Here is a 112,819-nt window from a genome sequence, read left to right as displayed (position 1 = left end):
CAGGCCGCCCGTAATGCCGGTATGGCATCGGGATTGTTGCGCAATGGGAAGAATCGACATTTCGAGGACCAGGCGGATCTGGTGCTGGATCACCTTGGCGAGGTACTGGACTGGCTGTAATCCGGCAATGGCGCAAACCGCGAACACCGCCGGATTGAAAGATCATCGCGGCTCTTTCCTATATGCGGAGGACCGCTCCCACGGGGACAGCACCAGTCCCCCGTGGGAGCGGTCGATCGACCGCGATTAGTGGTGTGAGAACGCTTACTCGTAGTCGAACGAGAAGTGCTCCGCGCTCATCTGCATGGTGCTGCGAGTGGGTTTGAGCGCCGCGTCGGCATGGCCTTTGGCGGCGGGCAGCAGGCGATCGAAATAGAACTCCGCGGTGGCCAGCTTCGCCTTGTAGAACTCCGCCGGCTCATTACCTCCGTTCTCCAGCTTGTCGCGGGCGGTGGCGGCCTGCAGGGCCCAGAAGTACGCCATCATGGCGTAGCCCGAGTACATCAGGTAGTCATAACTGGCGGTGGAGACGATGTCCCGGTCCTTGGTGGCGGCCAGCATGATGCGGGTGGTCAGATAGTTCCATTCGGCGGCGATTTTCAGCAGCTTCCAGGCGTAGGGGCGCAGTTTGGCGTCCTTGAGGTTCTGCCGCCCGAAGTCCACCAGGTTCTTGGAGAAGCTGCGCACACATTTGCCGCGGCTGGTCAGCAGCACTTTGCGGCCAAGCAGATCCAGTGCCTGGATGCCGGTGGTGCCTTCGTACAAGGTGGAGATGCGCGCGTCCCGGGCGATCTGCTCGATGCCATGTTCCTTGATATAGCCGTGGCCGCCGAATACCTGCATGGCTTCGTTGGCGGCTTCCAGGCCTTTTTCAGTGAGGAAGCCTTTCAGGATCGGGGTGAGAAAGCCCAATTCGCTGTCCCACTTGTCGTACTTCTTCTGATCGTTTTCCAGCATGCCGGCGATCATATGGTCCGCGTACATGGCGGTGAAGTACGCCATGGCGCGGCCGCCTTCGGCATAGGCTTTCTGCTTGAGCAGCATGCGGCGCACGTCGCCATGATGAATCAGAGCATCGGCTACCTGTTCCGGGTCTTTTTTACCGGACAGGGCGCGCATGGAGCGACGTTCCTTGGCGTAGGGCAGGGAGGCCTGATAGGCGCGTTCGGCGTGGGCCACACCTTGAATCGCGGTGCCGACACGGGCGCTGTTCATGAAGGTGAACATACACTCCAGGCCCTGATTGGGCGGGCCGATCAGGAACCCGGTGGCCTGGTCGAAGTTCATCACGCAGGTGGCGGAGGCCTTGATACCCATTTTCTTCTCCAGGGCACCACAGCTCACGCCGTTGTCCTCGCCGATCTGGCCCGGCAGATACTTGGGTACGATGAACAGCGAAATACCCTTGGTGCCGGCGGGGGCATCCGGCAGGCGCGCCAGTACGATGTGGACGATGTTCTCGGTGAGATCGTGGTCACCGGAGGAGATGAAAATCTTGGTGCCGGTGATCTTGTAGGAACCGTCTTCCCGGGGCTCGGCCTTGGTTTTCACTTGCCCCAGGTCGGTGCCGCATTGCGGCTCGGTCAGGCACATGGTGCCGGCCCAGGTGCCTTCGGTCAGCTTGGTCAGATAGGTTTCTTTCTGCTCGTCGGTACCGTGCATCTGGATAGTGTTCATCGCCCCCAGGGACAGGCCCGGGTACATGGCGAAGGACCAGTTGGCGGTGCCGAGCATTTCATGCTTGATCAGGCCCAGGGACATGGGCAGGCCCTGGCCGCCGTACTCCACCGGATGGCTCAGGCCTTGCCAGCCTCCAGCGACGAATTCGCGATAAGCCTCGGGGTAGCCTTTGGGGGTGAACACCTGCCCGTTCTCGAGGCGGCAACCTTCCTCATCGCCGCTCTGATACAGCGGGGCAACGGTGTTCTCGCACAGCTTGGCCATCTCCGACAGGATCGCTTCCACCATGTCCGGGGTGGCTTCTTCCCCGTTGGGCAGCGTCTTGTAGTGGCTTTCGAAATCAAACACTTCATTCATCAAAAAGCGCGTATCGCGCAGGGGAGCCTTGTAACTCGGCATAAACACACCTTCGGTTGGCAAACGGGCCGGATGCCGCATTGTTGGCGAACAGTCGTTGACAGACATTGACGGGAAGGCGTGTGAGGGGCGGCTTTAGGGTAAATAGGTGAGGAGTCTTGAGGGAACGTTTATGCACCAAATCGCGGAAAGGGGTAGCTACAAGGCCGCTGTGGGAGCTTGCCCGCAAGCGAATTTTTTCGGAGTTCAGCCCGATTCGCTTGCAGGGCAAGCTCCTACAGAGCCTTCGTAGACCCCCCTGAGGGAAGCTGGCCGGAGCGGATCAGTCGTGCTTTCCCTTCCAGCTGTACATGGACGTGGAAACGCCGGTGTATTTGGCTACCTGATCCCAGAGGCGGCGCGGCAGCACGCCTTTGAGCAGCTCCACGGAACGGGCCATGGGCGGCTCGATCACGAAGGGCTCACCGGCGGCGATGCCCTTGAGAATGCTGGAGACCACCTTGTCCGGTGTCAGCATGGGGGAGAACAATGGGGTTTTTACCCCTTTGAACATACCCGTGGCGATGTAACTGGGGCAGACCGTGGTGACTTTCACATTACGCAGGCCGCGTTCGGCCAGTTCCAGGCGTAACGATTCGGAGAAACCCACCACCGCCCATTTGCTGGCGGCATAGCTGCTGCCGTAGGGCAGGCCGATGAAGGCGGAGGCGCTGGCGATATTCACCAGATGGCCGCGCCGTGCCTGTATCAGATCGTCAAGAAAGGCATGGGTGCAAGCCATCAGGCCTTCGCTGTTGACCTTGAAGGTCTGCAAATGCTGATCCAGGGAAACTTTCTCGAATTCGCCGCCGAACACCACGCCAGCATTGTTGATCAGCATGGTCAGCGGCCCGACTTCCTCATGGATCTTGTCGCGCAAGGTGGTGATCGAGCTGATCTTCCCCACATCCAGGGCATAGGCGTGGGCGGTGCCGCCAGCGTTGGCGATATGTTTCACCACCTCGCGGGCGGCGTCGATGCGGCGGGCGGTGACGATCACCTCCGCCCCACGGCCGGCCATCCGTTCCGCCATCAGCCGGCCAATGCCGGCCCCGGCGCCGGTGATCAAAACCCGGTGTCCAGAAAATCGCATCGAATCCCTCCTGGGCTTTTGCTCGCTTGAACGCAAAACAGGGCCTGCGATCCCTGATTTTTACAGTGAATTATTGCGGCAGTTTGATGCCCGCCATGATCACCCGCCCTTTTTCCACGGTGCGGGCGCGCAATCTCAGGCCGCCCAGTTTAAGGGTGTCGCCCACCACGGCATGTTGGCCGAAACGATCCTCGAAGGCCGCTTCCACGGTCATGCCTTTCAGGCGCTCCTCCAGCTCATGGATACCGTATACCGCCACCAACTGATCCACCGGTACGCTGCCGCGCACGATGAAGTCGCCGAAATAGCGTCTTTCCGCCACGGTGATCTTGTGGCACATGTCCGACAGATAGTCCTGTTCACTCAGCGGCGCCAGCCAACTGACCATGTCCCCGGCCTCGATTTGCGGATCCTCGGACAGATTGAGGAAAGCCTTGTCCCGAATGATCAGAACCGGGGTGATACGCTGGGTGGTGATGGTGCCAAGCCGCTGGCCCTGGGCTTTGGCGCCTTCTTCCACCTCGAATTGCATCAGATAGCGGTTGGCGGAATGCGCCATGGGCACCATCTGCTTCGGCGCCGCTGTCGCTGGTACCGAGACTTTCAACAATCGTGCCATGTAGCGCAGGCTGGCTCCCTGGGCCAACAGCGAGATCAACACCACCACCAGGGTGATATCAAACAGCAGACGGGTTTCACCCACGCCGGCCAACAGCGGGAACACCGCCAGGACAATGGGCACCGCCCCGCGCAGGCCGGTCCAGGCGATGAACAGTTTCTCACGCCAGGTGAAGATAAAGGGGATCAGGCTCACCCACACCGACACTGGCCGCGCCACCAGCATCAGGAACAAGGCCACCATCAGGGCCGGCAGCAGGTGCTGGCCCAGCTCCGATGGCGTGATCAGCAGACCCAGCATCAGAAACATGCCGGATTGGGCCAGCCAGGCCATGCTGTCCATGGAGCGCAACACGTTGTCCCCGGTACCGCCACGCCGGTTACCGGTGACCAGGCCGGTGAGATAAATCGCCAGGAAGCCGCTGCCGCCGGCAAGGTTGGTGAGTGCGAACACCATGGCGCCGCCGCTGCACAGCAGCAAGGCGTGCAGACCCTCGTTACTGCGCACCCGCAGCAGGATTTCGCTGAGTACCGCGCCCAGCCCCAGTCCGATGATCGCGCCCAGGCCAAACTGCTGGATCAGGGTCAGGATCATGTTGAAACCAAAGGTGGCGTCCGGCTCCACCAGCACACCCACCAGCATCAGGGTGATGAAGATGGCCATCGGGTCGTTGAGACCGGATTCGATCTCCAGGGTGCTGGCCACCCGCTCATTGATGTTGACCCCGGCGCCTTTGATCACACTGAATACCGCCGCCGCGTCGGTTGAGCCGATAATGCCGCCCAGCAGCAGCCCCAGGCGCCAGTCCACGCCCATCAGCCAGGTGGTGAAGGCGCCGACCAGGGCGGCGGAGATGGCCACACCGAGGCTGGCCAGGGACAGCGCCGGCTTCAGAGCCAGGCGAAAGGTGTCCATGCGGGTGCGCAGGCCGCCGTCCATGAGGATGACCGCCAGGGCGATGTTACTGATGACGTAAGCGGTGGAGAGGTCATCGAATTGGATACCGCCGATGCCGTCCTCACCGGCGGCCATCCCCACCAGCAGGAACATCAACAGGGACGGCACGCCGATGCGGGTGCTCAGAGAGCCCAAAAGCAGCCCGATGAACATCAGCCCGGTGCCGATCAGCAGATACAGATTCAACGAATCCAAATGCACTCCTGGAATATAAAGGAGAATGGTAGGTCTGGTTCATCATAACAGACCGGTGGGCCTTTCATTTAATTCCCACGGCACTATACTAGCGCGCCCGGACTGATCATATTTTGCACAGCCCTGATCGGGTACAGCACTCTGAGCGAGATATTTCCATGGATTTTCCCCAGCGATTTGGCGTGATCGTGATTGGCGGTGGCCACGCCGGCACCGAAGCAGCCCTGGCGGCGGCGCGCATGGGCGTGGAAACCCTTTTGCTCACCCATAATATCGAGACTCTGGGTCAGATGAGTTGCAATCCGGCCATTGGCGGCATCGGCAAGAGCCATCTGGTGCGGGAAATCGATGCCCTGGGCGGGGCCATGGCCCGCGCCACCGATCAGGCCGGCATCCAGTTCCGGGTGCTTAATGCCCGCAAGGGGCCGGCGGTGCGCGCCACTCGGGCCCAGGCCGATCGCATCCTTTATAAAGCCGCTATCCGCCATGCTCTGGAGAATCAGCCGCATCTCACACTGTTCCAGCAGGCCGCCGATGATCTGATCGTCGAGCAAGGCCGCTGTGTGGGCGTGGTGACCAACATGGGATTGCGTTTCCACGCCGATGCCGTGGTGCTGACCGCGGGGACTTTTCTCGGCGGGGTCATCCATGTGGGGATGGAAAACCATCAGGGCGGCCGGGCCGGCGATCAGCCCTCCAATGCTCTGGCCCGCCGGCTGCGTGAGCTGCCGTTCCGTGTCGACCGGCTGAAAACCGGCACGCCGCCGCGTATTGACGGCAGAAGCGTGGACTTCTCCGTGATGGAGGAACAGTGGGGTGACAGCCCGACGCCGGTAATGAGCTACCTGGGCAGGGTGGAGGACCATCCGCGCCAGGTGTGTTGTCATGTCACCCATACCAACGAGCGCACCCACGAGATTATTCGCTCCGGCTTTGATCGCAGCCCGATGTTCGCCGGCGTTATCGAAGGCGTGGGGCCGCGCTATTGCCCGTCCGTGGAAGACAAGGTCAATCGCTATCCGGACAAGACCAGCCACCAGGTGTTCGTGGAGCCGGAAGGGCTGAACACCCATGAGCTGTACCCCAACGGCATTTCCACCAGTTTGCCGTTCGATATCCAGCTGGCGGCGGTACGTTCCATCCGCGGGTTCGAGAACGCCCACATCACCCGGCCGGGCTACGCCATTGAGTACGATTTCTTCAATCCCCAGGATCTTAAGCACAGCCTGGAGACCAAGCACATGCCGGGGTTGTTCTTCGCCGGCCAGATCAATGGCACCACCGGGTATGAAGAAGCCGGTGCCCAGGGCTTGCTGGCGGGTCTGAACGCGGCCCTGATGAGCCAGGAGAAAGCGCCGTGGACGCCGCGCCGGGACGAAGCCTACCTGGGCGTACTGGTGGACGATCTGATCACCATGGGCACCCGCGAGCCGTACCGTATGTTCACCAGCCGCGCCGAATACCGCCTGTTACTGCGTGAGGATAACGCCGACCTGCGTTTGACCGGGAAAGGCCGCGAGCTGGGGCTGGTGGACGATGAGCGCTGGGCCGCCTACAACGACAAGCGTGAGGGGATGGCGCGCGAACAAGCGCGCCTGAGCGCTACCTGGGTGCGCCCCGGAACGGCGGCGGCGGACAGCATCAATGCCCTGGTGGATAAGCCGCTGCCCCACGAGTACAACCTGCTGGATCTGCTCAAGCGCCCGGAAATCGACTACCACGCCCTGATCGGGGCGATGGGGCTGGAACCGGAGGCCCCGCCGGTGGTGGAGCAGATGGAAATCCTCGCCAAATACGCGGGTTACATCGACCGTCAGGAAGCGGAGATAGCCCGGCTGCGCGCCGCCGAGCATCAGCGTTTGCCGGCGGACTTCGACTTCGGCCAGGTGCAGGGGTTGTCCAATGAGGTCAAGCAGAAGCTCGCCGAGGTCCGCCCGGAAACCATCGGCCAGGCCGGCCGTATTCCCGGCGTGACGCCGGCGGCCATTTCCCTGTTGTTGATCTACCTGAAAAAGCACCAGCACCGGGCGGCCCGCCAGGCATGACCGAAGATCAACAGCGGCTGGCGCGGGGGCTGGCCGAACTGAATATCGACCTGGACCGGGAGCAACAGGAGCGCCTGTTGCTCTATCGGGATCTGCTGGTGCGCTGGAATCGTGCCTACAATCTTACCGCCGTGCGCGATCCAGCGGAGATGGTCACTCGCCACCTGCTCGATTCCCTGGCAGTGTTGCCCCATGTGGAACCGGTGGACACCCTGGATGTGGGCACCGGTGCCGGGCTGCCCGGTATCCCTCTGGCCCTGGCCCGTCCGGACCAGTCCTTCGTGCTGCTGGACAGCAATGGCAAGAAACTCCGTTTCATCCGTCAGGCGCGACGGGAGCTGGGTTTGCATAACGTGGAGGTTGTGCACGCCCGCGTGGAACAGTACCGTAAGGCTCCATCACAGATTATCAGCCGCGCTTTCGCCGCCTTGCCGGACATGTTGGAGTTACTCGGACCCCTGATGCAGGGCGATGTCCGGTTATTGGCGATGAAAGCCGCCGCCGCCGATCAGGAGATGGCAGCCCTGCCAGCCTGCTGGCGGGTGCAACGCGAAACCCTGAGCGTGCCCGGTTTGGCGGAATCAAGGGTGTTGTTGATCGTGCGTCGCCAATGACGCGCGTCGCCAATGAGAGGGAGCGTCGTGACCACCGTTTTTGCCATTGCCAACCAAAAGGGCGGGGTCGGCAAGACCACCAGTAGCGTCAATCTGGCGGCGTCGTTGGCGGCTACCCGCAAGAAGGTGCTGCTGGTGGATATCGACCCGCAGGGGAACGCCACCAGTGGCGCCGGCGTCGACAAGCACGAACCGGAATACACCATATTGGACGTGCTGCTCGGCGAAGCTGATATGGCCGAGGCCATCGTGATCACGCCGGAAGAGTCCGGCTTCGATCTGGTGGCCGCCAACGGTGATCTGACCGCCGCGGAAGTGCAGTTGCTGGAACTGGACAGCAAGGAGTACCGGCTGCGCGACGCGCTGGTCGGAATCCGTGACCGCTATGACTACATCATTATCGACTGCCCGCCGTCGCTGAACATGCTGACCGTGAATTCCCTGGCGGCGGCGGACTCCGTTATCGTGCCGATCCAGTGTGAGTACTATGCGCTGGAGGGGCTGACCTCGTTGATGAACACCATCGAGAAGATCCGCTCGGTACTGAATCCGAAGCTGCATATAGGCGGCCTGTTGCGGACCATGTATGACCCGCGCAACAGCCTTTCCAACGACGTTTCCAATCAGCTGATCAGTCACTTTGGTGACAAGGTCTATCGCACCATCATTCCACGCAATGTGCGTTTGGCGGAGGCGCCCAGCCACGGCGCGCCGGTGATCACCTATGACCCCAAATCCCGGGGTGCGGTAAGCTATCTGGCGCTGGCCGGTGAAATCCTGCGGCGCGAGCAGACGGTGGCATCGACGGCACCCTCCCAGCAGCCCCCCGAGACGCCGTGAAGGCAGTGACGTCGGGCGATAATCTCCGGTGGCGCAGCGCCACCGCAACCGAACATGAGCGAGTTTGAATCATGGCGGCAAAGCGTAAACGCGGTCTCAGCAAAGGACTCGATGCCCTGCTCAGCACCAGTGCGAGCTATCAGCAACATCAGGAAGAAGTCGCCGTCGGCGCCGCGGCCAGCCCGGCTGAGCCTGCTCAGGAACAACGTCCGCCCCGGGATGGGGAGCTGCGCCATCTGCCGGTGGAGTTCATGCAGCGAGGCCGTTACCAGCCGCGCAAGGACATGTCCGCCGACGCTCTCGAGGAATTGGCGGAGTCGATCCGGGCTCAGGGCGTGATGCAGCCTATCGTGGTGCGTCCACTAAGCGAGAATCGTTACGAAATCATCGCCGGTGAGCGCCGCTGGCGTGCCGCGCAAATGGCGGAACTGGACTCCATTCCCGCGGTGATCCGTGAGGTGCCGGATGAAGCCGCCATCGCCATGTCGCTGATCGAGAACATCCAGCGTGAAAACCTCAATCCGATGGAAGAGGCGCTGGCGTTGTCACGGCTCAAGGATGAGTTTGGCCTGACCCACCAGCAAGTGGCGGATGCCGTGGGGAAATCCCGTGCCATGGTTACCAATCTGCTGCGTCTGATGACGCTGGAAGCGGATGTGAAGAAGCTGCTTGAGCACGGTGACCTGGAAATGGGGCACGCCCGGGCGCTGCTGGCGCTCGGAGGGGACAAGCAGGTGGAAGCGGCCCGCGTGGTGGTGGCCAAAGGGCTTTCGGTGCGCCAAACCGAAGTGCTGGTAAGGGAATTCGAGAAACAGAAGCCGGCCAAACCGGCGCCGAAAAGGGAAGATCCCAATGTCCGCTCTCTGATCACCGATCTGTCCGATCGTCTCGGTGCGCCGGTGCAAATCCAGCAGGGCTCGGGAGGAAAAGGCAAGCTGGTGATCAGCTACAACAATCTGGACGAACTTGACGGGATCTTGTCCCACATCAAGTAACTTGACGTTTGGTTGAAAAAGGAGGACGCTTTGCAAGTCCTGGGTGGATACGAATAAAGCCTATTTGTATACGAAAGAGCAACCGTCTGTTTTTTGGGCTCTTTTTTATCAAATTGGGCCAAACTATCGCGCTCAGCCGGTTGATACCGGATAACCTTCCCCATATACTTCCCGCGCCAAGATCAGGGGGTACCCGCGACCTTCGCCTGGTGAATCGCATTTTTCACCAGTAGCCAAACACGGGAGCACGGTGACCAGTTTCGACTTACGAGCCCGCAGAACACTGTTCTGGGGTTTGATGCGCGCCCAAATCATCACTTTGGTGATTGTCGCCATACTGACCACGGTGCTGGCGGATGCCACCGCGGGCTTGTTTGCAGCCTGGGGCTCGGCCATCAGCCTGATCGCATACGCCTGGGGTGGCTACCAGGTATGGCTTCATCCGGGCAATATCAAGCCCGACCGTATGGCGGGTGCCGCCATACGGGGCGAAGCCGGAAAAGTTTTGATAATGCTCGCGCTCTTCGGGCTGACCTTCGCCGAAGTGCGGCTTTCGCGCGAGTTCAGGAATGTAACGGTCCTGCTTCTGGGGTTTCTGCTGACGCAGATTGTCGGATGGATTCAGGTGATGCGCCTGGATCGCCGCCTGGGAGCGGAGCGGGACGGGCAAGACGACTAGACTGACGACTAGGTAGGTATCGATATGGCAGCGAGCTCCACCGGCGAGTATATCAAGCACCATTTGGGCAACCTCACCTATGGCCAATTGCCCGCCGGCTATGAACGTACCTGCCATGGTCATGAACAAACGCTGACCGAATCCACCTGGACCTTTGCCTGTAATGGCCAGGAAGCCGTTGATATGGGCTTCATGGCGTTCCATGTGGACTCTCTGGCCTGGTCCGGCGGTCTCGGCATTCTGATGTGTTTCCTGTTCTGGCTGGGCGCCCGCAAGGCCAGTGCCGGCGTGCCGTCCGGCTTCATGAATTTCGTCGAAGTCATCATCGGTTTCATCGACACTCAGGTGCGTGACTCGTTCCACGGCAAGAGCAAGCTGATCGCCCCTCTGTCCCTGGTGATCTTCTGCTGGGTCTTCCTGATGAACCTGATGGACCTGATCCCGGTGGATTTTGTTCCCAAGACCTTTGAATGGGTCATGGTGACCTTCGCCGGTTGGGACGCGCATCAAGCCTACTTCAAGATCGTGCCGACCACGGACCCGAACATCACTCTGTCCATGTCGATCACGGTGTTTTTCCTGATTATTTTCTACAGCCTGAGGTCGAAGGGCATCGGTGGCTTCATCGGTGAATTGGCCCTGCATCCCTTCAGCGCTCCGAACAAGCTGGCCATGGTGATTCTGATTCCGATCAACCTTGTATTGGAAACGGTATCCCTGCTGGCCAAACCGGTCTCTCTGGGCATGCGGTTGTTCGGCAACATGTATGCTGGTGAGTTCGTCTTTATTCTTGCCGCCGCCATGCTGGGTACCTGGCAGGCGGTGGGTGCCTGGCCCTGGGCGGTGTTCCACATTCTGGTTATCACGCTGCAGGCCTTCATCTTCATGGTGTTGACCATCGTTTATCTGAGCATGGCGACCGAAGAGCACTAAGCACTGTTTTTACCTTAACTGAAAAGCACTTAACGGGAGTGTAATGATGGAAGATATCAACCTTCTCGCTGCTGGCATCATGGCTGGTCTGGCCGCACTGGGCGCCGGTATCGGCTTTGGTCTGATGGGCGGTCGGTTCCTGGAATCCGTTGCGCGTCAGCCCGAGCTGGGTCCGATGCTGCAAACCCGCATGTTCATCATCGCTGGTCTGTTGGACGCCGTGCCGATTATCGCAGTGGTACTGGGTATGTATCTGATGTTTGCGGCTTAAATCGATTGCTGCCGCACCCGATTTAAGGAGGCGCAATGAATATCAACCTGACACTGATCGGCCAGGCCATCTGGTTCGCTCTGTTCGTCGCCTTCTGCATGAAGTTCGTCTGGCCGCCCATTTCACGGGCGCTGGAAGAACGAAAACAGAAGATCGCCGAAGGCCTGAGTGCCGCTGATCGCGCCGAGCGTGATCTGGAGCTGGCTCAGGAAAAAGCGACGGCCAATCTCAAGGAAGCAAAAGAGAAGGCGGCCGAAATCATTGAACAGGCCAACCGCCGAGCAAATCAGATTGTGGAAGAAGCGAAAGATCAGGCCCGCACCGAAGGTGAGCGTCTGATTGCCAAAGCCCAGTCTGAGATTGAGCAGGAAGTCAATCAGGCTCGCGAGCAGCTGCGTAAGGAAGTGTCCGCACTGGCGTTGAACGGCGCCGAGAAAGTTCTCGGTGGTGAAATCAACCGCGACACTCACAAGCAGCTTCTGGACCAGTTGGCGGCTGAACTCTGAGTAAACGGGTAAACCATGGCTGAATTGACCACCATCGCACGCCCCTACGCCAAAGCGGCTTTTTTGTACGCTAAGGAAGCAGGGGTCCTGGACAAGTGGGAACAGATGCTGACCACGATGGCGGCTGTGGCGCAGGACGCCACCATGCGCGCCTTTCTGGATCGGCCCCAACTGGACGACGCCGCTAAAGTCGACGCTTTTGCCCAGGTTTGCGGCGATGTGTTGGACGAGAGCGGCCGTAATTTCATTGCCCAACTGGCGCGCTACAAGCGCCTGTCGCTTCTGCCGCTGATTTTGGCGTTATTCCACGAACTGCTGGCCGAACAGCAAGCGTTCACGGATGTGGAACTCATCTCCGCTTACGAGATGGAAGACGCCGATATCAGCCGACTGGTCGATGCTCTGAAAAGACGTCTCGGCGGCGAAGTGAAAATCAGCACTTCCGTGGACCCCGCCCTGATCGGCGGCGTGCTGGTTCGAGCCGGTGATACCGTAATTGATGGCAGTGTGCGTGGCCGACTGAACCGTCTGGCAGAGCAACTGAACTCTTGAGTTTGAGGGACTAGAGATGCAGCAACTCAACCCGTCCGAAATCAGCGAGATTATCAAGTCCCGCATTGAAAAACTTGATACCTCCACCGAGGCACGCAACGAAGGTACGGTGGTATCCGTATCCGATGGTATTGTGCGCATTCATGGTCTTGCCGACGTGATGTTCGGTGAGATGATCGAGTTTGAAGGCGGCATCTACGGCATGGCCCTTAACCTTGAGCAGGACTCAGTCGGTGCCGTGGTCCTGGGTGATTACCTGGGGTTGGCCGAAGGCCAGAAGGTCCGTTGTACTGGCCGTATTCTGGAAGTACCCACCGGTCCGGAACTGCTGGGTCGCGTGGTGGATGCCCTGGGTAACCCGATCGATGGCAAGGGCCCGATCAATGCGGCCCAGACCGACGCGGTGGAAAAAGTAGCCCCCGGCGTTATCTGGCGGAAAGAGGTGAACGAACCGGTGCAGACCGGTTATAAGTCCATCGACTCCATGGTGCCGATTGGCCGTGGTCAGCGTGAGCTGATCATCGGTGACCGTCAGATTGGTAAGACCGCTGTGGCGGTGGATGCCATCATCAACCAGAGAGATTCCGGCGTTCGCTGTGTCTATGTCGCGGTTGGTCAGAAGCAGTCCACCATCGCCAACGTGGTGCGCAAACTGGAAGAACATGGAGCGATGGAAAACACCATCGTGGTGGCGGCTTCCGCCTCCGATCCGGCTTCCATGCAGTTCCTGGCGCCGTTCGCCGGTTGCGCCATGGGCGAATACTTCCGTGATCGCGGTGAAGATGCCCTGATCGTCTATGATGACCTGACCAAGCAGGCCTGGGCGTATCGTCAGATCTCCCTGCTGCTGCGTCGCCCGCCGGGCCGTGAAGCTTATCCTGGTGACGTGTTCTACCTGCACTCCCGTCTGCTGGAGCGCGCCGCCAAGGTAAACGAAGAATACGTGGAAAAATTCACCAACGGTGAAGTGAAAGGCAAGACCGGTTCCCTGACCGCGCTGCCGATCATTGAAACCCAGGGTGGTGACGTTTCCGCGTTCGTACCGACCAACGTGATCTCCATCACCGACGGTCAGATCTTCCTGGAAACCGACCTGTTCAACTCCGGCATCCGCCCGGCGATGAACGCGGGTGTGTCCGTATCCCGTGTGGGCGGCGCGGCCCAGACCAAGATCATCAAGAAGCTGGGCGGCGGTATTCGTCTGGCACTGGCTCAGTATCGTGAACTGGCGGCCTTCGCCCAGTTCGCTTCCGACCTGGATGACGCTACTCGCGAACAGCTGGAGCATGGTCAGGCGGTTACCGAGCTCATGAAACAAAACCAGTACAGCCCGATGAGCATCGCCGAAATGGGCGTGGTGCTGTACGCCGCCAACGAAGGCTACCTGAAAGGTATCGAAGTCGAGAAGATCGGCGCCTTTGAAGCGGCTCTGCTGGACTATATGAACAGCGAACAGAAAGCGTTGATGGATAAGATCAACGAGAAGGGTGACTACAACGACGAAATCGAAGCCGGTATCAAAGAAGGCATCGAACAGTTCAAGGCCACCCAAACCTGGTAATTCGCTAAAAAAGGATTAGTCCTATGGCTAGCGGTAAAGAGATCAAAGGCAAGATCTCTAGCGTCCAGAGCACGAAGAAGATCACCCGTGCAATGGAGATGGTGGCGGCCAGCAAAATGCGCAAGGCGCAGGACCGCATGGCTGCCAGCAAGCCCTACGCCACCCGCATTCGTCAGGTGGTGGCGCATCTTGCCAACGCTGATCTGGAATACCGGCACACCTACCTGCAAGAGCGGGAAGTGAAAAGCGTGGGCTATATCGTGGTGACCTCCGACCGGGGTCTGTGCGGTGGCCTGAACGTGAACCTGCTCAAGAAAGTGGTGCAAGGCGCCCGCGAATGGCAGGAACAGGGTGCCAAGGTAAGCTATTGCCTGGTGGGTTCCAAGGGAATCAGCTTCTTCAAGAGCATGGGCGGTGATGTGCAAGCCACCGTCAACGGTCTTGGCGATACCCCGCATCTGGAAGACCTGGTGGGTTCCATCAAGGTCATGCTGGAAGCCTATGAGTCTGGTGAGATCGATCGTCTGTACATCATGTACAACGAATTCGTGAACACCATGACGCAGCAGGCCAAGCAGATCCAGTTGCTGCCGCTGGAGCCGGGCGACGATGAAGAGCTCAAGCGCCATTGGGACTACATCTATGAGCCGGCGCCCAAGGAGCTGCTTGATGAACTGCTGGTGCGGTTCATCGAGTCCCAGGTATACCAGGGTGTGGTAGAGAACAATGCCTGCGAACAGGCGGCGCGGATGGTAGCGATGAAGGCGGCCAGTGATAACGCCGGTGACATCATTCGTGATCTGCAACTGGTGTACAACAAAGCGCGCCAGGCAGCCATTACGCAGGAAATTTCCGAAATCGTTGGTGGTGCCGCCGCGGTATAACGGCTTGGCGACAATACCGGTAAACGCGGCGAAAAACGCAAGTTTAAGAGGATGCAAGCATGAGTAGCGGTCGTATTGTTCAGATCATCGGTGCTGTGATCGACGTCGAATTTCCGCGCGATAATGTACCCAAGGTGTATGACGCGCTCACCGTGGACGGCACCGAAACCACGCTGGAAGTTCAACAGCAGTTGGGCGACGGTGTGGTGCGCTCCATCGCCATGGGCTCCACCGAAGGTCTGAAACGGGGTCTGCCCGTGACCGATACCGGAGAAGCGATTCAGGTTCCGGTCGGCACCAAGACCCTGGGCCGAATCATGGACGTGCTGGGACGCCCCATTGACGAGGCAGGCCCGATCGGTGAAGAGGAGCGTATGCCCATTCACCGTAAAGCACCTACTTATGCGGATCAGGCAGCCACCAACGAACTGCTGGAAACCGGCATCAAGGTTATCGACCTGGTTTGCCCCTTCGCCAAAGGCGGTAAGGTCGGCCTGTTCGGCGGCGCCGGCGTGGGCAAGACCGTGAACATGATGGAGCTGATCCGGAACATCGCGATCGAGCACTCCGGTTTCTCCGTGTTCGCCGGTGTGGGGGAGCGTACCCGTGAAGGTAACGACTTCTACCACGAAATGAAGGACTCCAACGTTCTCGACAAAGTGTCCCTGGTTTACGGTCAGATGAACGAGCCGCCGGGTAACCGTCTGCGTGTGGCGCTGACCGGTCTGACCATGGCCGAGAAGTTCCGGGACGAAGGTCGCGACGTGTTGTTCTTCGTGGATAACATCTACCGTTACACCCTGGCCGGTACCGAAGTATCCGCACTGTTGGGCCGTATGCCTTCCGCGGTGGGTTACCAGCCGACTCTGGCGGAAGAGATGGGCGTTCTGCAGGAACGGATCACCTCCACCAAAACCGGCTCCATCACCTCCGTGCAGGCGGTATACGTCCCCGCGGATGACTTGACCGACCCGTCTCCGGCCACCACCTTCGCCCACTTGGACGCCACCGTGGTACTTAGCCGTGACATCGCTTCCAAGGGTATTTACCCGGCGATCGACCCGCTGGATTCCACCTCCCGTCAGTTGGATCCGCTGGTGATTGGTCACGAGCATTACGAGGCCGCCCGTGGCGTGCAGACTGTTCTGCAGCGCTACAAGGAGCTCAAGGACATCATCGCGATTCTGGGGATGGACGAACTGTCCGAGGAAGACAAGCTCACCGTGGCCCGGGCCCGTAAGATCGAGCGTTTCCTGTCTCAACCGTTCTTCGTGGCGGAAGTATTTACCGGTTCTCCGGGTAAATATGTGTCCCTGAAGGATACTATTCGCTCCTTTAGCGGTATCCTGAAAGGCGACTATGACCATATCCCCGAGCAGGACTTCTACATGAAGGGGTCCATCGATGAAGTTGTAGAGGCTTACAACAAACGCGGTGGCAAGTAACCTGCACGGGGAGGAACCGAAATGGCGATGACCGTGCATTGCGATATTGTGAGTGCCGAAAAGCAACTCTTCTCCGGTCTGGTGGAGATGGTGGTGGCGGCTGGTGTCGAAGGTGATCTGGGTGTTCTGCCCGGCCACGCTCCGTTGCTGACCCGCCTCAAGCCAGGCCCGGTGCGAGTGAAGCTGCAGAACGGTGAGGAAGAAGTGTTCTACGTATCCGGTGGCTTCCTGGAAGTCCAGCCGAAATTGGTGACGGTGTTGGCCGACACCGCCGAGCGCGCCCAGGATATGGACGGTGCCCAGGCGGAGCAAGCCAGACAGCGTGCCAAGGAAGCGCTGGAAGGGAAGAATTCGGAAATGGATTACACCCGTGCCGCCGCTGTTCTGGCGGAGGCCTCCGCCCGCCTGCGGACCATTGAGCAGATCAAGAAAATGGCGAAGCGCTAACACTTGCGGTGGCACCATTTTCAAAGAGATGTAAAAAAGGGTGGCCATGTGCCGCCCTTTTTTTATTTGCAATGGTCGAGGGATAGGATAAACACCCTTTCGACCCCGTTATGGAGCCCGGAACAGACATGAACCTAGCGGTAGTGATCCTTGCCGCGGGTAAAGGAACCCGCATGAAGTCCGCCCTCCCCAAAGTGCTTCACGGCATCGCCGGGCGGCCGATGGTGCAGCATGTTGTCGACGCGGCGGCGGCGCTCGACCCGTTGAATACCGTGGTGGTGTATGGCCACGGTGGCGAGAAGGTGCGCGAAGCGGTGCAGGGGACCAACCTGCGCTGGGCGGAACAAGCTGAACAGCTCGGCACCGGCCACGCGGTGGCCCAGGCGCTGCCTTATCTGGAAGAGGACGTGGTACTGGTCCTCTACGGTGATGTTCCGCTGATCCGGCCGGAAACCCTGCGGGAGTTCGTTGCCCGGGTAAACGAACGGACCCTGGCGTTGATGACCCTGACCATGGACGACCCTTCCGGTTACGGGCGTATCGTTCGTGGAGAGGACGGTAAGGTACAGCGCATTGTTGAGCAGAAAGACGCCAGCGAAGACGAAAAACGCATCCCGGAGATCAACACCGGTATCCTCGCCTGTACCCGTGGGTTTCTGTCGGAAAGTCTGCCGGCACTGTCCAACAACAACGCTCAGGGCGAGTATTACCTGACCGATCTGATCGCCATGGCGGTGGAAAAAGGAATGACGGTGGAAACCGCCCAGCCCGCTTTTCCGTGGGAAGTGGACGGCGTCAATGACCGCGTGCAACTGGCACGGCTGGAACGGGTTTATCAACTGAACCAGGCCGAAGCGCTGATGCGCGCCGGTGTCACGCTGATGGATCCGGCCCGTCTTGATGTGCGTGGCGATGTCCAGGTGGCCGGTGACGTGATGATGGATGTCAACGTGGTCCTGGAAGGCAAGGTCACCATCGAGTCCGGCGTGCGCATCGGCCCCAATTGTCTGATTCGGGATGCCCATCTCGGTGCTCACACCGTGGTTGAAGCCAACTCTGTCATTGATGGTGCCCGCGTAGGCGAGCATTGTCAGGTGGGGCCGTTTGCCCGCCTGCGACCGGGCACGGAACTGGCGGCCAAGGCGAAGGTCGGCAATTTCGTGGAGACCAAGAAAGCAACCATCGGAGAGGGGTCGAAGGTAAATCACCTGACCTACATCGGCGACAGCCGGATCGGCAAGGGCGTGAATGTGGGCGCGGGCACCATCACCTGTAATTATGACGGCGTTAACAAATACCAGACGATCATGAAGGACGGCGCTTTCATCGGTTCCAATTCTTCACTGGTCGCGCCGGTCACCATTGGCGAAAATGCAACCATCGGCGCGGGCAGCACCATTACCCGGGATGTGGAAGACAACGCTCTGGCAGTGGCGCGTGGTAAACAGCGCAACATTATGGATTGGCAGCGTCCTGTAAAAAAACAGGATCAGTGAAGCAAGGAGTAAGACCGTTATGTGCGGAATCGTCGGAGCTGTGGCTCAGCGCAACGTCAGCAATATTTTGATCACTGGCCTGAAACGCTTGGAATACCGGGGTTATGACAGTGCCGGTGTGGCTTTGATCAATGATCAGGGTTTGCAGCGCGTGCGTCGCCAGGGAAAAGTGGCCGGATTGGAGCAGGCGGTTCGTGAAACCGATGCCTCCGGCTTCACCGGTATCGCACACACCCGCTGGGCTACTCATGGCCGCCCTTCCGAGAAAAACGCCCACCCGCACCTGTCCGGTGAGGAACTGGCTCTGGTGCATAACGGCATCATCGAGAACTTCCAGGAATTGCGCGAGGAACTGGAAAGCGAAGGCTATCAGTTCGCTTCCGACACCGACACCGAGGTGGTGGTCCATTTGGTCCATCGCGCCATGGCGGAAACTGCTGATCTGTTCCGTGCCTTGCAAAGCGTGGTCAAGCGGCTGCGGGGCGCCTATGCTCTGGGCGTGATCCATGCCCGGGAGCCTCATCGTCTGGTGGCGGTCCGCTCCGGCTCTCCGTTGGTGGTGGGATTGGGTATCGACGAAAACTACGTGGCATCCGATCAACTGGCGTTGTTGCCGGTGACCAATCGCTTCGTGTTCCTGGGTGAAGGGGACATGGTGGACGTGACACTCGAAGGCGTGCGCATCTTTGACGCGGATGGCAACGAAGTGAACCGCGAGGTGCATGAGCTCGACGGCGCTCACGAGGATGCGGAAAAAGGCGAATACCGGCATTACATGCAGAAGGAAATCTTCGAGCAGCCGGCGGCCATCCAACGCACCCTGGAAGATCGCATCGACTCACCACAAAGCGTGAGCGACGCTTTTGGAGAGCGGGCGACGGCGATTTTCGACCAGGTGCGTACCGTGCAGATCGTTGCCTGCGGCACCAGCTACCATGCTGGTATGGTGGCCCGCTACTGGCTGGAAGCGCTCGCCGGCATCCCTTGCCAGGTGGAAGTGGCCAGTGAGTTTCGTTATCGCCAGCACGTGGTGCCGGAAGGCACGCTGTTCGTCACCATCTCCCAGAGTGGGGAAACCGCCGATACCCTGGCGGCTTTGCGTGACACCGACTCCAGCAACTATGTGGGCCGGCTGGCGATCTGCAATGTGGACGGCTCTTCTTTGGTACGCGAGTCCGAATTGGTGTTCCTGACCAAGGCCGGCCCGGAAATTGGCGTGGCCTCCACCAAGGCGTTCACGACCCAGCTGACCGCTTTGTTGATGCTGGTAATGGCGCTCGGCCGGCGCAAAGGTATGGCGGACGAGAAAATCGAAAGTATTCTCAACGAGCTGCGCCAATTGCCGAACCTGATCGAACAAGCCGCTTCTCTGGACAAGCCCATCGAGCAGCTCTCCCGGGCCTTCGTGGAAAAGCATCACACCCTGTTCCTGGGGCGTGGTGTACAGTTCCCGGTGGCCATGGAAGGGGCGCTCAAGCTCAAGGAGATTTCCTACATCCATGCCGAAGCGTACCCCGCTGGTGAGCTGAAACATGGCCCCCTGGCCTTGGTGGACAAGGACATGCCGGTGGTGGCGGTGGCGCCCAACGACGAACTGCTGGAGAAGTTGAAATCCAACCTGCAGGAAGTGCGTGCCCGCGGCGGTGAGCTGTACCTGTTCGCCGACAAGAACGCCCATGTGAAGGAAGGCGAGGGGATCCACGTGCTCAATCTGCCGGCGGTGCCGGAAATCATCGCTCCCATCGTCTATACCGTGCCGTTGCAGCTGCTCAGCTATCATGTGGCGGTACTGCGTGGCACCGATGTGGACCAGCCCCGTAACCTGGCGAAGTCGGTGACGGTGGAGTAATAACGCCGGCACCGTACGCGCTCCATCATTGCCGGCCTTGGAAGCGGGATTCGGAGGTAGCTAAAAGGCCGCTGCAGGAGCTTGTCTGCAAGCGAATCGGACCTCGTTTCAGGCATTCGCTTGCAGGCAAGCTCCTGCAGTGGCTTCATAGCACATCGTGATAGTGACTGCGTATCGAAGGCGCGGTTATCCGTCGCCTCCCTTGCTCAACCGGAATGGCGCGCTGCCGTTTTCGTTATTGGCTTCCACCAGTCTGATCAACTGCAACATGAAGACATCACGCTGATCTTTCGGGATGGCTTCGATGGTGCGATCGTGAGCCCGTTGCACGGCGGGCTCCATCTTTTTCAGTAAATAAACCCCTTTGCGGCTCAGCTTGACCAGTTTGAAGCGCCGGTCCTCGTCGCTCTGCCGGCGTTTAAGCAAACCCCGGGCTTCCAAGCGGGGGATCACCTCGGCCACGCTGGTGCGTTCCAGGCCGATCTCATGAGCCAGGCTGTTCTGGTCCATCTCTCCGTGGGTGCTTAACGTGGTCATCAGACTGTACTGAACCGGCGTGATGTTGTGCTCCCGGGTTTCATCCAGAAACAGTCCGCAGTGGATCTGGTGCAAACGACGAATAAGAAAACCCGGACGGCCAAGCAGGGCGGATCGTTCGACCGCATTGGCCAGTTGAGCGGCGGCCGCTTTCCTGGATGTCTTAGAGGAATTGCCCATAAAAAATGTGGAGAAATATCTGGTGAGAATAAGAAGAAGTAAAGACCAGCGCCCTTCGGCTTGTCAACCTGGGTTGCGACATGACGGGAGAACGGGCGAGAGAGCGTGATAATCGTCGTCCTTTCATGCTCAACTAAGAGGCATACCACATAAAGATGCCTTGCCCAGTGGCACGCTTTACCTTCAAAGCCGCATTTTCATGGCCGCTATATAAACTCGGAATCCATCTAATATAACCACGAAAATCAGCCACTTAAGTCAATGCGGGAAAGGTCTGTAACGGCCAGGCTGGGCTTGAAAAAGGGTGGCATACAACTTGCTTTTCAAAGGTATTACTCCGGCCGCTGTAATCGAGGAAGATACCAATGAACTGCAGAGAACAGCTGAACCAGCAGGACGTTACCCTGGAGCCCGCGTTGTTGAACGACTGGCACGTGGTGGCTGCTTCCGACGAAGTAACGGAAGGTAATTTGATACCCTCCACCCTGTTCGAGCGCGATCTGGTGATCTGGCGTGATTCAAGTGGCCAGACTCATGTGTGGGAAGATCTGTGCATCCACCGGGGAGCGCGGCTCTCCAAAGGGTTTATCGCCAGTGACCGGGTCGTGTGTCCTTACCATGGCTGGAACTACGATGGCACGGCGCAGTGCCGGCTAATCCCCGCTTCCCCGGGGGAGACACCGATGAAAAAGGCCAAGGCCATCAGCCATCACGTCAAGGAAGCCTATGGCTTCATCTGGACCAGCCTGGGCGAACCGGAGCACGATATACCGGATTTCCCCGAGTGGAACGATGACAGCTACAAGAAGGTGGTGTGCGGCCCCTACCGCTTCAAGTCCGGCTATCGGGCGGTGGAGAATTTCATTGATCCCACCCATTTCCCTTTCGTGCACGCGGGCGTGAACGGCCTGATGGATGATCCGGATCCGATCGGAGCTTATGACGTCTGGGAGGAGAACGGAGGCCTGGCCTCTTCCGAAGTGCAAGTGACCCAGCCTTATGGGGATCCGCGTAATGTGCCGGTAACCGCATTCTATGCCTACAAATGCTTGCGGCCGTTGGTGGCCTACTTTAAAAAACGTGTCCTGATTACGGACCCGGACCGCGCCCATGAAGGTAATCCCAATGATCGCTTCTGCACTTATCTGACCGCCCAACAAGTGAGCGAGACGGAAAGCATCGTTCGGATTTGCTGCGCCATGAACTTCAACCCCATGCCGACGGATGATGAAGTGCGTCAACGTCAGGATCTGGTCTATGCCCAGGACAGTGACATTGTCGATACGCAACGCCCAGAACGGATTCCCACTGATCTGCGTCAAGAGCTTCACCACCGTACCGATCTGCTCGGTATGAAGTACCGTTCCTGGCTGCAGAAGATGGGAGTTCAGTATGGCACGGTCTGATACCGGTGTTTTTCAGGATACCGGGACCTTGCCGGTTCGTTTGGACACCATTCGCTATGGTGCGGAAGAAATTATCTTCTATGAGTTCGAGGCGATTACACCAGCGGCTTTGCCGCCGGTCTCCGCCGGCGCGCATGTGGACATTGGTTTGCCGGGTGGGGTGCTACGTCAATACTCGCTGATAACACCGCTGTGTTCGCCGCGGCGCTATGTTATCGCGGTAAAGCGGGAAGAGAACGGCAGGGGCGGCTCTCGCTGGCTGCACGACAGTGCCCGGGTAGGACAGGTATTTGATCTGAGCCCGCCTCGCAACCAGTTCGAGATAACGCCGGGTACCTCACCGGTAATGCTGTTGGCGGGGGGGATCGGTATCACCCCAATCTACTCTATGTATGAGCATGTCCGCGCAAGCGGTCGGCCGGTACGGCTGCATTACTGGTGCCGCTCAAAAAAACACGGATTGTTTCTGGAAACGCTGCGCGGTCGCAGCGATGTTACGGTCCATTACGCCGCTTCTCCGGAGGATAGCGCCGGGCAATTTGCCGCTGTGGTCAGGGGCGTGACCAGGCAAACCGAGATCTATTGCTGCGGCCCTAAGGGGATGCTCGATCACCTGGAGCGGCTGGGAGAGGAGCTGAATGCGCGGCGCCGCATCCATATGGAGCGCTTTCAGGCCGCCCCACTAGCGGCGGCTTCGAATGATGCGTTCGAGGTGACTTTGGCGCGCTCCGGCGCGCAGGTGCGGGTGGCTCCCGGGCAAACTATCCTGGACGCCCTGCGAGATGCCGGCGCCGACCTCATGTATTCCTGTGAACAGGGGCTTTGCGGGGCCTGCGAGGTGAGGGTATTGGAAGGGCGCCCGGATCATCGTGACACGGTATGTTCGGCGGAAGAGCATGATCGCCGTGGCACCATGATCATCTGCTGCTCTTCAAGCCAGTCGGCCAGTTTGGTGCTGGATATCTGATTCTTCCCTGGATTCTCCGTCTGATCGTCTTTCAGGTACCTGTCGCGAGCAGCTCCGTCAACGTCGTGGTGTGCCTGAAGTGATGTCGCCAAAGCCGAGCACCGAGCGCGCCGGAGGGATCCAGTGATGAGCCCAGGGTCAGGTCCGTAATCAGAGTCGGGCGCAGCCCCAGATCAAACAGCGCGAAGCCGGCGGCGAGTACGCAGGTTTCGGTCTGGATGCCGCACACCAAAACCCTTTCCGGGGCTAGTTGGATAAGATGGTGCAGCACCTCGTTGGTAGGACGGTAGCCATGTTTGACGAAGTGCCGGTCGGCCGCGATCAGACTTCGTTCCTGTTCCGGCGGCCGCCAACCCAATTGCGCCTGAAAGGGTGTGATCGCTTCGTCATGACACTCCACCGTCGCCACGGTCGGCATATGGCCGAGCAAACGGTCAATGTCCCGAAGAAGCCAGGCCGGCGGAGAAAACGAAGGTTGTACGTCGACAATCAAAAGAACCTGTCGCATACCGTAGTCTCCAGGTGAATAACGTGGTTCAGTCTAGCCGCTGGTGGCGCGGGCTGACCATGGGGGCCTTATCCGCCCAGATAAGCTTTGCGGATATCCGGATTGTCACGCATTTCCCTGGCGGTGCCCTGCAATACCACCCGTCCGGTCTCCAGGAGATAGGACCGATCGCACAATTCCAGCGCGGCATAGGCGTTCTGTTCCACCATTAGTACGGTGGTGCCGGCAGCGCGGATTTCGGCGGTCAACTCAAAAACCTGCTCGACGAAGTTGGGCGCCAGGCCCAAGGAGGGTTCGTCGAACATAACCAGTCGCGGACGGGACATCAGCGCCCGTGCGATGGCCAGCATTTGCTGCTCACCGCCGGAAAGGGTGCCCGCGGGTTGTTCGATACGTTCACGCAACCGTGGGAAACGGTCCAGCATGGACTCAAGGTCATCACGGATACCGGCATGATCGCCGCGGCAGTAAGCCCCCATCTCCAGATTCTCGCGCACGTTCAATTGAGAGAATACACGACGCCCTTCCGGGCAATGGGCAATACCGTGCTCGATAATGCTCTGTGGCCTGGCGTTGGTAATCGGCTTTCCTTCAAAGGTGATAGTGCCGGAGACCACGGGTTCCAGGCCGCTGATGGCCCTGAGCGTGCTGGACTTGCCGGCGCCATTGGAGCCGATGAGGGTGACGAACTCACCTTCATTCACTTCCAGCGATACTTTGTCCACCGCCACGGTGGCGCCATAGTGAACGGTAATATCATCAAGCTTTAGCACGTTGCAATCCTGATCCCAGATACGCCCGAATTACCTCCGGGTCGCTTTGAATGTCGGCGGGGTTGCCGTCGGCAATGCGATGCCCCTGGTTCAACACCACGATGTAATCAGAGATCGACATCACCATGTGCATGTCATGCTCCACCAGAAGAATGGTGATGCCGCTGTCGGCTACACGCCGCACCATATGCTTGAAGTCCTCGGTTTCCGATGGGTTCAAACCCGCGGCGGGTTCATCCAGCAATAACAGCTTGGGCCGGGCCGCCAGGGCAATACCGACGCCGAGCAGACGCTGTTCGCCATAGGACAGATTGGCGGCAAGATCATCGGCGCGATGCTCCAGTTCCAGAAAACCAAGCATCTCCCGTGTACGTGCCTCCAGCGCCTGCTCTTCTCGCTGGAAGGCGGGCAGCCTGAATATGGCACCGAAGAGTCCGCTACGACCTTGCATGTGAAAAGCGGTAAGCAGGTTTTCGAACACGGTGCAGTTACCAAAGATATTGGTCCTCTGGAAACTGCGGACCAAACCCAGTTCGGCTATCTCATGGGGTTGTTTGCCGGTAATGTCCAGTCCGAGAAAATGCACGGAACCGGCACTGGGGCGCATATAGCCGGAGATAATATTGAACGCCGTGGTTTTGCCGGCGCCATTGGGGCCGATCAGACTGACGATCCGGCCGGGTTCAACCCGGAGGTCCACGTCGCTGAGAATCTGCAGGCCGGCGATGCGCAGGCTGATGCCGGACAAGGACAGTAACGTTTCCGGCTGCTCCGCGGCGGATACAGTCATGAGCTGGCTCCTTGAGTAGCGGAGGGGCGGCGCACGGAAATCCTGCCGCGCTTTAATAAGCCACCAAAGGCGGGAACGATGCCTTTGGGCATGAACAGAAGAATCAGGATCATCAAAGCGCCGTAAATCATCCATTGCACTTCCGGTGCCACCACCCCTCTGAGCATTTCCGGTAAGAGCCCGAAAATAAGACCGCCTACTACCGGACCAGCCAGGGTGCCTTTGCCGCCGGCGATCACCATGATCACCATGGTAATGGTGTAGATGAACAGAAAAACGTCCGGGTCAATGATCCGCACGGTATGGGCGTAGAGACCGCCAGCGGCACCGGCGATACCGGCGGAGAGGACCGAAAAGACGATCAGGCACCGGGTCACCGGGATACCGATGGACTTTGCCAGTACCTCGTTTTCCCGTAACGCGATGGCGGCACGGCCGATGCGGCTGCGTACCAGATTGGCCACGATCACGTAGGCCAGCACACCGGCGGCCAGTACCAACCAGTACGTCGAGGCTTTGCTGACCAGGCGGACAACGCCTTCGCCGGGAACCCAGAGGCTCAGGGGTGGAATGGAAACCAGAGCCATGGGGCCTTCGGTCAGATCGACCCAATTGAGCGCCACCATGCGCATGACCTGAGCAAAACTGATGGTGACGATCACGAAGTAGGCACCGCGTACGCGAAAAGCAACCTTGCCCAACAGCCATCCAAACAGTGATGCCATGACGATGCCACCGGCGAAAGCCACCCATACCGGTTTGGGTGCTACTACCAGAGGCGATGAGAAGCCCAGATCGACGTCGAAGCCCAGGGAGAGCAGCGCACTGGTATAGGCGCCAATGCCAAAAAAAGCGGCGTGTCCGAGACTGAGCTGGCCAGTGAAGCCGAGCAGCAGGTTAAGACTGATGGCGGCGATGATCATGATTCCCGCGGCCGCTACTACCGACAGCAAATAGGGATCGGGCCACAGCACCGGCAGCAAAGCCAGTGCGGCCACAATGACAAGAAAAGACAATCTCCGCATAATCAACCCACCCTTTCCCTGGCCGCGAACAACCCCTGTGGGCGGGCGATCATAACGGCCAGAATCACCAGGAAACCGATCGCGTCTCGATAGGCGGTGGAAATGTAAGCCGCCCCGAACTCTTCAATCAGCGCCAGCGCGAAGCCGCCGAGCGCCGCTCCGCGTATGTTGCCGAGACCGCCAAGAATAACGATGGCGAAGGCCTTCAGGCTGGCCAGGTCGCCCATTGTCGGTGTGACTACGAAAACCGGTGCCAACAGCGCCCCGGTAATGGCCGCCAGTGACGATCCCAGACCGAAGGTGAGTGTGTAAATCCGGCCCACGTTGACGCCGACGATACGGGCCGCGTCCTCGTCCTGAAAGGTGGCGCGCATCGCCAGCCCCAACCGGGAACGTTCAATCACCAGATAGAAGGCCAACAGCAGCACAATGGCCGCGCCAAGAACAAACAATCGTGTTGGTGACAGATAGATGCCGCCGATAATAATGGACTCCTGCGGGAACGGGGTGGGGACTACTTTGGCGACCCCGCCCCAGGCCAGCAGTTCGGCGTTCTGCATAATGATCATGACCCCAATCATGATCAGCATGACCTCGTCGATGTTCTCCAGACGGCAACGCCGCAACAGCAGGAACTCAATGCTCGCGCCCAATAGCAAACCCAGGCCTGCCGCGAGGATAAGCGCCACGAAATAATCCATCTGCAACAGCGATACCAGAGCGTAGGCCACATAGGCACCGAAAGCGTATAACTCGCCATGGGCGAAGTTGACCACTTTCATGATGCCGAAGATAAGCGTGAGCCCGATGCCAAGCAGGGCATAGGTGGCACCGAGCACCGTGCCGTTGACGAGGTGCTGGAGGAACTGGTCCAAAATAATCTCCCTGACTCACATCCGCCTTGCACTGCGCAAAGGGGATAAGGGTGCCGTTACAGTGCTGAAACTTCGCCGTCTTGCAACTGGATGATGTAGATATTGGGTGTGTTCTGGCCGCTTTCCCGGCCTTCGGGGCCTTCCTTGTGAAAGGCGATGTCGCCATTCACACCGGCCAGTTTGACCTTCCAAAGCGCATCGCGGATCGCTTCCGGTTCGGCTTTTCCGGCCACGCGAATTGCTTCCGCGATGGTAAGAATGGCGTCATAGCCGCGAAAGCCTTCGGTCAGACCCGGGAACGGATAGCCTTTTGCTTCCCAGGCATCCATGTAAGTCCTGGCGATATCCGGATGAATGGATTGATCCGCGGTCCAGGGTGAGAAAAACAACAGGTGCGTGCTGACGTATCCCTTGGGTCCCGGATTTTTCACCAGGGGTTCGGGAAACGACCCACCAGTGGTGACCAGCCGTTGTTTTATGCCTTGCTCGGCTGCCTGGCGAATCGCCAGAGTTAGCTGTTCCACACCTGATGTAACGATAATGGTGTCACTGCCGCTGTTTTTGAGGGCAGCCAATTGCGCGGATAAATCAGTGGCATCCGGAGCGATGATTTCGGAACGGCCTACTTCAATCCCCTTGCTTTCCAGCACCTCCTTGAAGGCGCCGGCCGCGCCCAGTCCCCAGTCGTTGTTCACCGACAGGAAATCCACCTTCTTGATAGCAGGAGCGAACGAGGAGAGCTGTTTGGCGAACGCCTGGGCTTCCATCATCGAAGTCGGGCTGATACGGAAAACCCAGGGATTACCGGAAGTGGTAACCTTGGATGAAGAAGCGGTCTCCACCACCATGGGAACGCCGTACTCCTCCAGCTTCGGCATTGTCGCCAGGGTGAAGGTGGAACCCCAGGCCCCCATCATGACCGGCACTTTATCGCGCAGGATCAGTTTCTCCGCGGTGTTGACCGCCTCCCTCGGGTTGGACTTGTTGTCCTCGATAATCAGCTCCAGAGGTTTGCCCAGTACACCACCTTTACCGTTGATGTGCTCCACGGCCAGACGTGCGCCGTTGGTGACGTAGGTACCGGAAGCGGCCACGGATCCGGTTAACGGCTGTGAAACCCCGATCCTGATGGTGTCGTCGGCCTGCGCCTGAGATGCCAGTAATGCTCCCCCGAGCAGCATCGCATACAGCGGTTTGATCAACATAAAGCGCTCCTGAAGTACGATTGGATTTATCACTATGATGATGCCGGCCCCAGCCATGGCTGGAATGCTGATAAGGCGGCAGCAAGTCCTGTGCCATCGTCGATTTAAAGCCTATGTTGTGAGCGTAACCTTATGATTTTATTTGGTATGTTCTATATGCATAAAAGGGGTATACCACATGAATGATGACACGATGAATGCCGGCGACGGTTCCGAAAAAGGGCTTGCGCACCACAATGCGGCAATATGTGGTATGCCAACTATATGATGATAAGAGAATGGCAACGCTGCTTCTTGAAGCGGCGCGCACCGTCGGTGCACAGTCCAGGGTTCGAATTGGTGCCGGCGCAGATCAAGCCGTCTTGAATGCGCCCTTCATTTTTCCATATAAATGGTATACCACATAAATATTGGAGAACGTAAACCCATGAAGAACAGCAAGTTAGAGATTCACAAAAAGAATAATGGCTATGGATTGGCATGTGTATTGCTACCTGATCGTCATCAGTAACATTTACCTGGAAGGTCTTCATGCAAGCATTACTACTGCACGGCGGTCGTGTGATCGATCCCGCCAACGGCATTGATGAGGTTTGTGACGTTCTTGTGCGCGCCGGACGTATCGCCGCTGTTGGCCGGTTGCAGGGTGGCGATGTACCCGGGGACGTGGAAAGCGTCGACTGTAGCGGCAGGCTGGTACTGCCCGGGTTGATCGATACCCACAGCCATGTCTATCAATATGTTACCGGGCGATTTGGATTGAATGCGGATCTTTGCGGTGTGCATTCCGGCGTCACCACTCTGGTCGATCAGGGGGGCGCCAGCTGCATGACACTGCCAGGCTTTCGCAAGCATGTGATCGAGCCTTCCCACAGCCGGGTGTTGTCCTTTATTTCCGCTTATTTGGTGGGAGGGCTGGAAGGCCATTTTTATCCACAACTGTACCGGCCGGATTGCGCCGACATTGCCGCCACCGTCAAGGCGGCCAAAGCCAACGCGGATGTGGTGAAGGGCATCAAGGCTCACGCTGAGCTGGGCGGTTTTGCCCGTTGGGGAACGGAAGTGATGCAAAAGGCCGCCGCCATCGGCGAGCAGACAGGGCTGCCGGTCTACATTCATTTTGGCCAGCTTTGGCCGGAGCCCGAAGAGGGCGGTATGGATGTGGACCCGGACTCCATCTTTACTCAGGTGGTGGATCTGCTCAAACCGCGTGATGTGCTGGCGCACCCTTTCAGCCGCCACCCCGGCGGGTTCGTTGAGCTGAATGGGGAAGTGCACCCGCTGGTACGGGATGCCATCGAGCGCGGGCTCAAGGTGGATGTGGGGCACGGTTCCCACTTCAGTTTCAAAATGGCGGAGAAGGTGCTGAGCGCGGGTATCGTGCCGCATACGCTCGGTTCCGATATGCATGGCTATAACACTTCGGTGCCGGCGCCGGCCGGTACTCCCGAGGAGCATGAGCACCCGGATGAGGAGCACATGTTCAAGGGCACCTCCCGCTTCAGCCTGGTGTCGGCGATGACCAGCATGATCGCATTGGGCCTGAGTCTGGAGCAGGTGATTCCGATGGTGACGGTGAACGCGGCGAGCATGGTGGGTATGAGTGATGAGATTGGCTCGCTTGGCGTTGGCCGGGTGGCGGATATCAGTGTGCTGTCCGATGAAAGCGGCCGTTGGTTGATGCGGGATAATGAAGGCACGGAGGTGATTGCCGAACGTATGTTGCAGCCCGTGTTCTGCCTGCGTGAGGGGCGGCGTTTTGACGCCACGGCGTCGATTCTGCCGATACCGGAGGTGGCTTGAATGGCATCCGACCCAAGGGCCGGGATGGATGCCGTGGAGAGCGCCAATCGGGCGGCGCTGACGAAGGTTCGGCAGGTCCGGCCACAATGGTCTGGTGTGGCGGAAGCGCGGCGAGCGTTGCCGTTGCCGGACCGGACCTTGTTGCACGCCGGCCCGCCATTCGAGGACCCGCGGGACCCCAGCCCGCCGATCCTGTCTTCGGCGGTTCTGTGTTGCCTGTATGAAGGGTGGGCACGAAACGAGGAGGAGGCGGAACGATTGATCAGCACGGGTCAGGTGAGAATGCTGCCGGCTCAGTCGTTCTCGGTGGTCACACCGCTTGCCGCGGTGATCTCGCCATCGACGGCGTTGGCGGAAATCAGTGACGCCGCGAATCCCGGGCACCGTTGCTGGTCTTTGCTGAGTAGTGGAAGCGGGCCTCAGATCCGCTTCGGCAGCCGGGATCCGGCGATCCTGGAGCGGTTGTACTGGCGCGACCGGATCCTGGCGCCGGCACTGCGAAAGGGGCTGGCGACCCGGCCGGTCGCGTTACTGCCGTTGGCCCGTCTGGGGCTTGAAGCGGGTGATGATTTGCATGCCCAAACCAGCCATGCCAATACGGCCTTATGCGCGGCGATGCCATCCACGTTGCCCGTTGAGGTTGTTGAGTGTTTGGGCAATACACCGCTGTTTTTTCTTACTTTATGGATGGGCGCCTGTCATCTGATGCTGGCCGCCGCCGCCGGGGAAGCCGGCTCCAGCCTGGTGTTGGCGTTGGCGGGCAATGGCCGCCGGGTGGGACTTCGAGTGGCCGGAGACCCGGCTCGCTGGCATACCCGCGCCGCGCCGGTGCCCGAGGGGCCCCGAATATCAGCCTCCGCCGTGCCGGTCAGCCCCATGGTTGGCGACAGCGGCGTGATCGATGCTTTCGGGCTGGGAGCCCAGGCGTGGAGGTGCTGTTCTGGAGTGGCCGAGACACTGGCGCCATGGTGGCCAAATCCGGCGGAGGCGTCACCGGACTGGCTGATCGGAGCGCATCCTTTATTCGAGGATTTGCAGTTGCCGATCGGACTCGCATGTCATCGGGTCACGGCTGATACGGACCTGCCCAGGGTGGCCATCGCCATGGTGGGCGGCGACGGACGGGCTGGTCTGCTGGGGCGAGGACTTTGCGTACCACCGGCGTCGCTGTTCTTGGGCTAAGAGCCGGTTTCGGCATCCCGCATTTCCCCCTACACTGGACGGTCAGACTTCTTGGACCGACAGGCCGGCCAGTATGACGCAAACTCCCGCCCGGGCATGGGCGCTGATCCCGCTACTTTTCTTTCTTGTCGTCTTTCTCGGTAGCGGGCTTTATTTCAGTGCCGCGGGGGCGGAGTTCGCGTTCTATCAAATCAAGGCGCCGGTGGTGGCGGTTGTCGCCATTGTGTTGTCATTCCTTCTGGCACGGCAGTCCTTCCATCACAGTGTCGAACGCTTGCTGGTGGGCGTTGGCCATCCCAACATCATTCTCATGTGCCTGGTATTCCTGTTGGCCGGCGCCTTCGCCAGCGTCAGCAAGAGTATCGGCAGCGTTGATGCCACCGTTCAATTCGGGTTGCAGATCATGCCGGCCAGTTGGGTACTGCCGGCTCTGTTCCTGATCTCCGCTTTTATCGCTACCGCCATGGGCACTTCCATGGGAACCATCGCCGCCACCGCGCCGATCGCGGTGGGGTTCGCCCAGGCCACCTCGTTGTCGTTGCCCTTGTCCTTGGGAGCCGTGGTTGGCGGCGCCATGCTGGGCGATAACCTGTCGATGATCTCGGATACCACCATCGCCGCCACTCGCAGTCAGGGCGTCTCGCTCAAGGACAAATTCCGGGTGAACGTCTGGATAGCGCTGCCGGCGGCGTTGGCGACGGTGGTGTTGCTGGCGCTGCTGGGGGACGGCGAACACACGGTGCCGTCCGAATCCGTGTCCTACTGGCGGGTTATGCCTTACCTGCTGGTGTTCGCTCTGGCGCTGTCCGGGATGAACGTATTGGTGGTGCTGGTGATTGGTATCGTCACCGCCGGGCTCACTGGCGTGATACTGAGTCCGGAATACGGTCTGGTCGACGTCAATGGGGCGATCTACCAGGGCTTCGAATCCATGTTCGAGATCATGTTGTTATCGATGCTGATCGGTGGGTTGTCGCAACTGATGAATGATCAGGGTGGCACGCGCTGGCTGATCGAACGTATTCATTCGCTGACCCGCTGGCTGAAGCTGTCCAGTCAGCGCGCCGGTGAGATAGGTATCGCGCTGCTGGTGGTCACCGCCAATCTGTTTGTCGCCAACAACACGGTATCGATTGTACTGTGTGGTGAAATGGCCAAGGAGATCGCCGCGGAATATGGCGTCGATCCGAGGCGCTCGGCCAGCCTGATGGATATCTTTTCCTGCGTGGTGCAAGGGCTGATTCCTTACGGCGCTCAAGTCCTCCTGGCCTGCTCCATTGCATCACTGTCGCCGTTGTCATTGATCGGCGCCATTCACTATTGCTGGGCGCTGGGGTTGGCGGCTCTGCTGGCGATCGCCTTTAACCGGCCGCGTTTGAAAGCGCGCCAACCGGCGCGATCGATTTAGAGAGTAAAGGCGGTTTTCAGCCATTGACGTAATGTGTCGATGGCGTCGTCCTTATCGGCCTGGTGGGCCCAGACCAGATAATAGCGATGTACGTCGATTACCTGGGTCTTCCACAATCGAACCAGACGGCCTGCCGCAAGCGCATCCCGCACCAGATGATGCCGCGCCAGCGCGATACCTTCGCCGTTCTCCGCCGCTGCGAGCAAACTGGTCAGGTTGGGAAAGAGCGGGCCTTGATCGCTGTTGGCCAGTGCCAGGCCCGCGGCCTGAAGCCACAGAGCCCAGGGCTGTGCCGCGTGCCGTAGCAAAACGCAATGGCCCAGATCCGCCCGCCTGCGGGGCAGTTTGCCATCGCGATAATCCGGACTGGCCACCGGGTATACCCACTCCGAAGACAATGCCTCCGATTGCAGGCCGGGCCAGCCTCCGGGGCCGTAGCGCAGTGCCACGTCGCTGTTCGCGTTACCGCCCAGCTTGACCAGATCGACGTCTGTGGATACCTCCACGCGGATGTCGGGAAAGCGTTGATGGAAATCGGCCAGACGCGGTAACAGCCAGCGTTGCGCGATGCTCGGTAAGGTGCTCAAACGTAACGTGGTGGCGCGGTGCCTGCGACGAGGTGTCTTGAAGGCCCGCTCCAGCACACCCAGGCCCTGGCGCACCTGCAAGGCCAGATGTTGGGCTTCCCTGGTGGGGGCAGCGCCCTGACGTTGCCGTTCGAACAACCGCCGTCCCAGACGCTGCTCAAGGGAACGGATGTGCTGGCTGACCGCGCCCTGGGTCAGTGACAGTTCCTGTGCGGCCAGAGTGAAGCTGCGCAGTCGGACGCTGGCCTCGAAAGCCACCAGTGTTTGCAGGGGCGGAAGCGAGTTTCTATCCATGGGCGACATTAATATCACTAATGCCCAGACCCTACAAAGTATCGTTTGTCCGGTTCAGGACGGGCTTCTAGGCTGACACTCCCGTTCAAGGAGTCGAGCCATGAGCTATCAGTTGTATTATTCGTCCGGTGCCTGCTCCATGGCAGTGCATATCGTATTGGAGGAACTGGGTGCGCCGACCAGGTTGATGCCCCTGCGGATTCACGACGGCGATACTTCCAAGCCGGGTTACCTGGCCATCAACCCCAAGGGGCGGGTACCGGCTCTGGCTATTCCGGGCGAAGCGGGCGTGCTTACCGAACTGCCCGCGATCCTGACCTTTCTGGCGGAAAGCCATGACACGCCGGCCCTGTTGCCGCCGACCGCTCTGCAGCGCGGCCGTGTTCAGGAATGGCTGGCGTGGTTGGCTGGCTGGATGCACGGTACCGGCTACGGTCTTATATGGCGTCCGCATCGGTTCAGTGCCGATCCGGATGACGCCCCGGCTCTGAGGGAACAAGGTCTGAAGGTGGTGGCCCAGGCCAATCAGGATGTGACCGAGCGCTTGGCACAACCAGGGCCCTGGGCGCTGGGTGACCAGTACAGTGTGGTGGATCCGTTTCTGTTGGTGCTGTTCAGGTGGGGCAGTCTGGTGGGGCTGGATATGAGCGAGCATACGGCGTGGATCGAACACACCCGGTGCATGCTCCAACGCCCGGCGGTAAACCGGGTGTTGGAGCGGGAAGAGGTGACGATCCCTTTGTGAGCTTGCCAGGTCAGGGTTGCAGGTCCAGTTCGTACACCGCTTCGTTGTTATCGTTGGTCTCCAGGAATACCGCTTCCGGCGCTTTTTCGGCAACGAAGTTTCGGGCCCGGTCGGTATTGGGCACCCGGAACACGATGGTCAGATCGGTGGCCGCGTCAATCGGCGCGAACGACCAGTTGCCGTCGGCGGTGGGCGTAACCGGACTGTTTTCCCGGATGTAGTCCGCCAGGACCGCGCGGTTCTCATCCGGTGACTCAATGACGATGTGGTCGCCACCGGTGCCCGCGAACTTGCCGCCGCCAGCGCGGTAATTATTGGTGGCGATCAGGAATTCATCGTCGTCCGCCACCGGGTTGCCCTGATAGGCCAGATTGACGATGCGCTGGCCGTCACTGACCTGGACGCAGTCGCCGTCATAGCGCGCTGGCTGGGTAACGTCGATCTGGTAGGTGAGGCCATCGATAACGTCGAAGTTATAGGTGGGAAAGCCGCTGTAATTCACCAATTCCTGAGGGGCGCTGGTGCTGGTGTCGATCTGGAAAAACTGGGAAGCGGAGCATTCCAGCCATTGAGTCAGCTCGGCGCCATTGGCTTTCACCGCCATCAGTGTATTCGGATACAGATACAGGTCGGCGGCGTTTTTCACTTTCAGTTCGCCTTTGGGCACCACGGTGAAGGCGCTTTCATCGGCGCAGATCCCTTCCCGGCTGCAGGCCTTGAATGGCGCGGCGGCGGACAACACCGGCAGATCCTGGAGATTGACGTCGCCTTCGATCAGATTCTCCACGTAGGCCTTCTGGGCATCCGCCACGATCTGAATGGACGGATCGTCCTTCACCACCGCCAGGAAGCTGTAGATGTCGTCAGTGGATTCACCGATGGGCTGGTTCATGTAATCGATGGTGGCCTGGTGATCCCCGGCCAGCTTGGCCACCAGAGCCGAGTCGGCTTCCACCGCGGGGGCATCGTCCGCGAAGATCGGCTGGGCCTGCACTTGGGAGTTGGTGATGGACCACTGATCCGCTCCGGTATCGTAGGACAGGGTCATATCGATGACGCCCAGATGGCTGCCCCAGTAACCGGGCATGACCGCCGGAACGCCCTTGATGGTGCCTTTTTCCACGTCCACATTGGGGGTGTCGGCGAAGCTGTCGGATGGGAACAGTAAATGGCTGTGGCCGAACATGATAGCGTCGATGCCCTCCACGTCCGCCAGATACCAACTGCTGTTCTCCGCTTTATCCGCTTCGGAGTAAGCCGTGGTGCTGATACCGGAATGGGGAATGGCGACAATAACATCGGCGCCTTCCGCCTTCATCCGCGGCACATAGCGCTCGGCCATGGCCTTGATGTCCTTGGTGATCACCTCGCCTTCCAGGTTCTTCTTGTCCCACTGCATGATTTGCGGCGGCAGGAAGCCGATGAATCCGACCGTGATGTCATGACTGTTGCCGTCGCGGTCCCGGACCGACTTGGTTACCAGTCGGTAGGGCTCGAAGTACAGCTGATCGTTGTCCGGATTGTCATCGTCGTCGTCCACGAAGACGTTCGCGCTAATGTACGGGAAGCCGGCGTCGTTGACGCTTTCGGCCAGGAATTCCAGACCATAGTTGAATTCATGGTTGCCGTAGTTGGCCACGTCATAGCCGAGCTCGTTCATGGCCTTGTAAACCGGGTGGATCTCGCCGGCAGGGAGGCCTTCGGCGTGACGCCAATCGCCCATGGGGCTCCCTTGGATAAGATCGCCGTTATCCACCAGGAAGCTGTTGTCCGGGAAGTCGAGGGCGGCGCGAGCCTGCTTGATCAGTGTGGCGGTACGCACCAGTCCCACCTTGGGGTCGGCGGCATCGCCATAGTAGTTATAGTCCATCACATTGGCGTGGATATCGGTGGTTTCCATCAGGCGGATATCCACCAGGGGGTTGTTATCGCTATCGCTGCCGCAACCGGCAAGCAGGACACCGCTGGAGATGATACCCAGCCAGAACGTTCTTGAAGAAACAGACATGACACCCTCGTCGTCGTAAAAGAAAGGCCGGAAAGTCCGGGCCGGCGTAACGAGGGTGAGAACGGAACATGACCGGGGAATAACCAACAGATTATGGTTTTATGATGGCCTGTGATTTCTTTAACCGGTTTGGCCTCGCTATTCGAACAACGTCAGGTATTGGCCGTAACCGGCGGCGGCCATGTCTTCCTTGGGAATGAAACGCATGGCGGCGGAGTTCATGCACCAGCGCTCCCCGGTGGGCCGCGGACCGTCCTTGAAGACATGCCCCAGATGAGAATCGGCGTAGCGGCTGCGGACCTCGGTGCGAACCATCCACAAAGTACTGTCTTCACGGGTGGTTACCGCATCGGGGCTAATCGGTTTGGTGAAGCTGGGCCAACCGGTGCCGGATTCATACTTGTCCGTGGATGAGAACAGCGGTTCACCACTGACCACATCCACATAGATACCTTGCTGTTTATTGTCCCAATAGGTGTTTTTGAAGGCCGGTTCGGTATCGTCTTCCTGGGTCACCTGAAAGCTCAGGGGAGACAGTCGGGCCCGCAAAGTGGCTTCATCAGGCTTGTTGAAATGCTCGGGCCCGCGCCAGCTCATCGGGGCTTCCGCGTTTGCCTTCTTGCCACCGGGCAGGTGATCCGGATCATCCCAGTGCTTTTCAAGAAACTGGTCCCGGCCGGAGTTGTAGCGATAAAACTTATACCGTAGCGGATTGCGCTTATAATAATCCTGATGGTATTCCTCGGCGGGATAGAACGCCTTTAATGGGGTGATTTCGGTAACGATGGGCTTCTCGAACCGGCCACTTTTTTCCAGTGCCGTCTTGGAGGCCCGTGCCTGTTTTTCCTGTTCCGGCGTCTCGAAGAAAATGGCACCCCGGTACTGGCGGCCGCGATCGACAAATTGACCGTCGGCGTCGGTGGGATCCATGTGGCGCCAGAACCAATCCAGCAACTGAGCGTAGCTGATCTTGTCCGGATCATAGATTACCTGCACCGATTCGGTGTGGCCGGTGGCACCGCTGGAGACCTGCTCATAGGTGGGGTTGGCCTCGTCACCGCCGGCGTAGCCACTGATGGCCTCGCTGACACCGTCGAGTTTCTCGAAGTCCGACTCGGTGCACCAGAAACATCCGCCAGCGAACACCGCCGTGGCTTGCGCCGCCAGGGCGGGGCCCGTGATCAGGGAAATTAGAAGCGCGGCGATGACCCGCATGACCTGGTCCTCCTGCTTGTAGAAAAGCTGACTGAAGGATTGGATGCCTGAATTTGCTTTATGTTACGCCGATGGAGAGAAAAATTTCCGTGAAGGCTTGGAGTATCGTGTCATTGACGGTGCTCAAAAGCCATAATTTTCATAGCGGCGATCTTCGGGTTTGTGAGTATTATCGAATCATCCGTTCACGCATGGTGCGCGCGGAAATCACCTGGGGAGAAGGCCCATGGGTATGATCAAGGAATTTCGTGAATTCGCGATAAAGGGAAATATGGTCGATATGGCGGTGGGCATCATCATCGGTGGGGCGTTTGCCACCATTGTGAAGAGTCTGGTCGCTGACGTCATCATGCCACCTATCGGGTTATTGCTGGGCGGGGTGGATTTCGGCAATTTGTTCGTGGTCCTGCGTGGCACCGGTGATTTCGCTACCTTGGCCGAAGCCCAGGCCGCCGGTGCCGTGACGATCAACTATGGGGTGTTCTTCAATAATGTCATCAGCTTCCTCATCGTCGCCTGGGCGGTGTTCTTCCTGGTGCGCGCCATTAACAGGCTGAAGCGTGAGGAAGAAAAAACAGAGGAAGCCGCCGCGCCGCCGCCGACTCCGGAGGATATCTTGTTGCTGCGGGAAATCCGTGACAACCTTAAACAACGTTGAGGGAATAACCAGGCACGGAAGAGGTCTTTTGTCCGATACCACCAGATCCAGATCGCGGTCGTCCCTGGTGCCGGGTGCCGGCGTCGATTCCGACTTCGCGTTGGTTGCCGACGCTGGCGAAGCCTTCTTGCTGCGCATGGCGACGGCCCGGGCCGCCAGGCGTTCTCTGGATCTGCAGTATTACATCTGGGACAACGACCAGGTCGGACGGCGCTTGATATGGGTTGTGCTCGAGGCGGCACGCCGCGGTGTGCGGGTGCGTTTACTGCTGGATCATATCAATCAGTTGGGCCGGGACCGGAATTGGGCGACCTTGAACGCCCATCCCAACGTGGAAGTCCGTCTGTTCAATCCTTTACGCGGTCGCGGTCTTAATTTGCTGCGCTGGCTTTACCGGGCGCCCAAACTCAATCGCCGCATGCACAACAAAGCCTGGATCGTCGATGGTGAAGCCGCCATTGTTGGCGGGCGCAATATCTCTGAACACTACTTTGGCGTCAACGCGGTCACCAACTTCCGTGATCTGGACATCTATGCCGATGGTCCGGTCGCCGCCGACACCCAGGAAGCCTTCAATCGATATTGGCACAGCCCTTTGTCGGTGAGTCTGAGGCAGTTCCGGCGCCGTTCCAGTGATGATGCGGAAGCATTGTGGATGAGTCTGGATACGGAGCAGCGTTCCCGGCACCGGGATGATAGCGTGCTGTCCGAGCATACGCTGCAAGCGGTACGGGCAAGGCGGGTTCGCGCTCCGGCGGCATTGTTATTCGACAGTCCGGAAAAAGCGCACGGTTCTCCTCAGCGCCTGATGGGAACGCAACTGGCCCGGCTGCTTGGCCGTCATTCCGCCCGGGAGATTCTGCTCGAAGCCAGCTATTTCATTCCCGGTGATGATTTCACCCGCGCGTTAAGCGGTTGGCGCAAACGGGGGTGCCGGGTGGCGGTACTGACCAATAGTCTGGCCACCAACGATGTCATCGCCGCCCATGCCGCCTATCAACGCTATCGCCCGGCGCTGGTGGATGCCGGATTGGAGTTGCACGAGCTGCAACCCAATGCCCGCAGCATGATGCGCCAGGCCCGGCTGTTGCGCGGGCGGTCCAAAGCCAGCTTGCATACCAAGGCCATGGTGCTGGACCGGCGTGAGTTGTTTGTCGGCTCGTTTAACGCGGATCCCCGTTCCGTGCACTTCAATACCGAGATGGGGTACTACATTTACTCTCCGTCGTTGGCGGCATCGGTGGCCGCGTTCATCGAAGAAGGCATGGCGCCGCAAAACAGCTACCGGCTGTCTCGTGAAGAGGGGCGGCTGACATGGGCCGGAGGGAGCGACCAGGGCCCCGTGGTCTGTCACCGGGAGCCCCTGGTATCGATACCGCGCCGGTTGGCCAGCGCGGTGTTGGCGTTGCTGCCGATCGAGAATCTGCTGTAACCGGAATCAGCCCCGTTCTTGCTGTTGCTGCTCTTTCCAGTAAGGGTCACGCAGTTCCCGCTTCAGAATCTTGCCAATGGTGCTGCGTGGCAAATGATCCCGAAGTTCCACGTCGTGCAGACGCTGAGCCTTGCCCAGTTGCTGGTTGGCCCAGTCACGGATCTCGTCGGTGCCAGTGTCACTGCCCTCGCGACGTACCACCAGGCCCAGCGGTGTCTCACCCCATTGCTCGCTGGGGATGGCGATCACCGCCGCATCCGCCACATCAGGGTGCTTGAGCAGCATTTTTTCCAGGTCTTCGGCATAGATGTTGAAGCCACCGGAAATGATCATATCCTTGCGGCGGTCCAATACGGACAGGAAGCCGTCTTCGTCGAGCCGCCCCATATCACCGGTGCGATAGAACACCTCTCCTTCCGGGCTGGTCCAGAGCATCTCGTTGGTTTTGTCTTCTCTTTTGTAGTAGCCGCGCATCATTGCGCCGGCACGGCCGACGATTTCGCCGATGGTGCCGGGGGGCACTTCCTTGAGATCCTCGTCGATGATGCGCAGCTCGCAGCCTTCGCCGGCACGGCCGACGGTATCCCATTTATCAGGGAACTCGGCACAGTTGAGGATGGTGCTGACGCCGCCTTCAGTGAGGCCGTAGAACTCGATGATATTGCCTGGCCAGCGTTGCATTACCTCGGCGATGACATGGCCGCGCAAGGGGGCGCTGGTGGAGAACTTCACTTTGAAGCTGCTCAGATCGAAACGATCGAATTCCGGATCGGAAAGGATCCGCTGGTACTGGACCGGCACCAACATGGCATGGGTGACGCGATGCTTCTCACACAATTCAAGGAATCTACGTGCGTCGAATTTGCCCATGGTGACGATGGTGCCGCCGCCGAACAGAGTGGGCAGCACGGAAACCAGAGTGGTGTTGGAGTACAGTGGCGTGGACACCAGGTTGATCGCGGTGTTGTCGAATCCCAGCGCGGTGAAACGGTCCATTTGCCGGGACCGCAGACGGTGGTCGTGCAAAATACCCTTGGGTACGCCGGTGGTGCCGGAGCTGTAGATAATGTTGAATGGGTCGTCCGCGCCGGGTTCGCGATTCGGTTTGGTGCTTGGGGCGTCACCAACCCAGTCCATGAAGTTGCTCCAGCCACTATCCTGGAAATCCAGGGCGATGCGCTGTTGTGGGGAGACATTCTCCAACTGATCGAGCAGCGGCGTGATCAGTTCCTGGTTCTTCCTGGAGATGAACAGGAAGCGGGCATCACAGTCGTTGATCATCAGTGCCAGGGTGTCCCCGGCGGCCATGCTGGAAAGAGGGACCATGCAGCCGCCGGCGGTGAGCACGCCCATGAACAGGGTAAAATAGGGAATGCTGTTTTCGGACAGGCCGGCCACGGTATCGCCAGGTTGCAGGCCGGCGTCGATCAGACGGTTGGCCACGCGGTTAACCTGATCCACGAACTGCCGCCAGGTCAGGCTGCCATTGTCATCGTAAATGGCTGGATGATCGCCCTGCTCCGCGGCCAGTTCCTGGAGTCGGCGTGGCAGACAACGGAACTCTTCATTGTCGACTTGCGGTGCGTATTGGGGCATGGCGTTGCTGACTGCGGTCATCGTCCTCTCCCGTGGTCCGGAACCGGGTTCCGGAGCTTCTGGTTATTTTGAAAAACGGTTTGCAAAACGCATTTGGAATTTGGCAGGCAGAATACTACCAGGTATGTTGGCGAACAATACCGGCCGGTCACGGCTTGCCTGGGGTGGCCTGTAACCCTTGTAATATAAGGGGGCTGAGCGATTTCTCCGCCGCCCATAAATGTAAAGGATACAAACCAAGGAGTGTTTCATGAGTGAGCCTTTCCGTTACCGGCTGCGCGTGCGTTACAGTGAATGCGATGCTCAGCATGTGGTGTTCAACGCCCGTTACGGTGACTATGTTGATCTGGCCATGACCGAATTCATGCGTGCTCTGGGGCGGGATTATGGTGCCCTGCTGGCGCGTGGGCTGGATAACCAGGTGGTGAAGCTCACTCTGGAATGGAAAGCTTCCGCCCGCTTTGATGATGTACTCGAGATCCAGGTCAAACCGTTGTCGGTGGGTAACACCTCATTCTCGCTGGAGTTTCTTATTCTGAACGCGGAAAGTCAGCAGTTGCTGTGCCGGGCGGAATCGGTGTATGTGATGATGACCACGGAACCGTTCGAGAAAACCCGGGTGCCTGACGATCTGCGGGCCGCGTTGCAGGAAGGCGCGGTCGGCAAGGTGTGCGATCAGAGCGGTTAAGAGGGGGCATGGCCCGGCGGTGCCGCCGGGCCATTGTTGAAACCGTCGGGATCAACCGACCTTCAGCACGACCTTGCCCTTGGCGCGACGGGAGCTCAATGCCGCCAGGGCTTGCTCATATTCCTCGAACGGGAAGACTTCGCTGACCTTGGGGTTGATCTTCCCTTCCGCGAACATCCGCATCAGATCCTTCACGTTCTGGATGTGCGCTTCCGGCTCCTTGCGGGTGAAGGTGCCCCAGAACACACCGACCACGCTGCAGCCCTTGAGCAACGGCAGGTTGGCGGGGATCTTCGGAATCTCGCCGGCGGCGAAGCCGATGATCAGGAAGCGGCCGTTCCAGGCCATGTTGCGCAGCGCCGGCTCGGTGAAGCGGTCGCCCACCGGGTCGTAGATCACGTCGATGCCCTGCGGATAGCGGCTCTTCAGCACATCCTTCAGGTCTTCCTCGGTGTAGTTGATCAGATCGTCGGCGCCGGCTTCCCGGGCCACTTCCAGCTTGTCGGCGGTGCTGGCGGCGGCGATCACCTTGGCGCCCATGGCTTTGCCCAGCTCCACCGCGGCCAGACCGACGCCGCCGCTGGCGCCCATGACCAGCAGGGTTTCGCCCGGCTGCAGATTGGCCCGCTGTTTCAGCGCATGGTAGCTGGTGCCGTAGACCATGCTGAAACCCGCCGCCTGTTCGTCGGACATACCGTCCGGAACCGGAATCACGCGATCAGCGGTGACCACCATTTCCTCGGCGAAGCTGCCGTAGCCGGTGAGGCCCATTACGCGCTGGCCCGGCTTATAGCCCTTGACGTTCTCGCCCACCTCGACGATCTCGCCGGACATTTCGCCGCCCGGAGAAAAAGGCAGTTCCGGTTTGATCTGGTACTTACCCTCGATGATCAGAGTGTCAGGGAAGTTCAGGCCGGCGGCCTTGACCCGGACCTTGATACCGTCGGCGCCGACGGCGGGGGAAGGAACGTCCTCGATGACCAGCTTATCCGCCGGCCCCAACTCCTTGCAGAGAATGGCGCGCATGCATCTCTCCCGAATAATACTTATTGAGACCGACACGCTACCCCTGGTCCGTGCATTAGACAAATGCATAAGACTCATCAAAGGGCATAAACAATATGAATGCTGGACCGGCCGAGGAAAGGACGAGGATTCATCGGTCGTCGATGAGTGTGAGTATTTACTACCTTTTCAGGTCCCGATATTTATGGAGTACGGCGCTTTTATGGGCGACAGAAAGCGATCGTCTTTTGGCCACACCAGGCAAGGCTGTTCATATTGACATTGTTTGATGTAAAGGTTGATCATGAATTGACCGGGCGTGGGCGAGGACGAATAACGATGAAGACCGTAACCATGCAGACTCAATCAGGTGAAATACAAGAATGGCGGGACGGCCGCCGCTACCTTTGGTTGCTCAGCACGCTGACCATGCTGTTGCCCCTGTTCACGGTCTGGCTGGCCAGCACAACCGGCTGGGCCCTGTTCTGGTGGTTTGGATTCCTGTTCGTATTCGGGGTGATCCCGTTGCTGGACATGCTGCTTGGCGAAGAGACCGAGAATCCGCCCGAAGCGCTGGTGCCGCAGTTGGAACAGGACCGATATTATCGCTGGGCGGTGTATGTGTGCCTGCCGTTTCTCTATGGCGCCTTTATTTACGCCGCCTGGGTGGCCGCCACCTGGAGCCTGCCCTGGTACAGCTACCTGGGGCTGGCGATCTCCACGGGCTGCGCCACGGGTATCGCCATCAATACCGCCCATGAGATGGGGCACAAGACCGACCGCCACGAGAAATGGATGGCCAAGCTATGTCTCGCCCCGGTGTTCTATGGGCACTTCTATGTGGAACATAATCGTGGGCATCACGTGAGGGTTTCCACGCCGGAGGATCCGGCATCCTCCCGGTTCGGCGAGACGTTCTGGGAGTTCCTGCCGCGCACCGTGATCGGCAGCCTTAAATCCGCCTGGTCGCTGGAGAAACAGCGGCTGGAGCGGCAGGGGCTTTCGGTATGGAGCTGGCATAACGACAATCTGCAGGCCTGGGCATTGTCGGTGGTGCTTTGGGGTGCCCTGATACTGTGGTTGGGCTGGGCGGTGGTGCCGTTCCTGCTGATTCAGAGCCTGTTCGGTTTTCAGTTGCTGGAGGTGGTCAACTATCTCGAGCACTACGGGTTGTTACGGCAAAAAAAGGACAATGGACGCTATGAACGCTGCCTGCCGGAGCATTCCTGGAACTCGAACCGCCGGGTAACCAATATTTTTCTTTATCAGCTGCAACGGCATTCCGATCACCACGCCTATCCCACGCGCAGTTATCAATCGCTGCGGCATTTCGATGAGTCCCCTCAATTACCAGGTGGATACGCATCGATGATCCTGCTGGCGTGGGTACCTCCGCTGTGGTTCAGGATCATCGACCCGATGGTGGTGCGTCATTATCAAGGCGATATGAGCCGCGCCAACATCAAGCCGGGGATCCGGGACGAGGTATTGGCCAGATACGGACAAAGCCCGAGCTGAGCCCGGGCGGGTGGATCAGGGGCGCCGCTCGCGGACCAGCAGATTCTGCTGAGCGACGCCGATCGGGCCCTGCTCATCGTGAAGCACGGAGCGGGTCAGCCCGATTCCCGATGGCTCGATCCAGGTTTGACTGTCCAGCCCGACCCATTCGCTGACCGGCGGCCGTTGCAGATAAACGGTCAGGTCGGTATTGGCGAACAGATATCTATCCAGTGGCAGCACCCAACTGAGGCCATTGCCGAAATCCGCCGCGGCCACCGCTCGGGCGGTCGCCGTGGTGGTCCGATCCTCGATCAGGGGCACCGTCAGCCGCAGCCAGGCCGCGGCTGGCCCGGGGCGGTCGGTACGCCCGCGGGCCACCCGGGATTCCATCGCGGTGTAATGAAAACTTTCCTCCCGACTCATGCCGGGGATGGTGACCGGTTCCTGACAATCACCGGGCGCCGGCAGCGGCGCTTCGTCGGTGGCCTGGCCAGTGTCGATACCGTTGGCCAGCACCAGTACCGCCAAGCCTTCCGCCACTGGCCGTCCTTGATGTTGCAGACAAACGGAAACCCGCCGGACCGTGCGCCCGCCCCCTACCTTTATCGTGCTTTCCAGCGGTGCCACTGGCACCGGCCGCACCAGTTCCAGGGTGAGCCGGACCAATTGGTATCCCTCTCCGGCCAGGGCTTCCTCGGCCAGGGCCGCGATCAGTGCGGCCGGGGCGCCACCATGCTGGGCGTCCGGGCTCCAGGGACCGCGCGACAGCCCGGTGGGATTCAAGTGTTGCCCCTGCTGCTGGAAGACACAGTCGCTGGCGGCGATCGAGATCGGATCAGACATGAGTTAACTCCAGTTTTTCGTGGTGAGAGGCGGGCAGAGGTGAGAACTGCGTGGCCCAGCGGCGGAATTTCATGATCGGGCCGTCGCCGGCCGCCAGACTGGGGCGTTCCCAGCGGGCTTTGTGACGCCAGATGGGCACATCCTCGCTGACCTGGCGTATTGCTTCCTGAACCAGCTCCAGGCTCATATCCGGAGAGCGGATTCCCTCCAGACGGGCCATCAGGCTGAAGTTCAGGTCGACTTCGCGGGCGCCACGCACGGTAATGCCATCAATGAACAGGATCTCGGCGAGATCGCCGACGCGGAATCGGACCAGTGCCAGATAAGGGCCATGGAGGGTGGTCTGAATGAAACCGGGCACCACGCCGGCCGGGGTGTTGAAGCGGTGGTGGATATCCACGTCCAGCACCGTGCCCTGGTTCTCGCAGCGCTTCACTTCCGCCAGGCTGTTGACGCCATGCAGGTAGTGGAAGTGAGTGCTGTCGACGATGTTCTCCTGGATCTCGTACCACACGGTGGGCACGTTCCAGCCGTGGCGGTGATAGCGCGACCATTGTGGGTCGCGGTACTCGGGCAGGTCGGGAAGCTGGTAGTCCGGGGCCTGGTTCTCCGGGTGCCACCAGGCGAACAACAGGCCATGGCGCTCCACCAGCGGCAGTGAGCGCAGTCCACGATGACTCAGGCGAGCGTCGGGGCTGTAGGGAATTTCCACGCAATCGCCGTCACCGTCGAAACACCAGCCGTGGAACGGGCATTGCAGTGCCGAGCCTTTAACCCGGCCGCCGTGGCCCAGATGGGTGCCCAGGTGGCGGCAGTAAGCATCCATCAGGTGTGCCCGACCTTCTTCGTCTCGCCACAATACGAACTCCCGGTCGAAGGCCCGGAAAGGCCGTACCTCGCCCGGTTTGAGCCGATCGCTGTACTCCACCTGGAACCAGCCGCAGGCAAAGGGATTGATTCGTGCTGAGTTGGTCATGATGCACCTCCCGCGCTCGTTCAGAGCGTCTGTTTTGTTATGTAATCGGCTCGAGGTTAAAAAATGTGCATGACGGTTGCAACAAGAAATGGAACATGATTCATTCTTTGTATGGCATATCGACGTACCCCAAAAATGGAAGCGCGCATGGCGCGTACCCGGTCCCGCATTCTGGAGGCTGCCCAGGCGCTGGTGGCGGAGGGAGGCTATGCCGCCGCCGGCATGCCCGCGGTGGCGCAACGGGCGGAGGTCTCCACCGGACTGCTGTACCGCTACTTTCAATCGAAAACGGACTTGTTCGACCAGGTATTCCGACGTGCCTCCCAGCATGAAATCGACATCTGCGCGGAGGCCGCCGCCGTGGCCGGTGATGCCCGGGAACGGGTGGCGCGGGTGGCGGAGACGTTTTCCCGGCGGGCGCTGAAAGGCTGGCGGTTGGCGTACGCGCTGCTGGCGGAGCCGGTGGATCGCACCATCGAGTTCGACCGCCTGCATTTCCGTGAGCCGTATCGCGCCATTTTCGCCGGGATCATTCGTGACGGCATCGCCGCCGGTGAGATCGCCGAACAGGACGCGCAGTTGCTGGCCACCGCCATAGTCGGTGGTATCGCGGAAACCCTGGTGGGGCCGCTCAGCCAAAGACCGGCGCCGGAGCAGGAAACGGCCCTGGTGGAAAGCGTAAAACGCTTTTGTGTGCAGGCTGTGGGGCCGCCCCCGCAGGAAACCTGAACAGCCGACCAAGACTATAAGGAGAAGAAAATGGATCCGTTCTTCCAAACGCCGCCACAGACGGGCAACCGCTTTCACACCGATCCCACGTTGCGTCTGGCATTGCAATGGCGCCTGCCGGATGCGGTTTTCCAGGCGGCGTCACCGGCTCTGGAAAACATGGGGCGATTGGCCGCCGACACCATGCCGCCACTGGCCGAACAAGCCGAAAACAATCCGCCGCGGCATCTGCCCTACGATGCCTGGGGGCGGCGGGTGGACCGGGTCGAAGTGGATGAGAGCTGGCTGGAACTGGTGCGTTTGGGGCAACGCCAGGGTCTGGTGTCGTTGCCCCACGAAGATCCTTACGGGGTGCATACACGAATCGTGCAGGCCGGGTTGATCAATCTCTACGACCCGGTCAGCGCGGTGGCGGATTGCCCGCTGGTTATGACCGATGGGGCTACCTGCCTTCTTAAGGAGCACGATCCGGAACTGGCGAAACAATATGTGCCGCGCCTGACCGCCCGGGAGCAGGCCTGGACGTCGGGGCAATGGATGACGGAGCGGGAAGGGGGATCGGATGTCGGCCGCAGTGCCACGATAGCGCGACCCGGTGACGGCGGAACCTGGCATCTTTTTGGTAGCAAGTGGTTCACATCCGCCACCACCGCCGATATGGCCCTGGCTCTGGCCCGGCCGGAAGGTGCCGGCGGCGGCAGTCGTGGGCTGTCGCTGTTTCTGTTGGAGTTGCGGCAGGCCGACGGCGGCTGGAATGGACTGACGGTACGGCGGCTCAAGGACAAACTGGGCACCCGCGCCCTGCCCACCGCGGAGCTGGATCTGGCCGGTGCCCGGGCGGTACCGGTGGGGGGGTTGGGGGATGGCGTGCGCAAGCTTACCGGATTGCTGGGCGTTGCCCGCTATTGGGCGGCCATAGGAGGGTTGGCCGGAGTCGGGCATTTGCTGGCGTTGGCGCGGGACTATGCCGGCAAGCGCGAGGTGTTCGGCCGGTGCTTGGCGGATCACCCGATCCATCGGGAATGGCTCGCCCGCATCGCCTCGGTGTACGACGCCATGGTGGTGTTGAATCTGGAAACCGCCTGGCAGTTGGGACGGGCTGAGCACGGGGAGGACGGAACGCTGGCGCGGCTGTTTACCTCCCTGGGTAAGCTGGCCTGTGCCCGCCAGGGGGTGTGGGCCGCCAGCGAATTACTGGAGAGCTTCGGTGGCGCCGGCTATGTGGAAGATACCGGGATCCCGCGTCTGTTCCGCAACCTGCATGTCAACTGTATTTGGGAGGGGACGTCCTCGGTACTGGCTCATGATGTGTTACGGGCACTGAAAAAACCGGAAACCGGAGAGGCGTATATCGAAGAAGTGGTAAGGCGCCTGGGGGCGCTTCGCCATCCGGCCAGTGGGTCCATGCGCGAATGTATCGAAGAGGCGCTGGAGTCGCTGGTGCCGATGATCAATTCGCCCAGAGAAGAACAGGCCCGGCGGCTGGCCTGGGGTATGGCGCGGACCTTCCAGGCGTTGCTGCTGACGGAGTTCGCCGAGTGGCGGCTGAACTATTATGACGACGGCACTGGTGTGACAGTGGCGCGTTTGTTTGCCGCGGAAGGACTGGTGGAGGCGGGTTGCGATGAGTCGGCCGCCGCCTTACAGGCAGTGGCGTTCACGGGACAGGCGCTGCCGCGGTGAGGTCGTTGTGATCGGGGGAAGCGTCGCTGGGGCCCGGTCTCAGTGATGCTTCTCCAGGTGGGCCAGCACGTTTTCCAGCCGGTCCACCAGTACCTTGTTGATGCTTTTTTCCAGCACCCGGCCCAGTTCGTCGTTGACCACCGCTTCCGCCAGTGGCCGGATGCGGGTGATGAATTCCGCCAGGGTGGCCACGTCTTCCCCCTGAGGGAGGCTGTTCTCACCGTATTTGTCGTCCACCAGATGCTGGATGATCATACCGATGAAACGCTCGGCCAGCTTGTCCACCTCCTGGCGAACCAGACGCACATGGGTGAGTACCGCATCCAGCGGCACTCCGGCTTCCACCAGTTCCTTGCCGGCATTGTAGACGCGTGGATAAGGCACGCGCAGGCGCATGCCTTCGGGAACGATATAACCCAGGCTGACCGCCTTGGTCATGACTTCCGGGGTGATGTCCTCACCAAAGTCGTCGATCAGGTCCTGATAGTCCACATAGGAGGGCACTTGTGGATTGCGCCAGGAGGTCACCGCCACTTCCAGGCCGAGGATATCGTTGAGGTCGCGGCCCTCTTCCCAGGCACTGAGCAGATCACGAATATTGTTCAGGGTATAACCCCGTTCCAGCAGGGCGCCGATGATCTTCAGGCGAGCCAGATGAACATCGCTGTAGATGCCGGTACGGCCGCGCTTCTCCGGTGGCGGCAGCAGGCCACGGTCCTGGTAGGCGCGCACGTTGCGCACCGTGGAGCCGGCCTCCCGGGCCAACTCGTCGATGGTGAATTCCTGGCGTTTTTCCAGGTCGGCGCTGGTGCTCCCCGTCGGCCGGAAGGCTTGCTGACGCAGGGAGCGCAGCAGCGCGGCAGGGGTTTTTCGTGATGAACTCATGGGGGCGATAATAGACCCTATGCCGCGGTGGTGCCAGGGATCCCGGCCTTCCTCAAGGGGTCAGATCCAGCCGTGCCAGCCGCCGCGCCAGCGCCGGGCTGAAACGGCCCACCAGGCGCATGCCGCTGGCTTCGGCGCTGACCGGCACTTCCGCCCGGTTCTCCTCCACCGCGGAGACGATGGCGGCCGCCACCCGGTCAGGGGTGAAGCCCCGGCGCCGGTAGAAACGCTCCGCTGACGCCCTGCGACGCGCTTGCTCTTCGTCATCGGCGCCGACAAAACGGGTGCGGCCGGTGATGGGTGTATCGATGATGCCGGGGCAGATGGCGGAGACGCCGATACCCTGGTCCGCCAGTTCCGCGCGCAGGCACTCAGTCAGCATCAGTACCGCGGATTTGCTGGTGGCATAAGCGGGCAGGACCTTTGAGGGCAGGTAGGCGGAAGCCGAGGAAACATTGACGATATGGCCGGCCTTGGCCTGGTCGATCATTTGCCGGGCGAACAGCCGGCAGCCGTGGATCACGCCCCACAGATTGACGTCCAGCACCTGTTTCCAGTCCTTCACGCTGGTATCCAGCAGCGGTCCGGCCAACCCGATGCCGGCATTGTTCACCACCACATCCGGAGCGCCCAGTTCCCGCTCCACATAGCGTGCCAGCGCTTCCATGGAGCGTGCGCTGGCGACGTCCGCGCGGCGGCCGAGAGCCTGGCCGCCGGCATCGACAATGTGTTGAGCGGTACGCTCGGCGGCGCCGCCATCAATGTCGGTACACAGCACGGTGGCGCCACGGGCGCCGAAAGCCAGGGCGGTGGCTTCACCGATACCGGAACCGGCGCCGGTGATGACCACCAGCTTGCCGCTGTCCGGCCGCGGGGCAGCGGGCACTCGCGCCCGTTGCAGGGAGGGGCTCTCCGGCGCCCCTTCGATATGCGCGATGAACTCACGCAAGTAACCGGCGGTGATGTCCGGGTGGGCCTGCAGCGGCCCCCAATGACCGGTATGCATTTCCCGGCGCCACACCCGTTCCGCCCACCGCGGTACTTCGTCCAGCAGTTCCGGGCCGACGTAGCGGTCGCGCAGCGCCACCAGCAATTGCACCGGCACCTGGGTGTGGCGTTCCCGGGGATGCAGCAGGCACGGCAGCATGTTGGCGCGGTAGAGGGCGATACCGTTGATGCCGTCCCGGCGCTGGGTGGGGCTTGGCGCCACCCGCAGGTGTTCGGTGCGCCGCAACAGGTCCGGCCAGGCGCGATCCAGGCCCAGGCGCCACGCCATGGGCGCCAGACCGGGCAGGTGAAAAGCACCGATATACCAGCTCTTGGCCAATTGACCGAGACCGGAGGTCAGGGAAGAGCGGCGCCGCAGGCGCTGGCCCATGTGATCCAGGCAGGGCCCCGACAGGCTGGTGAACGAGGCCAGGCGGCGTCCGGCATCCGGCTCGGTGACCGCTTCCCAGGACTGGATCGAACCCCAGTCGTGGGCCAGCAAATGCACGGGCTTGCCGGGGCTGACCGCATCGATTACAGCGAACAGGTCGTCGCGCAACTCGCCGAGGCGATAGGCGGACACCTCCGTTGGCGCGGAGGAGGCGCCGGCGCCACGGACGTCGTAAGTGACCACATGCAGGTCCTCCCACAGGGCCTCGGCCAGCTTGTCCCAGGTCTCGCTGTTGTCCGGATAGCCGTGCACCATGACCAGAACCGGGCCGTCCGGGTTGCCCCCCTGGCGTATCGCCAGATTGACGCCTTCGCGTACCACGGTTCGATGTTGCCACTGCATCATTGCCTGTCTCCCTGCGGGTCGGATTCCTGAAGCCAACGGATTCCATTGTCGCCCCAGGACTGGCGCGGGTAATTTGCCCCGGCGCCGGTGCCCGGGGGCAATACGCCCGGCCGGTCCACCATTTTGGCCCCAGCGGATCGGTTTGCGGGTGGACGGCCCTGGTGCGCGGATGCTCCGGAGTGGTGCATCACTATCGAAAAGTCCGTCTCGCGCCCCAGAGTGGGGAGGCGGCCCGTCCTTGCATGCAAGGCGGTGGGGCGGCGCGCCTCGGGCCTCTCCGCAACCCCTCCCCATGGCCTTCGCGGCATCGCCCAACACCTTTAAAAAAAGGCCTCCCAGCGCCCGCCGCCATCTGGCCCGGAATCTGCATACCGGAAGTCGCATACAAGTTGGTATTCATGTTAACCCGCAGGGGGCAGTGTTCATGTACCGTCGCGATTTTCTAAAAGGGGTCTCCGCTTTGTCCGTGGGTGTGGGCGCCCTGACCTTCCTCAAGAGCATGCCGGCGCTGGCGGCCCGGAATGACACCCTGGTGGTGGTTACCGGAACCACCATCAACAGTCTGGACATCCACCGTAGCGGCACCAACCGGCCCAGTTACCAGGTGGCGGTGAACTGCTACGACCGTCTGCTGACGTTTGGCCACAAGCAATTGGAGGACGGGTCTTTCAGCTACGATTACGACAATCTGCAACCGGAGCTGGCCGAATCCTGGGACGTCTCCGAGGACGGTCGCACGCTGACCTTTAAACTTCGTGACAACGCCCGCTTCTGGGATGGCAAGCCGGTCACCGCCCACGATGTGAAATGGTCCTTCGATCGTGCGGTGACACTGGGGGGCTTCCCCACCGCGCAGATGGCCGCCGGTTCCCTGGAAGAGCCGGAGCAGTTCGAAGCGGTGGACGATAAGACCTTCCGGATTCGTTTGCCGCACTCGTCCAAACTGACGTTACCGGATCTGACCACGCCGGTGGCCATCGTTATCAACTCGGAGGTGGCCAAGGCGCACGCCACCGATCAGGACCCTTGGGCCACGGAATATCTGCATCGTAATCCGGCTGGTTCCGGCGCCTTCAAGGTGGAACGCTGGGACTCCGGCCAGCAACTGGTCTATAGCCGCAATGATGACTGGGCCTGCGGGCCGGTGGCGAAGATCCAGCGCGTGATCATTCGTGAGATTCCGTCCCAGTCCACGCGCCGTGCCTTGATCGAACGGGGAGATGTGCACTTCTCCCAGAACATCCCGGCCAAGGACGCCCGCGAACTGGAGGCGGCCGGTAAGGTGAAGGTGGTCAGCACGCCGATCGAAAATTGTCTGCATGTGCTCTGCACCAATCTTAATTTCGAGCCGTTCCAGGATAAAAAAGTACGCCAGGCCATTGCTTATGCGGTGCCCTACGAAGCGATCTTCAACAATGCCGCCTACGGGCGCGGCGTGCCGATGTGGGGTGGTGACAGCACCAAACCGGAAAGCATTGCCTGGCCGCAACCCTTCCCCTACAGCCAGGATCTGGAGAAGGCCAGGGCGTTGATGGCGGAGTCCAGCCATGCCGACGGTTTTTCCGTGCCGCTGTCGTTTGACCTTGGCCAGGCGGACTGGGCTGAACCCACCGCGCTGTTGATCCAGGAGGCGTTGGGCAAGATCGGCATCAAGGTGTCCTTGAACAAGGTGCCGGGCGCCAATTGGCGAACCGTGGCCCTGGTGGAGAAATCCCTGCCGCTGCATCTGGAAAACTTCGGCGGCTGGCTGAACACCCCGGACTACTATTTCTACTGGGCCTACGTGAAAGGCAACCTGTTCAACTCCTCCAACTATGACAACAAGGAGGTTGCCGGGTTAGTGGATGAAACCCTGTACATGGCCCAGGACGATCCCAAGTACGCCCCGAACATTCGCCGCATGATCGAAATCGCCATCGACGATGTGCCGCGTATTCCACTGTATCAACCGTCGCTGAACGTGGCGATGCAACAGAGCACGACGGGCTACGAGTACTGGTACCACCGTCAGTTGGATGTCCGGCCCCTGACTCTGAAACAGGACTGAATCATGGTGCGTGTGCCCAAGCGCTTGCGGCTGGTGGGTTATCGCTTGCTGCAGGCGATTCCGGTGTTGATTGGCATTGTCGTGGTGTCGTTCCTGTTGACCCGGGCATTGCCCGGGGACCCGGCGGTCTACTTTGCCGGGCCGGCGGCGTCGGAGGAGTCCATCGAACAGATCCGCGCCAGCATGGGGCTGGATCGGTCACTGCCGGTTCAGTTCCTTGCCTACGTGGGAGATCTGCTGCGCGGGGAACTGGGGCAATCCATTTCCACCGGTCAGCCGGTGCTCACCGAGCTGACCACGCGTTTGCCGGCGTCGCTGGAGTTGACCGGATTCGCGCTGCTGTTCTCCATCGCGGTGGCGATGCCGCTGGGGATTTTGGCCGCCACCCGGCCCAATTCCTGGATCGATCACCTGTGCCGGTTCGTGGTCACCGCCGGGGTATCGCTGCCCACTTTCTTTACCGGCTTGGCGCTGGTTTACCTGTTCTACTTTCTGCTGGGCTGGTCGCCGGCGCCGATGGGGCGACTCGATATTCTTTATCTGTCACCGCCCCACGTTACCGGCTTTTATGTGATCGATGCGCTGATTGACGGTGATTTCGAGACGGCACGGGCGGCGCTGGCGCAATTGATCCTGCCGGCGGTGACGCTGGGTCTGTTCACGCTGGCGCCGATTGCCCGCATGACCCGGGCTGCCATGTTGCAGGTGCTGGAAGGTGACTTCATCCGCACCGCCCGGGCGGCGGGCCTGTCTGGCAATAAAGTGCTGTACACCTACGCCTTGCGCAACGCCATCCTGCCGGTGATCACGACTTTGGGCATGGTGTTTTCCTTTGCCCTCGGCGCCAATGTGCTGGTGGAAAAAGTGTTCGCCTGGCCGGGCATCGGTTCCTACGCAGTGGAAGCGCTGGTGGTGTCCGACTACGCCGCGGTGCAGGGCTTCGTATTGTCCATGGCGTTGCTGTTCGTGATTCTCAATTTGTTGATCGATGTGACCTACACCCTGGTCGATCCCCGTCTGGGTATGGAGGACTGATCCGATGTCATCTTCCTCGGTGAAGAATTTCGCTCGCCATGCCCGTTATGTGATGACGGAAAACCCGGTGACCGCACTGGCGGCGCTGCTGTTTCTGCTGATTGTCATCGCCGCCGTGGCCGGACCCGCGCTGGTGCCTTACGATCCGATGGCTACCGACGGCGATCGTGCCTTGCAGCCGCCATCCTGGGATCACTGGTTCGGTACCGACCATCTCGGCCGCGACGTGTTTTCCCGGGTAGTGGTGGCGACCCGTCTGGATCTGATGATTTCTTTGGCCGCGGTGGCCATGGCCTTTGTCATCGGTTCCGCCATGGGTGCGGTGGCCGGCTACTTTGGTGGTTGGGCGGACCGCATCACTGGCCGGCTGCTCGATACCATCATGGCGTTTCCGCTGTTCGTGCTCGCCATGGGCGTGGTGGCGGCGGCGGGCAATACCATTGAAAACATCGTCTATGCCACCGCCATCATCAACTTGCCGTTCTACGCACGCATGGCGCGGGCGGAAGTGAATATCCGCCGCAATGCCGGCTTCGTGCAGGCGGCGCGTCTGTCCGGCAATGGCGACTGGCGCATCCTCGCCCAGCATATCTTTCCCAACACCCTGCCGCCGATGATGGTGCAAATCTCGCTCAACATGGGCTGGGCCATTCTCAACGCCGCTGGCCTTTCGTTCATCGGTCTGGGGGTACGCCCGCCGACGCCGGAGTGGGGGATCATGGTGGCGGAAGGCGCCAACTTCATTGTCTCCGGTGAGTGGTGGCTGGCGTTTTTCCCGGGTGTGGCACTGATGCTGGCGGTGTTCACGTTCAATTTGCTCGGTGACGGTCTGCGCGATCTGGTCGACCCGCAGCGGCGTACTTGAGGTGAGAATATGAGCATACCGTTATTGGATATAAAAGCGCTCACGGTGGAATTCGGTACCCGTCGCGGCGTGGTGGACGCGGTGCGGCAGGTTTCGGTCACCGTGGCCAAGGGGGAAACCGTCGGCATCGTCGGGGAATCCGGCTCGGGCAAGTCGGTGACTTCCTACGCGGTGATGCGGATCCTTGATCGTGCTGGCCGTATCGCCGGTGGCAGCATCGTGTTCGGCGGCATCAATGTGGGCAAGGCCGATGAGCGTACCATGCGGGATCTGCGTGGCCGTGAGATGTCGATGATCTTCCAGAATCCAAGGGCGGCGCTCAATCCGATCCGTTCGGTGGGCCGGCAAATCGAGGACGTGCTGATCGAACACAGTCTGGCCACCCGCGCCGATGCCAGGGAAAAAGCCATCGACGTGCTCAAGGCGGTACGCATCAATGATCCGGAAAGCCGCTACCATGCCTATCCGTTCGAACTGTCCGGGGGCATGTGTCAGCGGGTGGTGATCGCCATCGCCCTGGCCTGCCGGCCGCAGCTGCTGATCGCCGATGAACCCACTACCGGTCTGGATGTGACCACGCAAAAGGCGGTGATGGATCTGATCCGCGAGCTCACCGCCGAGCGTAATATGTCGACCTTGTTGATTACGCACGACCTCGGTCTCGCCGCCGCTTACTGTGACCGCATCGTGGTGATGGAAAAAGGGCGCGTTGTCGAGGAAGCGGATACCGCCACCTTGTTCGCCAACCCCCGGCATCCCTATACCCGGCGGTTGTTGCAGGCGACACCAAGACTCGATTCAAAGGTGGCGGATCTGTTGCCAGAAGAAGATTCGCGCCGCCGTGCACCGAGTGCGCGCCCGCCTGGCGAGGTGCTGCTGCGAATACAGGATTTGGTCAAGGTCTTTCCCGGCAAGGAAAAGGGCGATGAATATCGAGCCGTGGATGGTTTGTCCTTCGAGGTGCGTTGTGGTGAAAGCCTGGGGCTGGTGGGCGAGAGCGGCTGTGGCAAGTCCACCACCTCGTCGATGATCATGCGTTTGCTGGACCCCACATCCGGCCGCATTCTGTTCAACGGTGAAGACATCGGCACGGTGCCGGGAAAACGCTTTGCCCGCCATCCGGCCCGCGCTGGTCTGCAGATGGTGTTCCAGGACCCGACCGACAGTCTCAATCCGCGCTGGAGCGCACGCCGCTCGATCAGTGATCCACTGATGCGGCTCGGTCATGTCAGCGGTTCCGCGCTGCGCGCCAAGGTGGAGGCGCTGGCGCAAATGGTGGGGCTGCCGGAACATCTGCTCGACCGCTTTCCCCATCAGCTGTCCGGTGGCCAGAAAGCACGGGTGGGGATCGCCCGAGCGATTGCCCTGGAACCAAAGCTGCTGATTCTCGACGAGCCGACGGCGGCCCTGGATGTATCGGTGCAGGCCGTGGTGCTCAATCTGCTGGTGGAACTGCGTGAGCGTCTGGGTATGAGCTATCTGTTCATCAGCCACGATCTCAATGTGGTGCGGCTTTTATGTGAGCGCGTACTGGTAATGAAAGCCGGGCGGATTGTCGAACAAGGACCGGCGGAACGGCTGCTGGACAGCCCGGAACATCCTTATACCCGCGAGTTGCTTGCCGCTATTCCTCATCCGCCTTCGGGGGCGGTACCGACATCACCGATATCAGTGCAGGGCGGATCGAAAGCCGCGGCTCGGTAGGACACGCCGATCCGATTATCCAAGCGATGTAAGAAATCCTGGAAAAAGCCGCCGGCGCACGTCGCGACGCCGGCGGAAAAGGCACCAGACTTTGCCGTTCTCAATGGCATGCCAGTGGCGGGTTTACACCGCCATGAAAACGGCTTTGGTTTCCAGATACGCATCGAGGGACTGCCGGCCCATGTCGCGGCCGAAGCCGGACAGCTTGTAGCCGCCGAACGGTACCGCCACGTCCAGCATGTTGTGGCAGTTGACCCATACCGTTCCCGCTTTGATTTTTGGTACCAGACGATGCACTCGTGACAGATCGTTGGACCAGATACTGGCGCCAAGACCGTAGGGGGTATCGTTGGCGCGGCGGGCCACGTCGTCCAGATCCTCATAGGGCAGCGCCACCACCACCGGACCGAAAATTTCTTCCTGCACGATACGCAGTGCATCGTCGGTACTGGCGAATACGGTGGGTTCGACAAAGTAGCCGTTGCGATTGGCGCGCGCGCCGCCGGTCACCAGCTCCGCGCCTTGTTCGCGGCCCAGATCGATATAGCCGCACACCCGGTCCAGCTGTTCACGGGAGACCAGCGGCCCCAGATGGGTCTGCGGATCCAGCCCCGGCCCCATGGGTAGCGCCTTGGCCAGTTCCGCCAGTTCCGCCACCACGTTATCGTACAGCTTCTTGTGCACGTACAGGCGCGACCCGGCGCAGCAGACCTGGCCATGGTTGAAGAAAATCGCCTGGGCGGCGCCCTGAGCGGCCAGGGCCGGATCGCAGTCGTCCAGTACGATCATCGGTGACTTGCCGCCCAACTCCAGGGTGACGCGGGTCATGTTGTCCATGGCGGCGCGGCCGATCAGCTTGCCCACTTCGGTGGAGCCGGTGAAACTCACCTTGCTGACCCCCGGATGAGCCACCAGCGGAGCGCCGGCATCCGGACCGTCTCCGGTAATGATGTTCACCACGCCTTCGGGGAAACCGGCCTCCTGTAACAGTGAGCCAAGATAGAGCGCGGTGAGCGGCGTTTGTTCGGCCGGTTTGAGGACCACGGTACAGCCAGCCGCCAACGCCGGTGCCAGCTTCCAGGTAGCGACCAGCAGCGGGAAGTTCCAGGGCACGACCGCCGCCACCACGCCCACCGGTTCGCGGCGCGTATAGGCGAAGAACTCGCTTTCCGGCGGGGCGAAGGGAACCGAAACGTCCAGCGAGGCGCCTTCGATCTTGGTGGCCCAGCCGGCCATATAGCGGAAAAATTCAATACACAGAGTGATGTCCACCGCTTGTGCGATCTGCGCTGACTTACCGTTATCGATGGATTCGATCTCGGCCAGCACCTTGGCGTCGCGCTCGATCAGATCCGCCAGTTTCAGCATCAGATTCTGGCGTTCGGAGGGCCGCATTCTCCCCCAAGGTCCGTTTTCCAGGGCCTGACCGGCGGCGCGCACCGCGCGGTCCACATCCGCCTTCTGGGCAGCCGGTACCGTGCCGAGTACCGTTTCATCCGCCGGGTTGATCACCTCAAGGCGCTGCCCGTCGGCGGCTTCCACCCACTGATCGCCGATCAGCATGCGGTGATGGGTGGTCTCCAGAAAGGTCCGGGTGCGGCTTTCAATGGTGTGGCCGAATTCCGTCATCATATTCATGGCAAAAGCTCCCCGCGGCCCGGTTTAACCGGGCCGTGTTTTACTGTGTGAGTGGTTGGAAAGGTGGTGCTGATTTACTTCTTGGGTCTTATCGCGTCCGCGGTCCCCTGAATGAAAGCTTTGATCTTCTCCACGTCTTCCGCGCTAAGCTTACCGGTGAAGTCCGGCATGCCCCGGGAAACGAAGGGACCGTTGAAAACAAACTTGTCCAGATTTTCTATGAAGCTTTTGTCCACATAGCCCAGGTTGGGAATATTGCCGCCTTTGTCGACACCAGGAACGCCGTGGCAGAACACGCAGTTGCTCACGTAAAGGTAGGTGCCTTCTTCCACCAGGGCCGGATCGTACTTCACGCCGGTGAGAAGATTGCCGAGCTGGTGCTGTGTGAATTCCGGCATCTTCGCCTTGCCATTCAGCTTGAAGGTGTAGACGGTGCCCGGTGTGGCCGTTTCCGAAGCCCGTTGAGTCTGGCCGAATACCCCGCCCCAGCCAGCGGCGATGGTGATGTACTGCTCGCCGTCCACCTGGTAGCTGATTGGCGCGGCAATTACGCCGGTACCCATGGGGGACTGCCACAGTACATCGCCGCTGCCGGCGTCGAACGCCATCAGCCTGGCGTCAGCGGTGCCCTGGAACACCAGGTTTCCGGCGGTGGACAGCGTACCGCCGTTCCAGGGCGCCACATGTTCATAACGCCAGCGCTCCTGCTGCTTGACCGGGTCCCAGGCCAGCAGCCGGCCGAACGGTTTGCTGAAAGGTGTCTCGGCATTGATCAACATGCCGGTATTCCAGCCGATGCCGCTCATTGGTTGTCCCGGTTTGTTGCTGCCGTGCTCCTTCCAGTTTTTATCTTCCATCAGATTCAGCGGGATATTCTGCGCCGGAAAATAAGCCAGTCCGGTTTTCGGGCTGTAGGACATGGAATGCCAATTGTGTCCGCCGAAGGGGCCGGGGATAGCGTCAAAGGGCTTATCCTCGGAGCGGGCTTCGGCGATCTCGATGGGCCGCCCATCCTTGTCATAACCGGTGGCCCAATTCACATCGACAAAGTTTTGCGCTGATATGAATTTGCCGTTGGTGCGGTCCACGACAAAGAAGAAACCATTCTTCGGCGCATGCATGATCACTTTGCGCAGTTTGCCGTCGATTTTGATGTCGGCCAGGATCAGATCCTGGGTTGAAGTGTAATCCCAGTTATCGCCGGGAGTTTCCTGATAGTGCCAGACGTAGTCGCCGGTTTCCGGATTGATCGCCACGATGGACGCGAGATAAAGGTTGTCGCCGCCGGCGGGGCTGCGCTTGCGGTGTGCCCAGGGCGTACCATTACCGGTACCGATGTACATCAGGTTCAATTCCGGATCGAACACCATGGAATTCCACACCGTGCCACCGCCGCCGGATTCCCAATACTTGCCCTTGGGATCCCATGTTTTCGCCGCCTTGGCCATGGCGTCGTTTTCATACGGCTTGGCGGGGTCACCGGGCACGGTGAACCAGCGCCATTTCTGCTTGCCCGTCTCGGCGTCGTAGGCGGTGATGTAACCGCGCACACCGAACTCCGCGCCGCCGTTGCCGATAATCACATTGCCGCGGAACACGCGCGGTGCTCCGGTAACGGTATAGGGGCGGGAACGGTCAACGATGGTGTCTTTTTCCCAGACCTTTTTACCGCTTTTGGCGTCGAGGGCCACCAGGCGTCCATCGAGCGAACCGACGAAAACTTTGCCCTTGTAAACGGCAACGCCACGGTTCACCACATCGCAACAGGCCTGGTACGCTTTTTCCCTGGGTACTTTCGGATCATAACTCCACAGTTGTTTGCCGGTCTTGGCATCAAGGGCATGCACCACGCTCCAGGATGCGGTCACGTACATGGTGCCGTCCACCACGATCGGCGTGGCTTCGATGCCGCGCGTGGATTTCAGGTCGTAGGACCAGGCAAGACCGAGCTTGTCGACATTTTTGCTGGTGATTTGCGTAAGCGGACTGAAGCGGGTGCCGGCATAGTCGAAACCATGGCTGGGCCAGTCCTTGCCGCTGTCACGGTTGGCCAGTATCGAAGCCTCGTCCGGTCCGGCCTGGTCCGCCATGACCGGTCCCGCGGTAAACAGGGAGGACAGTAGCAACAGGGAGGGCATCGTCGCCCTGCGGAATGCAAGCATCAAAGTCATTTTCAGGTGCTCCTTTTCATTTTTATCACGCTGCCTGTGAACGCACCGGTGCCATGACACCGGCGGCGCTACTGATCAGAATGCCTTGAGAATTCTCAGGTTGAAACGATTGCTTTCCTTGAAGCCATTTTCCACGGAAAGATCACGCCCATAATTCGCCAGCAACTGCACGGAAGGTGTGACGAACCAGCCGCTACCTATGGTCATCTTGGTGGTTTTGGCACGATCATCCTGGTCGGTACCGTTGATTTCGGTTTCTCCGCCGAAGGTATGGGAGAGCCCGGCGCGCAGATCCAGATTTTCACGCAGTTGATAGCGAAGGAAAGTTTGTACCTGGAATAGGGGATCTTGCTTAAGCGTGTCCTTGTTGGCTCCGAAATCGTCATTTTTACCGTGCACGGTGACGTCGGCGGCGATGTCGAGGAACACCTTCTCGGTGAGGCCGGTGATATAGCCCGCCTGCAGAGCGAACTTCCATCGGTTCTCGCCAAGGTTAAGCGCGTCGTCGTGGTCATAGGTGCCAGTAGGCACATAAACAAAAGGCGTAATACCAAAGTAGGTATTGGTTTCAGGTTTGTTCACCAGCCAGACCGTGGCGGCGAGAATCAGATCGCCAAGGCCATCAGCATCACCCAGTGACTTGGTGTCGTCCTTGCCTTCCAAGTGACCGAAGGGAAGCAGAAATTGAGGGTCAACGATGTAATCGCCGATCCGGGTGAAGTGAACGCCGCGCAGAATGCCAACATGGGATTCGAGTCCGGCATCGATCGGTACCCGTTCGCCATCACTGTAGAGCCGATCTCGGTCAGCGTACTGGTAGTAAACCATGGCCAGATTGGTGCCCGCGGGCAGGGCGGTGTAGTCGCCGGCGTCCACGTCCACGGCGTGGCTCTGGCCCGCCGCTACCGAGAGCGCGCCGACCAGCAGTGACAGGGCGGTCTTTTTCTTCGGTATGATGGGTTTTCGGGAAGCCGCTTTTACATTCTTGTCGTCGTTCATGAAATCGGTTCCTTGTTTCTGTTATTCGATAGAAAGCGTCGCAAAAAAATAGAAGTCCTCGAAGGCGGACTGTCACCCTCGCGAACAGCCACCTCGTTGTTGTATTGCAGAGGGCGTGCCATACTTGTTTTTTTGGGAAAAATTAAAAAATACTGTGGATTGTCAGGTGTTTGAGAGACCCTGAGTTCGTTGCCGGATAGATGGGTGTATCGTTTTGAAACAGTGGTGAGTACCGGCTGTATAACAACAAAACAGGATTCCGGAGAGCGCTATGCAAATTAACCCGTTCGACTTCGATCACCGTGTTAAAAAAGCCAGGCGATTGTTCGAGGAAGGCCGGGATGTGCCCCCCCAGCTACTGGACGATTCGGTGGTGCGCTCCTGGCAGCGCTCACGTCATCATGGACTGTGTCCCGATGATCGGGTCATCTTTAACGTCGTGTCCCGCACCGACGTGCGCCGCATTGGCGAGCATCATCATCTGTTATTGGATGACGTGGCGCCGGAAATGGAACTGTTGTTTCATTCATTGGGCCGCGCCAACTGGATCTTGGCCTGTATCGAGGCAGGGGGCGTGGTGATTCATGCCCTGGGTAACGAAAACCCGGCCTGTCGCGACCTCGCTCCGGCGCTGCGCGTTGGTGTCAATTTGAATGAATCCGTGGCCGGCACCAATGGTCCGGGATGCGCTCTCGCGGAGGGGCGCCCCTCGGTGGTATGCGGCAGCGAGCATTTTCTCGATGAGGCCCGTGTGTTTGCCTGTGCCGCCGTGCCGGTCCGGGACCCTTATGGTGAACTGGTGGCGGTGTTGGATGCGTCCCGGCGCCATGGCGGCCACCGCATTGGCATTCTGGAGCCGGTGGCGCTGGCCGTGCGGGCGATTGAAAACCGCATGATGCGGCGTATTGGTGGCGAGTTACGGCTGGCGATTCATTATCGCCCGGAACTGACCGATTCACCGATGCGCGGGCTGTTGCACTTTGACGGCGACGGCTGTCTGCTGGGCGCCAACCCGGTGGCCCGCCAGATGCTTGATCTCCCCATGGGGGAAGGTGGCGGCCGGCTGTGTTTCGAGACGCTATTCGAGGGGAGTATGGAGCGCGTCTGGACCGCCGGGAATACGCCGGTGGCTCTGTCCTGTCATGGCGGCTTGCAATTGTTTTGCCGGTTGGAGGGGCGGCCATCGCCGCGCTTTAGCGGCTTTTCTCCGTCGGGTCCGACGCCGGTGGGACAGCCTGACCCGCAAGCGCCTTTCCACGATGATCCCGGGGTTAACGGCTTGTTGCGCCAGGCCCAGCGGGCTTTCCACCATGATCTGCCGGTTCTGTTGCGCGGCGAGACCGGCACCGGCAAAGAGGTGATGGCGCGGTGGCTGCATCGTTCCGGGCCCCGTGCCGAGGGGCCCTTTGTGGCGGTGAACTGCTCGTCGATTCCGGCGGGTTTGATTGAATCCGAGCTGTTTGGTTACGAGGGCGGCGCTTTCACCGGTGCACGCAAGGGGGGCATGCCGGGTAAGTTCGAACAGGCCGACGGTGGCACGCTGTTCCTGGATGAAATTGGTGATATGCCACTGGAGTTGCAGGCGCGTCTTTTGCGGGTATTGCAGGAACGGGAGGTCACCCGGTTGGGGGCTACCCGTGGCACCGCGGTGCAATGTTCATTGATTTGCGCCACCCACCGGGACCTGGAACAAAGGGTGGCGGAAGGGCTGTTCCGTGAAGACCTGTTGTATCGCATTAACGGGTTGCAAATGCCGCTGCCGCCGCTGCGTCAGCGCCAGGATTTCGATGACCTGGTGCGGCACTTGCTGGCCGGGGAAGCACGGGGGGAAGAGCCGCCGGTGTTGTCCGAGGCAGCTTGGCGAGCGCTGCGGGGGCATTGCTGGCCGGGCAATATCCGTGAACTGCAACAGGCGCTGAGATTGGCGGTGGCGTTGTCGGAGGACGGTATTGTAACGGTGGAGCATTTGCCGGCTTCGCTTCGATCGCTGGCCGCGTCCTCATCGACGCGGCCTTCGGGGACCTTGCAACAGGCGGAATGTGAAACGGTGCGAGTGGCGCTGGCGCGACACAAAGGCAATGTTTCCGCCGCCGCGAAGGACCTCGGCATCGCCCGGGCGACGCTATATCGGAAAATGCGGCAGTTCGGCCTGGATTGAGCGAGGACGGATGTAAATCCAGCCTGTTGTTGATACAGAGGCTGACAGGAACAAGGCCTCCGGGTATGAGCTTGCTCAGTATTGGTTGGCAAGCCTGCTTCCCACAGAATGGCTACGAAGCCGCTGTGGGAAGCAGGCTGGCCAGCGAATCGGCCCGGACTGGAAGGGGGCCGCTCTGGACAGCGGCCATATAAAAAAGCCGGCGCAGGCCGGCACAAGGCAGGGCCGCCGCGAGGCGGCCAAAAGGGGATTGGATCAGGCAGCGTCGGTAAGAACGTCGCCGAGCAATGCCTCGAACTGCTCCAGATACTGCCGGTTGTCGTGGTCCCACGGGTGGAAACCCGGTTTGAACCAGTCCAGCCAGGCCTTGGCGGTATAGCGGAAGATGCCTTTCTTGCCCAGACTGTGACGCAGCACCGAGCGCCAGCCCTTGGCGTCGAACAGACCGCCGGTAACGCGTACGTTATGCGCGTAGAACGGCAGGAACAGGGCAAAGAACACAGCGGTGGAGATCACCAGGGTGGAGGTCCGCAGGGCGTAGGCGGACAGACGGTCGTCGGTACCCACCGCCAACTGGTAGACGTCGAAGGCCACCGCTTTGTGTTCCGTCTCTTCCAGGGCATGCCAATTCCAAATGGCCTTGTAGCCGTCGTCCGCACCCTCCATGATTTCCGGCAGGCTGAGCAGCCCGTCGGCGAGAATCGCGGTAAGGTGTTCCAGGGCCACGGTGCCGGCCAACTGGAAGGACTGAGGCGTGCGCTTCTGGATTTGCTTGAGCAGTGCTTCGACCAGCCGTTCCTGAGCTTTCAGGGGAACACCGGCGTCGGCTACATGGTCGTTGTACTCATCATGTTCGCGGCCGTGCATGGCTTCCTGGCCGATAAAGGCGGTCACTGCCTTTTTCAGCTCGGGATCCTGAACCAGCTCCCGGTAGTTGCGGACGCTGTCTATGAAAAAGCGTTCACCGACCGGGAAAAACAGGCTCATGGTGTTAAGAAACTGACTGACATTGAGGCCGTCACGATGCCAGGTGAGGGCCTTCGCCGGGTCCAGCTTGAAACGCAGGTTACGGCGCGTCGGCAGAATTGAGATGGCCATAATCACGTACCTCTAATGAATGTTACATCACTCGATGATACAGTTGGCCGGCCCATCAGCAAGGCACTTCTAACAATAGGGTTATGTCGTGACGGACAATAGACAAATTAAGGCAAATTGTTTACTTGATGCCATGGTGGCGCATTTCCAGCGAACTTTGGCGCCGGAGCAACTGAACGTCTGGCTGGAGCAGGAGCTTGATTACCTGCTGACCGAAGCCGGCCGGTTGCGTCTGGGAGAGGTGGTGACCCCGGAGCAGGTGATCGATACCGCGCACAAGTACGCGGCCACCATGGAACTGGGCGGCGGGGTGCCGGAGCTGGTCGGCGAAATGATGGAGCGTCTGTATCAAAGCGGTACCGACAGTGACCGGCTGATCGGGGAACTGGTGGACGAGGACACCATCACCGCCACCGTGGACAAGCTGCTGGAAGTGCCGTTATCCCGCCAGGGAATCACCTGGCTCAGCCACAACCCGGTGTTGCTGGCGCTATTGGCCGGCGGCACGCAACTGGGTGTCAAAACCTGGCTGCATCAGGGGATACCCGAGGCGGTGCGGGGGATGCTGGGGCGCCGTGTGCCGGAGCGTTGGCGGGCCACCGCGGAGTTGCGCCTGCAGGACTGGTTGATGCGACGGATGGAAGCGCTGCTCAGCGACCCCTGGCTTTACAGTGGCGAGAATCTGGCCTCGCTGCGGGAACTGATTCTGGATGGCTGGCGCGAGCTGTCCGAACGCCCGGTGGCGGAGCTGAGGGAATTGCTGAGCAGCGAGGACATTCAGGAGCTGTTCGTGATCGGCTATGACTTCTGGCGACAGTTCCGGCACAGCGACTATTTCACCACTTTGTTGAGCGAGGGCGTGCACACTTTCTTCGACAAGTACGGCGACAGTTCCCTGCTGGAATTACTCGAGGAAGTGGGGGTCGGCCGTGAGACCATGCTGGACGATGCCCGCCGCTTCGCCCCGGGCGTGGTGCGGGTGTTGCGCGATAACAGCATGCTGGAGGCCTGGCTGCGTCGCCATCTGACGCCGTTCTTCGAAGCACCGGAAACCCTGGCGATATTGGGCGACGAGCCGCCGGCCATTGATTGAACCGTCGGGCCACGCCGCGCTAAAGCATCCGCCGTGGAGAGAGGTTGTGCTGGTCGCGCAGCATCTCCCGGATCTTGTTCTCTTCCACCGGCCGGCTGATCAGGAAACCCTGAATGCCGTCACATCCCATGGCACGCAGAATTTCCAGATGCTGCGTGGTCTCCACCCCTTCCGCCACCACACTCATGTTGAGGCTGTGCGCCATTTCAATAATGGCGCGGGTGATGGCGGCGTCGTCCGCGTTCTGGGTCAGATCGGTAATGAAGGAGCGGTCGATCTTCAGCGTGTCCACCGGGAAGCGTTTGAGGTAGCTGAGCGAGGAATAGCCGGTGCCGAAATCATCCAGCGACAGGCCGATTCCCCGTGAACGCAGCCGCTCCAGCAGAGCGATATTCTGCTCCAGGTCCTCCATGATCAGGCTTTCGGTGAGTTCCAGTTCCAGCAGGTGGGCGGGCAGGCCGGTGAGTTCGAGAATGCGGTCGATGACGTCGGCCAGATTGCCCTTGCGGAATTGGTGGGCGGACAGGTTCACCGATACCCGGATATCCCCCAGTCCCTGTTTATGCCATTGGCGCGCCTGGCGGCAGGAGCGCTCCAGCACCAGCTCGCCGATGGCGGAGATCAGGCCGGACTCCTCCGCCAAGGGGATGAACTCCGACGGCGGCAACAGCCCCATGCTCGGGTGCTGCCAGCGCACCAGCGCTTCCACCGAGGAGACGGCATTGCTGGCCAGATCCATTTTCGGCTGGTAGTGGACCACGAACTCATTTTTGAAGATGGCCTTGCGCAGGCTGGTTTCCAGCGCCAGTTGCTCCACCGACGCCACCTGCATGCCACTGCGGTAGAACTGGTAATTGTTCCCGCCGCTGCGTTTGGCCTGATGCACCGCCATGTCGGCCTGGTTGATCATCGGCTGGGCATCCATGGCGGTGGACGGAAACAGGCTGATGCCGATACTGGCGCCCAGCAGCAGCTCGTGGCTGTCGATCAGGAACGGCTTCTTCATCGCGTTGATGATCTTCTGGCACAGAGCGCCGATTTGTGGCTCCCCGCCGCAGTTGTCCAGCACCAGGGCGAATTCGTCGCCGCCGACCCGGGCCAGACTCTCCTCTCCGGGGCCGCAGTGGGAGATGCGGTCGGCGGCCAGTTTCAGCAGACGGTCACCGATTTCATGGCCGAGCGATTCGTTGATGGGCTTGAAGCGGTCCAGATCGATCATCAGCAACGCCACCCGGGAACGATTGAGGCGGCCCAGGGTGAGCGCCTTGTGCAGTCGCTCGCGGAACAGGGTGCGATTGGGCAGGCCGGTAAGGCGGTCGTAGTTGGAGAGGAAGCGGACCCGCTCCTCCGCCTCCTTGCGTGAGGTCAGATCGGAAATCATGCCGACATAGCGGATCACCCGCTGACGTTCATCGAGCACGCTGCTGATCTGCACCCACTCAGGAAAGATTTCGCCATTGCGCCGGCGGCCGGTGATTTCCCCTTCCCAGAAGCCGTTGCGGCGCAGTCCCACACGGATGGTGTGGTAGAGATTGCTGTGACGGCGGGCATGTTCGCTGTCAGCGATGCTCTTGCCGTTCATTTCTTCCTCGCGATAGCCGGTGATCTGCTCGAAGCGGGCATTGGCGGCGAGGAAGCGGAACTGCCGGTCGAGGATGAAGATACCCTCCGGCGCGTTCTCGAAGACGGTGGCGGCCAGGCGTTGCTGTTCCTGGGCTTCGCGTTGAGAGGTGATATCACGGCGGGTACCGATCATGCGGATGGCGCGGCCGTTGTCGTCCCACTCCACCACGCGGCCATCGTCCTCCAGCCAGCACCAGTGCCCTTGCTTGTGGCGCAACCGGTAAATGGCGTGATAGCGGTCGGTCTCGCCCTTGAAGTGGGCGACCATGCCGCGGCGGATGGTGGGGAAGTCGTCCGGGTGAACCAGCTGCTTGAGATCACCGAAGAAGTTGCCGAAGTATTCGTTCTCGTAGCCGAGCAGCCGGTCAAAATTGGTGTGGTAGTTGGAGCCGGTGTTCAGGTTCCAGTCCCACAGACCGATATTGCTGGCCTCCAGCGCCAGTTCCAGGCGCTCGCCGGTGGCGGTGAGTTCCCGGTTGGCCACCTCCAGCGCCCGGGTACGCTCGCTGACCATGGATTCGAGCCGGTCGTTGGCCTCTTGCAGGCGCCGCCGCGCCTCCTTCCGCTCACAAATCTCCTCCGCCAGCTTTTCGTTCAGCGCCTCGGCGTTGGCGCGGGCCCGATCCAGGTAATCGATCAGGGCGGTGTTGCTGATTTGCAGGTCCAGAGCGCGGTGAGAGGTGCTGTTGATGTAACGGGCGGTGAGAAACAGAAAACCGGCGATGGCCAGCAGGGTGGTGGCCAGGGCCGGATTGTCCGGTTGTGTCAGCAGCAATTGGGTAAAGGCGGGGGTCAACAACAGCGCCTGATAACTCACCACGGTGAACAGATGGCTGCTGTAAGCGGCCAGCGCCACGATGCCCAGGCCGATGCCCAGGCAGCCCAGGGTCAGCTGCGCATAGAACAGGGATTCGTCCGGCGTGGCGGATTGCAGGTTCAGCAGCAGGCCGCCGAGGCCCAGCAACAGACCGGAAATCAGCACGAACAGCGAGATGTAACGGCGCAGTTGGCGGTGATCGGTATCGTCTTCCAGATCCCAGGATTGCAGCCACAGGATGCGCGCCGCTATGAAAGTCAGCGTCAGCGCCGCCCACCCCAGCAGCAATAGCAGAGACACCGGCGTGGCCCAATAGGCCGCCAGGGTGACCAGTACGGTGGCCGCTTCCAGCATGCTCATGCCACGTAAGCCGGCGCTCAGGTGGCGGCACTGGGCACGCATCACCGCATGGCGGGAATGATCCATATGTTGCTGAGATGACGTAGACACGGACTCGGGTTCCAGGCTCGTGGACGGCCTTTTTGTTTTGCAGTTTACCCACGCCAGTACGGGAAAGGAAACCACGGAAGGAGCACCGCGCGTGCGATTGGTCACGGATGCGTCGATTGCCGTAAAGCCAGCGCCGGCTTTCGCTGGTTCTGATAAACTCCGGGCCCATGGATGACGTAACCTCACTTCTTGAAGGCCTCAACCCGGCCCAACGCGACGCGGTCGCCGCGGAAGACCGCCATTTGCTGGTGTTGGCCGGCGCCGGCTCCGGTAAGACCCGGGTGCTGGTGCACCGCATTGCCTGGCAGATCGCCACCGAACAGGCCTCGCCGTTCGGTATTCTCGCGGTCACCTTCACCAATAAGGCGGCGGCGGAGATGCGCGGCCGCATCGAACAGCTGCTGGCCATGCCCGCTGGCGGGATGTGGGTGGGCACTTTCCACAGCATCGCTCACCGTCTGCTGCGCTCGCACTGGCAGGAGGCGCGCCTGCCCCAGAGCTTCGAGATCATCGACGCCGATGACCAGCAGCGGCTGGTAAAACGGGTGATCCGGGAGTTAGGGCTGGATGAGCAGCGCTGGCCGGCGCGCCAGGCCACCTGGTTCATTAACGGCCAGAAGGACGAAGGGCTGCGCGCGGCGCACATGGATGTCAGCGGCGGTGATCTGTTCGCCGCGACCATGCAGAAGATCTATCTGGCCTATGAGGAAGCCTGTGAGCGCGCCGGCCTGGTGGACTTCAATGAAATGCTGCTGCGGGTGTTGGAGCTGTTTCGCGACAACGATGACCTGCGCGGCCACTACCAGCGCCGTTTCCGCCATATCCTGGTGGATGAATTCCAGGACACCAACGCCATTCAGTACGCCTGGCTGCGGTTGCTGGCCGATGAGCATAACGCGGTTACCATCGTCGGCGACGACGACCAGTCCATCTACGGCTGGCGCGGCGCCAAGATCGAGAACATTCATCGCTTCAGCCGCGATTTCCCGGACACCCGGGTAATCCGTCTGGAGCAGAACTACCGCTCCACCGGCACCATTCTGGAAGCGGCCAACGCGGTGATCGACAACAACCCGGACCGTCTCGGCAAGCAACTGTGGACCGAGGACGGCAAGGGGGACCCGATTCGCCTCTATGCCGGTTTCAATGAAGTGGATGAAGCCCGTTTCATCGCCGGCAAGGTGGAAAGCCTGGTGCAGCAGGGCACCAATCGCAATGATATGGCGGTGCTGTACCGTTCCAATGCGCAGTCCCGGGTATTGGAGGAGGCGTTCCTGCAGGCCGGCATTCCGTATCGTATTTACGGTGGCCAGCGCTTCTTCGAGCGGGCTGAAATCCGTAACGCCCTGGCTTATCTGCGGTTACTCAACAACCGTCAGGCGGACGCCGCTTTCGAGCGGGTGGTGAACACCCCGACCCGGGGCATCGGCAATAAGACCCTGGAGGCGGTACGCGAGCAGGCCCGCCTGCGCGGTATCCCGCTCTGGGACGCGGCGGTGGCGATCGTCAACGAACGCCTGCTCAGCCCCCGGGCCAGCAACGCGCTGCTGGCGTTCCTGCAGTTGGTGGATCAACTGGCGGCACAGACCGAGACGCTGGATCTGGCCGAGACCACGGAACATGTGATCGCCGCCAGCGGCCTGCTGGACTTCCATGGTCAGGAAAAAGGCGACAAAGGCCAGCAGCGGGTGGAAAACCTGCAGGAGCTGGTGTCCGCCACGCGCCAGTTTGGTGAGGGTGACGAGGAGTCCGATCTGGACCCGCTCACCGCCTTCCTCGATCACGCCGCCCTGGAGGCCGGTGACGGCCAGGCGGAGGCATTCGAGGACGCGGTGCAGATGATGACCCTGCACTCCGCCAAGGGGCTGGAGTTTCCGGTGGTGTTCATCACCGGCCTGGAAGAAGGGCTGTTCCCTCATCAGATGTCCTCGGAGGAGCCCGGTCGGCTGGCCGAGGAGAGGAGACTCTGTTACGTGGGGCTGACCCGGGCGATGCGCGAGCTGTATCTGACCTACGCCGAGAGCCGGCGCCTGTTCGGCAACGAGACGCTCAATCCGCCCAGCCGCTTCCTGCGAGAGATTCCCGGTGAGCTGGTGGAGGAGGTGCGGGTGCGGGCGGCGGTGAGCCGGCCGGTGGGCCGCCGCGGCACGGTGCGCCAGGAGGAAGCCAACGGCATCGGCCTGGGCGCGCGGGTGGTGCATCCCAAATTCGGAGAAGGTACGGTATTGCACTTCGAAGGGCAGGGACCCAACGCCCGTCTGCAAATCAACTTCGATGGCGTGGGGACCAAATGGCTGGTCAGCCAGTACGCCCGCCTGGATGTGCTGTAGAGGGATGCTCTGTAGAGGGGCGTGCATGTAGCCGCCGCAGGGTTAGATAAAGGTCCCATGGACAGCCGTTTCGTAAAAAGAGATAAGATCCGTGCCCGGTCATTCCGGGCACATACTTACAACAACCCGAAGGGGAGAGACTGACCAATGGATCGTCGCAAATTCGTTTCCGCCCTGGGCCTGGGGCTGGGCGCCGCCGCCTTGGCGGGCTGTGGCCAGGATGAAAAACCCGCCGCCAGTGACAACAATGCCGCCGGTGAGAAGAAAGCCGAAGCGCTGAAATGGGATCTGGTCACCACCTGGCCGAAGAATTACCCCGGTCTCGGTACCGGTGCCAACCGCTTCGCCGAACGCGTCAATGCCATGTCCGGAGGCCGCCTGACGGTCAAGGTGCACGGCGCCGGCGAGCTGGTGCCCGCCACCGAAGTGTTTGACGCGGTCCGTTCCGGCAGTGCCCAAATGGGCCACTCCACGCCTTATTACTGGAAGGGCAAGCATCCGGCCATGCCCTTTTTTACCACCATTCCTTTTGGGCTGACCGCCTGGGAGATGAACGGCTGGCTCAACTTCGGCGGTGGCCAGGAACTGTGGGAGGAATTGTACGAGCCGTTCAACCTGCAGCCGCTGGCCTGCGGTAACAGCGGCACGCAGATGGCCGGCTGGTTCAACAAGGAAATCAATTCCGTCGACGATCTCAAGGGGCTCAAGATCCGCATGCCCGGTCTGGCTGGCGAGGTGATCAAGCGCCTGGGGGCGATTCCGGTGCAGATGCCCGGCGGCGAGGTATTCACCTCCCTGCAGACCGGTGCGCTGGATGCCGCGGATTGGGTCGGTCCCTATAATGACCTGGCCTTCGGTCTGTACAAGGTGGTCAAGTACTACTACTACCCGGGCTGGCAGGAACCGGGTTCCGCGTTGGAAGTGATCATTAACAAGGACGCCTGGAACAGCCTGCCGCAGGATTTGCAGCACATTGTCCGTTCCGCCGCGGAAGCGGAGAACCAGCACATCCTGGACGAGTTCACCGCCCGCAACGCCGATGCGCTCAAGCAGCTGGTCAATGAGCATGGCGTACAGCTGCGCCGCCTGCCGGACGACGTCCTGATGGCGCTGAAGGACACCAGTGATCAGGTGATCGAAGAGGTGATCGCCGGGGATGAACTGTCACGGCGTATTTATGAGTCGATCGTCGCTTTCCGTGACGCTTCCATGCCCTACCAGGAAGTCGCCGAACAGGCCCTGCTCAACAGCCGTACACTGGTGTTGAAGGACGCCTGACCGGTTGAATCGCGGTCCTTCCTTGTTATGGAGAGGACCGCGATCGCTTGTTAGCGAGGCACGGCCCGGGTGCGGCCACTGTCGTCGATGGCGACAAAGGTGAAATGCCCTTCGGTGACCTTGGCCAACTCCCCGGTATCTTCCCGAATCCACACCTCCACCTGGATCTGCATCGAACTGCGGCCAATGTCGAGCAGCTGCGTGTAGCAGCTCACCACGGCGCCCACCGGCACCGGGCGCAGGAACGCCATGGAATCCACCGCCACGGTGGCAATGCGCCCCTTGGCGGTGGCGCGAGCGGTTACCGAACCGGCCAGGTCCATCTGGGACACCAGCCAGCCGCCGAAGATATCGCCGTTCCAGTTGGCGTTCTGCGGCATGGCAATGGTTTGCAGGGCAAGAGTGCCCTTGGGTTGAGGGATGTCGTCGCTGGGATCGGTCATCTTGTTATCCATATAGCAGGTGAGGCAGCCAGGTCGCCAGTTGAGGGAATAGCGCCAGGATACCGAGCATAATGATTTGGATGAAGACAAAGGGTACCACGCCCCGGTAAATATGCGTGGTACGGACTTCCGGTGGCGCCACCCCTCTCAGATAGAACAAGGCTATGCCGAAGGGCGGCGTCAGGAAGGAGGTTTGCAGGTTGAGGGCGATCATCACCCCCAGCCAGATCGGGTCCAGACCCATGCCCAGCAGGATCGGCCCGACGATCGGCACCACCACGAAAGTGATCTCGATGAAGTCGAGGATGAAGCCGAGCAGGAAGATGATCAGCATCACCATCACGGTGGCGCCGAGGACGCCGCCGGGCAGGGCGTCGAACAGATGCTGCACCGCCTCTTCACCACCGAAGGCGCGGAACACCATGGTGAACAGGCTGGCGCCGATCATAATCATGAACACCATGGAGGTGAGCCGGGCGGTGCCATGCACGGTCTCGCGCAGAATGGTGAAATTCAAATGCCGGTTGGCGGCGGCCAGAATCAGGGTGCCGAAGGCGCCGACACCGGCCGCCTCGGTGGGCGTGGCCAGTCCGGCCAGGATCGAGCCCAGCACGGCGAGAATCAGCAGCAGGGGCGGAATCAGGCCGCTCAGTGCCGCCATCGGACCGGCGCGGCCGTTGCCGTCCCCATCGTCGCGTTCCAGCGCCGGCACCTGTTCCGGCCTTAACAGGCTCACCGCCGCCATATAAATCAGGTAGAGCACCACCAGCACCAGCCCGGGAATCAGGGCACCGACGAACAGATCGCCCACTGACACCGTTTCCAGGGCCCAGGCGCCCTGACGCAGCTGCGCCTCCTGGTAAGCGGTGGAGAGCACGTCGCCGAGCAACACCAGGGCAATGGACGGCGGAATGATCTGCCCCAGGGTGCCGGTGGCGCAGATCAGGCCCGTGGCCAGGGACGGCTGGTAGCCCCGGCGCAGCATGGTGGGCAGCGTCAGCAGGCCCATGGTGACCACGGTGGCGCCAACGATGCCGGTGCTGGCGGCGAGCAATGCCCCCACCAGGATGATGGAGAAGCCCAGGCCGCCCGGCAGCCGCCCGAACAGCAGGCCCATGCTGGCCAGCAGTTTTTCAGCCACTCTCGACTTTTCCAGCATCACGCCCATGAATACGAACAGCGGGACGGCGATCAGGGTGGTATTGCTGATGATGCCGAACAGCCGGCCGGGCAGGAAGGTCAGGTCGTTGACCGAAACCACGCCGGTGGCCAGGCCGCCGACGGCGAACAGCAGGGCGACGCCGCCAAGACAGAAGGCCACCGGGTAACCGCTGAGCAGCACCAGACCCACCGCCAGAAACATGGAAAGCGGCAGAATCATGTCCATGGATGGGTCTCCTGGTCTTCGATGTCCACGGGTTGAGAGGCTCCGGCCAGGGTCATGGCGTGGCGCAGCAGATCCGCCACCGCCTGGATTCCCAGCAGCACGGGCATCACCAGCAGCAGACTCTTGAGTATGAAGACCAGGGGAAGGCCGCCATTGTCCGATTTCTCAAGGCCAGCCCAACTGCGCACCACATAGTCCAGGCTCAGCGCGAAAATCGCCACGCAGATGGGCAACAATAGAAACAGGGTGCCGAGCAGATTCACCAGCGCCTGCCGGCGCGGGCTCCAGTGCTGATAGAGCACATCCACCCGCACGTGCTCATCCTGGGCCAGGGTGTAGCCGGCGCAGAGCATGAACACCGCGCCATGCAAATAAGTGATGCTTTCCTGCAGCGCGATGTTGCCGATGCCGAATCCGTAGCGCATTACCACCACCAGCACCATCAGGAATACCATAAGCAGGGCGCACCAGGAGACGGCTCTGCCGACGACGCAGGTCAGATGGTGCAGGGCCCGCTGGAAATGGGCCAGTCTCGGGGAATGGAGGACGGTCACTTTGTTATGTCACTGATCAAGAATTCGGCGGCGATTATACGGATCAGGCCGCTCCGGGTCAGCCAACAATGGACATTTGGCGGTCAATTCCGGTTCGCGGGCCTGCCAGGTAAGGCAATACGGGGTAGCGCAACCGTCACCCGGGTGTAATCTTGTTGTCACATACGCAATCTAGCATGCCCCCTGCCTGAAAGAACAAACCGGGGTGGATCAACGCCGGTGCCATGAAACCAGGAGGCTTACTGTGAACGTTAAAATGAAAGCGTCGATTGTTGGGGCCGCCGCTGCTCTGGCTTTCGCCACCGCGCCGGCGACCGCTATCGCCCGTGACACCATTTCCATCGTGGGTTCCTCTACCGTATACCCGTTTGCGACCACCGTTGCCGAGCGTTTCGGCCGTGGCGGCAATCCCACGCCCAAGATCGAATCCACCGGTTCCGGCGGCGGTCTGAAGCTGTTCTGCCAAGGTGTTGGCACTGACACTCCGGACATCACCAACGCGTCCCGCCGCATGAAGAAGTCCGAGTTCGAACAATGCCAGAGCAACGGCATCAAGGACATCACCGAAGTGGTTGTCGGTTATGACGGTATCGTCGTGGCCAACTCCGCCAAGGCTCAGCACATCGACCTGACCCTGCGCGATATCTTCCTGGCCCTGGCCAAGGAAGTACCGGATCCCAAGGGCGGTGAAAAGCTGGTACCGAACCCCTACAAAACCTGGAAGGAAGTGAACTCCTCCCTGCCGGACACCAAGATCGAAGTGCTGGGTCCGCCGCCGACTTCCGGTACCCGTGACGCCTTCAACGAACTGGCTATCGAAGGCGGTTGTAAAACCTTCGGCTGGCTGAAGGCCATCAAGGACGAGGACAAGAACAAGTACAAGGCGATCTGCCGCAGCATCCGTGAAGACGGTGCCTACGTGGAAGCCGGTGAGAACGACAACCTGATCGTGCAGAAGCTGGTATCCAACCCGAGCGCTCTGGGTGTATTCGGTTACTCTTTCCTGGATCAGAACCGCGGTAAGGTGCAAGGCGCCAAGATCAATGGCGTGGCACCGGCCATGGAAGTGATCGCCAGCGGCGAGTACCCGGTATCCCGTTCCCTGTACTTCTACGTGAAGAAAGCGCACGTGGGCGTGGTACCGGGCATCGAGGGCTACATCAAAGAATTCACCAGCGAGCGTGCCTGGGGGCCGGAAGGTTACCTGGTGGACAAAGGCATGATTCCGCTGCCGGACGACAAGCGCGCCGAGATGGCCAAACAGGCCCAGGGCCTGGTTACCATGACGGGTAACGAGCTGTAATTCAGGGAGTGCGGATCGCAGGGATGCGTCATCTCGAGCCCGATGGTCTTGGCCATCGGGCTTTTTCGCCCTCTGGGCAGAAGGCGGTTTGTTGGCCAAAATCCGCGGGTTTTGGCGAGCAAACAATGATCTCGGAGTAGCTGAGCATGCAAACAGGCAATCTGTTGCTGTTGCTGATTGTGATGGTGGCGCTGGCCTACTACCTGGGCCATCAGCGGTCACTGGCTTTGGCGCGGCCGTTGGGGGGCATCCGCCACCTCCACTCCCTGCCATTCTATTACGCCATGCGCGCGGCCCTGTGGTGTGCCCTGCCGGCCCTGCTGATACTGGGGGCCTGGCTGGCATTCGACGACACCATTATTCGCCAGACGGTCATGCAGGGCCTTCCCGATGCTCTCCGGCCGGACAGTGATGGCGCCCGGGGTCTGTTGCTCAGCCAGATCCAGAACGTCGCCAGTGGTTCGTTGTCGCCGGAGTCGGTGGACCCGGCCATCGCCGCCGCCGCCGAGCGTCTCAACAACCTGCGCACCACCAGTGCCATGGCCCTGACCGTGGTGGTGATCGCGGTGGGGCTGATCGGCGCCGCCTGGGGCTGGGTGAAGATCGCACCGCAGCTGCGGGCCCGGCAGCAAGTCGAGTCGATTCTGCGCGTGATCTTCATGCTGTGCGCCACGGTGGCGATTCTGACCACGGTGGGCATCCTGATGTCCGTGTTGTTCGAGTCGATCCGCTTCTTCCAGAAAGTGTCTCCGGCGGAGTTCCTGTTCGGGCTGCAATGGAGCCCGCAAACCGCTCTGCGAGCCGACCAGGTGGCGTCCTCCGGGGCCTTCGGTGCGATTCCGCTGTTCGTCGGCACGCTGCTGATTTCCTCCATCGCGTTATTGGTGGCGGTGCCGATCGGATTGATGTCGGCGATTTATCTTGCCGAGTACGCACCGTCCCGGGTGCGTTCGGTGGCCAAGCCCATGCTGGAGATTCTCGCCGGGGTGCCGACGGTGGTATACGGCTTCTTCGCCGCCCTGACGGTGGCCCCTTTTATTCGCGGAGTGGGTGAGACGCTCGGGCTCGACGTGGCCTCGGAATCCGCTCTGGCGGCGGGGCTGGTGATGGGGGTGATGATCATCCCGTTCGTATCTTCCCTGTCCGACGATGTCATCACCGCGGTACCCCAGGTAATGCGTGATGGCTCTCTGGGGCTGGGCGCCACCCGCTCCGAAACCATCCGTAAAGTGGTGTTCCCGGCGGCGCTGCCGGGGATCATGGGCGGCATCCTGCTGGCGGCTTCCCGGGCCATCGGCGAGACCATGATCGTGGTGATGGCCGCCGGCCTGGCCGCCAACCTGACCGCCAACCCGTTGGAGGCGGTGACCACCGTCACGGTGCAGATCGTCACTCTGCTCACCGGAGACCAGGAGTTCGACAGTGCCAAGACCCTGGCGGCTTTCGCATTGGGGCTGATGCTGTTCCTGACCACGTTGTGCCTGAACATCCTGGCGCTGCACATCGTCAAGAAATACCGCGAGCAATACGAATGATCGGGCCCAGGGCACCGCAGTGGAGAATCATCGCATGAGTAAGACCACCGAGCAGGTACGCAAATCCCTGGCCCGCCGATACCGCGCCGAGCGCCGCTTCCGGGCCTACGGGATTATTTCCATCGCCATCGGTCTGGCGGCGCTGGCGATTCTGTTCACCGACATCATTGGCAAGGGCCGCAGTGCGTTCTTCGAGCATTACATCAAGCTGGATATCACCTTCAACGAGCAAACGCTGGATATTGAAGACGCCCGGGACCCGGAGCAGCTGAACTACGGCAACTATGACGGCATCGTCCGCGAGGCCCTCAAGACGCGTTTCCCGGAGGTGACCGAACGGCTCCAGGTGCGGGAACTGAGCGCTCTGATGAGCATTGGCGCTGGCTATGAGTTGCGCGATTTGCTGCGGGAGAATCCCGAGTGGCTGGGTACCACCCAGACCCTGTGGCTGTTGGCGGACGATGACGTGGATCTGTTCCTCAAGGCCGGTGAAAAGGGCCGCCAGGACAGCCGCATGAGCGCGGAGCAGAAAAGCTGGATCACGGAACTGGAGCAGGCCGGCGACACCGAGCGCCGCTTCAATGCCTCGTTCTTCTCCCGCGGGGACTCCCGTGAACCGGAGCTGGCGGGGATCTGGAGCGCGGTGGTGGGCTCTTTCTTCACCATGCTGGTAACGCTGTGTCTGTCGTTCCCCATCGGCGTGGCCGCGGCGATCTATCTGGAAGAATTCGCGCCGAGAAACCGCTTCACCGACTTTATCGAGGTGAACATCAACAATCTGGCGGCGGTGCCCTCGATCATCTTTGGTCTGCTCGGTCTGGCGATCTTCATCAACCTGTTCGGCGTGCCGCGTTCGGTGCCGGTGCTGGGCGGTCTGGTGCTGACGCTGATGACACTGCCGACCATCATCATCACCAGCCGGGCCTCGATCAAAACGGTGCCGCCGTCGATTCGCGAAGCGGCTATGGGGCTGGGTGCCTCGCGCATGCAGGTGGTGTTGCATCACGTGCTGCCGCTGGCCCTGCCTGGCATGCTCACCGGCGCCATCATCGGCATGGCCCAGGCGCTGGGTGAAACCGCGCCGCTGCTGCTGATCGGCATGGTCGCCTTTATCGTCGACATTCCCACCGGCCCGCTGGATGCGTCCACGGTATTGCCGGTGCAGATTTACCTTTGGGCGGACAGCCCCGAGCAGTCCTTCGTGGCCATGACCTCCGCGGCCATCATGGTGTTGCTCGCCTTCCTGATCGCCATGAACACCTTGGCGGTTGTACTGCGTAAACGTCTCGAGCGTCGCTGGTAAGCGCCTCGCTAGCAGAGGAGATGACCGATGGACACCGCTGAGAAACTGGACAAGAACGCTTCCGGTCGGAATCATGCCGAGGAGCCGTTGATCGACCTGGAAGAGCAGCCCATGCAGGAAACCCGATACCCCGAACACACCGTAGGCACGCCGTTCGTGGACGATCCGAAAATGCGTTTGCGTGACGTCGACGTGTTCTATGGTGACAACCAAGCGATCCACAAGGTCAGCCTGGACATTGGCAAGAATGAGGTGGTGGCCCTGATCGGTCCATCCGGTTGTGGCAAATCCACCTTCCTTCGCAGCCTCAACCGTATGAACGACACCATCGATATCTGTCGTGTAACCGGCGAATTGTTCCTGGAGGATCAGGACCTTTACGATCCGAAAATGGATGTGGTGGAACTGCGCGCCCGGGTGGGCATGGTGTTCCAAAAGCCCAATCCGTTCCCCAAATCCATCTACGACAATGTGGCCTATGGACCGCGCCTGCACGGCCTGGCGAACAAGAAGTACGAACTCGATGAGATCGTGGAAACCAGCCTGCGCAAAGCCGGTTTGTGGGAAGAAGTGAAGGACCGTCTACATGCGCCGGGCACGGGTTTGTCCGGTGGTCAGCAGCAGCGTCTGTGTATCGCACGCACCATCGCGGTCAGCCCGGAAGTGGTGTTGATGGACGAGCCGTGTTCCGCGCTGGATCCGATCGCCACGGCCAAGATCGAGGAGTTGATCGACGAACTGACCGAGTCCTACACCATCGCCATCGTCACCCACTCCATGCAACAGGCGGCGCGGGTGTCCAACCGGACCGCGTATTTCCATCTGGGTCGTCTGATCGAGGTGAATGACACCGAGACCGTGTTCACCAAGCCGGAACACGAGCTTACCGAAGCCTATATCACCGGTCGGTTCGGCTGACGCCCGGACGTTGAGGAGAGTGCCCATGGATCGCACCTATTTTGGCCAACACAGCTCATCGCAGTTCAACGAGGCGTTGGAATCCATCCGTAACCATCTGATGGAGATGGGCGGGCTGGTGGAAAAACAGGTCGTGGACGCGCTGGACGCGCTGCTACGCGCCGACTCCGACCTGGCGGAAAAAGTCATGCAGGCGGAGGACAAGGTCGACAAACTGGAAATCCAGATCGACGAGGAATGCGCCCGGGTGCTCGCCCTGCGCCAGCCCGCCGCGTCCGACTTGCGGCTGATCATCGCGGTGACCAAGGCGGTGTCCGATCTGGAACGGATCGGCGACGAGTCCGCCAAGATCGCCGCCATGGCACTGCAATTGTCCGAGGAAGGCGAATCGCCGCGTGGCTACGTGGAAGTGCGTCATATCGGCAACCACGTGCGCAACATGCTGCGCGATACTCTGGATGCCTTCGCCCGCTTCGACGCCGACAAGGCGCTCGATGTGGCCGCCGAGGACAACGAAGTGGATTTGGAATACCGCTCGGCCATGCGTTCCCTGGTGACCTTCATGATGGAGGATCCGCGGGCCATTTCCCGCGTGCTCAACATCATCTGGTCCCTGCGGGCGCTGGAGCGCATCGGTGACCATGCCCGCAACATCGCCGAGCAGGTGATCTTCCTGGTGAAGGGCAAGGATGTCCGCCACATCTCCATGGACGAGATGGAAGAGAAGGTCAAAGGCTGAGAAACGGGGCGCGGTCCTTTCCAGATGTACGGAGAGGGCCGTTCTCTCGGACAAAGCTACGAAGCCGCTGTGGGAGGCCAGCTTGCTGGCGAATTAAGCAAGTTGCGATAGCCTCTGTTTGGATATAATATATCCGTTATTCCGGATATACGGATTAACTAATGAATCTGACCGTCACGCAACTGTGTAAGTGCCTTGCCGATGAAAACCGTCTCCGGCTCATGGGCCTGATGGAAAAGGAGCGGGAAATCTGCGTCTGTGATCTGGTGGAGGCCATGGACGCCCCGCAGTCCACGGTGTCCCGTCATCTGGCGCAGTTACGCCAGTGCGAACTGGTGGTGGCGCGTCGCGAGGGGACCTGGATGCACTACCGGCTCAACCCGGCGCTGCCGGAATGGGCGATCGCCACCATCGACACCTTGCTGCCGCCCGCCCGTGAGCAACTGGGGATTACGCCCATCGACACGGCGTGCTGCTAACCTTCAATTCTGGAGCGCTATCATGGCCACCCCTATCAAATTACTGTTCCTGTGCACCGGCAATTCCTGCCGCTCGATCATCGCCGAAGCCCTGGCCAACCATCTTGGCGGGGGCCGGATTCGTGCCGCCAGCGCCGGCAGCCGGCCCAGTGGCCAGGTGCATCCCCGTGCCCTGGCGGTGCTGGAACGTCATGGCATCCCGGTGGGGGAGCCCTCCTCCAAATCCATGGACGACCTGGAAGGCGAGCATTTCGACGCCATCGTGACGGTCTGCGACGCCGCCGCCGGCGAGTCGTGCCCGGTCTGGCTGGCGGATACCGCCAAATCCCACTGGGGGATTCCCGATCCGGCCATCGCGGAAGGTGATGATGCCGCCATCGATGCTGTTTTCGAGGCCACCTATGAACGGCTGAGAGGCCGCATCGAGGACCTGGTGGCGTTGGATCTTGAGGATCTGAACGCCCTGGGACTGACCGCGTCACTACAGAAGATCCATCGCTCCCATGGTGAACACTGATCATGCTGCTGGCGGTACTGATCTTCATTGCCACCCTGACATTGGTGATCTGGCAACCGCGGGGGCTGGGTATCGGTTGGAGCGCCGCCGCGGGCGCTCTGGTGGCTCTGCTCACCGGTGTCATTCATCTCGATGACATTCCCGTGGTCTGGGACATCGTCTGGAACGCCACCTTCGCGTTCATCGCCATCATCATCATCAGTCTGATCCTGGACGAAGCCGGGTTCTTTGAATGGGCGGCGCTGCATGTGGCCCGTTGGGGCGGCGGCCATGGCGGCCGGCTGCTGGCGGCGGTGGTGTTGCTCGGTGCCCTGGTGGCGGCGGTGTTCGCCAACGACGGGGCGGCGCTGATTCTGACCCCCATTGTTTTTGAAATGCTGCTGGCGCTGGGGTTCGGGCCCGCCGCCACCCTGGCGTTCATCATGGCGGCGGGTTTCATCGCCGACACCGCCAGCCTGCCTCTGGTGGTCTCGAATCTGGTCAACATCGTCTCCGTGGACTTCTTCGATATTGGCTTCGGCGAATACGCCACGGTGATGGCGGTGGTAAATCTGGTATCGGTCTCCGCGTCGCTGCTGGTGCTGTGGCTGTTCTTCCGCCGTGACGTCCCCAGGGGGTATGAGATAGACAGGCTGCGCCAGCCCCATGAGGCCATCAAGGATCCCAGAACCTTCCGGGCCGGCTGGTGGGTGCTGGCGCTGTTGCTTGCCGGCTTCTTCTTTGCTGAACCCATGGGGGTTCCGGTAAGCCTGATCGCGGGCATCGGCGCCTTGGTACTGTTCCTGATTGCCCGTCATGGCCATCACATTTCCACCATGAAGGTACTGAGTGGCGCGCCCTGGAACATCGTGGTGTTTTCCCTGGGCATGTATCTGGTGGTCTACGGCTTACGTAATGCGGGCCTCACCGATGCCGTTGCCGGCGTATTGAACCAACTGGCACGGCAAGAGTTGTGGGTCGCCACCCTGGGCACTGGCTATATCGCCGCGGGACTGTCCTCGATCATGAATAACATGCCCACGGTGCTGGTGGTGGCGCTGTCCATCGATGACAGCCAGGCCGGTGGTCTGGTGCGTGAAGCGATGATTTACGCCAACGTCATCGGCAGTGATCTGGGGCCGAAAATAACGCCTATTGGCAGCCTGGCGACGTTGCTGTGGCTGCACGTCCTGGCCCGCAAGGGCATGAAGATCGGTTGGGGTTACTACTGCCGCGTGGGTATTGTCCTGACCCTGCCGGTGTTGACCGTCACTCTGCTGGCCCTGGCCGGCTGGTTGATGGTGCTGTCTTAAGGAAAGTAACGATGAATGATTTGCCCAATGTACAAACAGAGCTGTTCCACATTCCGGATCGGCGGCAACTGGGCGCCGCTGACTCCCATCCGCCGCGTATTTTGCTGTTGTACGGCTCCTTGCGGGAGCGTTCCTTCAGCCGTCTGGCGGTAGAGGAAGCCGCGCGTCTGCTCGAAGCCATGGGCGCGGAAACCCGTATCTTCGATCCCCGTGGCCTGCCGTTACCGGATGCGGAACCGGCGGATCACCCCAAGGTGGCGGAGCTGCGGGATCTGGCCCAGTGGTCCGAAGGCATGGTGTGGTGCTCGCCTGAGCGGCACGGCGCCATGACCGGCATCATGAAGGCGCAGATCGACTGGATTCCGCTGGCCCTCGGCGGTGTGCGCCCGACCCAGGGCAAGACCCTGGCGGTGATGCAGGTCTGCGGCGGTTCCCAGTCCTTCAATGCGGTGAACCAGTTGCGGGTGCTGGGCCGCTGGATGCGCATGGTGACGATCCCGAATCAATCCTCGGTGCCGAAGGCGTTCCTGGAGTTCGACGACCATGATCGCATGAAGCCGTCACCGTTCTACGACCGCATTGTCGATGTGATGGAAGAACTGATGAAATTCACGCTGCTGGTGCGCGATCGCAGCGACTATCTCACCGACCGCTACTCCGAACGCAAGGAAAGCGCCGCCGAGGTGTCGGCGCGAGTGAACCAGAGAGCCATGTAGCGTCGACACAGTAATTCAGAGTTAGCTATAACGCCGCTGTAGGAGCTTGCCTGCAAGCGAATCTTTTCGCCAGAAGCCGAATTCGCTTGCAGCGGCCCGCCGCCCGGACAAGCTCCCACAGGGGGCGAAAGGGTCAGGAGCTGGCGCGTCGCCGAACCGTCAGCGCCACCATGATCAGCATCCAGCCGTTCAACAGCAATTCGATGGCGATGAACAGTCCGATCACCCAGGCACTGGATTCCGGCCATTCGGAGAAGATCATCCCGGCCAGTACCAAGCCCAGAACACCGGTCAGAGCCGGCAGCCAGGGTGAGACCACCGGGCTCATCTGCCAGGCCAGCAGCAGACGCAGCAGGCCGGTAAGCACCAAGGCGAGAGCGATCAGTAAAGTCAGGGCGCCGGCGGCTGCTTGCGGCTGCGACACCACGTACAGGCCGAGCAGGGCGTAGAGCAGGCCGATGGCCAGAAACAACAAACTGCGTGGCAGGCCGGAAGCGCGAAACGCCTGCGCGATCTGCAGCACGCCACCGAAAATCAGAATGGCTCCGAACCACAGCACGCCGACCAGGGTGAACAACCCGACGGCACCCAGGCCGAGAGTGCCCAGGACCACGAAAACAATGCCGAGAGTCAGCAGCCCCTTCCAGTGACGGGCCAGTTGCGAGAGCAATACGGATGCCGGATCGGATGTCATGAGGCATGTCTCCTTGCCAGACCAGCATTGGATGGCGAATCCGAAAGGCCCGCTCCGTGCGGGCCTGTCATTGATGGTAGCTGCTCTTCGGCATGGCGCCTAGGGATACCATTGCGGCCGGTCGACTTCCACATTGCGGCTGTCATCGCCGATCCACAACTGCCCGTCCTGGATCATGGCCTGCAGGCGCATACTCCGTTGCGCCAGCCCGGCCAGGGCGGTTTCGCTGTCGGCGGCGACATGACGAACGGTAAGGTTGTCGAAGCGGCGCACCTTGTTGGCCATGCTCTCCCACCACACCCGCGGCGCGCGCGGACCATAGCAATAGACCAGTACCTGCTCCGCCAGGCCGCAGGCCTTGCGCAGCCGTTTCTCGTCCGGCATGCCCAACTCGATCCACAGCGCCAGGGTGCCGTCCGGATTATGCCGCCACAGGTCCGGCTCCTCGGTGCTGGAGATGCCACGGGTGAAGGCCAGGTCCTCGTGGGCATGCAGGGCGAACGCCATCAGCCTCAGCATCATACGTGACTCGGTTTCCGAAGGGTGCAGCGCCAGCGTCAGCTCATGGGTGGCGTAATAGTCGCGATCCATGTCGGAGACGGTGAGTTCGGCTTTGTAGATAGTGGCTTTCAGTGCCATGACGACTCCAGCAAGGGGTTTACAGCAGCGCCCAGATTCCGAAAACGATGAACAGCACCGCGCTAATACGGTGAGCCCAGCGTTCCAGACGCTCACCGGCGAGGCGATGGGCGACCCAGATCACCGGCAAGTTGGCGGCGATCATACCGGCAGTGCTGCCCAACAGCACGGGCCAGAATTCCTGAAAGCGCACCGCCAGCGCCACCGTGGCCAGTTGTGTCTTGTCGCCGATCTCGGCGATGAAGAACAGCACCAGAGCAGTGAGGAAGGGCCCGAAACGAGGATCCGCCTTGATTTCCTCGTCCTGGTCCGGAATCAGCATCCACAGCCCCAGGCCAATGAAGCCGATACCGAGGATCCAGCGCAGCCACTGCTCCGGGATATGAGCGCTGAGCCAGTCACCAAACCAGACCGACAGGCCATGATTGATCAATGTGGCGATGATGACGCCGGCGAGGATCGGCCAGGGCCTGCGAAAGCGGCAGACCAGCGCCAGGGACAACAGCTGCGTTTTGTCGCCGATTTCTCCCAGGGTAACCAGCAGGGTGGAGGACAGAAAGGCTTCCATCAGCGCGTCTCCCCGTTGTGAACGGCGAGGCGGATGGCGTGGACCTGCCTGTTCTCAAGGCGCGAACGGCCTCGGGAAGCTGGGTGGGTCATGGGTAGGGCTCCGGGGGGCGGGACGACAAACACGAGAGACACTGTCCACTCATCCCGCCCCCGCGGTCTGCCAGCAGACAATGTCTCAGGTCTCGTCAATCCGAGGACACGGCCACCATGCGCATTGAGGCGCAACTGTGTTGATGACCGTCAAGGGCGGGGCGCCCAAGCGACTACTCCCCCAAGACGGCGCTAACCATAGCCGTCTTGGGGGGAGCTGGCAATATCCCGGTGGGTCAGAACAACCAGCCGCTGATCAGGCGGCCGGGGGCCAGGGCGCCGAGGCCGGCGCCCACCAGACCCAGATAGGCCCCCACGGTGAATCTCCGGTGCGAGCGGATCCGCCGGTGGCGCGCGGCCACCACCGCCATCACCAGACAAAACAGGACCCACACCGACAACAGATGGATGGGTCCGAATGAACCGACAAGGGGCAGGAAGCTGTGAATCCAGAACGACGACAGGGCGGTGGCGGCCATGGCGAGGATCCAGGCCCAGCCCAGGCCCCGGTGGGAGCCGCCGCCCTTGGGGGCCGCCAACTGCACGGCGCCAAGAAGCAGGGCCACCAGGGCTGAAAGCCAGTGCAACGTGATCATGCTGTTATCTCCCAGGCAAAAGTATATGCTGTGAACATTAGTCTGAAAGGCAAAGTTCACAGTGTCAACATTGGGTGTGAAAAATGGAGAGAGGGAGTGCTTACCACCACGGAAATCTGCGCGAAACCTTGATCGAGGAGGGTATTGCGTTGCTAGCGGAGCGTGCCGACGGCGATATCAGCCTGCGCCAGTTGGCGCGCCGGGTCGGGGTGACCGCCAATGCCACCTATCGCCATTTCGCCAATAAGAACGCGCTCTTGGCGGCGTTGGCGGCGGAGGGCTTCCGGCGTTTGCAGGAGGGGCAAGGGGAAGCCGTGCGCGGCGCCGACCCCGGCCAGGGATTGCGGGAAGCCGGGCTGGCCTATCTCCGTTTCGCCTGGCGGCACCCGGCGCTGTTTCGTCTGATGTTTGGCCCCACGCTCAACCGTCAGGGGGATGAAGAACTGACACGGGTGGCCGCGGCCTCTTTCCGGGCACTGCGTTCCGCCGTGGCCGCGGCGCACGGCCTGGATGAAGAGGCCGCTGGCGTGGAAGGCGCCACGCTGAGGACCTGGGGTCTGGTGCACGGGCTCAGCCATCTGATGCTGGACGGCCAGTTCGGGTGGCGGGCGGAGTCGCCGCTGGCGGTGGCGGAACAGGCACTGACGGACGCGGTGGATGGACCGCTATAATGGCCGCCCGCTAACCGGAGATACTCATGAGCGACGATCGTTTTCTCGATATCGAAACCAAGCTGGCTTACCAGGAAGATCTGGTGAATGAGTTGAACCGTATCGTCAGTGGTCAGCAGCGTTCCCTGGATGAGCTGGAAAAGGTGTGCCAGCGTCTGGTGGAGCGGGTGGTGGAACTGAACGAGGAGGTCACCGCGCTGCGCATCCAGGACGCGCCGCCGCCGCATTATTGAGGCAAGGCATTCGCTGCCCGGGCGGCGCTCCGCTTGGCAGTGAATAGCGAATGCCTTTGGCCTGGGCGCTACTGCGCCAGCGCGGTGGGTTTGCTCACCAGCCGTTCCGGCGGGAAATGGCAGGTAAAGACACTGCCCTTGCCCAATTCGCTGCGAATCTCCAGTCTTGCTCCGTGACGGATCAGCACGTGCTTGACGATGGCCAGTCCCAAACCGGTACCCCCGGTCTGGGTCACCCGGCTGGTGTCGGGCCGGTAGAAGCGTTCAGTCAGGCGCGGAATATGTTTCGGATCGATGCCGATACCGTCGTCGGAGACGGAAAAGTGGGCGCCTTTGTCGTCCTGCCACCAGCGGATCAGGATATGGCCGCCTTCCGGTGTGTACTTCACGGCATTGGTGATCAGGTTGCCGAAGGCGCTTTCCAGCTCCGCCGGGTTGGCCACCAGCCGGGCGGTTTCCGGTACCTCCAGGACGATCTCGTGATGCTTGTCCGGCGCCAGTGCCAGGGCGCTCTCACGCATACGCTTGAGCATGCCATGCACGGTCACCGCCTGATGGGTATTGTCGGTATTGGTGCTTTCCAGCCGCGACAGCAGCAGCAAGTCATGCACCAGGGCTTCCATGCGTTGGGACTGGCTGGCCATCTGCGACAGCGCCCGGCGTAGCCGGGCCTGCTCCTCCGGCACGGTGTCCTGCAGGGTCTCCAGATAGCCCTTGAGTACGGTCAGCGGCGTTTTCAGCTCATGGCTGACGTTGGCGACGAAATCCTTGCGCATCTCCTCCAAGTGATGCAGCCGGGTGACATCGCGGGCCAGGATCAACTGGTCACCGACGCCGAACTCGGTGATACGGAATTGCAGGATACGGTTGTCGTCCACCGGCCCGGGGATTTCCAGCGGTTCACGAAAGTCGCCGCGGGACAGGTATTCGGTGAAGCGGGGGTGGCGGATCAGGTTGGTGAGCGGCTGGCCGAGATCCTTTTCCTCGTTCAGGCCCATCAACCGGTGCGCGGCGTGGTTCCAGTATTCCAGGTAGCCGTGGCTGTCGATCAGCACCACCGCGTCTTCCAGCGCATTCACCGATTGCTGGGCGCGAAGAATGATGCCCTGCAGGTTCTCCTGAGCGCGCCGCTCCTGCTGAAAAAGGTGTTCCAACCGGGTATAGAACTCTCCCCACAGTCCCACGCTGTCCGGCGGTTCGGTGTGTTCCTCGCGGATCAGCCAGGTGTAGAGGGCGAACAGCTGGCGGGTGCTCCAGACAATGTAGCCGAGCAGACCCACCACCAGCGGCCATATGTTCTGTATCGCCAGGGCCGCGACCAGCGACAGGGCGATAAGAACAATGATGCGGTTTACTTCCTTGGCCAGACTGCTTTTCATTGGCCGTTGCTTCCTCTCGGGGCCGTTGCGGAGGGGGAGGCCCGTTTCGGCCGGTGCGATCCGTATCAGAGGTGTATCAGGACACCTGGGCGGATTTTACCGAAAAGCGATAACCGGTGCCCCGCACGGTCTGAATGAAACCATCAAAGCCGTGAGGCGCCAAGGCCTTGCGCAGACGGCGGATGTGCACATCGATGGTACGGTCCTCCACGTACACATTGGCGCCCCAGACCTGATCCAGCAACTGGGTGCGGGAGTAGGCCCGTTCCTGGTGGCTCATGAAGAACTCGAGCAGACGGTATTCGGTGGGTCCCATGTCCACCGGCACCCCGTGAGCGCTGATGCGGTGGCTGACCGGATCCAGGCACAGACCCTGGACATCGATTTCCTTTTCACCGGCGGCGGCGGAGGAGCGGCGCAATACCGCGCGGATGCGCGCGATCAGCTCGCGGGTGGAGAACGGCTTGGTGACATAATCGTCGGCGCCCACGTCCAATCCCTGGATCTTGTTATCTTCCTCACTTTTGGCGGTGAGCATGATGATTGGCACTTCGCTGGTGTTGTCGTCCCGTTTCAGGCGACGAGCCAGTTCGATACCGCTTACCGAGGGCAGCATCCAGTCCAGCAAGACCAGGTCCGGCCGTTCGTCAACGATGCGTTCGTGGGCCTGCTGGGCGCTTTCGGCTTCGAGCACGTCGAAATCGGCCAGTTCGAGAGCCACGGACACCATCTCCCGGATGGCCGGCTCGTCATCGACAATGAGGATGCGATTTTTTGACATAGTTCGGTCTTCCGCTTTCCCGCCCGGATGTGGGGAGCCTCATTAGATGGCTTTTTTATGACATCTTGATGACAGATTTGCCAACCTTTTCGCCGCCGGTCGCGGCATTACGCCGGGCGGCGGCGTTTCCGGGGAGTCACAAATATTGCAGAAACAGACCGACGAAAACGCAGGCACCCACCCAATGGTTGTTAAGAAAGGCGTGGAAACAGGGCCAGCGTTCCCGGTAGCGGATGCGCCATTGTTGATGAACGAACAGGACGAGGGCGCCCAGCAGGCCCAGATACCAGGGCAGGCCGAAGCCCAGGCGCAGCCCCACCAGCACCAGCCCGGCCAGCACCAGACCCTGGAGAATGCCGATGATCACCTTGTCCAGATCCCCGAACAGAATGGCGGTGCTCTTGATCCCGATCTTGAGGTCATCCTCGCGGTCGCACATGGCGTACTCGGTGTCGTAGGCCACCGTCCACAGCAGGTTGATGATGAACAGCAGCCAGGCGATCGGCGGCACGCTGGCGGTTTCGGCGCCGAACGCCATGGGAATGGCCCAGCTGAAGGCCGCGCCCAGCACCACCTGAGGCAGATTGGTGAAGCGTTTGGTGAACGGATAAAGGATGGCCAGCCCCAGTCCACCGAACGCCAGCCAGAAGGTGAAGCGGTTCAGGAACAACACCAGGATCAGGGCGATGAACAGCAGGCCCACGAATAGGCCCAGAGCCTGTTTGGCGCTCAGGGCGCCGGTGGCCAGCGGGCGGCCCCGGGTGCGCTCCACCGAGCCGTCGAAATTACGGTCGGCGAAGTCATTGATCACGCAGCCGGCGGCGCGCATCACGAATACCCCGAGCACGAAGATAACAATGTTCTTCAGGCTCGGCGTGCCATCGGCGGCGATCCACAGCGCCCACAGGGTAGGCCACATCAACAACATGCTGCCGATCGGCCGGTCCAGGCGCATCAACTGAATCCAGGGCCACAGCGAGGGATAACGGTGTTCCACGAAAGCCAGCATGGTTGTTCCTTCTATTGTTCCCCCACCAGGGACCAGAGCGCGGGCAGAAAGTACTCCGCCACCAGCAGCGGTCTGCCCCTTTTCACGAAACGGGTCTGACGCCCCCAGCACGGCCCTCGGCCGGCCGGCGACAGGCCATAACGGACCCACACCTGATCCCGGTGCGCCTCGGGGTAACGGTATAACTCACTGCCCAGCGAACGGCCACCCATATGCGCCAGATTGCGGTTGGCCCAGCGCAGACTGAGCAGCGGCAGGACGCTGCGGGCTTCCACCACCGGAGTGTCGCACAGCATCAGCGTGACTTCCCGGATCAGCGCGATACGGCGCCCGCTCTGGTGTAACTGCTCGCGTTCGAAAGGCACGGGGACCGTCACCAGGGAGCGGTTGTGGCGGACGTGAAAAGTGCCGTGGCGGCGCAGGCGGGCGGTGAGGGATCCGGGGTCACCGAGCCAGTCGCGGATGAGCGGTGGTACGGTAAGACGATCCAGTGGGCGCCATTTCGGGTCGGCGTCCAGAGGTGAATTTGGCATAGTGTGACACTCCGCTCTCGACCGGCGGCGTGGACTATGGCGCAAGGTGGCGCGAGGGGCAAGAGAGCGGCACGAATCTGGCAGGGTCGTCGGCCATGGCGGGGCCGGTCATGGCGAGGTCATCGGCCCGGCTGCCATGGTGACATCCGCTGGTGTCATTGATTTTTCAGGACGGCGTGGCTACGTTAGCGGGCCCCTGGTTTCCGGCCCCTGGCGCTGTCCGGGATATTGATCAACGAGGTATGACATGAAGAAATGGGAATGTGTGGTGTGCGGCTTCATCTATGACGAAGCGGAAGGGCTCCCCGAGGAGGGCATCGAGCCCGGCACCAAGTGGGAAGATATCCCCGACGACTGGGTATGTCCGGACTGCGGCGTCGGTAAGGAAGATTTCGAGATGGTGGAAATCTGAGCGGCCGCCATTCCCGTCCCTGGCACCACCCTGGCACCACATAAGGAGCGCCAATGAAGCCCATCGTAGTGATCGGATCCGGTCTGGCCGGATTCAACGTGGTCAAGGAATTCCGCAAGCTGGATAAGGAAACGCCGCTGGTGGTGCTGACCGCCGACGACGGCCGCAGTTACTCCAAGCCGATGCTGTCCACCGGTTTCACCAAGGAAAAAACCGCCGATGAACTGGCCATGGCCTCACCGGAACAGGTGGCCGAGCAGTTCAACGTCACGGTGCGGACCCACGTTCATGTGGCCGGTATCGATGCCGACGGGCACCGGGTGCTGCTGCCGGACGATCACCTGGATTACAGCAAACTGGTGCTGGCGCTGGGGGCGGATACCTGGACGCCGCCGTTGGAAGGTGACGCGGTGGGCGAGGTGTTCTCGGTCAATGACCTGATGGACTACGGCCGCTTCCGCGAAGCCCTGCAAGGCAAGCGCCGCGTGACGATTCTCGGTGGTGGTCTGATCGGCTGTGAATTCGCCAACGATCTGAGCAACGGCGGCTTTGAAGTGGCCCTGGTGGAACCGATGGGGCGCTGCCTGCCGCTGTTATTGCCGCAGGCGGCTTCCGAGGCGGTGGGCCGGGGACTTGAGGCCCTGGGCGTGCGTTTCCATTTCGGTCCCCTGGCACAGGCGGTACACCACGGTGATGATGGCACTCTGATTACCGAACTGTCCGATGGTACCCGGGTGGAATCCGACGTGGTGCTGTCCGCCATCGGCTTGCGTCCGCGCATCGACATGGCCAAGGAAGCCGGTCTGCGCACCAACCGGGGCATCCTCACCGATCGCACCCTGCGCACCAGCGCCGAGGACATCTACGCCCTGGGCGATTGCGCGGAAGTGGAAGGCCATGTTCTGCCCTATGTGCTGCCGCTGATGGCCAGCGCCCGCGCCCTGGCCAAAACCCTGGCTGGCGAGGAGACCGCGGTGAGTTACGGCGTCATGCCGGTGACCATCAAGACTCCGGCTTGCCCGGTGGTGGTCTGCCCGCCGCCGGCGGATAGTGAAGGCGAGTGGGAAGTGACGCAGCAGGAAAATGATGTCACCGCCCTGTTCCGCGGCGCCGACGGCACACTGCTGGGCTACGCCCTCACCGGTGAGGCGGTGAAGGAAAAGCTCAAACTCAACAAGGAACTGCCGGCCCTGATGCCCTGACCGGGCCGGCCGCCGGCCGGGAGCGCGTAATGAAGTTTCGTTTCATCTTGATGCTGCTCGGCTGGCGATTGCGCTGGCTGGGCCGCCACAATGAGGGTTTTCGCCAGCAATTGGAGCACCGGGATGTGCTGATGCAATGGCGTACCTTCGATGGCCGGGTGGCCCGCTGGTATCACTTCACACCGCAAGGTGTAAAACACGGCGCCGGTTTGCACGGCGCGCCCACCATCACCCTGAATTTCCGCGACGCGGATTACGCGTTCCGCACCCTGCGTGCCTCCGGCAAGAACCAGATGGCGTTCATGGAAGGCATGCAGGCCGGCGATATCAAGGTGGAAGGGGACCCGGGCCAGCTGATGTGGTTCATGACCCTGATGAAATTCATCATGCCCGGGAAAAAGAAACGCTGATTCGCTGAATAACACCGGTGCCCTGGCGGGGCGGCTTTTGTCCGATTTATTCAAGACATCCGGGCGACGTTGAGCCAGGCTCACGGGTCCCTGTTCCCCTGTTTTGGAGAAGACGGATGAAGCCGAACATAAAAGTCATCACCCTGGGCGTGGATGACCTGCATCGTTCCCTTAGGTTTTATCGCGACGGCCTCGGTTTGCCCACCGAGGGCATCGTTGGCACCGAATTCGAGGACGGCGCGGTGGTGTTTTTCCATCTCGACGGTGGCCTGGTGCTGGCGCTGTATCCTCGCCCGGCCCTGGCCAAGGGAGCGGGCGTCCCGTTGGTACCCGCCTCGGCCGGAGGCTTTACTCTGGCCCATAATGTGGGCTCGCCGGAGGAAGTGGACGAGGTTATGCGGCAGGCCGAGGAGGCCGGTGCCCACGTAACCAAGATCGCGGAAAAAGCGTTCTGGGGCGGCTATTGCGGCTACTTCCAGGATCCGGATGGCCACCTCTGGGAGGTCGCCTGGAATCCGGATTGGGAAGAATAATCAAGTTCCGGAAAACGGGCCTCTCTTGTGGGCGCTGTGCGGTGAGGTCACCATGGGCGGCTCATTCGAAAGCAGCGCAGGCGGCATCTCATGGCGAACCGAAGCTATCTTTACGCGACCGACCGGGTTCCCGCGCGGACGCCGGATCAGCCCAAACCCGTGGTCCGGGGGTTGTCCGAATGGGGGTACGCGATTCCGCTCAGCTACCGGCTGCTGGTGTCCGCCGATACCGTGATCTGCCCCTCCATGATCTGGGAACTGGACGACGACGTGGCGCTGGCGGGGGATTACGACAAGGGGGTGAAGCGTCTGCGTGACTTCCTGGCGCGTATCGACTGGCCCGAGGCCCGGGAGCTGGTGGAGCAAGCGGAAGCGTTCCTGCTGGCGCCGGAAAACCGCGCCGACCATGTGATGCTGGAAGCCGCCGAAGTGTTGACGATGGGGGATCAGCCGGTGGCCGAGTCAAGCCGGGCACTGCTGGCGGGGCTGGCCGATCTGGATGAGGAAATGGAGCGGACTCTGCGCCATCTCAATCAAGTCAAGCCTTCGGCGCCGGGACCGCTGGCGCGCATGCTCGGATTGAAACCGGCCGACCCGCTCGCGCCGGTGCGCGAACTGGGGCTCGGGTACTGGTCCAACGTGCTCTACTTCGATTTCAGCGAGGACTGATCGGTCCAGCCGGCCTCCCGTACCACCTCTTCCAGCCAATCCAGGCAGGCCCGGATCGCCGGGCGTTCGCGCAAATCCTCGTGCAGCACCACCCACAGAGGCCGACTCACCCTTATGGTTGGCTGTGCCGCCACCAGGCCGGGGTCGGCGTCGATCATTGGATCCGGCAGCATCGCCATGCCAAGCCCCGAACGCACCGCCGCCTGAATGCCCGTGAGGCCCGCAATGCGTGCCACCGGCGGATCCCGGAACACGCCGGCCATGGCCTGGATCTCCGGCAGATCGTCCCAGCCGCGATGGTAGGCGATCCAGCCCTGGGCGGAGCCCCGCACCGAGCTGGCCAGCGTCAACCCGAGCGCGCCCAGACGCCGGGCCACCAGATGCTCTTCCCGGGGGCGGGCCAGACGCAGCGCCAGATCCGCGTCCCGGCGGGACAGGCTGACGGTGGTATTGGACGCCGCCAGTTCCATGGTCAGCGCCGGGTGGCGCCGATGTAGATCAATCAGACGGGGCGCCAGCAGCGCCTCCACGATCCAGGCCACCGAGGTCAGCCGTACCAGCCCCGATACCGTCCCCTGGCCGTGATCCGGATTGGTCCGCAGCAATGCCTGCTCCATGCGCTCCGCCGCTCGCACCAGCCGCTCGCCCGTGGGCGTTGGCTGCAGGCCGTCCCGCCCCCGCAGAAACAAAGTGGTGCCCTGACGGCCTTCCACGGCGGCGAGGCGGCGGGCCATGGTGGTCTCGTTCACCCCAAGACGGCGCGCCGCTTCGCGCAGAGTACCGGAGCGGCTCAGGGCCAGCAGAAAACGGAAATCATCCCAATCTTTCATGCCTGCATTTTTGCAGGTAATGCTCGCAAAATACCAGCTTGGATCAGGCGAATGCGCAGGCCACCATGAGCCCTCATTGAATTCATGCGCTGACACGGGAGCACGCGATATGAGTAACGACAAGCCGGTAACCCTGAGAACCCTGGCCGGAGCATCGGCCTGGCAAACCCCGCAACGTGGCAAGGCGGCGGTGGTGATCATCGATGCCCAGGAAGTTTATGGCAGCGGCGCCTTGCCGCTCACCGGTCTCGATGCTGCCCTGACTGAGATCGAAAGGCTGCGCGAAAGAGCCAAGAAAATGGATTGGCCAGTGATCCACGTGGCCCACGAAGGCCCCGCCGGCAGCCCCTTCGACCCGGCCGGTGGTGGCGCCTTCCTGCAACGCGCCCAACCCGAGGCAGGCGAGGCCGTGGTGATCAAACCGCGCCCCAACGCCTTCTCTGGCACGGACCTGGAACAGCATCTGCGCGATGTGGAGGGCCCGGTCCTGGTGGTCGGCTTCATGACCCACATGTGTGTTTCCTCCACCGTGCGGGCCGGCTACGACCTGGGCTTCGACATGGCGGTGGTCGCCGCCGCCTGCGCCACCCGCGATCTGCCCGCCACCCATGGCACCGGCGTGGTTCCGGCCGAACAACTGCACAACGCGGCCCTGGCGGCGATGTCGGATGTGTTCGTGCCGGTGCTGGCGACGGTGGAAGAGGTTTAATAACGCCGTTGTTTGCGACAAAGCTACCGTGGGAGCCAGCCGGGGCGGCCCTCCGCCTGCTGGCGAATTCTTCCATGATTTATTTGCTAGCAAGCCAGCGACTTCGTTGCCCTTGTGGGAAGCTGCCTCGAGAGCGAATTGGCTACCCAAGCTCCTGGGCGAGCCCGATCAGGATTCTTTCCGGACCCTGGATGTAGCAGAGGCGGTACGTGTCTTCGAATTGCGCCACCGTGCCGACAAGTTTCGCACCGTGTTTGTCGAGTCGGGCGAGCGTGTCGTCAATATCCTCCACGGTGAACATCACGCGCAGATAGCCGAGAGCGTTCACCGGCGCGGTGCGGTGATCGGCGACCACGGGCGGTGCCAGGAACCGGGAGAGTTCGAGCCGGCTGTGGCCATCCGGCGTGCGCATCATGGCAATCTCGACGCGCATGCCGCGCAATCCGGTAACGTCATCGGCCCAGCTTCCCTCGACAGGCGCGCGGCCCTCGAGTTCGAGGCCGAGTTCGCTAAAGAACTCAATGGCGGCATCGATGTCTTCGACCACGATGCCCACGTTGTCCATACGCTTGACCGTCATACTGTCTCCTTGGCGCCCCGCGTGCTCATAGGCAGGATTTATAGGCGACAAATTCACCTTTGCCCACAGGTACCAGACAGGTAGTAAATCGGGGGTGCTGTTGAAGATGAGCGATGAAGTCGGCCATCTCCGCCGCATGAGACAGGGCGTTGTCGCAAACCAGAACGCCACCGGGTTTCACCGCTTCCATGATACGGTCGGCGACGTCCAGATACTGGCTCCGATCGGCATCGAGAAAGACCAGATCAAAGGTCGCGGTATTGCCCCGAAGGTAAGTGACGGCGTCGCCCTTGATCTGCTCAATGCGATCAACAAGACCAGCGCGCTGAAAATTTGCCTTGGCTTCACCAATCTTGTCGTTATCGAACTCCACCGTTACCACCCGGCCGCCGTTGTTCAATGACGAAGCCAGCCACAGAGTGGAGTAACCGTTGGAGGTGCCAATCTCCAGCACCCGCCCGGCCCGGATCGCCTTGACCAGCACCGCGAGGAACTCGCCGGTATCACGGGTGATGTTCAAGTACTTCCGGCGGCGCTCGCTGACCCGGGCATCATTATCTTTACCCCTTTGTTCAAGTCCTGTGAGCAAGGTATTGAGCGTTGGTGTCATGTCCTAGACTCGAAAAAGGAAAAGAAAGATGATCATGCCAATCATGACAAGCGTCATCAGGCTCATCGGCAACAAGCGATGCTGTATATTGCTTGCGCTTATTTTTCAGGAAAGTATCGGGTCACCTCTTTCCAGGGTATGAGGCGATTTAACTGGATTGTTTCGAATACCTGCTTTGCCTTCCTTTCGCTACTCATCTGGGCTAACAGGACCAGAGCACCCTGATAGGACGGAACCCCACCATTGCTGGAGATTCTGTTGCGATCAACGACAACATTGCGATCCTCGATCACATTGATTTTGGGAAATTCACGCTGTAGCTGCTTTTCACCACCAGCCCAGGTGGTCGCAGTGTAACCATCCAGCAAGCCCGCATGAGCATACAAAAAAGCGCCAGAGCAGTTGCTCGCCAGCCAGGAAACATTTTCGGCCTGCTTTTTGAGGAATGCTGTTAAATCCTTGTTCTCAAAAAGGCTATCCATGACATAGGAGCTGGTCACGATAAGCGCATCCAGATTGGGGTTGTCATAGATCGTTGTGTCGACCGTGAGGCGTATGCCTTCCTCGGTGGTCACGACGGTCGCATCTCGATCTACACCGATTAATAACACCTTATAATCCGAGAACCAGGATTTCCGTGTGGCAACACCAAAGACCTCGGCTGGAGCGGTCACATCACTACTCAATACTTTGTCGTAAACCAAAATTCCGATGTGCTTTTCCGCGGCTATCAAAGGCGATGAGAAAAGAACCAAGGAAATCAATAGGATTTTGGCGGCCAGTTTCCTGCTCATAGTATGGCTTCCTTTATCTGGGCTTGTGGTTGCAGTGGCGTCAACACCTTGGGGCACGAGTATATTGGAGTCAGGTCCTGCCTTTTGCCATCAATGTAGTCACTTGTCGTGCATGAGGGAGTTGGTGAGGAAGAAAGCAAGACCTGACCCCAAGCTTCTGCTCACGCCCGGAACGGACTACAACAATTTGTTGAGTGATTCCAGGCTTCCGGGACCACCCTCCAACCAAACGCACTCGGTGGATTCTTGCGCCCACGGCGCGGCGGATGCGGTGTGAAGATGGACCGCAACCCTTGATGCCGCCAATCCAGTAAGTAAACCGGCTGGGACCCAAATCATTTCGGTACCCCGCAAGCTGTTGGGTACCGGGCTTCCACACACTGAACAAAAGTCGCACCGGAATCCGCTTGGCTTTTGGTAAGACCTTATCCCGCTTTGACCAGAGATCCAACGAAAACTGCTGCTTGGCACAAGCGTAGCCGCGTTGGCGGCAGCCCCTGTGGCTTTGCGGCACAGTGAACAGTGACATTGATAGAGATTCCGTATCTCCCCATCAATTTCGAATTTCACGCTTCCACAGAGGCACTCACCTTGCATCAATCAATCCTTTAGCACTTGGCGGATAATTTAACGAAGCATGCATCATGGGATCGGGTCTCGTATTTTGCCATTACTGTAAAGCCAGGTGGTGGACAAAAGGCAAGGTCTGTCCGTGTTCTGTGGCTGCTTCATAAATGGAGTGGGGCTGAATTCTTCTGGTTGGAAGAAGTGGTTCAGTTCTATTGAGGCTGTATTCGCCAGCGAGCTGGCTTCCCACAGAGCAAGGGGCTATACGAAGCCCCGCCGCCGCCAAACCCAGGCCATCAACAACCCCCGGCTGGCCATCCAAAGATTCATCGCCAGCCACAGGCCGTGGTTGTCCAGCGGGCGGGTGAGCCACCATACCGGGAAGAACAGCAGCGTGGCCACCAGCATGGTGTTACGCATTTCCCGGGCCAAGGTGGCGCCGACGAAGACGCCGTCCAGCCAGAAGCCGGCGCTGGCGGTGAGGGGGAGCAGCAGCATCCAGGGCAGGTAGTGGGTGGCGGTGTCGCGGATGGCGGGCAGGTCGCTGAGCAGGTGGATCAGTGGTACGCCGCCGAGGGCGAAGCCGATCAGGGCGATCACCGCGACGATCAGTGTCCACAGGCCGGTGCGGCGTACCGCCTGGTGAAGCTCCGTGTTCCGGCCCCGTCCCAGGGCATCGCCCACCAGGGCTTCGGCGGCGTTGGCGAAGCCGTCCAGGGTGTTGCTCAATAACAGCAGAAAGGTAATCAGAACAGCGTTGGCGGCGAGGGTAGTGTCGCCGAGGCGGGCGCCCTGGGCGGCGAAAAAGAAGAACACGGTGAGCAACGCCACGGTGCGCAGGAAGATATCCCGGTTCACCGCCATCAGCCGGATCATCGGCGCCGCCTGCAGCAGCAGGTGTCTTGGCAGGGCCCGCCAGGCATCGCCGAAGATATGCCGGCGCAGCCAGAACAGGCCGCCGGCGAGGCCGATGTACTCTGCCGCCGCACTGGCCGCGGCTACGCCGCGCACATCGAAGTGCCAAACCTGCACCAGCAACACATCCAGCAGAGCATTGCTGCTGTGCATCAGCAGCGTCATTTTCAGCGGCACGCGGGTGTTGTGCATGCCGATGGCGAAGCCGATCAGGGCGAAGTTGGCCAGTGCCGCCGGGGCGCCAAGAATACGCAGGTTGATGTAGTCCCTGGCCAGCGCCTGCACCTCGTCGCTGCCGCCGAGCAGCCACAGCGACAGTTCTCGCAATGCCGGCTGCAGCAGGATCAGGGCAACGCCAATAGCAAAGGAAAGGAGCAAGGCCCGTAGCAGTACCACCAGGGTGTTGTCGCCGGCGCCGCGCGCCTGGGAGGTGAAGCCGGTGGTGCCCATGCGTAGGAAATTGAAAGAAAAGTAGAGGAACATGAACACGTTGCCGCCGAGCGCCACCGCCGCTAGAAACACGGGCGACGACAGATGGCCAACCACGGCGGTGTCCACCAGGCCCAGCAAGGGGGCGGTGGCGTTGGATAACAGCAGGGGCCAGGCCAGTGCCCAGATGCGCCGGTCCAGGTTGGTGTCGCGGTTCATGTCAGGACGGCGGCCGGCGCAGTAGCGTGAGGACAAACAGAGCCGCGGCGGCCACCACGATGGACGGTCCCACCGGCGTGTCCGCGTACCAGCTCATCGTCATGCCCAGGGTCACCGACAGCAGCCCGAGCACGCTGGCGCGCATGGCCATCTGTTCCGGAGTGCTGGACAGGCGCCGGGCGCCGGCGGCGGGGATCACCAGCAGGGAGGTGATCAGCAGCACCCCCACGGTGCGGATGGCGCCAGCGATCAGCAGCGCCAGCAGCAGCATCAGTAGCAGGCGGGTGAGGGCGACGGGCACCCCTTCCACCTGGGCCAGCTCTTCGTTCACGGTGATGCTCAGCAGGGCGCGCCATTGCCAGACCACCAGGGCGATGATCAGTGCCGCTCCGGCCCACAGCGCGAGCACGTCGTTCCAGGTCACCGCCAGCAGGTCGCCGAACAGATAGGCCATCAGGTCCACTTGCACGCTTTGTTGCACGCTCAGGCTGATCACCCCGAGAGCCAGGGTCGTGTGAGCGACGATGCCGAGCAGGGTGTCGCCGGTGATCTGTCTTTGCTGTTGCAGGCCGGTCAGGGCCAGGGCGATGGAGAGGCAGGCCACCACTACCGCCAGATACAGGTTCACATCCAGGGCCAGGGCCAGGGCGGCGCCGAGCAGGGCGCCGTGGGCCAGGGTGTCGCCGAAGAACGCCATCCGCCGCCACACCACGAACGCGCCCATGGGGCCGGAGACCAGCGCCACCGCCAGGCCGGCCAGCAGCGAGGGCAGCAACAACTCAATCATGGTGGTGCTCCCCGTGGTCATGGTGATCAGGGCCATCATGCACATGGCCGTGCAGATCGTGGGCGTGATCGTGGTCGTGGGTGTAGAGCGCCAGATTGGGGGTGCCGGCGCGGGGCCCGAACAGCTCGTGGTAGGCCGGGTCCCGGCTCACTGATTCCGGGGTGCCGGAGCAGCACACGTGATGTTGCAGGCACACCACCTGATCGGTGCGCGCCATCACCAGATGCAGATCATGGGAGATCAGCAGGATGCCGCAGCCGGTACTTTCACGCACTTCGCTGAGCAGGCCATAGAGGGCGTCCTGGCCGGCCACGTCCACGCCCTGGGCCGGTTCGTCCAGCACCAACAGGTCCGGTTTGCGCAGCAGTGCACGGGCCAGCAGCACCCGTTGCAGTTCACCGCCGGAGAGCCGCCGCACGGCCCGGCGGCGTAAGTGGGAGACCCCGGTGCGGGCCAGGGCTTCACGGCGGTGGCGGGTGCGGCCCGGTGCGGCCAGCCAGAGAAAACGGTCGACGGTGAGCGGCAGGCTCTCGTCCACCTGCAGATGCTGGGGCATGTAGCCGATGCGCAAGCCCGGACGGCGCCAGACGCGGCCCTGGTCCGGCGCCTGCAGGCCCAGCACGACACGGGCCAGGGTACTCTTGCCGGCGCCGTTGGGGCCGATCAGGGTGGTGATGCCGGCTGGATTCAGGGTCAGGGATACCCGCTCCAGCACCGGCTCCGCGCCGAAGGAGAGGGAAACGTCATCCAGTTGCACCAATGCCGTGTCCATAAACAGGCCCATTCTCAAAAGCCGTGATGATATACTATTTCACTTGTTCCGAGGCGCTAGGGCCTGTTCATACTACTTGCATCCCGCCTGCTGGGTGCCTTTTTGTTTCCAGCTAGGCGGAGGGAGCGCCGTTTGGTCATTCCAAATAAGCGACCGACAACGACGCTGGAGGCAAAAAGGGCTCCAGCCCTTCGGGTTGCGGCTAAAAAGCCACCGCTGCGCGTTGCTCGTCGTTCCTTTGGAATGACCAAACGTCTCTCCTCGCGCCTTCACTGGTGGCTTTTTAGCCACAACAGGCGGGATGCAAGTAGTATGAACAGGCCCTCGTCGGCGTCCGGGTTTGCTGTTTTCGGGGATGCCCCATGCGCTGTTTCTTGTTGATTCTGCTATTGCTGGCGGGGTTGCCGGTTTCGCTTCCGGCCTCGCCATCATCTTCCGCCACCATCGTCGCCAGTGTCGAGCCGCTGGCCATGGCGTTGCGGCAACTGTATGGCGACCAGGCCGAGGTGGTCACGCTGCTGGCGCCGAATCAGAATCCGCACCATCTGTCGTTGTCGCCACGCCAGGCTCTGGCGGTCAGGGACGCGGATCTGGTGGTGTGGCTTGGCGAGGACGCCGAGCCACCAGTGGCGGCGCTGATCCGGCGCCGTTCCGGTCCCAACCTGGCCCTGGCGGACCTGCCGGGCGCTGAAGTGCGTGATGGCAGCGCCGGTCACGATCATGCTGGGGATCACGCCGGTCATTCGCACAGCCAGATTGATCCGCATTTGTGGCTGGCGCCCGCCAACATGGTGGTGCTGGCGCGAGCATTGGCGGAGCAGGACCGGGTGCCCTTGCCGGCGATGGAACCGGGCCGCTTCATCGCCGCGGTGGAAGCCGCCGAACAGTCCATTGCCGCGCGCCTTGCGCCGCTGCAAGAGCAGGCCTGGCTGACCTACCATCATCCCTACGCCTATTTTCAGCACCACTTTGGCCTGGCCGACCCGCTGGTGATCAGCGAGCAACTGGGCGCGGGGCCGAGCAGCCGCCGCTTCGTCACGTTGGCGGCGCGGATCAACAAAAGCAATATGCGGTGCGCTCTGTTGGAGCCGGAAGCCCAGGGGCAACTGGTGAAGCGGTTGTGCCCGGATTGTGACCAGATCAGGCTGGACCCGTTGGGCCGGGACCACACGGACAGCGGTTACAGCGACTGGCTGGAACAGGTGGTCACCCCCGCCTTCGTCACCTGTTTGCAAGCGGGACGGTAATATTGGCCCGCCCGGGGCCATTGAGCGCGGCGCCGAAACCGGTATGCTGATGCGCTTGTTTGAATAAGAGCAGAGCGGATGGGTGAGCAGGGACCGTCAGCAGGTAAGGAGAGCGAGCGCCTCGCCCTGGCGTGCTGGGATTATGCCTGGCCGCTGGCGCGTGAGTACCGGTCTCTGGACCGTGTGCTGGATGAGACGGTGGCTCGCGGTTTCAATGCTCTGCGCCTGGACCCCTTCCCCCATCTGCTGGCGGCGCCGGCGCGCGGTGTCCATATGGACCGCTGTGAGCTGGATGTGCCCGCCGACCCGCGCCGAGACCTTGCCGCCAGCAAGGCCACCATCCGCATTCGCCGCAACGTGAGGCGGCTGCTGCAGGGCGCCGCCGACCGCGGCCTGTCGCTATGGTTGCACAGCCACTTCCTGCCGGACTCCCGCGCCCGCCGTTCTTTCGTGCGACGACCGGAGGATTTCGTTGATGTCTGGGCGCAAACCCTGGGTTTGATTCGGGAGTGGGATTTGCTGGACCGGGTGGTGGCGGTGGACTTCTGCCACCAGTTCCCCCAGCCGCCGGCGGCCCATGGACTGATCCGCCGGGTGTTTGGCCGTTCACCGGAACGACCGCTGCCACGGCATTGGAGCGAGCGCCAGGAGCGGTCCTTGGAGGCCTACTTGGTGGAAGTGCCGAGGACGCTGCGGGCGCTGTTCCCTGGCGTGCGTTTCGGAGTCAGTTGTGGCGCCGGACAAAGCGAATACCTGCGGCAGATGGACACCGGAGAACTGGACTTCCTGGAATTGGCGCTGTGGCTCGACGACGATCCCCGTTTTCGCCTGGCCAGCGGCGAGCGTCTGCCGGTGCCTGGCCGGCTTGGCCGCATGCTGGCACCGCCGGTGCGGCAATTGCTGATGGAGGCCACTGGCGAGCAGTGGTTGCGGCGCCTGCACGATCAGTTGAACCGGCGGTTGGCGTTCGCTCGTCTACGGCGCATGGAGCCGGTCCTGGGCGACGGCTACTTGCAGGTATCCCGGCCGCCTTCATCGCTGCCCCGGGGCTGGGCGGCGTTCATCGAATCCACCGTGGATCAGGCGCTCACCGCCGGGGTGTCGGTAATGACGCCGACCAGTCTGGCGCGGCCGCAGACGCCCTGGTTATGGCGGGAGCAGGATTGGCTGGAGCAACTGAACCGGCGCATCCGCGCTGGCGGGTAACGCCGCCCGCATATCAATGAGGAGTCACAGACTGAGCGCGTTGAAGCGGTAGCCGAAAATACGGGCGAATTCCGCCGGATCCTTGCTGCCTTGCCCCTCGGCATCGGCGGACACCGGCCCGGCCAGCCGGGACAGCCAGAAACGCAGCGCCGCCACCGCCAGAGCCAGTGCCAGCACTTCCTCGTCGTAATGCCCCCCGCCTTCACGGTAACCGACCAATAACGCCGCTTCGCGGCGTGGAACCGGCCGGCCGTCGGCGGCCACGCACCAGTCGTTCAGCGCCACCGCCAAGTCGTATTCCGGGCGTTCCGCGCAGGCGTTGTAGAAGTCCAGCACGCCGCTCAGGTGATCGCCGTCGAACAGCACGTTGTCGCGGAACAGGTCGGCGTGGACCAGTACTCCGGTGGGGGGCGTCTTTTTCCAGCGTTTCAGGATCTGGGCGGCCTGATGGGCGGCGGCGTCCGGTAGCCGCGTGGACTGTTCCATGAAGCGGGCCAGCCGTTCCCGTTCATTGGGCAGGCGCCCCAGGTCGTCGATCGGTGCCTGATGCAATTGCGACAGCACATGGCCGATCTGGCGGCAGTGTTCCACCTGCGGGGTCAGACAATGCTCGCCGCGCAGGCGCGGCATCAATACCGCGGGCTTGCCCTCCACCTCGTGAACAGTGCGCCCCTTGCCGTCCGCCAGCGCCGGCGCCACCGGCAGGCGTGCCAGCGCGAGGTCGGACACCACCTTGATGTAGGGTGCCAGCTCGTCCTCGTCGAACTGTTCGAACACGGTCAGCACCACCTCCCGGGTGGCGCCATCGTACTGGCGGGCTTCGATCAGGAAAGTACTGTTTTCAATGCCGTGGCTGGCGGCGGTGGCCGATACCAGCTCCAGGTTGTAATGCGTCAGCACCTCGGCGATGCGACGTTGGGACACGGGCGTGTAGACGGACATGAACGTCTTCCTTGAAACACAGGGCATCCACCGGGGGAGAGGGTGCCCGAAAAACGGCCGGGGATGACCGAGCCGTTTACATTGACCGATGGTATAACTCTCGCATTTCCCGGGCACGATTTGTAAAAAATATTTTACAAATCTCCTCAGCAAGGAGAAGACATGGCGTTACAACACACCCTGGAGCGGCACACTGTCCGCACCCTGATGAAACTCCCCGGTAGCGCTCTCGGGCGTCTGGCCGGTCTGGTGGAAAAGGTCGACCGTGGCCGTCTGGATCCGCGCCTGCGCTTGTTGCTGGCGCTCGGCGACAGCCGCAAGGGGTTTCATCAACTGCCGCTACCCAAGGGGCGTGCTCTTTATGCGCAGATGATCGACATGCTCGATGTCGGCCAGGAAACGGTAGCCCAGGTCAGTGATTTGCGCGTGCCGGTGGCCGGCGGCGATATCCTGGTGCGTTTGTACCGTCCGGTGGCGGCGCCGATTCCGGCCCCGGCCATCGTTTATTTCCACGGCGGCGGTTTTACCATTGGTTCCGCCGTGGAATACGACCGGTTGTGCCGTTATCTGGCCAACCGCACCGGCGCGGTGATCCTCAATGTGGACTACCGGCTGGCGCCGGAGCATGTGGCCCCCACCGCCGCGGATGACGTGGTGGCCGCCTGGCGATGGGTTCTGGCGCAGGCTGACAAGCTGGGATTGGATGACCAGAGGCTCGCCGTGATGGGCGACAGCGCCGGCGGCAATCTGAGTATCGTCACCGCGCAACAGGCCGCGCTGGAAGGGCTTGCCAAGCCGAAACTGGTGGTGGCGGTTTATCCGAAAACCGACGGCGAGACGAATTTCGAGTCGGCGGAGACCTTGGGAGCCGGTCAAGGTGGACTGGACCGGGACATGATCGCCTGGTTCCACCAGCAGTACCTGCCTGATGACAGCCTGCTGGACGATATTCGCATCTCACCGCTGCGCAACCCGGATCTGCAGGGGCAGCCGGAAACCATCCTGGTGACCGCCACCGATCCGCTGCGCGACGAAGGCCTGGCCTATGGCGAAAGACTCAAGGCCGCCGGGGTCACCGTGGTGAATCTGGACTATCCGGAGCTGGTACACGGCTTCATCACCATGGGCGGCGCCATTCCTGCCGCGCGCAAGGCGGTGGACGCCATCTGCCGGCGGATCCGCGAGCGTCTCTGAGCCGATGCCGGTCCAACAGCGGTTTCATGGTTTTTTGTGGGAGCTTCAAGGTCCGGAATTCGCCAGCAGGCTGGCTCCCACAGGTCGCGCTACGAAGCCGCTGTGGCAGCTTGCCTGCAAGCGAATCGTTGTGGCGTTGGGAGACAGAGCCCTTCGCCAGCCGGTGGCGCCACCCCGGCGGACTTCTCCGGTCGATTGGGCCCGAGCCTTCGCGTTACACTGTGGCCTTTCCTCACAGTGACCCAGGGACCCCCATGGCCGAGTCCAAACCGATCATTCTTGTCGACGGTTCTTCCTATCTTTACCGCGCTTTCCATGCCTTGCCGCCGCTGACCACCTCCAACGGGCAGCCCACTGGCGCGGTGCGAGGCGTGGCGTCGATGCTGCGCAAGCTGATCAAGGACTACGATCCGGAATACATGGCGGTGGTGTTCGACGCCAAGGGCAAGACGTTCCGGGATGAACTGTTCGAGGAGTACAAATCCAACCGGCCGCCGATGCCGGACGAACTGCGCGAGCAAGTGCAGCCGTTGCACGATCTGATCCGCGCCATGGGGCTGCCGCTGATCGTTGAAGAGGGGGTCGAGGCGGATGACGTGATCGGCACCTTCGCCCGCCAGTTCGGCGGCGAGGGCAAGCACGTGCTGATCTCCACCGGCGACAAGGACATGGCGCAGCTGGTCAACGGCAAGGTCACCCTGATCAACACCATGACCGACACCCTGCTCGACGTGGATGGGGTGAAGAACAAATTCGGCGTCGGCCCGGAGTTGATCATCGACTTCCTGGCGCTGATGGGCGACAAGGTGGACAACATCCCTGGCGTTCCCGGGGTCGGTGAAAAAACCGCTCTGGCCCTGTTGCAGGGGCTCGGATCGATGGAGCAGATCTACGCCAACCTGGACAAGGTGGCGGAACTCTCCGTGCGTGGCGCCAAGACCCTGGGCAAGAAACTGGAAGAGCACCGCGAGCAGGCTTTCCTTTCCTACAAGCTGGCCACCATCAAGGTGGACTGTGAGCTCAAGGAAGCGCTCAAAGACCTGAAAATGGGCGACCCGGACACGGAAGCCCTGATGCACCATTACCGCACTCTGGAATTCAAGGGATGGTTGGCGGAACTGCTGGAGGGCGAGGATCCGGCCGCCGGCGCTTCGGCGGTTGAGGGTGAAGGGGGAGAGCAGGGCGCGATTCAGCGCGACGGCTACGTCACTATCGTCGACGAGGCGGGGCTGGATGCCTGGGTGAAGAAGCTGGGTAAAGCCAAGGTGTTCGCCTTCGACACCGAGACCACCAGCCTGGATTACATGCAGGCGCGTCTGGTTGGCGTGAGTATGGCGCTGGCGCCGGGTGAAGCCGCTTATATTCCATTCGGCCACGATTACCCCGGAGCGCCGGATCAACTTCCCCGGGAACGGGTATTGGCCGCTCTCAAGCCGATCCTGGAAGACGACAACATCAAGAAGGTGGGCCAGAACCTCAAATACGACATGAGCGTGCTGGCGGTGGACGCGGAGATTACCCTTCGTGGCGTGGCCTTCGACACCATGCTGGAGTCCTATGTGCTGGATTCCGTCGCCACCCGCCATGACATGGACTCCCTGGCGCTCAAGTATCTGGGCCACAAGACCATCAGCTTCGAGGAAATCGCCGGCAAGGGCGCCAAGCAGCTGACCTTCAATCAGATCGGCCTGGAGGAAGCCGGCACCTACGCCGCCGAGGACGCGGACATCACCTGGCGGCTGCACGAAGCACTGTGGCCGAAGCTGGAGAAGGAAAAGTCCCTGGAGCGGGTGTTCAAGGAAATTGAAATGCCGCTGGTGCCGGTGCTCAGCCGTATCGAGCGCAACGGTGCCTATGTGGACGCCGCCAAACTGCGGCATCAAAGTCAGTATCTGGCCAAGCGCATGGCGGAACTGGAGGAAAAAGCCTACGAGCTGGCGGGGCAAAAATTCAACCTGGGCTCGCCGAAGCAGTTGGGTGAGATCCTCTATACCAAGCTGGAAATTCCAGTAATCAAGAAGACACCGAAAGGCGCGCCTTCCACCGCCGAGGCGGTACTGCAGGAACTGGCGCTGGAATACCCGTTACCGGAAGTGATCATGGGCTACCGGGAAGTGGCCAAGTTGAAGAACACCTACACCGACAAGCTGCCGGAACTGATCGACTCACGTACCGGCCGGGTGCACACCTCCTACCATCAGGCGGTGGCGGCCACTGGGCGGCTGTCTTCCAGCGATCCCAACCTGCAGAACATTCCGGTGCGCAGTGAGGAAGGGCGCAAGATTCGCCAAGCGTTTTCCGTGCCTCCGGAGGACGGTAAAGGGGCCCGCAAGATCGTTGCCTGCGACTATTCCCAGATCGAGCTGCGGATCATGGCCCACCTCAGTGGGGACAAGGGCCTGCTGGACGCCTTCGAGAAAGGTCTGGATATTCACCGTGCCACCGCCGCCGAGGTCTGGGGCAAAACCGTGGATGAGGTCAGCGACAACGAACGCCGTAATGCCAAGGCCATCAACTTCGGCCTGATCTATGGCATGAGCGCTTTCGGCCTGGCCAAGCAACTGCGCATACCGCGCGGCGAAGCACAGGAATACATCGACCGCTACTTCGAAAAATACCCGGGCGTGCGCCGCTACATGGATGACACCCGCGCCACCGCCGCCGACAAGGGCTATGTGGAAACCCTGTTCGGGCGCCGCCTTTATCTGCCGGAAATCAACAGCCGCAATGGCCAGCGCCGTCAGGCCGCCGAGCGCACCGCCATCAACGCGCCGATGCAGGGCTCCGCCGCCGATATCATCAAACGGGCCATGGTGCAGGTCCACGACTGGCTCGACACCACGGACTTTGATGCCCTGATGATCATGCAGGTACACGATGAACTGGTCTTTGAGGTGGCGGAGAAGCAGGTGGAATCCCTGGTCAAGGAAGTGCGCCAGCGCATGGAGGCCGCCGCCGAACTGAAAGTGCCGCTGATCGTGGATGCCGGCATCGGTGACAACTGGGAAGAGGCGCATTGAGCGCCGCAGTCCCCGGGCACAATATCGAGAGCGGTCCACGATAACGGAACCCATGACCAGGAGCCCCCATGGAATCTCATTTCTGGGAAGAAAAGTGGCACAAACAAGAGCTGGGGTTTCACCTGCCGTTCGTGAACCCGGTACTCAAACGTAACCTGCCCGCCTTTGACTTGCCGGCCGGATCCCGGGTTTTCCTGCCGCTGTGTGGCAAGACGCTGGACATGGGCTGGCTGCTGGAACAAGGCCACCGGGTGGTGGGCGTCGAGCTGAGCGAGCTGGCGGTGCGCCAGCTGTTCGAGGAACGGGAAGTGGAACCCCAGGTGGACGACTGGGCCGGCGGACGCCGTTGGCACCACGGGGATCTGACGGTGTTCCAGGGCGATCTGTTCGAACTCACCGCCGAGCAATTGGGCCCGGTGGGTCTGGTCTATGACCGGGCCGCCCTGGTGGCCCTGCCCGAGGCCATGCGTGCCCGCTATGCGCCCCATGTTTGCGAGCTGTCCGGCGATGCGCCGCAATTGCTGATCAGCTTTGAATACGACCCGGCGGAAATGGCTGGCCCGCCGTTCCCGGTGTTCGCCGGGGAAGTGCGGCGCCTCTATCAGGATCAGGCGCGCTATGCCCTGTGCGAACTGTCTCGTCAGGACGTCATCGAGAAGCAGGACCATTTCAAGGCCGCCGGCGTGACCGCCTTTGTACAGGTGGCGTGGAAGCTGATTCCGCTGTCCGTTTGAGCGGAGAGGGGATGTGCTTCACACGCCCTGAATATCCAGGGCGTTGTGAATCAGCACCACGCATTGGGAGGCGAACAGCATTTTCGGACCCAGGCTGATTTTCTCGGCCCCCAGCCGTTTGAGGCTGTTGAAGCTCTTTTTCGGCATGGGAATGTGGTCGGTGAGCAGGAAACAGGGGTTGTCGGGGAAATCCACGTCCTGGATCGGTTCGCCTTTCTTGTCCATGACATAAAGCTGGTAGTCGTTGGCCAGGTCCTGAACCAGCTTCTCGAAACTCAGCGTACTCACGGTAATACCCGGTGCCACCGTCCGGGTTTGTTCCTTGCCCATGCCCTGGGACACATCCAGGGCACTGGCGATCCTGTCCAGCAACGCCTGCTCGTGGAAGCCGCCGAGATCACGGATATCGTCGGCGACGAAAGCCACGGTGCGTGAATAGTCCTGAGTGCTTTCCAGTACCAGGTAGACGGTGACATCGTCGCGGTGGGACTGAGCAACGAACAGGGCGTTCATCAGACTATGCGCCAGAATCTCGGTATGGGCGGCCTGTCCCACGCCTTCGCGCAGGCGGCGACTGTCGGTGGGGGCGGCTCGGGCGCGCAGAACGAAGGCTCTCATGATCGTTGCTTCATGGTGATTGGGGCGGCTAGTGTCGGCGATTGTGCCGGGCGCGGCAATGCAACGCGCTTGCGGCGGAGAAGGGTTCCGGTGGTTCAGGCAACCTTGAAATCGATGGCCTGGACCTTGTCCAGATTGATCCGTTGCCGTGCCTGCCAGAGGTCGTAAAGGTCCTGCAAGGCCAGCCAGCTTTCCGGAGTTCGCCCCAGGGCTTTTGATAGGCGCAAAGCCATTTCCGGGCTCACGCCGCTGGCCCCGTTAAGGACACGACTGAGCGAGGAGGGAGAGATATCCAGCTTTGCCGCCAGCGCACGCACACTTAAACCGTGAGGTTCCAGGTAAACCTCTCGGATGAACTCACCGGGGTGTGGGGGATGGTGCATGTTCATCAGTGATAATCCTCGTAGTTCAACACATAGGCGTTGCCGTCCTTGAATTCAAAGGTCAGACGCCAGTTTCCGCTTACCCGGATGGACCAGCGCCCCTTTGCTTTTCCTTTCAAGGGAAGGGGTGCAAGGAGAAGCCCGGAATATCCATATCCTCAATGACCGTTGCGGTATCCAGGGCGGCCAGTTGCATCCTCAGACGCTTGGCATGAGTGGTTTGAACACCGGCGGTGGAACCGGTGGTGAAAAACCGCTGCAGTCCTTTGTGGCGGAATGATTTGATCATGGTGATGGATTATAAGATGTTGCGTGTTGCGCAACAAGGGTGCTTCGCTCCTCAGGCAAACCCCGTATAATCCCCCCGCGGGGCCGTCCTGGCCGGAATCAACTGAAGCAAGGAAAGAACCATGCCGTCCTTCGACATCGTTTCCGAAACCGATGAAGTGGCGCTGCGCCACGCCGTGGATAACGCCAACCGGGAGCTGGCCAGCCGCTTTGATTTCCGTGGCGTGGAAGCCAATATCGAACAGAACGGGCTGTCGGTGACGCTGAAGACCGAATCGGAATTCCAGGTTCGCCAGCTCGAGGAGCTGTTCGCCAAGGCCTGTGTAAAACAGAATCTGAGCGCCGCCGGCGCCGACCGGGAAGACAAGCCGGTGCACAGCGGCAAGACTTTCTCCCTGACCCTGGCTTTCAAGCAGGGCATCGACCAGCCCACCGCCAAGAAGATCGTCAAGATGATCAAGGACAGCAAGATCAAGGTGCAGGCATCGATCCAGGGGGATCAGGTGCGGGTCAACGGCAAGAAGCGGGATGACCTGCAGCAAGTGATCGCCATGCTCAAGGAATCCAAGCTGGAACTGCCGCTGCAGTTCAACAATTTCCGCGACTGACCGGCGCCCTTGATAGCGGAGCGAAGTGCCATGTCGAATCAAACCAGGTCGGATCAAGCCGTATCGGATCAAACAAGGGCGCTGGCCCGGCGGTTGACGCTGGTGTGGTTCGCGGTGCTGGCGGCGCCGCTGCTGGTGGGCATCGGCATCGCGTTGCTGGTGATCTACGGGCACTTCCAGCCGCTGGCGCAACTGGCGCCGGTGGATACCGCCCGCATGGTGGCGGTGGGTGCCATGGGACTGATGCTGGTGGTGGCGCGGCCCTTGCGGAAGGTGCTGCTGGCCCCGGAAACGGTGGCCGCGCGGCCGCTGAAGGATCCTCGGGCGAAAAGCGCCGAGGGCCAGGAGCTGGCGATGCTGAAGGCGCAAGCGGGAGCCTTCTCGTTCCTGGGCGTGATGGACCTGGTGTCGGTGCTGGCGATCGTGCTCAGCCTGGCCCACGCTGACGTCGTGCTGGCCCTGATCAACGGTATCTTCAGCCTGATCCTGGCGCTGGTGGCCAAACCGGATTTCGCCGCTCTGATCGATAACGTGGCGGCCGAGCTGCGCCGCCCTTCCTGAACACATCACACTAGTGCGCCGCGCACGCCGATTCGCCGCCAGGGCAGCTCCCACGGCCGCTTCGTAGCCACCTGTGGGAGCCTGCCTTGCAGGCGAAGGTTGTCCCAGCGTGCCAGCAGGGCCGCCGCCATAGGGGCTTGGAAGGCGGCGCCTGCTCGGCGTCATCCCTCAATTGAACACTGTCCGAAACATCTTGTTAATGAACATCGTTTAATAGATGGGTTGTCCTGTGTCTAAATTAAACAACGTTCAAATAAGGGGAATGACAATGACACTCACAGGACGAACCTTCGGACATTGGTTGTTGGGACTGGCGTTGGTGATGAGCGCGAAGATCGTGGCGGCGGCGGGTCTGATGACCCCGGCGGATGGCAGTGAACCGCCGCTGAGTATTCGCGAGCAGCATGTCACCGTGGATGTGGAGGACGGCTACGCGGTCACCGAGGTGGAGCAGGTGTTCCACAATCCCCACGACCGCGATTTCGAGGCCTGGTACAGTTTCCCGGTACCGCGCCAGGCGGCGGTGGCGGAGTTCACGGTGTGGATCGAT

Annotated in this window: 109 protein-coding genes (2 of these 109 only partly in view); 61 read left to right on the top strand and 48 right to left on the bottom strand. The window is 61.0% G+C overall.

Annotated elements, in window-relative coordinates; translation table 11 throughout:
* A protein-coding gene (locus tag RYH70_RS20810) for an HAD family hydrolase (protein WP_317009599.1) crosses the window boundary here: on the top strand, nt 1-120 show its 3' end. It extends 462 nt beyond the left edge of the window; only the last 120 of its 582 coding nucleotides appear in the window; its start codon lies beyond the left edge, outside the window; the stop codon is at nt 118-120.
* A 144-nt stretch (nt 121-264) separates the two neighbouring features.
* On the opposite strand, the gene RYH70_RS20805 is transcribed toward RYH70_RS20810, so the two are convergent.
* The 3 genes from RYH70_RS20805 to RYH70_RS20795 all read right to left on the bottom strand — a co-directional run bounded on the left by RYH70_RS20805 (nt 265) and on the right by RYH70_RS20795 (nt 4,946).
* Complete coding sequence (locus RYH70_RS20805) at nt 265-2,079, bottom strand: acyl-CoA dehydrogenase C-terminal domain-containing protein (RefSeq protein ID WP_022997377.1); 1,815 nt, start codon at nt 2,077-2,079, stop codon at nt 265-267.
* A gap of 280 nt (nt 2,080-2,359) precedes the next feature.
* Entirely contained in the window at nt 2,360-3,169 is an 810-nt protein-coding gene (locus tag RYH70_RS20800; protein ID WP_316309163.1) for an SDR family NAD(P)-dependent oxidoreductase, read from the bottom strand.
* Nucleotides 3,170-3,239: 70 nt separating this feature from the next.
* Nucleotides 3,240-4,946 (bottom strand): potassium/proton antiporter, encoded by a 1,707-nt coding sequence (locus RYH70_RS20795; RefSeq protein ID WP_316309162.1) that lies wholly within the window; start codon nt 4,944-4,946, stop codon nt 3,240-3,242.
* A gap of 152 nt (nt 4,947-5,098) precedes the next feature.
* Here RYH70_RS20795 and mnmG point away from each other — a divergent pair, with 152 nt between their 5' ends.
* The 15 genes from mnmG to glmS all read left to right on the top strand — a co-directional run bounded on the left by mnmG (nt 5,099) and on the right by glmS (nt 20,057).
* Nucleotides 5,099-6,985: a tRNA uridine-5-carboxymethylaminomethyl(34) synthesis enzyme MnmG gene (mnmG, locus tag RYH70_RS20790; protein WP_080531805.1), complete on the top strand. Its 1,887-nt coding sequence runs from the start codon at nt 5,099-5,101 to the stop codon at nt 6,983-6,985.
* Nucleotides 6,982-7,599, top strand: coding sequence for a 16S rRNA (guanine(527)-N(7))-methyltransferase RsmG (rsmG, locus tag RYH70_RS20785; RefSeq protein WP_022997373.1), 618 nt, complete (start codon nt 6,982-6,984; stop codon nt 7,597-7,599). Before mnmG ends, rsmG begins: the two co-directional genes overlap by 4 nt.
* Before the next feature lie 27 nt (nt 7,600-7,626).
* Entirely contained in the window at nt 7,627-8,439 is an 813-nt protein-coding gene (locus tag RYH70_RS20780; RefSeq protein WP_022997372.1) for a ParA family protein, read from the top strand.
* A 71-nt stretch (nt 8,440-8,510) separates the two neighbouring features.
* Entirely contained in the window at nt 8,511-9,434 is a 924-nt protein-coding gene (locus tag RYH70_RS20775; protein WP_022997371.1) for a ParB/RepB/Spo0J family partition protein, read from the top strand.
* 250 nt (nt 9,435-9,684) lie between these two features.
* Nucleotides 9,685-10,113 (top strand): ATP synthase subunit I, encoded by a 429-nt coding sequence (locus RYH70_RS20770; RefSeq protein WP_022997370.1) that lies wholly within the window; start codon nt 9,685-9,687, stop codon nt 10,111-10,113.
* A 24-nt stretch (nt 10,114-10,137) separates the two neighbouring features.
* Nucleotides 10,138-11,046 carry a F0F1 ATP synthase subunit A gene (gene atpB, locus RYH70_RS20765; protein WP_097058864.1) on the top strand — a complete coding sequence of 303 codons (909 nt, stop codon included), beginning with the start codon at nt 10,138-10,140 and terminating at the stop codon, nt 11,044-11,046.
* A 43-nt stretch (nt 11,047-11,089) separates the two neighbouring features.
* Complete coding sequence (gene atpE / locus RYH70_RS20760; protein ID WP_014996732.1) at nt 11,090-11,317, top strand: F0F1 ATP synthase subunit C; 228 nt, start codon at nt 11,090-11,092, stop codon at nt 11,315-11,317.
* A gap of 35 nt (nt 11,318-11,352) precedes the next feature.
* Nucleotides 11,353-11,823 (top strand): F0F1 ATP synthase subunit B, encoded by a 471-nt coding sequence (locus tag RYH70_RS20755; protein ID WP_022997367.1) that lies wholly within the window; start codon nt 11,353-11,355, stop codon nt 11,821-11,823.
* 15 nt (nt 11,824-11,838) lie between these two features.
* A complete protein-coding gene (locus RYH70_RS20750) occupies nt 11,839-12,375 on the top strand; it encodes a F0F1 ATP synthase subunit delta (protein ID WP_022997366.1) in 537 nt (178 codons plus the stop codon).
* 16 nt (nt 12,376-12,391) lie between these two features.
* A complete protein-coding gene (gene atpA / locus RYH70_RS20745) occupies nt 12,392-13,936 on the top strand; it encodes a F0F1 ATP synthase subunit alpha (protein ID WP_022997365.1) in 1,545 nt (514 codons plus the stop codon).
* A 23-nt stretch (nt 13,937-13,959) separates the two neighbouring features.
* Nucleotides 13,960-14,820 carry a F0F1 ATP synthase subunit gamma gene (atpG, locus tag RYH70_RS20740; RefSeq protein WP_022997364.1) on the top strand — a complete coding sequence of 287 codons (861 nt, stop codon included), beginning with the start codon at nt 13,960-13,962 and terminating at the stop codon, nt 14,818-14,820.
* 59 nt (nt 14,821-14,879) lie between these two features.
* Nucleotides 14,880-16,265 carry a F0F1 ATP synthase subunit beta gene (gene atpD / locus RYH70_RS20735; protein WP_022997363.1) on the top strand — a complete coding sequence of 462 codons (1,386 nt, stop codon included), beginning with the start codon at nt 14,880-14,882 and terminating at the stop codon, nt 16,263-16,265.
* 21 nt (nt 16,266-16,286) lie between these two features.
* On the top strand, nt 16,287-16,712 hold the full coding sequence (locus RYH70_RS20730; RefSeq protein WP_022997362.1) for a F0F1 ATP synthase subunit epsilon: 426 nt from the start codon (nt 16,287-16,289) through the stop codon (nt 16,710-16,712).
* A gap of 128 nt (nt 16,713-16,840) precedes the next feature.
* On the top strand, nt 16,841-18,208 hold the full coding sequence (gene glmU / locus RYH70_RS20725; RefSeq protein ID WP_026948786.1) for a bifunctional UDP-N-acetylglucosamine diphosphorylase/glucosamine-1-phosphate N-acetyltransferase GlmU: 1,368 nt from the start codon (nt 16,841-16,843) through the stop codon (nt 18,206-18,208).
* Between the two features lie 19 nt (nt 18,209-18,227).
* Entirely contained in the window at nt 18,228-20,057 is a 1,830-nt protein-coding gene (gene glmS, locus RYH70_RS20720; RefSeq protein WP_022997360.1) for a glutamine--fructose-6-phosphate transaminase (isomerizing), read from the top strand.
* A 186-nt stretch (nt 20,058-20,243) separates the two neighbouring features.
* Here the strand turns inward: glmS and RYH70_RS20715 are convergent, their stop codons facing one another.
* A complete protein-coding gene (locus RYH70_RS20715) occupies nt 20,244-20,774 on the bottom strand; it encodes a MarR family winged helix-turn-helix transcriptional regulator (RefSeq protein ID WP_022997359.1) in 531 nt (176 codons plus the stop codon).
* A gap of 365 nt (nt 20,775-21,139) precedes the next feature.
* On the opposite strand from RYH70_RS20715, the gene RYH70_RS20710 reads away from it, so the two are divergent.
* Together RYH70_RS20710 and RYH70_RS20705 are read left to right on the top strand one after the other, a co-directional pair.
* Nucleotides 21,140-22,180: an aromatic ring-hydroxylating dioxygenase subunit alpha gene (locus tag RYH70_RS20710; RefSeq protein WP_317009598.1), complete on the top strand. Its 1,041-nt coding sequence runs from the start codon at nt 21,140-21,142 to the stop codon at nt 22,178-22,180.
* Nucleotides 22,167-23,147, top strand: coding sequence for a PDR/VanB family oxidoreductase (locus RYH70_RS20705; RefSeq protein WP_317009597.1), 981 nt, complete (start codon nt 22,167-22,169; stop codon nt 23,145-23,147). The genes RYH70_RS20710 and RYH70_RS20705 overlap by 14 nt, the downstream gene beginning before the upstream one ends.
* A gap of 31 nt (nt 23,148-23,178) precedes the next feature.
* Here the strand turns inward: RYH70_RS20705 and RYH70_RS20700 are convergent, their stop codons facing one another.
* The 6 genes from RYH70_RS20700 to RYH70_RS20675 form a co-directional block, all read right to left on the bottom strand.
* A complete protein-coding gene (locus RYH70_RS20700) occupies nt 23,179-23,655 on the bottom strand; it encodes a cysteine hydrolase family protein (RefSeq protein WP_022997356.1) in 477 nt (158 codons plus the stop codon).
* A 68-nt stretch (nt 23,656-23,723) separates the two neighbouring features.
* Entirely contained in the window at nt 23,724-24,428 is a 705-nt protein-coding gene (locus RYH70_RS20695) for an ABC transporter ATP-binding protein (RefSeq protein WP_022997355.1), read from the bottom strand.
* Entirely contained in the window at nt 24,415-25,218 is an 804-nt protein-coding gene (locus tag RYH70_RS20690; RefSeq protein WP_317009596.1) for an ABC transporter ATP-binding protein, read from the bottom strand. Before RYH70_RS20690 ends, RYH70_RS20695 begins: the two co-directional genes overlap by 14 nt.
* The gene (locus RYH70_RS20685; protein ID WP_031229078.1) at nt 25,215-26,243 is read right to left on the bottom strand and encodes a branched-chain amino acid ABC transporter permease; all 1,029 of its coding nucleotides are present in this window, start codon (nt 26,241-26,243) and stop codon (nt 25,215-25,217) included. Before RYH70_RS20685 ends, RYH70_RS20690 begins: the two co-directional genes overlap by 4 nt.
* Nucleotides 26,244-26,245: 2 nt before the next feature.
* Complete coding sequence (locus RYH70_RS20680; protein WP_022997352.1) at nt 26,246-27,118, bottom strand: branched-chain amino acid ABC transporter permease; 873 nt, start codon at nt 27,116-27,118, stop codon at nt 26,246-26,248.
* 56 nt (nt 27,119-27,174) lie between these two features.
* Complete coding sequence (locus RYH70_RS20675; protein ID WP_055100305.1) at nt 27,175-28,323, bottom strand: ABC transporter substrate-binding protein; 1,149 nt, start codon at nt 28,321-28,323, stop codon at nt 27,175-27,177.
* A gap of 531 nt (nt 28,324-28,854) precedes the next feature.
* Between RYH70_RS20675 and RYH70_RS20670 the strand changes: the two genes are divergently transcribed.
* From RYH70_RS20670 to RYH70_RS20660, 3 genes are all read left to right on the top strand, one after another.
* Nucleotides 28,855-30,126: an amidohydrolase/deacetylase family metallohydrolase gene (locus RYH70_RS20670; RefSeq protein WP_317009595.1), complete on the top strand. Its 1,272-nt coding sequence runs from the start codon at nt 28,855-28,857 to the stop codon at nt 30,124-30,126.
* On the top strand, nt 30,127-31,308 hold the full coding sequence (locus RYH70_RS20665; RefSeq protein ID WP_317009594.1) for a YlbE family protein: 1,182 nt from the start codon (nt 30,127-30,129) through the stop codon (nt 31,306-31,308).
* Nucleotides 31,309-31,381: 73 nt separating this feature from the next.
* The gene (locus RYH70_RS20660) at nt 31,382-32,716 is read left to right on the top strand and encodes a Na+/H+ antiporter NhaC family protein (protein WP_022997347.1); all 1,335 of its coding nucleotides are present in this window, start codon (nt 31,382-31,384) and stop codon (nt 32,714-32,716) included.
* Here the strand turns inward: RYH70_RS20660 and RYH70_RS20655 are convergent.
* Nucleotides 32,713-33,597, bottom strand: coding sequence for a LysR substrate-binding domain-containing protein (locus RYH70_RS20655; protein ID WP_055100812.1), 885 nt, complete (start codon nt 33,595-33,597; stop codon nt 32,713-32,715). The two genes, RYH70_RS20660 and RYH70_RS20655, sit on opposite strands and share 4 nt — an antisense overlap.
* 100 nt (nt 33,598-33,697) lie before the next feature.
* On the opposite strand from RYH70_RS20655, the gene RYH70_RS20650 reads away from it, so the two are divergent.
* Nucleotides 33,698-34,342 carry a glutathione S-transferase family protein gene (locus RYH70_RS20650; RefSeq protein ID WP_022997345.1) on the top strand — a complete coding sequence of 215 codons (645 nt, stop codon included), beginning with the start codon at nt 33,698-33,700 and terminating at the stop codon, nt 34,340-34,342.
* Between the two features lie 10 nt (nt 34,343-34,352).
* Here the strand turns inward: RYH70_RS20650 and RYH70_RS20645 are convergent, their stop codons facing one another.
* On the bottom strand, nt 34,353-36,350 hold the full coding sequence (locus RYH70_RS20645) for a bifunctional 2',3'-cyclic-nucleotide 2'-phosphodiesterase/3'-nucleotidase (protein WP_317009593.1): 1,998 nt from the start codon (nt 36,348-36,350) through the stop codon (nt 34,353-34,355).
* 138 nt (nt 36,351-36,488) lie between these two features.
* Nucleotides 36,489-37,565 (bottom strand): peptide-methionine (S)-S-oxide reductase MsrA, encoded by a 1,077-nt coding sequence (gene msrA / locus RYH70_RS20640; protein WP_080531798.1) that lies wholly within the window; start codon nt 37,563-37,565, stop codon nt 36,489-36,491.
* 226 nt (nt 37,566-37,791) lie between these two features.
* Between msrA and mscL the strand changes: the two genes are divergently transcribed.
* Nucleotides 37,792-38,223: a large conductance mechanosensitive channel protein MscL gene (gene mscL / locus RYH70_RS20635; RefSeq protein ID WP_022997342.1), complete on the top strand. Its 432-nt coding sequence runs from the start codon at nt 37,792-37,794 to the stop codon at nt 38,221-38,223.
* 28 nt (nt 38,224-38,251) lie between these two features.
* Nucleotides 38,252-39,655 carry a phospholipase D family protein gene (locus tag RYH70_RS20630; RefSeq protein ID WP_055100311.1) on the top strand — a complete coding sequence of 468 codons (1,404 nt, stop codon included), beginning with the start codon at nt 38,252-38,254 and terminating at the stop codon, nt 39,653-39,655.
* A 6-nt stretch (nt 39,656-39,661) separates the two neighbouring features.
* Here the strand turns inward: RYH70_RS20630 and RYH70_RS20625 are convergent, their stop codons facing one another.
* Nucleotides 39,662-41,272 carry a class I adenylate-forming enzyme family protein gene (locus RYH70_RS20625; protein ID WP_317009592.1) on the bottom strand — a complete coding sequence of 537 codons (1,611 nt, stop codon included), beginning with the start codon at nt 41,270-41,272 and terminating at the stop codon, nt 39,662-39,664.
* A gap of 229 nt (nt 41,273-41,501) precedes the next feature.
* Here RYH70_RS20625 and RYH70_RS20620 point away from each other — a divergent pair, with 229 nt between their 5' ends.
* Nucleotides 41,502-41,939 (top strand): acyl-CoA thioesterase, encoded by a 438-nt coding sequence (locus RYH70_RS20620; RefSeq protein WP_022997339.1) that lies wholly within the window; start codon nt 41,502-41,504, stop codon nt 41,937-41,939.
* A 51-nt stretch (nt 41,940-41,990) separates the two neighbouring features.
* On the opposite strand, the gene RYH70_RS20615 is transcribed toward RYH70_RS20620, so the two are convergent.
* Complete coding sequence (locus RYH70_RS20615) at nt 41,991-42,965, bottom strand: NADPH:quinone oxidoreductase family protein (protein ID WP_022997338.1); 975 nt, start codon at nt 42,963-42,965, stop codon at nt 41,991-41,993.
* 318 nt (nt 42,966-43,283) lie between these two features.
* Here RYH70_RS20615 and RYH70_RS20610 point away from each other — a divergent pair, with 318 nt between their 5' ends.
* On the top strand, nt 43,284-44,462 hold the full coding sequence (locus RYH70_RS20610) for an alkane 1-monooxygenase (protein ID WP_080531795.1): 1,179 nt from the start codon (nt 43,284-43,286) through the stop codon (nt 44,460-44,462).
* Nucleotides 44,463-44,477: 15 nt separating this feature from the next.
* On the opposite strand, the gene RYH70_RS20605 is transcribed toward RYH70_RS20610, so the two are convergent.
* Together RYH70_RS20605 and RYH70_RS20600 are read right to left on the bottom strand one after the other, a co-directional pair.
* The gene (locus RYH70_RS20605; RefSeq protein ID WP_022997336.1) at nt 44,478-45,287 is read right to left on the bottom strand and encodes an acyl-CoA thioesterase domain-containing protein; all 810 of its coding nucleotides are present in this window, start codon (nt 45,285-45,287) and stop codon (nt 44,478-44,480) included.
* Nucleotides 45,280-46,263 carry a Rieske 2Fe-2S domain-containing protein gene (locus RYH70_RS20600; protein ID WP_022997335.1) on the bottom strand — a complete coding sequence of 328 codons (984 nt, stop codon included), beginning with the start codon at nt 46,261-46,263 and terminating at the stop codon, nt 45,280-45,282. Before RYH70_RS20600 ends, RYH70_RS20605 begins: the two co-directional genes overlap by 8 nt.
* Before the next feature lie 147 nt (nt 46,264-46,410).
* Here RYH70_RS20600 and RYH70_RS20595 point away from each other — a divergent pair, with 147 nt between their 5' ends.
* Nucleotides 46,411-46,992: a TetR/AcrR family transcriptional regulator gene (locus RYH70_RS20595; protein WP_022997334.1), complete on the top strand. Its 582-nt coding sequence runs from the start codon at nt 46,411-46,413 to the stop codon at nt 46,990-46,992.
* A gap of 30 nt (nt 46,993-47,022) precedes the next feature.
* Nucleotides 47,023-48,675 carry an acyl-CoA dehydrogenase family protein gene (locus tag RYH70_RS20590; RefSeq protein WP_233917614.1) on the top strand — a complete coding sequence of 551 codons (1,653 nt, stop codon included), beginning with the start codon at nt 47,023-47,025 and terminating at the stop codon, nt 48,673-48,675.
* Between the two features lie 39 nt (nt 48,676-48,714).
* Here RYH70_RS20590 and RYH70_RS20585 read toward each other — a convergent pair whose 3' ends face one another.
* Nucleotides 48,715-49,560 carry a MerR family transcriptional regulator gene (locus RYH70_RS20585; RefSeq protein WP_022997332.1) on the bottom strand — a complete coding sequence of 282 codons (846 nt, stop codon included), beginning with the start codon at nt 49,558-49,560 and terminating at the stop codon, nt 48,715-48,717.
* Nucleotides 49,561-49,612: 52 nt separating this feature from the next.
* Nucleotides 49,613-51,343 carry an SDR family oxidoreductase gene (locus RYH70_RS20580; RefSeq protein WP_022997331.1) on the bottom strand — a complete coding sequence of 577 codons (1,731 nt, stop codon included), beginning with the start codon at nt 51,341-51,343 and terminating at the stop codon, nt 49,613-49,615.
* A 424-nt stretch (nt 51,344-51,767) separates the two neighbouring features.
* Between RYH70_RS20580 and RYH70_RS20575 the strand changes: the two genes are divergently transcribed.
* The 4 genes from RYH70_RS20575 to RYH70_RS20560 are packed head-to-tail and all read left to right on the top strand — an operon-like array spanning nt 51,768 to nt 56,994.
* A complete protein-coding gene (locus tag RYH70_RS20575; protein WP_022997330.1) occupies nt 51,768-53,390 on the top strand; it encodes an ABC transporter substrate-binding protein in 1,623 nt (540 codons plus the stop codon).
* A 3-nt stretch (nt 53,391-53,393) separates the two neighbouring features.
* Nucleotides 53,394-54,425, top strand: a complete 1,032-nt coding sequence (locus tag RYH70_RS20570; RefSeq protein WP_022997329.1) for an ABC transporter permease — start codon at nt 53,394-53,396, stop codon at nt 54,423-54,425.
* Between the two features lie 4 nt (nt 54,426-54,429).
* Nucleotides 54,430-55,290: an ABC transporter permease gene (locus tag RYH70_RS20565; RefSeq protein ID WP_022997328.1), complete on the top strand. Its 861-nt coding sequence runs from the start codon at nt 54,430-54,432 to the stop codon at nt 55,288-55,290.
* Between the two features lie 9 nt (nt 55,291-55,299).
* Complete coding sequence (locus RYH70_RS20560) at nt 55,300-56,994, top strand: dipeptide ABC transporter ATP-binding protein (RefSeq protein WP_051414237.1); 1,695 nt, start codon at nt 55,300-55,302, stop codon at nt 56,992-56,994.
* A gap of 123 nt (nt 56,995-57,117) precedes the next feature.
* On the opposite strand, the gene RYH70_RS20555 is transcribed toward RYH70_RS20560, so the two are convergent.
* From RYH70_RS20555 to RYH70_RS20545, 3 genes are all read right to left on the bottom strand, one after another.
* Nucleotides 57,118-58,632: an aldehyde dehydrogenase family protein gene (locus RYH70_RS20555; RefSeq protein ID WP_022997326.1), complete on the bottom strand. Its 1,515-nt coding sequence runs from the start codon at nt 58,630-58,632 to the stop codon at nt 57,118-57,120.
* Between the two features lie 74 nt (nt 58,633-58,706).
* Nucleotides 58,707-60,803, bottom strand: a complete 2,097-nt coding sequence (locus tag RYH70_RS20550) for a PQQ-dependent dehydrogenase, methanol/ethanol family (RefSeq protein ID WP_317009591.1) — start codon at nt 60,801-60,803, stop codon at nt 58,707-58,709.
* A 75-nt stretch (nt 60,804-60,878) separates the two neighbouring features.
* A complete protein-coding gene (locus RYH70_RS20545; protein ID WP_233917617.1) occupies nt 60,879-61,802 on the bottom strand; it encodes a transporter in 924 nt (307 codons plus the stop codon).
* 271 nt (nt 61,803-62,073) lie between these two features.
* Here RYH70_RS20545 and RYH70_RS20540 point away from each other — a divergent pair, with 271 nt between their 5' ends.
* Nucleotides 62,074-63,960 carry a sigma-54-dependent Fis family transcriptional regulator gene (locus RYH70_RS20540; RefSeq protein ID WP_080531786.1) on the top strand — a complete coding sequence of 629 codons (1,887 nt, stop codon included), beginning with the start codon at nt 62,074-62,076 and terminating at the stop codon, nt 63,958-63,960.
* Between the two features lie 255 nt (nt 63,961-64,215).
* Here the strand turns inward: RYH70_RS20540 and RYH70_RS20535 are convergent, their stop codons facing one another.
* Nucleotides 64,216-65,058 carry a metal-dependent hydrolase gene (locus RYH70_RS20535; protein WP_080531785.1) on the bottom strand — a complete coding sequence of 281 codons (843 nt, stop codon included), beginning with the start codon at nt 65,056-65,058 and terminating at the stop codon, nt 64,216-64,218.
* A 133-nt stretch (nt 65,059-65,191) separates the two neighbouring features.
* Between RYH70_RS20535 and RYH70_RS20530 the strand changes: the two genes are divergently transcribed.
* Nucleotides 65,192-66,151: a hypothetical protein gene (locus RYH70_RS20530; RefSeq protein ID WP_317009590.1), complete on the top strand. Its 960-nt coding sequence runs from the start codon at nt 65,192-65,194 to the stop codon at nt 66,149-66,151.
* Between the two features lie 19 nt (nt 66,152-66,170).
* Here RYH70_RS20530 and RYH70_RS20525 read toward each other — a convergent pair whose 3' ends face one another.
* Nucleotides 66,171-69,041: a sensor domain-containing protein gene (locus RYH70_RS20525; protein WP_231504701.1), complete on the bottom strand. Its 2,871-nt coding sequence runs from the start codon at nt 69,039-69,041 to the stop codon at nt 66,171-66,173.
* Between the two features lie 167 nt (nt 69,042-69,208).
* Here RYH70_RS20525 and uvrD point away from each other — a divergent pair, with 167 nt between their 5' ends.
* Together uvrD and RYH70_RS20515 are read left to right on the top strand one after the other, a co-directional pair.
* Nucleotides 69,209-71,371, top strand: coding sequence for a DNA helicase II (gene uvrD / locus RYH70_RS20520; RefSeq protein ID WP_022997319.1), 2,163 nt, complete (start codon nt 69,209-69,211; stop codon nt 71,369-71,371).
* Between the two features lie 147 nt (nt 71,372-71,518).
* Complete coding sequence (locus tag RYH70_RS20515; protein WP_022997318.1) at nt 71,519-72,649, top strand: TRAP transporter substrate-binding protein; 1,131 nt, start codon at nt 71,519-71,521, stop codon at nt 72,647-72,649.
* Nucleotides 72,650-72,699: 50 nt separating this feature from the next.
* On the opposite strand, the gene RYH70_RS20510 is transcribed toward RYH70_RS20515, so the two are convergent.
* The 3 genes from RYH70_RS20510 to RYH70_RS20500 are packed head-to-tail and all read right to left on the bottom strand — an operon-like array spanning nt 72,700 to nt 75,033.
* Nucleotides 72,700-73,092, bottom strand: coding sequence for an acyl-CoA thioesterase (locus RYH70_RS20510; protein WP_014996682.1), 393 nt, complete (start codon nt 73,090-73,092; stop codon nt 72,700-72,702).
* A 4-nt stretch (nt 73,093-73,096) separates the two neighbouring features.
* Nucleotides 73,097-74,479, bottom strand: a complete 1,383-nt coding sequence (locus RYH70_RS20505) for a TRAP transporter large permease (protein WP_026948767.1) — start codon at nt 74,477-74,479, stop codon at nt 73,097-73,099.
* Complete coding sequence (locus tag RYH70_RS20500; protein ID WP_309599194.1) at nt 74,470-75,033, bottom strand: TRAP transporter small permease subunit; 564 nt, start codon at nt 75,031-75,033, stop codon at nt 74,470-74,472. The genes RYH70_RS20505 and RYH70_RS20500 overlap by 10 nt, the downstream gene beginning before the upstream one ends.
* 256 nt (nt 75,034-75,289) lie before the next feature.
* Between RYH70_RS20500 and RYH70_RS20495 the strand changes: the two genes are divergently transcribed.
* The 9 genes from RYH70_RS20495 (at nt 75,290) to arsH (ending at nt 83,835) form a co-directional block, all read left to right on the top strand.
* A complete protein-coding gene (locus tag RYH70_RS20495; RefSeq protein ID WP_233917654.1) occupies nt 75,290-76,336 on the top strand; it encodes a substrate-binding domain-containing protein in 1,047 nt (348 codons plus the stop codon).
* Between the two features lie 146 nt (nt 76,337-76,482).
* On the top strand, nt 76,483-77,871 hold the full coding sequence (pstC, locus tag RYH70_RS20490; RefSeq protein WP_097058887.1) for a phosphate ABC transporter permease subunit PstC: 1,389 nt from the start codon (nt 76,483-76,485) through the stop codon (nt 77,869-77,871).
* Nucleotides 77,872-77,905: 34 nt separating this feature from the next.
* Nucleotides 77,906-79,174 (top strand): phosphate ABC transporter permease PstA, encoded by a 1,269-nt coding sequence (pstA, locus tag RYH70_RS20485; protein ID WP_317009589.1) that lies wholly within the window; start codon nt 77,906-77,908, stop codon nt 79,172-79,174.
* 27 nt (nt 79,175-79,201) lie between these two features.
* On the top strand, nt 79,202-80,092 hold the full coding sequence (gene pstB, locus RYH70_RS20480; protein WP_022997311.1) for a phosphate ABC transporter ATP-binding protein PstB: 891 nt from the start codon (nt 79,202-79,204) through the stop codon (nt 80,090-80,092).
* Nucleotides 80,093-80,117: 25 nt separating this feature from the next.
* Entirely contained in the window at nt 80,118-80,831 is a 714-nt protein-coding gene (phoU, locus tag RYH70_RS20475) for a phosphate signaling complex protein PhoU (RefSeq protein ID WP_022997310.1), read from the top strand.
* A gap of 161 nt (nt 80,832-80,992) precedes the next feature.
* Nucleotides 80,993-81,310 carry an ArsR/SmtB family transcription factor gene (locus RYH70_RS20470; protein ID WP_022997309.1) on the top strand — a complete coding sequence of 106 codons (318 nt, stop codon included), beginning with the start codon at nt 80,993-80,995 and terminating at the stop codon, nt 81,308-81,310.
* 22 nt (nt 81,311-81,332) lie between these two features.
* The gene (locus tag RYH70_RS20465) at nt 81,333-81,827 is read left to right on the top strand and encodes an arsenate reductase ArsC (protein WP_022997308.1); all 495 of its coding nucleotides are present in this window, start codon (nt 81,333-81,335) and stop codon (nt 81,825-81,827) included.
* Nucleotides 81,828-81,829: 2 nt separating this feature from the next.
* Nucleotides 81,830-83,119 carry an arsenic transporter gene (locus tag RYH70_RS20460; RefSeq protein WP_080531784.1) on the top strand — a complete coding sequence of 430 codons (1,290 nt, stop codon included), beginning with the start codon at nt 81,830-81,832 and terminating at the stop codon, nt 83,117-83,119.
* Between the two features lie 11 nt (nt 83,120-83,130).
* Nucleotides 83,131-83,835 (top strand): arsenical resistance protein ArsH, encoded by a 705-nt coding sequence (arsH, locus tag RYH70_RS20455; RefSeq protein WP_022997306.1) that lies wholly within the window; start codon nt 83,131-83,133, stop codon nt 83,833-83,835.
* A gap of 133 nt (nt 83,836-83,968) precedes the next feature.
* On the opposite strand, the gene RYH70_RS20450 is transcribed toward arsH, so the two are convergent.
* From RYH70_RS20450 to RYH70_RS20435, 4 genes are all read right to left on the bottom strand, one after another.
* A complete protein-coding gene (locus RYH70_RS20450; protein WP_055100322.1) occupies nt 83,969-84,529 on the bottom strand; it encodes an HdeD family acid-resistance protein in 561 nt (186 codons plus the stop codon).
* Between the two features lie 99 nt (nt 84,530-84,628).
* Entirely contained in the window at nt 84,629-85,168 is a 540-nt protein-coding gene (locus RYH70_RS20445; protein ID WP_022997304.1) for a YaeQ family protein, read from the bottom strand.
* A 19-nt stretch (nt 85,169-85,187) separates the two neighbouring features.
* Complete coding sequence (locus RYH70_RS20440) at nt 85,188-85,736, bottom strand: TMEM165/GDT1 family protein (protein WP_080531783.1); 549 nt, start codon at nt 85,734-85,736, stop codon at nt 85,188-85,190.
* Nucleotides 85,737-86,064: 328 nt separating this feature from the next.
* Nucleotides 86,065-86,424, bottom strand: coding sequence for a DUF2306 domain-containing protein (locus tag RYH70_RS20435; RefSeq protein ID WP_022997302.1), 360 nt, complete (start codon nt 86,422-86,424; stop codon nt 86,065-86,067).
* Between the two features lie 83 nt (nt 86,425-86,507).
* Between RYH70_RS20435 and RYH70_RS20430 the strand changes: the two genes are divergently transcribed.
* Nucleotides 86,508-87,095 carry a TetR/AcrR family transcriptional regulator gene (locus RYH70_RS20430; protein WP_022997301.1) on the top strand — a complete coding sequence of 196 codons (588 nt, stop codon included), beginning with the start codon at nt 86,508-86,510 and terminating at the stop codon, nt 87,093-87,095.
* 26 nt (nt 87,096-87,121) lie between these two features.
* The gene (locus tag RYH70_RS20425) at nt 87,122-87,328 is read left to right on the top strand and encodes a SlyX family protein (protein ID WP_022997300.1); all 207 of its coding nucleotides are present in this window, start codon (nt 87,122-87,124) and stop codon (nt 87,326-87,328) included.
* A 68-nt stretch (nt 87,329-87,396) separates the two neighbouring features.
* Here the strand turns inward: RYH70_RS20425 and phoR are convergent, their stop codons facing one another.
* The 4 genes from phoR to RYH70_RS20405 form a co-directional block, all read right to left on the bottom strand.
* The gene (phoR, locus tag RYH70_RS20420) at nt 87,397-88,707 is read right to left on the bottom strand and encodes a phosphate regulon sensor histidine kinase PhoR (RefSeq protein WP_055100324.1); all 1,311 of its coding nucleotides are present in this window, start codon (nt 88,705-88,707) and stop codon (nt 87,397-87,399) included.
* 76 nt (nt 88,708-88,783) lie between these two features.
* Nucleotides 88,784-89,488, bottom strand: coding sequence for a phosphate regulon transcriptional regulator PhoB (gene phoB / locus RYH70_RS20415; protein WP_022997298.1), 705 nt, complete (start codon nt 89,486-89,488; stop codon nt 88,784-88,786).
* A 136-nt stretch (nt 89,489-89,624) separates the two neighbouring features.
* Entirely contained in the window at nt 89,625-90,497 is an 873-nt protein-coding gene (ubiA, locus tag RYH70_RS20410) for a 4-hydroxybenzoate octaprenyltransferase (RefSeq protein WP_022997297.1), read from the bottom strand.
* An 11-nt stretch (nt 90,498-90,508) separates the two neighbouring features.
* The gene (locus RYH70_RS20405; protein WP_022997296.1) at nt 90,509-91,030 is read right to left on the bottom strand and encodes a chorismate--pyruvate lyase family protein; all 522 of its coding nucleotides are present in this window, start codon (nt 91,028-91,030) and stop codon (nt 90,509-90,511) included.
* A gap of 247 nt (nt 91,031-91,277) precedes the next feature.
* On the opposite strand from RYH70_RS20405, the gene rd reads away from it, so the two are divergent.
* The 5 genes from rd (at nt 91,278) to RYH70_RS20380 (ending at nt 94,256) form a co-directional block, all read left to right on the top strand.
* Nucleotides 91,278-91,442, top strand: coding sequence for a rubredoxin (gene rd, locus RYH70_RS20400; RefSeq protein WP_022997295.1), 165 nt, complete (start codon nt 91,278-91,280; stop codon nt 91,440-91,442).
* Between the two features lie 53 nt (nt 91,443-91,495).
* On the top strand, nt 91,496-92,644 hold the full coding sequence (locus RYH70_RS20395) for an NAD(P)/FAD-dependent oxidoreductase (RefSeq protein WP_022997294.1): 1,149 nt from the start codon (nt 91,496-91,498) through the stop codon (nt 92,642-92,644).
* A 29-nt stretch (nt 92,645-92,673) separates the two neighbouring features.
* Nucleotides 92,674-93,054 carry a hypothetical protein gene (locus RYH70_RS20390; RefSeq protein WP_014996658.1) on the top strand — a complete coding sequence of 127 codons (381 nt, stop codon included), beginning with the start codon at nt 92,674-92,676 and terminating at the stop codon, nt 93,052-93,054.
* A 116-nt stretch (nt 93,055-93,170) separates the two neighbouring features.
* Nucleotides 93,171-93,587: a VOC family protein gene (locus RYH70_RS20385; protein WP_022997293.1), complete on the top strand. Its 417-nt coding sequence runs from the start codon at nt 93,171-93,173 to the stop codon at nt 93,585-93,587.
* Between the two features lie 90 nt (nt 93,588-93,677).
* Nucleotides 93,678-94,256 carry a DUF7822 domain-containing protein gene (locus RYH70_RS20380; RefSeq protein WP_317009588.1) on the top strand — a complete coding sequence of 193 codons (579 nt, stop codon included), beginning with the start codon at nt 93,678-93,680 and terminating at the stop codon, nt 94,254-94,256.
* Here the strand turns inward: RYH70_RS20380 and RYH70_RS20375 are convergent.
* The gene (locus RYH70_RS20375) at nt 94,232-95,086 is read right to left on the bottom strand and encodes a LysR family transcriptional regulator (protein WP_167374875.1); all 855 of its coding nucleotides are present in this window, start codon (nt 95,084-95,086) and stop codon (nt 94,232-94,234) included. The genes RYH70_RS20380 and RYH70_RS20375 overlap by 25 nt on opposite strands.
* A 109-nt stretch (nt 95,087-95,195) precedes the next feature.
* Between RYH70_RS20375 and RYH70_RS20370 the strand changes: the two genes are divergently transcribed.
* Entirely contained in the window at nt 95,196-95,795 is a 600-nt protein-coding gene (locus tag RYH70_RS20370; RefSeq protein WP_233917628.1) for a cysteine hydrolase family protein, read from the top strand.
* A gap of 142 nt (nt 95,796-95,937) precedes the next feature.
* Here RYH70_RS20370 and RYH70_RS20365 read toward each other — a convergent pair whose 3' ends face one another.
* From RYH70_RS20365 to znuC, 7 genes are all read right to left on the bottom strand, one after another.
* A complete protein-coding gene (locus RYH70_RS20365; protein ID WP_317009587.1) occupies nt 95,938-96,375 on the bottom strand; it encodes a VOC family protein in 438 nt (145 codons plus the stop codon).
* A 25-nt stretch (nt 96,376-96,400) separates the two neighbouring features.
* Nucleotides 96,401-96,985: an O-methyltransferase gene (locus RYH70_RS20360; RefSeq protein ID WP_026948761.1), complete on the bottom strand. Its 585-nt coding sequence runs from the start codon at nt 96,983-96,985 to the stop codon at nt 96,401-96,403.
* Nucleotides 96,986-97,083: 98 nt separating this feature from the next.
* Nucleotides 97,084-97,779: a DJ-1/PfpI family protein gene (locus RYH70_RS20355; RefSeq protein WP_022997287.1), complete on the bottom strand. Its 696-nt coding sequence runs from the start codon at nt 97,777-97,779 to the stop codon at nt 97,084-97,086.
* Between the two features lie 177 nt (nt 97,780-97,956).
* The gene (locus tag RYH70_RS20350; RefSeq protein WP_082439278.1) at nt 97,957-98,376 is read right to left on the bottom strand and encodes a GFA family protein; all 420 of its coding nucleotides are present in this window, start codon (nt 98,374-98,376) and stop codon (nt 97,957-97,959) included.
* A gap of 231 nt (nt 98,377-98,607) precedes the next feature.
* Nucleotides 98,608-99,909: an MATE family efflux transporter gene (locus RYH70_RS20345; RefSeq protein ID WP_055100333.1), complete on the bottom strand. Its 1,302-nt coding sequence runs from the start codon at nt 99,907-99,909 to the stop codon at nt 98,608-98,610.
* A 1-nt stretch (nt 99,910) separates the two neighbouring features.
* The gene (gene znuB, locus RYH70_RS20340; protein WP_317009586.1) at nt 99,911-100,696 is read right to left on the bottom strand and encodes a zinc ABC transporter permease subunit ZnuB; all 786 of its coding nucleotides are present in this window, start codon (nt 100,694-100,696) and stop codon (nt 99,911-99,913) included.
* Nucleotides 100,689-101,468: a zinc ABC transporter ATP-binding protein ZnuC gene (znuC, locus tag RYH70_RS20335; protein WP_317009585.1), complete on the bottom strand. Its 780-nt coding sequence runs from the start codon at nt 101,466-101,468 to the stop codon at nt 100,689-100,691. The genes znuB and znuC overlap by 8 nt, the downstream gene beginning before the upstream one ends.
* A gap of 362 nt (nt 101,469-101,830) precedes the next feature.
* On the opposite strand from znuC, the gene RYH70_RS20330 reads away from it, so the two are divergent.
* Together RYH70_RS20330 and RYH70_RS20325 are read left to right on the top strand one after the other, a co-directional pair.
* Nucleotides 101,831-102,715, top strand: coding sequence for a metal ABC transporter substrate-binding protein (locus RYH70_RS20330; RefSeq protein WP_317009584.1), 885 nt, complete (start codon nt 101,831-101,833; stop codon nt 102,713-102,715).
* Between the two features lie 78 nt (nt 102,716-102,793).
* The gene (locus tag RYH70_RS20325) at nt 102,794-103,921 is read left to right on the top strand and encodes a cellulase-like family protein (protein ID WP_026948755.1); all 1,128 of its coding nucleotides are present in this window, start codon (nt 102,794-102,796) and stop codon (nt 103,919-103,921) included.
* A 24-nt stretch (nt 103,922-103,945) separates the two neighbouring features.
* Here RYH70_RS20325 and RYH70_RS20320 read toward each other — a convergent pair whose 3' ends face one another.
* Nucleotides 103,946-104,863 carry a homoserine kinase gene (locus tag RYH70_RS20320; protein WP_022997281.1) on the bottom strand — a complete coding sequence of 306 codons (918 nt, stop codon included), beginning with the start codon at nt 104,861-104,863 and terminating at the stop codon, nt 103,946-103,948.
* Nucleotides 104,864-105,025: 162 nt separating this feature from the next.
* Here RYH70_RS20320 and RYH70_RS20315 point away from each other — a divergent pair, with 162 nt between their 5' ends.
* From RYH70_RS20315 to tmpT, 3 genes are all read left to right on the top strand, one after another.
* Nucleotides 105,026-106,057: an alpha/beta hydrolase gene (locus tag RYH70_RS20315; RefSeq protein ID WP_022997280.1), complete on the top strand. Its 1,032-nt coding sequence runs from the start codon at nt 105,026-105,028 to the stop codon at nt 106,055-106,057.
* 254 nt (nt 106,058-106,311) lie between these two features.
* Entirely contained in the window at nt 106,312-109,077 is a 2,766-nt protein-coding gene (gene polA, locus RYH70_RS20310; protein WP_317009583.1) for a DNA polymerase I, read from the top strand.
* 68 nt (nt 109,078-109,145) lie between these two features.
* Nucleotides 109,146-109,811 (top strand): thiopurine S-methyltransferase, encoded by a 666-nt coding sequence (tmpT, locus tag RYH70_RS20305; RefSeq protein WP_284455562.1) that lies wholly within the window; start codon nt 109,146-109,148, stop codon nt 109,809-109,811.
* An 18-nt stretch (nt 109,812-109,829) separates the two neighbouring features.
* On the opposite strand, the gene trmY is transcribed toward tmpT, so the two are convergent.
* The 4 genes from trmY to RYH70_RS20285 form a co-directional block, all read right to left on the bottom strand.
* Nucleotides 109,830-110,429 (bottom strand): tRNA (pseudouridine(54)-N(1))-methyltransferase TrmY, encoded by a 600-nt coding sequence (trmY, locus tag RYH70_RS20300; protein WP_026948752.1) that lies wholly within the window; start codon nt 110,427-110,429, stop codon nt 109,830-109,832.
* A gap of 95 nt (nt 110,430-110,524) precedes the next feature.
* Nucleotides 110,525-110,818, bottom strand: a complete 294-nt coding sequence (locus RYH70_RS20295) for a HigA family addiction module antitoxin (RefSeq protein WP_014996637.1) — start codon at nt 110,816-110,818, stop codon at nt 110,525-110,527.
* Nucleotides 110,818-110,931: a type II toxin-antitoxin system RelE/ParE family toxin gene (locus RYH70_RS20290; RefSeq protein ID WP_014996636.1), complete on the bottom strand. Its 114-nt coding sequence runs from the start codon at nt 110,929-110,931 to the stop codon at nt 110,818-110,820. The genes RYH70_RS20295 and RYH70_RS20290 overlap by 1 nt, the downstream gene beginning before the upstream one ends.
* The gene (locus tag RYH70_RS20285) at nt 110,928-111,101 is read right to left on the bottom strand and encodes a type II toxin-antitoxin system RelE/ParE family toxin (protein ID WP_316309149.1); all 174 of its coding nucleotides are present in this window, start codon (nt 111,099-111,101) and stop codon (nt 110,928-110,930) included. Before RYH70_RS20285 ends, RYH70_RS20290 begins: the two co-directional genes overlap by 4 nt.
* A gap of 121 nt (nt 111,102-111,222) precedes the next feature.
* Here RYH70_RS20285 and RYH70_RS20280 point away from each other — a divergent pair, with 121 nt between their 5' ends.
* The 3 genes from RYH70_RS20280 to RYH70_RS20270 form a co-directional block, all read left to right on the top strand.
* Nucleotides 111,223-111,708 carry a YajQ family cyclic di-GMP-binding protein gene (locus RYH70_RS20280; RefSeq protein WP_316309148.1) on the top strand — a complete coding sequence of 162 codons (486 nt, stop codon included), beginning with the start codon at nt 111,223-111,225 and terminating at the stop codon, nt 111,706-111,708.
* 30 nt (nt 111,709-111,738) lie between these two features.
* Nucleotides 111,739-112,269, top strand: a complete 531-nt coding sequence (locus RYH70_RS20275) for a hypothetical protein (RefSeq protein ID WP_022997275.1) — start codon at nt 111,739-111,741, stop codon at nt 112,267-112,269.
* Nucleotides 112,270-112,537: 268 nt separating this feature from the next.
* Nucleotides 112,538-112,819, top strand: partial view of a VIT and vWA domain-containing protein gene (locus RYH70_RS20270; protein WP_284455561.1) — the beginning only. The gene runs 1,785 nt beyond the window's last position; only the first 282 of its 2,067 coding nucleotides appear in the window; the start codon lies at nt 112,538-112,540; its stop codon lies beyond the right edge, outside the window.

This window comes from Alloalcanivorax xenomutans, from assembly GCF_032810065.1.
Classification (GTDB): Bacteria; Pseudomonadota; Gammaproteobacteria; order Pseudomonadales; family Alcanivoracaceae; genus Alloalcanivorax; species Alloalcanivorax xenomutans.
This window is presented reverse-complemented; position numbering and strand designations above follow the sequence as displayed.

Coding starts and splice junctions, on each gene's coding strand:
- RYH70_RS20805 (WP_022997377.1), bottom strand. CDS start 2,079: ATGCCGAGTTACAAGGCTCCCCTGCGCGATACGCGCTTTTTGATGAAT.
- RYH70_RS20800 (WP_316309163.1), bottom strand. CDS start 3,169: ATGCGATTTTCTGGACACCGGGTTTTGATCACCGGCGCCGGGGCCGGC.
- mnmG (WP_080531805.1), top strand. CDS start 5,099: ATGGATTTTCCCCAGCGATTTGGCGTGATCGTGATTGGCGGTGGCCAC.
- rsmG (WP_022997373.1), top strand. CDS start 6,982: ATGACCGAAGATCAACAGCGGCTGGCGCGGGGGCTGGCCGAACTGAAT.
- RYH70_RS20775 (WP_022997371.1), top strand. CDS start 8,511: ATGGCGGCAAAGCGTAAACGCGGTCTCAGCAAAGGACTCGATGCCCTG.
- atpB (WP_097058864.1), top strand. CDS start 10,138: ATGGCAGCGAGCTCCACCGGCGAGTATATCAAGCACCATTTGGGCAAC.
- atpE (WP_014996732.1), top strand. CDS start 11,090: ATGATGGAAGATATCAACCTTCTCGCTGCTGGCATCATGGCTGGTCTG.
- RYH70_RS20755 (WP_022997367.1), top strand. CDS start 11,353: ATGAATATCAACCTGACACTGATCGGCCAGGCCATCTGGTTCGCTCTG.
- RYH70_RS20750 (WP_022997366.1), top strand. CDS start 11,839: ATGGCTGAATTGACCACCATCGCACGCCCCTACGCCAAAGCGGCTTTT.
- atpA (WP_022997365.1), top strand. CDS start 12,392: ATGCAGCAACTCAACCCGTCCGAAATCAGCGAGATTATCAAGTCCCGC.
- atpG (WP_022997364.1), top strand. CDS start 13,960: ATGGCTAGCGGTAAAGAGATCAAAGGCAAGATCTCTAGCGTCCAGAGC.
- atpD (WP_022997363.1), top strand. CDS start 14,880: ATGAGTAGCGGTCGTATTGTTCAGATCATCGGTGCTGTGATCGACGTC.
- RYH70_RS20730 (WP_022997362.1), top strand. CDS start 16,287: ATGGCGATGACCGTGCATTGCGATATTGTGAGTGCCGAAAAGCAACTC.
- glmU (WP_026948786.1), top strand. CDS start 16,841: ATGAACCTAGCGGTAGTGATCCTTGCCGCGGGTAAAGGAACCCGCATG.
- glmS (WP_022997360.1), top strand. CDS start 18,228: ATGTGCGGAATCGTCGGAGCTGTGGCTCAGCGCAACGTCAGCAATATT.
- RYH70_RS20715 (WP_022997359.1), bottom strand. CDS start 20,774: ATGGGCAATTCCTCTAAGACATCCAGGAAAGCGGCCGCCGCTCAACTG.
- RYH70_RS20710 (WP_317009598.1), top strand. CDS start 21,140: ATGAACTGCAGAGAACAGCTGAACCAGCAGGACGTTACCCTGGAGCCC.
- RYH70_RS20705 (WP_317009597.1), top strand. CDS start 22,167: ATGGCACGGTCTGATACCGGTGTTTTTCAGGATACCGGGACCTTGCCG.
- RYH70_RS20700 (WP_022997356.1), bottom strand. CDS start 23,655: ATGCGACAGGTTCTTTTGATTGTCGACGTACAACCTTCGTTTTCTCCG.
- RYH70_RS20690 (WP_317009596.1), bottom strand. CDS start 25,218: ATGACTGTATCCGCCGCGGAGCAGCCGGAAACGTTACTGTCCTTGTCC.
- RYH70_RS20685 (WP_031229078.1), bottom strand. CDS start 26,243: ATGCGGAGATTGTCTTTTCTTGTCATTGTGGCCGCACTGGCTTTGCTG.
- RYH70_RS20675 (WP_055100305.1), bottom strand. CDS start 28,323: ATGTTGATCAAACCGCTGTATGCGATGCTGCTCGGGGGAGCATTACTG.
- RYH70_RS20670 (WP_317009595.1), top strand. CDS start 28,855: ATGCAAGCATTACTACTGCACGGCGGTCGTGTGATCGATCCCGCCAAC.
- RYH70_RS20665 (WP_317009594.1), top strand. CDS start 30,127: ATGGCATCCGACCCAAGGGCCGGGATGGATGCCGTGGAGAGCGCCAAT.
- RYH70_RS20660 (WP_022997347.1), top strand. CDS start 31,382: ATGACGCAAACTCCCGCCCGGGCATGGGCGCTGATCCCGCTACTTTTC.
- RYH70_RS20655 (WP_055100812.1), bottom strand. CDS start 33,597: ATGGATAGAAACTCGCTTCCGCCCCTGCAAACACTGGTGGCTTTCGAG.
- RYH70_RS20650 (WP_022997345.1), top strand. CDS start 33,698: ATGAGCTATCAGTTGTATTATTCGTCCGGTGCCTGCTCCATGGCAGTG.
- RYH70_RS20645 (WP_317009593.1), bottom strand. CDS start 36,350: ATGTCTGTTTCTTCAAGAACGTTCTGGCTGGGTATCATCTCCAGCGGT.
- msrA (WP_080531798.1), bottom strand. CDS start 37,565: ATGCGGGTCATCGCCGCGCTTCTAATTTCCCTGATCACGGGCCCCGCC.
- mscL (WP_022997342.1), top strand. CDS start 37,792: ATGGGTATGATCAAGGAATTTCGTGAATTCGCGATAAAGGGAAATATG.
- RYH70_RS20625 (WP_317009592.1), bottom strand. CDS start 41,272: ATGACCGCAGTCAGCAACGCCATGCCCCAATACGCACCGCAAGTCGAC.
- RYH70_RS20620 (WP_022997339.1), top strand. CDS start 41,502: ATGAGTGAGCCTTTCCGTTACCGGCTGCGCGTGCGTTACAGTGAATGC.
- RYH70_RS20615 (WP_022997338.1), bottom strand. CDS start 42,965: ATGCGCGCCATTCTCTGCAAGGAGTTGGGGCCGGCGGATAAGCTGGTC.
- RYH70_RS20610 (WP_080531795.1), top strand. CDS start 43,284: ATGAAGACCGTAACCATGCAGACTCAATCAGGTGAAATACAAGAATGG.
- RYH70_RS20605 (WP_022997336.1), bottom strand. CDS start 45,287: ATGTCTGATCCGATCTCGATCGCCGCCAGCGACTGTGTCTTCCAGCAG.
- RYH70_RS20600 (WP_022997335.1), bottom strand. CDS start 46,263: ATGACCAACTCAGCACGAATCAATCCCTTTGCCTGCGGCTGGTTCCAG.
- RYH70_RS20595 (WP_022997334.1), top strand. CDS start 46,411: ATGGCGCGTACCCGGTCCCGCATTCTGGAGGCTGCCCAGGCGCTGGTG.
- RYH70_RS20590 (WP_233917614.1), top strand. CDS start 47,023: ATGGATCCGTTCTTCCAAACGCCGCCACAGACGGGCAACCGCTTTCAC.
- RYH70_RS20585 (WP_022997332.1), bottom strand. CDS start 49,560: ATGAGTTCATCACGAAAAACCCCTGCCGCGCTGCTGCGCTCCCTGCGT.
- RYH70_RS20580 (WP_022997331.1), bottom strand. CDS start 51,343: ATGATGCAGTGGCAACATCGAACCGTGGTACGCGAAGGCGTCAATCTG.
- RYH70_RS20575 (WP_022997330.1), top strand. CDS start 51,768: ATGTACCGTCGCGATTTTCTAAAAGGGGTCTCCGCTTTGTCCGTGGGT.
- RYH70_RS20570 (WP_022997329.1), top strand. CDS start 53,394: ATGGTGCGTGTGCCCAAGCGCTTGCGGCTGGTGGGTTATCGCTTGCTG.
- RYH70_RS20565 (WP_022997328.1), top strand. CDS start 54,430: ATGTCATCTTCCTCGGTGAAGAATTTCGCTCGCCATGCCCGTTATGTG.
- RYH70_RS20560 (WP_051414237.1), top strand. CDS start 55,300: ATGAGCATACCGTTATTGGATATAAAAGCGCTCACGGTGGAATTCGGT.
- RYH70_RS20555 (WP_022997326.1), bottom strand. CDS start 58,632: ATGAATATGATGACGGAATTCGGCCACACCATTGAAAGCCGCACCCGG.
- RYH70_RS20550 (WP_317009591.1), bottom strand. CDS start 60,803: ATGACTTTGATGCTTGCATTCCGCAGGGCGACGATGCCCTCCCTGTTG.
- RYH70_RS20545 (WP_233917617.1), bottom strand. CDS start 61,802: ATGAACGACGACAAGAATGTAAAAGCGGCTTCCCGAAAACCCATCATA.
- RYH70_RS20540 (WP_080531786.1), top strand. CDS start 62,074: ATGCAAATTAACCCGTTCGACTTCGATCACCGTGTTAAAAAAGCCAGG.
- RYH70_RS20535 (WP_080531785.1), bottom strand. CDS start 65,058: ATGGCCATCTCAATTCTGCCGACGCGCCGTAACCTGCGTTTCAAGCTG.
- RYH70_RS20530 (WP_317009590.1), top strand. CDS start 65,192: ATGGTGGCGCATTTCCAGCGAACTTTGGCGCCGGAGCAACTGAACGTC.
- uvrD (WP_022997319.1), top strand. CDS start 69,209: ATGGATGACGTAACCTCACTTCTTGAAGGCCTCAACCCGGCCCAACGC.
- RYH70_RS20515 (WP_022997318.1), top strand. CDS start 71,519: ATGGATCGTCGCAAATTCGTTTCCGCCCTGGGCCTGGGGCTGGGCGCC.
- RYH70_RS20510 (WP_014996682.1), bottom strand. CDS start 73,092: ATGACCGATCCCAGCGACGACATCCCTCAACCCAAGGGCACTCTTGCC.
- RYH70_RS20505 (WP_026948767.1), bottom strand. CDS start 74,479: ATGGACATGATTCTGCCGCTTTCCATGTTTCTGGCGGTGGGTCTGGTG.
- RYH70_RS20495 (WP_233917654.1), top strand. CDS start 75,290: ATGAAAGCGTCGATTGTTGGGGCCGCCGCTGCTCTGGCTTTCGCCACC.
- pstC (WP_097058887.1), top strand. CDS start 76,483: ATGCAAACAGGCAATCTGTTGCTGTTGCTGATTGTGATGGTGGCGCTG.
- pstA (WP_317009589.1), top strand. CDS start 77,906: ATGAGTAAGACCACCGAGCAGGTACGCAAATCCCTGGCCCGCCGATAC.
- pstB (WP_022997311.1), top strand. CDS start 79,202: ATGGACACCGCTGAGAAACTGGACAAGAACGCTTCCGGTCGGAATCAT.
- phoU (WP_022997310.1), top strand. CDS start 80,118: ATGGATCGCACCTATTTTGGCCAACACAGCTCATCGCAGTTCAACGAG.
- RYH70_RS20470 (WP_022997309.1), top strand. CDS start 80,993: ATGAATCTGACCGTCACGCAACTGTGTAAGTGCCTTGCCGATGAAAAC.
- RYH70_RS20465 (WP_022997308.1), top strand. CDS start 81,333: ATGGCCACCCCTATCAAATTACTGTTCCTGTGCACCGGCAATTCCTGC.
- RYH70_RS20460 (WP_080531784.1), top strand. CDS start 81,830: ATGCTGCTGGCGGTACTGATCTTCATTGCCACCCTGACATTGGTGATC.
- arsH (WP_022997306.1), top strand. CDS start 83,131: ATGAATGATTTGCCCAATGTACAAACAGAGCTGTTCCACATTCCGGAT.
- RYH70_RS20450 (WP_055100322.1), bottom strand. CDS start 84,529: ATGACATCCGATCCGGCATCCGTATTGCTCTCGCAACTGGCCCGTCAC.
- RYH70_RS20445 (WP_022997304.1), bottom strand. CDS start 85,168: ATGGCACTGAAAGCCACTATCTACAAAGCCGAACTCACCGTCTCCGAC.
- RYH70_RS20440 (WP_080531783.1), bottom strand. CDS start 85,736: ATGGAAGCCTTTCTGTCCTCCACCCTGCTGGTTACCCTGGGAGAAATC.
- RYH70_RS20435 (WP_022997302.1), bottom strand. CDS start 86,424: ATGATCACGTTGCACTGGCTTTCAGCCCTGGTGGCCCTGCTTCTTGGC.
- RYH70_RS20430 (WP_022997301.1), top strand. CDS start 86,508: ATGGAGAGAGGGAGTGCTTACCACCACGGAAATCTGCGCGAAACCTTG.
- RYH70_RS20425 (WP_022997300.1), top strand. CDS start 87,122: ATGAGCGACGATCGTTTTCTCGATATCGAAACCAAGCTGGCTTACCAG.
- phoR (WP_055100324.1), bottom strand. CDS start 88,707: ATGAAAAGCAGTCTGGCCAAGGAAGTAAACCGCATCATTGTTCTTATC.
- phoB (WP_022997298.1), bottom strand. CDS start 89,488: ATGTCAAAAAATCGCATCCTCATTGTCGATGACGAGCCGGCCATCCGG.
- ubiA (WP_022997297.1), bottom strand. CDS start 90,497: ATGCTGGCTTTCGTGGAACACCGTTATCCCTCGCTGTGGCCCTGGATT.
- RYH70_RS20405 (WP_022997296.1), bottom strand. CDS start 91,030: ATGCCAAATTCACCTCTGGACGCCGACCCGAAATGGCGCCCACTGGAT.
- rd (WP_022997295.1), top strand. CDS start 91,278: ATGAAGAAATGGGAATGTGTGGTGTGCGGCTTCATCTATGACGAAGCG.
- RYH70_RS20395 (WP_022997294.1), top strand. CDS start 91,496: ATGAAGCCCATCGTAGTGATCGGATCCGGTCTGGCCGGATTCAACGTG.
- RYH70_RS20390 (WP_014996658.1), top strand. CDS start 92,674: ATGAAGTTTCGTTTCATCTTGATGCTGCTCGGCTGGCGATTGCGCTGG.
- RYH70_RS20385 (WP_022997293.1), top strand. CDS start 93,171: ATGAAGCCGAACATAAAAGTCATCACCCTGGGCGTGGATGACCTGCAT.
- RYH70_RS20380 (WP_317009588.1), top strand. CDS start 93,678: ATGGCGAACCGAAGCTATCTTTACGCGACCGACCGGGTTCCCGCGCGG.
- RYH70_RS20375 (WP_167374875.1), bottom strand. CDS start 95,086: ATGAAAGATTGGGATGATTTCCGTTTTCTGCTGGCCCTGAGCCGCTCC.
- RYH70_RS20370 (WP_233917628.1), top strand. CDS start 95,196: ATGAGTAACGACAAGCCGGTAACCCTGAGAACCCTGGCCGGAGCATCG.
- RYH70_RS20365 (WP_317009587.1), bottom strand. CDS start 96,375: ATGACGGTCAAGCGTATGGACAACGTGGGCATCGTGGTCGAAGACATC.
- RYH70_RS20360 (WP_026948761.1), bottom strand. CDS start 96,985: ATGACACCAACGCTCAATACCTTGCTCACAGGACTTGAACAAAGGGGT.
- RYH70_RS20355 (WP_022997287.1), bottom strand. CDS start 97,779: ATGAGCAGGAAACTGGCCGCCAAAATCCTATTGATTTCCTTGGTTCTT.
- RYH70_RS20350 (WP_082439278.1), bottom strand. CDS start 98,376: ATGCAAGGTGAGTGCCTCTGTGGAAGCGTGAAATTCGAAATTGATGGG.
- RYH70_RS20345 (WP_055100333.1), bottom strand. CDS start 99,909: ATGAACCGCGACACCAACCTGGACCGGCGCATCTGGGCACTGGCCTGG.
- znuB (WP_317009586.1), bottom strand. CDS start 100,696: ATGATTGAGTTGTTGCTGCCCTCGCTGCTGGCCGGCCTGGCGGTGGCG.
- znuC (WP_317009585.1), bottom strand. CDS start 101,468: ATGGACACGGCATTGGTGCAACTGGATGACGTTTCCCTCTCCTTCGGC.
- RYH70_RS20330 (WP_317009584.1), top strand. CDS start 101,831: ATGCGCTGTTTCTTGTTGATTCTGCTATTGCTGGCGGGGTTGCCGGTT.
- RYH70_RS20325 (WP_026948755.1), top strand. CDS start 102,794: ATGGGTGAGCAGGGACCGTCAGCAGGTAAGGAGAGCGAGCGCCTCGCC.
- RYH70_RS20320 (WP_022997281.1), bottom strand. CDS start 104,863: ATGTCCGTCTACACGCCCGTGTCCCAACGTCGCATCGCCGAGGTGCTG.
- RYH70_RS20315 (WP_022997280.1), top strand. CDS start 105,026: ATGGCGTTACAACACACCCTGGAGCGGCACACTGTCCGCACCCTGATG.
- polA (WP_317009583.1), top strand. CDS start 106,312: ATGGCCGAGTCCAAACCGATCATTCTTGTCGACGGTTCTTCCTATCTT.
- tmpT (WP_284455562.1), top strand. CDS start 109,146: ATGGAATCTCATTTCTGGGAAGAAAAGTGGCACAAACAAGAGCTGGGG.
- trmY (WP_026948752.1), bottom strand. CDS start 110,429: ATGAGAGCCTTCGTTCTGCGCGCCCGAGCCGCCCCCACCGACAGTCGC.
- RYH70_RS20295 (WP_014996637.1), bottom strand. CDS start 110,818: ATGAACATGCACCATCCCCCACACCCCGGTGAGTTCATCCGAGAGGTT.
- RYH70_RS20285 (WP_316309149.1), bottom strand. CDS start 111,101: ATGATCAAATCATTCCGCCACAAAGGACTGCAGCGGTTTTTCACCACC.
- RYH70_RS20280 (WP_316309148.1), top strand. CDS start 111,223: ATGCCGTCCTTCGACATCGTTTCCGAAACCGATGAAGTGGCGCTGCGC.
- RYH70_RS20275 (WP_022997275.1), top strand. CDS start 111,739: ATGTCGAATCAAACCAGGTCGGATCAAGCCGTATCGGATCAAACAAGG.